108 protein-coding genes, 6 tRNA genes and 1 pseudogene (1 of these 115 running past the window's edge) are annotated in these 115343 nt (G+C 55.4%); 64 read left to right on the plus strand and 51 right to left on the minus strand.

Features of this window, described 5'->3' with window-relative positions:
• Positions 1-160 precede the first annotated feature (160 nt).
• The 3 genes from der to ACR8BF_RS05300 all read left to right on the plus strand — a co-directional run bounded on the left by der (position 161) and on the right by ACR8BF_RS05300 (position 4690).
• A complete protein-coding gene (gene der / locus ACR8BF_RS05290) occupies positions 161-1651 on the plus strand; it encodes a ribosome biogenesis GTPase Der (protein WP_090958680.1) in 1491 nt (496 codons plus the stop codon).
• A 63-nt stretch (positions 1652-1714) separates the two neighbouring features.
• Positions 1715-1936, plus strand: a complete 222-nt coding sequence (locus ACR8BF_RS05295) for a zinc ribbon domain-containing protein (RefSeq protein WP_434745661.1) — start codon at positions 1715-1717, stop codon at positions 1934-1936.
• A gap of 312 nt (positions 1937-2248) precedes the next feature.
• Entirely contained in the window at positions 2249-4690 is a 2442-nt protein-coding gene (locus ACR8BF_RS05300) for a glucose/quinate/shikimate family membrane-bound PQQ-dependent dehydrogenase (protein ID WP_434745662.1), read from the plus strand.
• A 40-nt stretch (positions 4691-4730) separates the two neighbouring features.
• Here the strand turns inward: ACR8BF_RS05300 and ACR8BF_RS05305 are convergent, their stop codons facing one another.
• The 3 genes from ACR8BF_RS05305 to xseA all read right to left on the minus strand — a co-directional run bounded on the left by ACR8BF_RS05305 (position 4731) and on the right by xseA (position 7564).
• Positions 4731-5063 carry a protealysin inhibitor emfourin gene (locus ACR8BF_RS05305; protein WP_179895053.1) on the minus strand — a complete coding sequence of 111 codons (333 nt, stop codon included), beginning with the start codon at positions 5061-5063 and terminating at the stop codon, positions 4731-4733.
• On the minus strand, positions 5060-6073 hold the full coding sequence (locus ACR8BF_RS05310) for a M4 family metallopeptidase (RefSeq protein WP_179895054.1): 1014 nt from the start codon (positions 6071-6073) through the stop codon (positions 5060-5062). Before ACR8BF_RS05310 ends, ACR8BF_RS05305 begins: the two co-directional genes overlap by 4 nt.
• A 117-nt stretch (positions 6074-6190) precedes the next feature.
• Positions 6191-7564, minus strand: a complete 1374-nt coding sequence (gene xseA / locus ACR8BF_RS05315) for an exodeoxyribonuclease VII large subunit (RefSeq protein WP_292992994.1) — start codon at positions 7562-7564, stop codon at positions 6191-6193.
• Positions 7565-7732: 168 nt separating this feature from the next.
• On the opposite strand from xseA, the gene guaB reads away from it, so the two are divergent.
• The 3 genes from guaB (at position 7733) to ACR8BF_RS05330 (ending at position 11924) form a co-directional block, all read left to right on the plus strand.
• Positions 7733-9199, plus strand: a complete 1467-nt coding sequence (guaB, locus tag ACR8BF_RS05320) for an IMP dehydrogenase (protein ID WP_179895055.1) — start codon at positions 7733-7735, stop codon at positions 9197-9199.
• A gap of 68 nt (positions 9200-9267) precedes the next feature.
• Entirely contained in the window at positions 9268-10848 is a 1581-nt protein-coding gene (gene guaA / locus ACR8BF_RS05325; RefSeq protein ID WP_136196764.1) for a glutamine-hydrolyzing GMP synthase, read from the plus strand.
• Positions 10849-11150: 302 nt separating this feature from the next.
• Positions 11151-11924, plus strand: coding sequence for a DUF3750 domain-containing protein (locus tag ACR8BF_RS05330; protein ID WP_292991659.1), 774 nt, complete (start codon positions 11151-11153; stop codon positions 11922-11924).
• Positions 11925-11956: 32 nt separating this feature from the next.
• Here the strand turns inward: ACR8BF_RS05330 and ACR8BF_RS05335 are convergent, their stop codons facing one another.
• Positions 11957-12136 (minus strand): DUF2158 domain-containing protein, encoded by a 180-nt coding sequence (locus ACR8BF_RS05335; protein ID WP_179895059.1) that lies wholly within the window; start codon positions 12134-12136, stop codon positions 11957-11959.
• Positions 12137-12329: 193 nt separating this feature from the next.
• Between ACR8BF_RS05335 and ACR8BF_RS05340 the strand changes: the two are divergent.
• Together ACR8BF_RS05340 and ACR8BF_RS05345 are read left to right on the plus strand one after the other, a co-directional pair.
• Positions 12330-12574, plus strand: a pseudogene (locus tag ACR8BF_RS05340) (hypothetical protein).
• A 20-nt stretch (positions 12575-12594) separates the two neighbouring features.
• Entirely contained in the window at positions 12595-13092 is a 498-nt protein-coding gene (locus tag ACR8BF_RS05345) for a helix-turn-helix transcriptional regulator (RefSeq protein ID WP_434745663.1), read from the plus strand.
• Here the strand turns inward: ACR8BF_RS05345 and mgtE are convergent, their stop codons facing one another.
• The 5 genes from mgtE to ppk1 form a co-directional block, all read right to left on the minus strand.
• Positions 13093-14526 carry a magnesium transporter gene (gene mgtE, locus ACR8BF_RS05350; RefSeq protein WP_179895062.1) on the minus strand — a complete coding sequence of 478 codons (1434 nt, stop codon included), beginning with the start codon at positions 14524-14526 and terminating at the stop codon, positions 13093-13095.
• Positions 14527-14647: 121 nt separating this feature from the next.
• Entirely contained in the window at positions 14648-14833 is a 186-nt protein-coding gene (locus tag ACR8BF_RS05355) for a YfgG family protein (RefSeq protein WP_179895063.1), read from the minus strand.
• Between the two features lie 101 nt (positions 14834-14934).
• Positions 14935-15549 carry a tellurite resistance methyltransferase TehB gene (gene tehB / locus ACR8BF_RS05360; protein WP_292991672.1) on the minus strand — a complete coding sequence of 205 codons (615 nt, stop codon included), beginning with the start codon at positions 15547-15549 and terminating at the stop codon, positions 14935-14937.
• A gap of 41 nt (positions 15550-15590) precedes the next feature.
• Entirely contained in the window at positions 15591-17117 is a 1527-nt protein-coding gene (ppx, locus tag ACR8BF_RS05365) for an exopolyphosphatase (protein ID WP_292991675.1), read from the minus strand.
• A gap of 5 nt (positions 17118-17122) precedes the next feature.
• The gene (ppk1, locus tag ACR8BF_RS05370) at positions 17123-19183 is read right to left on the minus strand and encodes a polyphosphate kinase 1 (RefSeq protein WP_179895066.1); all 2061 of its coding nucleotides are present in this window, start codon (positions 19181-19183) and stop codon (positions 17123-17125) included.
• 150 nt (positions 19184-19333) lie between these two features.
• On the opposite strand from ppk1, the gene ACR8BF_RS05375 reads away from it, so the two are divergent.
• The 3 genes from ACR8BF_RS05375 to pstB are packed head-to-tail and all read left to right on the plus strand — an operon-like array spanning position 19334 to position 23832.
• Entirely contained in the window at positions 19334-21421 is a 2088-nt protein-coding gene (locus tag ACR8BF_RS05375; protein WP_434745664.1) for an ABC transporter permease subunit, read from the plus strand.
• Positions 21418-23052 (plus strand): phosphate ABC transporter permease PstA, encoded by a 1635-nt coding sequence (gene pstA, locus ACR8BF_RS05380; RefSeq protein ID WP_434745665.1) that lies wholly within the window; start codon positions 21418-21420, stop codon positions 23050-23052. Before ACR8BF_RS05375 ends, pstA begins: the two co-directional genes overlap by 4 nt.
• Positions 23053-23064: 12 nt before the next feature.
• On the plus strand, positions 23065-23832 hold the full coding sequence (gene pstB, locus ACR8BF_RS05385; RefSeq protein ID WP_434745666.1) for a phosphate ABC transporter ATP-binding protein PstB: 768 nt from the start codon (positions 23065-23067) through the stop codon (positions 23830-23832).
• A gap of 93 nt (positions 23833-23925) precedes the next feature.
• Here the strand turns inward: pstB and purN are convergent, their stop codons facing one another.
• Both purN and purM read right to left on the minus strand, forming a co-directional pair.
• Positions 23926-24564: a phosphoribosylglycinamide formyltransferase gene (gene purN, locus ACR8BF_RS05390; protein WP_292991690.1), complete on the minus strand. Its 639-nt coding sequence runs from the start codon at positions 24562-24564 to the stop codon at positions 23926-23928.
• Complete coding sequence (gene purM, locus ACR8BF_RS05395) at positions 24561-25601, minus strand: phosphoribosylformylglycinamidine cyclo-ligase (protein WP_292991693.1); 1041 nt, start codon at positions 25599-25601, stop codon at positions 24561-24563. Before purM ends, purN begins: the two co-directional genes overlap by 4 nt.
• Positions 25602-25830: 229 nt before the next feature.
• On the opposite strand from purM, the gene upp reads away from it, so the two are divergent.
• The 3 genes from upp (at position 25831) to hda (ending at position 28695) form a co-directional block, all read left to right on the plus strand.
• Complete coding sequence (upp, locus tag ACR8BF_RS05400) at positions 25831-26457, plus strand: uracil phosphoribosyltransferase (RefSeq protein WP_009088774.1); 627 nt, start codon at positions 25831-25833, stop codon at positions 26455-26457.
• Positions 26458-26601: 144 nt separating this feature from the next.
• Complete coding sequence (uraA, locus tag ACR8BF_RS05405) at positions 26602-27885, plus strand: uracil permease (RefSeq protein ID WP_314985651.1); 1284 nt, start codon at positions 26602-26604, stop codon at positions 27883-27885.
• Positions 27886-27987: 102 nt separating this feature from the next.
• Positions 27988-28695 (plus strand): DnaA inactivator Hda, encoded by a 708-nt coding sequence (hda, locus tag ACR8BF_RS05410; protein ID WP_179895072.1) that lies wholly within the window; start codon positions 27988-27990, stop codon positions 28693-28695.
• Here hda and arsC read toward each other — a convergent pair.
• Together arsC and ACR8BF_RS05420 are read right to left on the minus strand one after the other, a co-directional pair.
• Positions 28692-29033, minus strand: coding sequence for an arsenate reductase (glutaredoxin) (gene arsC, locus ACR8BF_RS05415; protein WP_292991720.1), 342 nt, complete (start codon positions 29031-29033; stop codon positions 28692-28694). The two genes, hda and arsC, sit on opposite strands and share 4 nt — an antisense overlap.
• A gap of 50 nt (positions 29034-29083) precedes the next feature.
• Positions 29084-30547 (minus strand): beta-barrel assembly-enhancing protease, encoded by a 1464-nt coding sequence (locus tag ACR8BF_RS05420; RefSeq protein WP_434745667.1) that lies wholly within the window; start codon positions 30545-30547, stop codon positions 29084-29086.
• A 754-nt stretch (positions 30548-31301) separates the two neighbouring features.
• On the opposite strand from ACR8BF_RS05420, the gene ACR8BF_RS05425 reads away from it, so the two are divergent.
• From ACR8BF_RS05425 to ACR8BF_RS05465, 9 genes are all read left to right on the plus strand, one after another.
• Positions 31302-31907 (plus strand): DsrE family protein, encoded by a 606-nt coding sequence (locus ACR8BF_RS05425; protein WP_434745668.1) that lies wholly within the window; start codon positions 31302-31304, stop codon positions 31905-31907.
• A gap of 31 nt (positions 31908-31938) precedes the next feature.
• Positions 31939-32547 (plus strand): DsrE family protein, encoded by a 609-nt coding sequence (locus tag ACR8BF_RS05430; protein WP_434745669.1) that lies wholly within the window; start codon positions 31939-31941, stop codon positions 32545-32547.
• Between the two features lie 123 nt (positions 32548-32670).
• Positions 32671-33693 carry a LacI family DNA-binding transcriptional regulator gene (locus tag ACR8BF_RS05435; RefSeq protein ID WP_434745670.1) on the plus strand — a complete coding sequence of 341 codons (1023 nt, stop codon included), beginning with the start codon at positions 32671-32673 and terminating at the stop codon, positions 33691-33693.
• Positions 33677-34699, plus strand: coding sequence for an ABC transporter substrate-binding protein (locus ACR8BF_RS05440; protein ID WP_292991731.1), 1023 nt, complete (start codon positions 33677-33679; stop codon positions 34697-34699). Before ACR8BF_RS05435 ends, ACR8BF_RS05440 begins: the two co-directional genes overlap by 17 nt.
• A complete protein-coding gene (locus tag ACR8BF_RS05445) occupies positions 34699-35574 on the plus strand; it encodes an ABC transporter permease (RefSeq protein WP_313698096.1) in 876 nt (291 codons plus the stop codon). Before ACR8BF_RS05440 ends, ACR8BF_RS05445 begins: the two co-directional genes overlap by 1 nt.
• Positions 35571-36386, plus strand: a complete 816-nt coding sequence (locus ACR8BF_RS05450) for an ABC transporter permease (protein WP_434745671.1) — start codon at positions 35571-35573, stop codon at positions 36384-36386. The genes ACR8BF_RS05445 and ACR8BF_RS05450 overlap by 4 nt, the downstream gene beginning before the upstream one ends.
• Positions 36383-37366: an ABC transporter ATP-binding protein gene (locus tag ACR8BF_RS05455; RefSeq protein WP_179895081.1), complete on the plus strand. Its 984-nt coding sequence runs from the start codon at positions 36383-36385 to the stop codon at positions 37364-37366. Before ACR8BF_RS05450 ends, ACR8BF_RS05455 begins: the two co-directional genes overlap by 4 nt.
• A gap of 10 nt (positions 37367-37376) precedes the next feature.
• On the plus strand, positions 37377-38207 hold the full coding sequence (locus ACR8BF_RS05460; RefSeq protein ID WP_434745672.1) for a phosphodiesterase: 831 nt from the start codon (positions 37377-37379) through the stop codon (positions 38205-38207).
• Between the two features lie 160 nt (positions 38208-38367).
• The gene (locus ACR8BF_RS05465; RefSeq protein ID WP_434745673.1) at positions 38368-39933 is read left to right on the plus strand and encodes a sensor domain-containing diguanylate cyclase; all 1566 of its coding nucleotides are present in this window, start codon (positions 38368-38370) and stop codon (positions 39931-39933) included.
• 102 nt (positions 39934-40035) lie between these two features.
• Here ACR8BF_RS05465 and bcp read toward each other — a convergent pair whose 3' ends face one another.
• On the minus strand, positions 40036-40503 hold the full coding sequence (gene bcp, locus ACR8BF_RS05470) for a thioredoxin-dependent thiol peroxidase (protein ID WP_090958780.1): 468 nt from the start codon (positions 40501-40503) through the stop codon (positions 40036-40038).
• Positions 40504-40654: 151 nt separating this feature from the next.
• A complete protein-coding gene (locus ACR8BF_RS05475) occupies positions 40655-41236 on the minus strand; it encodes a glycine cleavage system transcriptional repressor (RefSeq protein ID WP_136196710.1) in 582 nt (193 codons plus the stop codon).
• A 143-nt stretch (positions 41237-41379) separates the two neighbouring features.
• Here ACR8BF_RS05475 and dapA point away from each other — a divergent pair, with 143 nt between their 5' ends.
• From dapA to ypfH, 6 genes are all read left to right on the plus strand, one after another.
• On the plus strand, positions 41380-42258 hold the full coding sequence (dapA, locus tag ACR8BF_RS05480) for a 4-hydroxy-tetrahydrodipicolinate synthase (RefSeq protein ID WP_010260008.1): 879 nt from the start codon (positions 41380-41382) through the stop codon (positions 42256-42258).
• Positions 42259-42272: 14 nt separating this feature from the next.
• Positions 42273-43304, plus strand: a complete 1032-nt coding sequence (bamC, locus tag ACR8BF_RS05485; RefSeq protein WP_434745674.1) for an outer membrane protein assembly factor BamC — start codon at positions 42273-42275, stop codon at positions 43302-43304.
• Between the two features lie 145 nt (positions 43305-43449).
• Positions 43450-44163, plus strand: coding sequence for a phosphoribosylaminoimidazolesuccinocarboxamide synthase (purC, locus tag ACR8BF_RS05490; RefSeq protein WP_003848791.1), 714 nt, complete (start codon positions 43450-43452; stop codon positions 44161-44163).
• A 141-nt stretch (positions 44164-44304) separates the two neighbouring features.
• A complete protein-coding gene (gene ypfJ / locus ACR8BF_RS05495; RefSeq protein ID WP_292991758.1) occupies positions 44305-45171 on the plus strand; it encodes a KPN_02809 family neutral zinc metallopeptidase in 867 nt (288 codons plus the stop codon).
• Positions 45171-47144 (plus strand): tRNA(Met) cytidine acetyltransferase TmcA, encoded by a 1974-nt coding sequence (locus tag ACR8BF_RS05500; RefSeq protein ID WP_434745919.1) that lies wholly within the window; start codon positions 45171-45173, stop codon positions 47142-47144. Before ypfJ ends, ACR8BF_RS05500 begins: the two co-directional genes overlap by 1 nt.
• Before the next feature lie 73 nt (positions 47145-47217).
• Complete coding sequence (gene ypfH, locus ACR8BF_RS05505) at positions 47218-47898, plus strand: esterase (protein WP_434745675.1); 681 nt, start codon at positions 47218-47220, stop codon at positions 47896-47898.
• Between the two features lie 31 nt (positions 47899-47929).
• Here ypfH and ACR8BF_RS05510 read toward each other — a convergent pair whose 3' ends face one another.
• The 6 genes from ACR8BF_RS05510 to narQ all read right to left on the minus strand — a co-directional run bounded on the left by ACR8BF_RS05510 (position 47930) and on the right by narQ (position 55940).
• Positions 47930-48118, minus strand: coding sequence for a YpfN family protein (locus ACR8BF_RS05510; RefSeq protein ID WP_003848800.1), 189 nt, complete (start codon positions 48116-48118; stop codon positions 47930-47932).
• A 22-nt stretch (positions 48119-48140) separates the two neighbouring features.
• The gene (dapE, locus tag ACR8BF_RS05515) at positions 48141-49268 is read right to left on the minus strand and encodes a succinyl-diaminopimelate desuccinylase (protein WP_179895089.1); all 1128 of its coding nucleotides are present in this window, start codon (positions 49266-49268) and stop codon (positions 48141-48143) included.
• A 1-nt stretch (position 49269) separates the two neighbouring features.
• Positions 49270-49638, minus strand: coding sequence for an ArsC family reductase (locus tag ACR8BF_RS05520; RefSeq protein ID WP_313698078.1), 369 nt, complete (start codon positions 49636-49638; stop codon positions 49270-49272).
• Positions 49639-50211: 573 nt separating this feature from the next.
• On the minus strand, positions 50212-53328 hold the full coding sequence (gene acrD / locus ACR8BF_RS05525) for a multidrug efflux RND transporter permease AcrD (protein ID WP_434745676.1): 3117 nt from the start codon (positions 53326-53328) through the stop codon (positions 50212-50214).
• Between the two features lie 168 nt (positions 53329-53496).
• Entirely contained in the window at positions 53497-54126 is a 630-nt protein-coding gene (locus ACR8BF_RS05530; protein WP_179895092.1) for a response regulator, read from the minus strand.
• A 125-nt stretch (positions 54127-54251) separates the two neighbouring features.
• Positions 54252-55940, minus strand: coding sequence for a nitrate/nitrite two-component system sensor histidine kinase NarQ (narQ, locus tag ACR8BF_RS05535; protein ID WP_292991791.1), 1689 nt, complete (start codon positions 55938-55940; stop codon positions 54252-54254).
• 252 nt (positions 55941-56192) lie between these two features.
• Between narQ and ACR8BF_RS05540 the strand changes: the two genes are divergently transcribed.
• The 4 genes from ACR8BF_RS05540 (at position 56193) to ACR8BF_RS05555 (ending at position 60226) form a co-directional block, all read left to right on the plus strand.
• Positions 56193-56465 (plus strand): YdgH/BhsA/McbA-like domain containing protein, encoded by a 273-nt coding sequence (locus ACR8BF_RS05540; protein WP_179895094.1) that lies wholly within the window; start codon positions 56193-56195, stop codon positions 56463-56465.
• A gap of 280 nt (positions 56466-56745) precedes the next feature.
• Entirely contained in the window at positions 56746-58242 is a 1497-nt protein-coding gene (gene ansP, locus ACR8BF_RS05545) for an L-asparagine permease (RefSeq protein WP_292991794.1), read from the plus strand.
• Positions 58243-58384: 142 nt separating this feature from the next.
• Positions 58385-58963 carry a GDP-mannose pyrophosphatase NudK gene (nudK, locus tag ACR8BF_RS05550; RefSeq protein ID WP_179895096.1) on the plus strand — a complete coding sequence of 193 codons (579 nt, stop codon included), beginning with the start codon at positions 58385-58387 and terminating at the stop codon, positions 58961-58963.
• 189 nt (positions 58964-59152) lie between these two features.
• Positions 59153-60226: a DUF1176 domain-containing protein gene (locus tag ACR8BF_RS05555; protein WP_179895097.1), complete on the plus strand. Its 1074-nt coding sequence runs from the start codon at positions 59153-59155 to the stop codon at positions 60224-60226.
• Here the strand turns inward: ACR8BF_RS05555 and ampH are convergent.
• From ampH to amiA, 5 genes are all read right to left on the minus strand, one after another.
• Complete coding sequence (gene ampH, locus ACR8BF_RS05560) at positions 60223-61386, minus strand: D-alanyl-D-alanine-carboxypeptidase/endopeptidase AmpH (RefSeq protein ID WP_179895098.1); 1164 nt, start codon at positions 61384-61386, stop codon at positions 60223-60225. The two genes, ACR8BF_RS05555 and ampH, sit on opposite strands and share 4 nt — an antisense overlap.
• Before the next feature lie 260 nt (positions 61387-61646).
• Positions 61647-63647, minus strand: a complete 2001-nt coding sequence (gene tkt, locus ACR8BF_RS05565; protein WP_179895099.1) for a transketolase — start codon at positions 63645-63647, stop codon at positions 61647-61649.
• A 57-nt stretch (positions 63648-63704) separates the two neighbouring features.
• Entirely contained in the window at positions 63705-64655 is a 951-nt protein-coding gene (gene tal, locus ACR8BF_RS05570; protein WP_090958850.1) for a transaldolase, read from the minus strand.
• Positions 64656-65002: 347 nt separating this feature from the next.
• Entirely contained in the window at positions 65003-65917 is a 915-nt protein-coding gene (gene hemF, locus ACR8BF_RS05575) for an oxygen-dependent coproporphyrinogen oxidase (protein ID WP_292991809.1), read from the minus strand.
• Positions 65918-66017: 100 nt separating this feature from the next.
• Complete coding sequence (gene amiA, locus ACR8BF_RS05580; protein ID WP_179895101.1) at positions 66018-66863, minus strand: N-acetylmuramoyl-L-alanine amidase AmiA; 846 nt, start codon at positions 66861-66863, stop codon at positions 66018-66020.
• 207 nt (positions 66864-67070) lie between these two features.
• Between amiA and ACR8BF_RS05585 the strand changes: the two genes are divergently transcribed.
• The 10 genes from ACR8BF_RS05585 (at position 67071) to ACR8BF_RS05630 (ending at position 75845) form a co-directional block, all read left to right on the plus strand.
• Positions 67071-67496 carry a GNAT family acetyltransferase gene (locus ACR8BF_RS05585; RefSeq protein ID WP_003848834.1) on the plus strand — a complete coding sequence of 142 codons (426 nt, stop codon included), beginning with the start codon at positions 67071-67073 and terminating at the stop codon, positions 67494-67496.
• Positions 67486-67953 carry a DUF2919 family protein gene (locus tag ACR8BF_RS05590; RefSeq protein WP_313698061.1) on the plus strand — a complete coding sequence of 156 codons (468 nt, stop codon included), beginning with the start codon at positions 67486-67488 and terminating at the stop codon, positions 67951-67953. Before ACR8BF_RS05585 ends, ACR8BF_RS05590 begins: the two co-directional genes overlap by 11 nt.
• Before the next feature lie 65 nt (positions 67954-68018).
• Entirely contained in the window at positions 68019-68636 is a 618-nt protein-coding gene (locus ACR8BF_RS05595) for an RpoE-regulated lipoprotein (protein ID WP_434745677.1), read from the plus strand.
• A gap of 267 nt (positions 68637-68903) precedes the next feature.
• Entirely contained in the window at positions 68904-69905 is a 1002-nt protein-coding gene (locus ACR8BF_RS05600; protein ID WP_434745920.1) for a sulfate ABC transporter substrate-binding protein, read from the plus strand.
• Entirely contained in the window at positions 69905-70738 is an 834-nt protein-coding gene (cysT, locus tag ACR8BF_RS05605) for a sulfate/thiosulfate ABC transporter permease CysT (protein WP_090958872.1), read from the plus strand. The genes ACR8BF_RS05600 and cysT overlap by 1 nt, the downstream gene beginning before the upstream one ends.
• Entirely contained in the window at positions 70738-71613 is an 876-nt protein-coding gene (cysW, locus tag ACR8BF_RS05610; RefSeq protein WP_179895105.1) for a sulfate/thiosulfate ABC transporter permease CysW, read from the plus strand. The genes cysT and cysW overlap by 1 nt, the downstream gene beginning before the upstream one ends.
• Positions 71603-72691 carry a sulfate/thiosulfate ABC transporter ATP-binding protein CysA gene (gene cysA, locus ACR8BF_RS05615; protein ID WP_434745678.1) on the plus strand — a complete coding sequence of 363 codons (1089 nt, stop codon included), beginning with the start codon at positions 71603-71605 and terminating at the stop codon, positions 72689-72691. Before cysW ends, cysA begins: the two co-directional genes overlap by 11 nt.
• Positions 72692-72772: 81 nt before the next feature.
• Positions 72773-73657, plus strand: coding sequence for a cysteine synthase CysM (cysM, locus tag ACR8BF_RS05620; protein WP_292991837.1), 885 nt, complete (start codon positions 72773-72775; stop codon positions 73655-73657).
• Positions 73658-73827: 170 nt separating this feature from the next.
• Positions 73828-74508, plus strand: coding sequence for a response regulator transcription factor (locus ACR8BF_RS05625; protein WP_313698053.1), 681 nt, complete (start codon positions 73828-73830; stop codon positions 74506-74508).
• Positions 74505-75845, plus strand: coding sequence for an ATP-binding protein (locus ACR8BF_RS05630; RefSeq protein WP_434745679.1), 1341 nt, complete (start codon positions 74505-74507; stop codon positions 75843-75845). The genes ACR8BF_RS05625 and ACR8BF_RS05630 overlap by 4 nt, the downstream gene beginning before the upstream one ends.
• 61 nt (positions 75846-75906) lie before the next feature.
• On the opposite strand, the gene crr is transcribed toward ACR8BF_RS05630, so the two are convergent.
• From crr to cysZ, 6 genes are all read right to left on the minus strand, one after another.
• The gene (gene crr / locus ACR8BF_RS05635) at positions 75907-76407 is read right to left on the minus strand and encodes a PTS glucose transporter subunit IIA (protein ID WP_069728735.1); all 501 of its coding nucleotides are present in this window, start codon (positions 76405-76407) and stop codon (positions 75907-75909) included.
• Between the two features lie 42 nt (positions 76408-76449).
• Positions 76450-78177, minus strand: coding sequence for a phosphoenolpyruvate-protein phosphotransferase PtsI (ptsI, locus tag ACR8BF_RS05640; protein ID WP_090958892.1), 1728 nt, complete (start codon positions 78175-78177; stop codon positions 76450-76452).
• 161 nt (positions 78178-78338) lie between these two features.
• Positions 78339-78596 carry a phosphocarrier protein Hpr gene (gene ptsH / locus ACR8BF_RS05645; RefSeq protein ID WP_003848868.1) on the minus strand — a complete coding sequence of 86 codons (258 nt, stop codon included), beginning with the start codon at positions 78594-78596 and terminating at the stop codon, positions 78339-78341.
• 172 nt (positions 78597-78768) lie between these two features.
• Positions 78769-78963, minus strand: coding sequence for a hypothetical protein (locus tag ACR8BF_RS05650; protein WP_179895111.1), 195 nt, complete (start codon positions 78961-78963; stop codon positions 78769-78771).
• 20 nt (positions 78964-78983) lie between these two features.
• Complete coding sequence (gene cysK, locus ACR8BF_RS05655) at positions 78984-79952, minus strand: cysteine synthase A (protein ID WP_179895112.1); 969 nt, start codon at positions 79950-79952, stop codon at positions 78984-78986.
• Positions 79953-80093: 141 nt separating this feature from the next.
• Positions 80094-80861, minus strand: coding sequence for a sulfate transporter CysZ (gene cysZ / locus ACR8BF_RS05660; RefSeq protein ID WP_179895113.1), 768 nt, complete (start codon positions 80859-80861; stop codon positions 80094-80096).
• A gap of 218 nt (positions 80862-81079) precedes the next feature.
• Here cysZ and zipA point away from each other — a divergent pair, with 218 nt between their 5' ends.
• The 3 genes from zipA to ACR8BF_RS05675 all read left to right on the plus strand — a co-directional run bounded on the left by zipA (position 81080) and on the right by ACR8BF_RS05675 (position 84392).
• Positions 81080-82078 (plus strand): cell division protein ZipA, encoded by a 999-nt coding sequence (gene zipA / locus ACR8BF_RS05665; protein WP_434745680.1) that lies wholly within the window; start codon positions 81080-81082, stop codon positions 82076-82078.
• A 75-nt stretch (positions 82079-82153) separates the two neighbouring features.
• Positions 82154-84181 (plus strand): NAD-dependent DNA ligase LigA, encoded by a 2028-nt coding sequence (ligA, locus tag ACR8BF_RS05670; protein WP_434745681.1) that lies wholly within the window; start codon positions 82154-82156, stop codon positions 84179-84181.
• Positions 84174-84392, plus strand: a complete 219-nt coding sequence (locus ACR8BF_RS05675) for a DUF3820 family protein (RefSeq protein WP_434745682.1) — start codon at positions 84174-84176, stop codon at positions 84390-84392. The genes ligA and ACR8BF_RS05675 overlap by 8 nt, the downstream gene beginning before the upstream one ends.
• Positions 84393-84420: 28 nt before the next feature.
• On the opposite strand, the gene ACR8BF_RS05680 is transcribed toward ACR8BF_RS05675, so the two are convergent.
• Complete coding sequence (locus ACR8BF_RS05680; RefSeq protein ID WP_179895117.1) at positions 84421-85431, minus strand: bile acid:sodium symporter family protein; 1011 nt, start codon at positions 85429-85431, stop codon at positions 84421-84423.
• A 95-nt stretch (positions 85432-85526) separates the two neighbouring features.
• Between ACR8BF_RS05680 and ACR8BF_RS05685 the strand changes: the two genes are divergently transcribed.
• On the plus strand, positions 85527-86447 hold the full coding sequence (locus ACR8BF_RS05685) for a LysR family transcriptional regulator (RefSeq protein WP_179895118.1): 921 nt from the start codon (positions 85527-85529) through the stop codon (positions 86445-86447).
• Here the strand turns inward: ACR8BF_RS05685 and ACR8BF_RS05690 are convergent.
• From ACR8BF_RS05690 to ACR8BF_RS05710, 5 genes are all read right to left on the minus strand, one after another.
• A complete protein-coding gene (locus ACR8BF_RS05690; RefSeq protein WP_179897007.1) occupies positions 86444-86785 on the minus strand; it encodes a FlxA-like family protein in 342 nt (113 codons plus the stop codon). The two genes, ACR8BF_RS05685 and ACR8BF_RS05690, sit on opposite strands and share 4 nt — an antisense overlap.
• 151 nt (positions 86786-86936) lie before the next feature.
• Positions 86937-87012: transfer RNA gene (locus tag ACR8BF_RS05695), tRNA-Lys, on the minus strand.
• Between the two features lie 4 nt (positions 87013-87016).
• A tRNA-Val gene (locus ACR8BF_RS05700) sits at positions 87017-87092 on the minus strand.
• Positions 87093-87128: 36 nt separating this feature from the next.
• Positions 87129-87204, minus strand: a tRNA-Val gene (locus ACR8BF_RS05705).
• Between the two features lie 41 nt (positions 87205-87245).
• Positions 87246-87321 (minus strand) — tRNA-Val (locus ACR8BF_RS05710).
• Between the two features lie 271 nt (positions 87322-87592).
• Between ACR8BF_RS05710 and gltX the strand changes: the two genes are divergently transcribed.
• Positions 87593-89008 carry a glutamate--tRNA ligase gene (gltX, locus tag ACR8BF_RS05715; RefSeq protein WP_434745683.1) on the plus strand — a complete coding sequence of 472 codons (1416 nt, stop codon included), beginning with the start codon at positions 87593-87595 and terminating at the stop codon, positions 89006-89008.
• A 36-nt stretch (positions 89009-89044) separates the two neighbouring features.
• Here gltX and ACR8BF_RS05720 read toward each other — a convergent pair whose 3' ends face one another.
• Complete coding sequence (locus ACR8BF_RS05720) at positions 89045-89398, minus strand: YfeC-like transcriptional regulator (RefSeq protein ID WP_179895120.1); 354 nt, start codon at positions 89396-89398, stop codon at positions 89045-89047.
• Positions 89399-89509: 111 nt separating this feature from the next.
• Positions 89510-90298: a formate/nitrite transporter family protein gene (locus ACR8BF_RS05725; protein WP_179895121.1), complete on the minus strand. Its 789-nt coding sequence runs from the start codon at positions 90296-90298 to the stop codon at positions 89510-89512.
• 360 nt (positions 90299-90658) lie between these two features.
• Between ACR8BF_RS05725 and ACR8BF_RS05730 the strand changes: the two genes are divergently transcribed.
• Both ACR8BF_RS05730 and ACR8BF_RS05735 read left to right on the plus strand, forming a co-directional pair.
• Positions 90659-90734 (plus strand) — tRNA-Ala (locus ACR8BF_RS05730).
• A gap of 44 nt (positions 90735-90778) precedes the next feature.
• Positions 90779-90854 (plus strand) — tRNA-Ala (locus tag ACR8BF_RS05735).
• Between the two features lie 318 nt (positions 90855-91172).
• Here the strand turns inward: ACR8BF_RS05735 and ACR8BF_RS05740 are convergent.
• Positions 91173-92363 (minus strand): NupC/NupG family nucleoside CNT transporter, encoded by a 1191-nt coding sequence (locus ACR8BF_RS05740; protein ID WP_179895122.1) that lies wholly within the window; start codon positions 92361-92363, stop codon positions 91173-91175.
• A 369-nt stretch (positions 92364-92732) separates the two neighbouring features.
• Between ACR8BF_RS05740 and ACR8BF_RS05745 the strand changes: the two genes are divergently transcribed.
• Complete coding sequence (locus tag ACR8BF_RS05745) at positions 92733-93974, plus strand: Nramp family divalent metal transporter (RefSeq protein ID WP_179895123.1); 1242 nt, start codon at positions 92733-92735, stop codon at positions 93972-93974.
• 46 nt (positions 93975-94020) lie between these two features.
• Here ACR8BF_RS05745 and ACR8BF_RS05750 read toward each other — a convergent pair whose 3' ends face one another.
• Entirely contained in the window at positions 94021-94440 is a 420-nt protein-coding gene (locus tag ACR8BF_RS05750) for a DUF2502 domain-containing protein (protein WP_292991910.1), read from the minus strand.
• Between the two features lie 171 nt (positions 94441-94611).
• Positions 94612-95601 (minus strand): L-glyceraldehyde 3-phosphate reductase, encoded by a 990-nt coding sequence (gene mgrA / locus ACR8BF_RS05755; RefSeq protein ID WP_434745684.1) that lies wholly within the window; start codon positions 95599-95601, stop codon positions 94612-94614.
• Between the two features lie 219 nt (positions 95602-95820).
• Between mgrA and ipdC the strand changes: the two genes are divergently transcribed.
• Both ipdC and glk read left to right on the plus strand, forming a co-directional pair.
• On the plus strand, positions 95821-97473 hold the full coding sequence (gene ipdC / locus ACR8BF_RS05760; RefSeq protein ID WP_314984680.1) for an indolepyruvate decarboxylase: 1653 nt from the start codon (positions 95821-95823) through the stop codon (positions 97471-97473).
• Between the two features lie 160 nt (positions 97474-97633).
• A complete protein-coding gene (glk, locus tag ACR8BF_RS05765; RefSeq protein WP_434745685.1) occupies positions 97634-98599 on the plus strand; it encodes a glucokinase in 966 nt (321 codons plus the stop codon).
• A gap of 168 nt (positions 98600-98767) precedes the next feature.
• On the opposite strand, the gene ACR8BF_RS05770 is transcribed toward glk, so the two are convergent.
• The gene (locus ACR8BF_RS05770) at positions 98768-99496 is read right to left on the minus strand and encodes a LytR/AlgR family response regulator transcription factor (RefSeq protein ID WP_292991921.1); all 729 of its coding nucleotides are present in this window, start codon (positions 99494-99496) and stop codon (positions 98768-98770) included.
• Complete coding sequence (locus ACR8BF_RS05775; RefSeq protein ID WP_218928081.1) at positions 99493-101163, minus strand: sensor histidine kinase; 1671 nt, start codon at positions 101161-101163, stop codon at positions 99493-99495. Before ACR8BF_RS05775 ends, ACR8BF_RS05770 begins: the two co-directional genes overlap by 4 nt.
• Before the next feature lie 278 nt (positions 101164-101441).
• Between ACR8BF_RS05775 and ACR8BF_RS05780 the strand changes: the two genes are divergently transcribed.
• Both ACR8BF_RS05780 and alaC read left to right on the plus strand, forming a co-directional pair.
• A complete protein-coding gene (locus tag ACR8BF_RS05780) occupies positions 101442-101966 on the plus strand; it encodes a GNAT family N-acetyltransferase (RefSeq protein WP_314984753.1) in 525 nt (174 codons plus the stop codon).
• Between the two features lie 117 nt (positions 101967-102083).
• Complete coding sequence (gene alaC, locus ACR8BF_RS05785; RefSeq protein ID WP_179895130.1) at positions 102084-103316, plus strand: alanine transaminase; 1233 nt, start codon at positions 102084-102086, stop codon at positions 103314-103316.
• Between the two features lie 51 nt (positions 103317-103367).
• On the opposite strand, the gene ypdK is transcribed toward alaC, so the two are convergent.
• From ypdK to ACR8BF_RS05800, 3 genes are all read right to left on the minus strand, one after another.
• Complete coding sequence (gene ypdK, locus ACR8BF_RS05790) at positions 103368-103442, minus strand: membrane protein YpdK (protein WP_099257831.1); 75 nt, start codon at positions 103440-103442, stop codon at positions 103368-103370.
• Between the two features lie 203 nt (positions 103443-103645).
• Positions 103646-104674, minus strand: a complete 1029-nt coding sequence (locus ACR8BF_RS05795; RefSeq protein ID WP_434745686.1) for an HlyD family secretion protein — start codon at positions 104672-104674, stop codon at positions 103646-103648.
• Between the two features lie 2 nt (positions 104675-104676).
• Entirely contained in the window at positions 104677-106275 is a 1599-nt protein-coding gene (locus tag ACR8BF_RS05800; protein WP_292991927.1) for an MFS transporter, read from the minus strand.
• A gap of 149 nt (positions 106276-106424) precedes the next feature.
• On the opposite strand from ACR8BF_RS05800, the gene ACR8BF_RS05805 reads away from it, so the two are divergent.
• The 4 genes from ACR8BF_RS05805 to ACR8BF_RS05820 all read left to right on the plus strand — a co-directional run bounded on the left by ACR8BF_RS05805 (position 106425) and on the right by ACR8BF_RS05820 (position 109041).
• Positions 106425-107210 carry an IclR family transcriptional regulator gene (locus tag ACR8BF_RS05805; protein WP_179895133.1) on the plus strand — a complete coding sequence of 262 codons (786 nt, stop codon included), beginning with the start codon at positions 106425-106427 and terminating at the stop codon, positions 107208-107210.
• Between the two features lie 7 nt (positions 107211-107217).
• A complete protein-coding gene (locus ACR8BF_RS05810; protein WP_179895134.1) occupies positions 107218-107670 on the plus strand; it encodes a universal stress protein in 453 nt (150 codons plus the stop codon).
• A 9-nt stretch (positions 107671-107679) separates the two neighbouring features.
• Positions 107680-108486 (plus strand): hypothetical protein, encoded by an 807-nt coding sequence (locus ACR8BF_RS05815; protein WP_179895135.1) that lies wholly within the window; start codon positions 107680-107682, stop codon positions 108484-108486.
• A 273-nt stretch (positions 108487-108759) separates the two neighbouring features.
• Entirely contained in the window at positions 108760-109041 is a 282-nt protein-coding gene (locus ACR8BF_RS05820; RefSeq protein ID WP_179895136.1) for a hypothetical protein, read from the plus strand.
• A gap of 78 nt (positions 109042-109119) precedes the next feature.
• On the opposite strand, the gene ACR8BF_RS05825 is transcribed toward ACR8BF_RS05820, so the two are convergent.
• Entirely contained in the window at positions 109120-109293 is a 174-nt protein-coding gene (locus ACR8BF_RS05825) for a hypothetical protein (protein WP_179895137.1), read from the minus strand.
• A 263-nt stretch (positions 109294-109556) separates the two neighbouring features.
• On the opposite strand from ACR8BF_RS05825, the gene ACR8BF_RS05830 reads away from it, so the two are divergent.
• Positions 109557-110432 (plus strand): SMP-30/gluconolactonase/LRE family protein, encoded by an 876-nt coding sequence (locus ACR8BF_RS05830; protein WP_434745687.1) that lies wholly within the window; start codon positions 109557-109559, stop codon positions 110430-110432.
• Positions 110433-110480: 48 nt separating this feature from the next.
• Here the strand turns inward: ACR8BF_RS05830 and ACR8BF_RS05835 are convergent, their stop codons facing one another.
• Complete coding sequence (locus ACR8BF_RS05835; RefSeq protein ID WP_434745688.1) at positions 110481-111707, minus strand: L-lactate MFS transporter; 1227 nt, start codon at positions 111705-111707, stop codon at positions 110481-110483.
• A 284-nt stretch (positions 111708-111991) separates the two neighbouring features.
• On the opposite strand from ACR8BF_RS05835, the gene ACR8BF_RS05840 reads away from it, so the two are divergent.
• A complete protein-coding gene (locus tag ACR8BF_RS05840; RefSeq protein ID WP_010257893.1) occupies positions 111992-112225 on the plus strand; it encodes a hypothetical protein in 234 nt (77 codons plus the stop codon).
• 36 nt (positions 112226-112261) lie between these two features.
• Here the strand turns inward: ACR8BF_RS05840 and ACR8BF_RS05845 are convergent, their stop codons facing one another.
• Positions 112262-113161, minus strand: coding sequence for a DMT family transporter (locus ACR8BF_RS05845; RefSeq protein ID WP_434745689.1), 900 nt, complete (start codon positions 113159-113161; stop codon positions 112262-112264).
• Between the two features lie 177 nt (positions 113162-113338).
• Here ACR8BF_RS05845 and ACR8BF_RS05850 point away from each other — a divergent pair, with 177 nt between their 5' ends.
• The 3 genes from ACR8BF_RS05850 to tssC form a co-directional block, all read left to right on the plus strand.
• Positions 113339-114208, plus strand: coding sequence for a helix-turn-helix domain-containing protein (locus ACR8BF_RS05850; protein ID WP_434745690.1), 870 nt, complete (start codon positions 113339-113341; stop codon positions 114206-114208).
• A gap of 567 nt (positions 114209-114775) precedes the next feature.
• Positions 114776-115276 (plus strand): type VI secretion system contractile sheath small subunit, encoded by a 501-nt coding sequence (gene tssB, locus ACR8BF_RS05855; protein ID WP_179895142.1) that lies wholly within the window; start codon positions 114776-114778, stop codon positions 115274-115276.
• A gap of 39 nt (positions 115277-115315) precedes the next feature.
• Positions 115316-115343, plus strand: the 5' portion of a protein-coding gene (gene tssC, locus ACR8BF_RS05860) for a type VI secretion system contractile sheath large subunit (RefSeq protein ID WP_434745691.1). Its footprint extends 1514 nt past the window's final position; 28 of the gene's 1542 nt are visible here — the first part of the coding sequence; it begins with the start codon at positions 115316-115318; the stop codon falls past the right edge of the window.

The following is a 115343-nucleotide window of genomic DNA, read 5'->3' on the forward strand; positions in this document are numbered from 1 at the left end:
GCAGGTGCAATCCTCCGTTCCGACGGCTCCTGATTTAATCAGGGGCCGTTTCGTTTTTAGTCAGGCATGGTATTCTTTGCGCCTTAAGCCTGAACTTAACGGCCAGAGCCGTTATAATCACGCCATTCGGGCGATTAATTATTTATTGAGGCATTTTGTTATGGTACCTGTGGTCGCGCTGGTTGGGCGTCCCAATGTGGGAAAATCTACGCTATTCAACCGTTTAACACGCACACGTGATGCGCTGGTAGCGGATTTTCCTGGACTGACTCGCGATCGCAAATATGGTCGCGCCGAAGTGGAAGGGCGCGAATTTATTGTTATTGATACCGGTGGTATCGACGGCTCCGAAGAGGGTGTCGAAACGCGGATGGCCGAGCAGTCACTGCTGGCGATTGAAGAAGCCGACGTTGTGCTGTTTATGGTCGATGCTCGTGCAGGCCTGATGGCCGCCGATCTGCAAATCGCTAAGCATCTGCGTTCCCGTCAGAAAGCGACCTTCCTGGTGGCAAATAAAACTGACGGGATGGATCCGGATCAGGCGGTTGTCGACTTCTATTCACTGGGGCTGGGTGAAATCCACGCCATTGCGGCATCGCATGGTCGTGGCGTGAGCAGCCTGATAGAAGAGGCACTGCTACCGTGGATGGACAAAGTTGAGGCGGTCGAGCTCACTGAAGAAGAAGAGAACCAGGCTTACTGGGCTGCGCTTGAAGCTGACGAGATTGCTGAGCAGGAAGCTGCAGAGGAAGAAGAAAACTTCGACCCGACAGGCTTGCCAATCAAACTGGCGATCGTTGGCCGTCCTAACGTAGGTAAGTCAACGCTTACTAACCGCATTCTCGGTGAAGACCGCGTGGTGGTCTACGATATGCCGGGCACCACCCGCGACAGCATCTACATCCCGATGGAGCGTGATGGACGTGAATACGTTCTGATCGACACCGCCGGTGTGCGTAAGCGTGCCAAAATCTCTGACACCGTTGAGAAATTCTCAGTAATCAAGACACTGCAGGCGATTGAAGATGCCAACGTGGTGATGCTGGTGATTGATGCTCACGCCGGTATTTCCGATCAGGATCTCTCGCTGCTTGGCTTCATTCTCAACAGTGGTCGTTCGCTGGTGATTGTGGTTAACAAGTGGGATGGCCTGTCGCAGGAAGTGCGTGATGAAGTGAAAGAGACGCTGGACTACCGTCTGGGCTTTATCGATTTCGCCCGCATCCACTTTATTTCTGCGCTGCACGGCAGCGGCGTCGGTAACCTGTTTGAATCAATCACTGAAGCCTATGACTGTTCGACGAAGCGCGTAAACACTTCGCTGCTGACCCGCATCATGAACATGGCCGCAGACGATCACCAGCCACCGCTGGTGCGCAGTCGTCGCGTTAAACTTAAATACGCGCATGCCGGTGGTTATAACCCGCCGATTGTGGTGATCCACGGTAATCAGGTTAAGGATCTGCCCGATTCTTACAAACGCTACCTGATGAACTATTTCCGTAAATCACTCAACGTAATGGGAACGCCAATCCGCATTCAGTTCAAAGAGGGTGATAACCCTTATGAAGGCAAACGTAACCTGCTGACGCCAACGCAGCAGCGTAAACGTAAGCGTCTGCTTGCGCATATGAAAAAGAATAAGCGTTAAGAAAATGAGGGCCATCTGGCCCTCTTTTTTTTGCTCTGAACTCATCAGGGCAGGGAGAGAATCATGAATGTGATGTGTGAAAAATGTCAGCAACCGCTGACGCTCAGTGCCGATGAATTTATCTGCTGTGCCTGTGGTGCGCATTACCCCGCGCAACCCTGCTGTCCTGAATGTCACCAGCCGCTTGAGGTGTTAAAAGCCTGCGGTGCAGTGGACTATTTTTGCCGGAACGGACACGGCCTGATCTCTCGCAAGCGCATCCTTTTCCAGCCGCCAGGTCTCTAATTCCGCTTTCAGCTACGCTCGATCTGCCTGAGAATCACTGGCGACGCCTGACTCTTTTTGTAGCAAAAATGCTATTGCGCCGTAACAAATCGGTTGGATATGTTCACTCTGTAACGTACCAGGTGGTACAATCCTGCCGCGTCGTGGGAGGGGTCAGCCACATCTATGCTCTTCCGGCCTGTAGATTCTCACGGACGCGGGCTTGTTTATATTCGATTTGAAACCGAGCGATGCTCTGCGCGCACCTGTTATCGCGCCGGAGTCCGGATGGCACCTGTCCGGGCGCTCTGTTTATTCAGGAGAGTAAGAGTTATGGCTGAAACATCCTCCCGTTCCGGAAAGGGGCTGGGAATAGCATCCGTGCTGCTCGGACTGGTGCTGCTTGCCACCGGTCTGTTTTTTGCAATCGGCGGCGGTAAACTGGTTGCCCTGGGCGGCAGTTGGTACTTTTTAATTGCGGGTATCGTGACTGTCCTCGCCGCTATTCAGTTCTTCCGTCGCAAATCATCGGCAGTGGTCCTGTTCCTGCTGGTCTTTATCGGCACCCTAATCTGGTCGCTGTTTGATGCGGGTCTGGAGTTCTGGCCACTGGTTTCACGCCTGATGGTGCCAGCCGGACTGATGGTGCTGGCTTTCCTGATCTGGCCTTCACTGCGTAAGCACGAAGGTAAGCACTCACTGGCAAAACCTTCATACGTCTTCTCTGCGCTGCTGGCGGCAGGGATGGTCTTTACGCTGGTGCAGATGTTCCAGCCACATCCTACCGTTGCAGCCACCGGCTCAGAACTGCCATTAATCCCGGTAGATAAAGCGAAACAGCAGAAAAACTGGGATAACTACGGTAACACTCCGCAAGGCAGTCGCTTTGTGGCGCTGGACCAAATCACCCGCGATAACGTGAAAGATCTGCAGGTCGCCTGGACCTTCCGCACTGGTGATACGCCTGTCAGCCCGACGGGTAACGGTGCAGAAGATCAGCAGACGCCATTGCAGATTGGCAACACCCTTTATCTCTGTACGCCGCACAACAACGTTATCGCCGTTGAAGCCAACAGTGGTAAGCAGATCTGGAAACGCGAAATTAATGCCAAAGCCGAAGTCTGGCCGCGCTGCCGTGGTCTGGCTTACTTCGACGCAACCAAACCACTGCAACAGCCGGATAAGCCGGGATCGGTTCCGGTGACTGCGGCTGTACTGCCAGCCGGTGACAACTGTCAGCGTCGTATTCTGATGAACACCATCGATGCGCGTCTGATTGCGATCAACGCCGATAACGGTGAGTTTTGTGAAAACTTTGGCGATCATGGCATTGTTGATCTCAAAGCAGGCATGGGGCAGGCACCGGATCCGCAATATCAGCTGACTTCCGCGCCAACGCTGGCCGGTACTACGGTCGTGGTGGGTGGCCGTGTCGCGGATAACGTGCAGACGGATATGCCGGGTGGTGTTTTGCGTGGCTTCGACGTTATTACCGGTAAGATGCGCTGGGCGTTTGACCCAGGCAATGTTGACCCGAATGCGATTCTGATGCCGGGTAAAGATTATACCCGCAGTACACCGAACTCCTGGGCACCGATGTCTTACGACCCGTCAATGAACACCGTGTTCATTCCGATGGGCAGTTCGTCAGTTGACCTGTGGGGTGCGAACCGTACCGAACTGGATCACAAATATGGCGCATCCGTGCTGGCGCTGGATGCCACCACCGGTAAAGAGAAATGGGTCTATCAGACCGTGCATAACGATCTGTGGGACTTTGACCTGCCGATGCAGCCAGGCCTGATCGACTTCCCGCAAAAAGATGGCAGTACCACACCAGCGGTCGTGATTGGCGGCAAAACTGGCATGATCTTCGTGCTTGACCGTATGACCGGCAAGCCGCTGACCAAAGTCGAAGAACTGCCGATGCCGCAGGGGCATATTCCGAACGAGCAGTACACCAAAACACAGCCACACTCTACCGGTATGCCGCAGATTGGCAACCAGACGCTGAAAGAGTCTGACATGTGGGGTGCAACGCCATTTGATCAACTGGCCTGCCGCATTGGTTTTAAATCGATGCGCTATGACGGCCTGTTCACCGTGCCGGACACAGATAAGTCTCTGAGCTTCCCGGGTTCGCTGGGCGGTATGAACTGGGGCAGCATGTCCATCGATCCGAACAACCACCTGTTGTTCGTTAATGACATGCGTCTGGGCCTGTGGGTTCAGATGATCCCGGCGGATACCAGTAAAACGGCGCGTGGTAGCAATGGCGGTGAAGCGATCAACACCGGTATGGGTGCCGTTCCGCTGAAAGGCACGCCCTATGCAGTGAATAAAAACCGCTTTATGTCTCCGCTGGGCATTCCTTGTCAGAAACCGCCATTTGGTACGCTGTCGGCGATTGACCTGAAAACGCAGAAAATCGTCTGGCAGGTGCCGGTCGGTACTGTGCAGGATACCGGTCCGTTCGGCATCAAGATGCGCATGAAAATGCCAATTGGTATGCCAACGCTGGGGGGTACGCTGGCAACGCAGGGTGGCCTGGTGTTCATCGCCGGTACACAGGATTACTACCTGCGCGCCTTTGACTCTTCAACCGGTAAAGAAGTGTGGAAAGCACGTCTGCCCGTTGGCAGTCAGGGGGGGCCGATGAGCTACGTCTCACCGAAAGATGGTAAGCAGTACATTCTCATCTCTGCAGGTGGCGCACGTCAGTCACCGGACCGCGGTGATTACGTGATTGCTTACGCGCTGCCAGACAGCAAGTAACAACGTATAAGGAAAAGGGCCGACATTGTCGGCCCTTTTTTTATTTGCCGTCGCGCCATAGCGCCTTCAACTCGGGCGGCGCAACCTGTTCCGGAATCAGCAGCACAATGGTGCCCACCTCACGGCGGGTGGCATATTGAATCTGGATACGGAAATAACGTTGATCGCCACTGCCCACCTGCGCGGCTTTATCCTCGGGTTCGCCCAGCGGCATTGCCTGCTCCAGCGCATGGCAGACACGCTGTTTTTCTGTCGCCGGCAACTCGCCCAGCATAAAGCGACGTTCGGCGCGTAGCCCCGGGATAAAGGCCATGCCGCCTTCACGTGCGACGATGATGGTGGCATCATCGGTGAGTTCGGGCAGGTCACTCATAGCACGCCAACCTCCTTCCACGCCTGTTCAATAGCACTGCTGACCGACTCGTTGAACCGTTTTTTACCATGCTGTACGGTGAAGCGGGCAAAGGTCTTAAAGTCTGCATCCTGTGGCAGTTCGTCGTCACACACGGTGTCGTACCAGGCATACCCCGCCTGTTCCCAGGCATAACCACCCAGCGCTTTGGCCGCCAGATAAAAGGCCCGGTTAGGAATGCCGGAGTTAATATGAACGCCACCGTTATCTTCACGGGTCTTCACGTAGTGATCCATATGTGCCGGTTGCGGATCTTTGCCCAGCATCGGGTCATCGTAGGCGGTGCCAGGTTCAGACATCGATCGCAGACCACGTCCGTTAATGCCTTTCGCCAGCAGGCCTTCACCGATAAGCCAGTCCGCCTCATCGGCGCGCTGTTTTTTACTGAACTGTTTCACCAGCGAGCCGAAGACGTCAGACAGCGACTCATTCAGCGCGCCAGCCTGTTCAAAGTAAATTAACCCGGCTTCATTTTCTGTGACGCCATGCGCCAGTTCATGCGCCACAACGTCAATCGCAATGGTGAAGCGATTAAATATTTCGCCGTCACCATCACCAAATACCATCTGCTGACCGTTCCAGAAAGCGTTCTGGTATTTTTCACCATAGTGCACGGTACCCAGCAGTTTCAGCCCCTGATTATCCAGCGAGTTACGCTGATAAGCCTGCCAGAAGAAGTCATAGGTCACACCCAGGTAGTCCCAGGCTTCTTCAGCCGCGACATCATCATTACCGGGCTGACCCTCCTGACGAATCAGCTTGCCTGGCAGAGTTTCCTGACTCTGGGCATCATAAATTTCACGATCCACATGACCGCCCGCCGCCGTTTTAACGCCGGTCGGCTTTTGCCAGTGTTCCGCCATGAGGTGCTGAACGTGAGTCAGGGTACGGCGCGCCTGCTCCTGCTGGTGGCCGGAACCGTGCGCGATGATTTTGCGAAGGATATAGGGAGGAATAACGCAGTAAGGCATCTGAAACTCCTTGGCATCAGGGATGTGCCAAAAAGTATAGACCCGTGAGGCGGGATAGACCTGGTCATTGAGGCCATCGGTAAGTGGAAAAATGTGAGCTAACGGGCATAGCTGGCGTCAGGAAGCCGTTTTGCGGCGGCGCTTTTTCTCAGGCAACAGCTGTGTCACCTGGCTTTCAACCCAGCCATCATCAAGACGCGTGCGAAGCAAATCGCCGCTCTGGAGCTGTGCGGTTTTCTTCACGACCTGTCCGGCGGTGTCAGTGGTTACGCTAAAACCACGCGCCAGCGTCGCCAGCGGGCTGACGCCTTCCAGCTGCGCCACCCGTTGACCAAAGTCCTGTTTGTTGCTGTTCAGTTGTCTGGTCATGCTCTGCTGAAGGCGGTAGTGCCAGCTTTGCAGCTGTTTTTGCGCCTCAAACAGACGCTGCTGCGGCTGTTGAGCAGTGAGCCGATGCGCCAGGCGATCCTGCTGACGCGTCGCCAGGCGCAGGCGGGTTTCCATCGCTTCACCCAGACGCTGTTGCAGGCGGAACAAGGCGGTCTGCTGACGGGCCAGCCGCAGTTGAGGATGCTGCTGCTGCAGGCGATGCTCAAGGCGGGTATAAAGCCGCTGCTGGCGCGCCAGGTAGTAATCCATCGCCATCTCCAGCCGCTGTTGCTGCGACTGCAACTGACGCAGCAGCTCAAGCTGGTTACGGCTGATAATCTCAGCGGCGGCGGAAGGGGTAGGCGCACGTAAATCGGCAACGAAGTCAGCAATGGTGACATCGGTTTCATGCCCCACGGCGCTGACGATGGGAATGCGGCTGGCAAAAATAGCGCGCGCCACGCGTTCGTCGTTAAAGCTCCATAAATCTTCCAGCGAACCGCCGCCGCGCCCGACAATTAACACGTCGCACTCATTGCGCAGGTTAGCGATTTCAATTGCGCGGACAATCGCCGCTGGCGCATCAACGCCCTGAACCACAGTCGGATAGATTATGACGGGCAGGGAGGGATCGCGGCGATGCAGCACGCGTAACACATCGTGCAGCGCTGCGCCGGTGGAAGAGGTGATTACACCAACCTGACGCGCCGGTTCCGGCAGGGGTTGCTTATGCTGCGGATCGAACAATCCTTCAGTCGCCAGCTTTGCCTTCAGTAGTTCAAACTGCTGCTGTAGCAAGCCTTCACCCGCCGGATGCATACTTTCGGCAATCAGCTGATAGTCACCGCGGGGTTCATAGAGCGTGATGTTGGCGCGAACCAGCACCTGCTGACCATGCTGTGGCCGGAAGGTGACGCGACGATTGCTGTTGCGGAACATGGCACAGCGAACCTGAGCGCCATCATCTTTCAGCGTGAAGTACCAGTGACCGGATGCTGGTTGGGTGAAGTTGGAAATCTCGGCGCTGATCCAGACAAGGCCCATCTCTTTCTCCAGCAGCTGACGCACTGTTGTATTGAGACGGCTGACGGTAAAAATATTGGCGATGGGTGGCAGCGACATGTGACGAAGATCAAATTCCAAATCAGCAGGTTAATTCATCGATACTACATTGCTGCCGGTGTGGATCAAGAGTTTTTCTTAAATAATGCTGGAGGCAATCGATTACGGCCTGTATAATGCCGCGGCAATATTTTATCTATTCTCAATCACCCGAGGTGGAGTATTGCCATGTTAAGAATCGCTAAAGAAGCACTCACTTTTGACGACGTTCTGCTCGTCCCTGCACACTCCACCGTCCTGCCTAATACGGCCGATCTCAGCACTCAGCTGACCAAAAATATCCGTTTAAACATTCCTATGCTCTCCGCTGCCATGGACACCGTGACCGAATCGGGTCTGGCGATTGCGCTGGCACAGGAAGGCGGCCTTGGCTTCATCCATAAAAACATGTCGATTGAACGCCAGGCGGACGAAGTGCGTAAGGTGAAGAAACATGAGAGCGGCGTGGTCACTGAACCACAAACCGTTCTTCCTACTACGCCACTGGCTGACGTTAAAGTGCTGACCGAGCGCAACGGCTTTGCAGGCTACCCGGTCGTGAACCGCGATAACGAACTGGTGGGGATCATCACCGGTCGTGACGTGCGCTTTGTGACTGACCTTTCTCAGCCCGTTTCTGCGGTAATGACCCCGAAAGATCGTCTGGTGACGGTGAAAGAAGGCGAAGCGCGCGACGTCGTGCTGCATAAAATGCACGAAAAGCGTGTTGAGAAAGCGCTGGTCGTGGATGACAGCTTCCATCTGCTGGGCATGATCACTGTTAAAGACTTCCAGAAAGCCGAACGTAAACCTAACGCCTGTAAAGATGCGCAGGGTCGTCTGCGTGTTGGCGCGGCGGTGGGAGCCGGTGCCGGTAACGAAGAGCGTATTGATGCGCTGGTCGCAGCAGGCGTTGACGTGCTGCTGATTGACTCTTCACACGGCCACTCTGAAGGCGTGCTGTCACGTATCCGTGAAACGCGTGCTAAATACCCGGACCTGGAAATTGTCGGCGGCAACGTCGCTACCGGTGCAGGCGCTCTGGCGCTGGTCGCGGCAGGCGTCAGCGCTGTTAAAGTCGGTATCGGCCCTGGCTCTATCTGTACAACCCGTATTGTTACTGGCGTGGGCGTTCCGCAGATCACTGCCGTCTCTGATGCCGTGACTGCGCTCGAAGGCACCGGTATTCCTGTGATTGCTGATGGTGGTATCCGCTTCTCCGGTGACATCGCCAAAGCGATCGCCGCTGGTGCGTCCTGTGTCATGGTCGGTTCGATGCTGGCGGGGACCGAAGAGTCACCGGGCGAAATCGAACTCTATCAGGGCCGTTCATTCAAATCTTATCGCGGTATGGGTTCACTGGGCGCGATGTCAAAAGGCTCTTCTGACCGTTACTTCCAGACCGATAATGCCGCTGACAAACTGGTACCGGAAGGAATCGAAGGTCGCGTGGCCTATAAAGGCCGTCTGAAAGAGATCGTGCATCAGCAGATGGGTGGATTGCGCTCTTGCATGGGCCTGACCGGTTGCCCGACCATTGACGACCTGCGCACCAAAGCGGAATTTGTCCGCATCAGCGGCGCAGGCATTAATGAGAGCCACGTGCATGATGTGACCATAACCAAAGAGTCACCGAACTACCGCATGGGTTCATAATCCCGATTTCCCGCCCGGCTCAAGCCGGGCGCTTTTATTGATCAAGTCACCGTTCTGGAAACCCCTCAATGACGACGGAAAATATCCATAAGCATCGCATTCTGATTCTCGATTTCGGCTCACAATATACTCAGCTGGTTGCACGTCGCGTGCGCGAACTCGGCGTTTACTGTGAACTCTGGGCATGGGATGTCACCGAAGAGCAGATTCGCCAGTTCAACCCAAGCGGCATCATCCTTTCAGGTGGCCCGGAAAGTACCACCGAACTGAACAGCCCGCGTGCACCTGAATATGTCTTCAACGCTGGCGTGCCGGTGCTGGGTGTCTGCTACGGTATGCAGACCATGGCGATGCAGCTGGGCGGCACCGTTGCTGGCTCAAACGAGCGCGAGTTCGGTTATGCGCAGGTCGAGGTCACCACGCCAAGCGCGCTGGTTCGCGATATCGAAGATGCGATCAGCGCCGCCGGTAAACCGCTGCTGGATGTCTGGATGAGCCACGGCGACAAAGTCACGGCGATTCCGGCTGACTTCGTGACCGTTGCCAGCACAGAAACCTGTCCGTTTGCCATCATGGCCAACGAAGAGAAGCGTTTCTACGGCGTGCAGTTTCACCCGGAAGTGACCCATACCCGCCAGGGCCTGCGGATGCTTGAGCGCTTCGTTATCGACATCTGTGAATGTGAAGCCCTGTGGACGCCAGCTAAAATCATTGAAGATGCAGTTGAACGCCTGCGTGTGCAGGTCGGTAACGACAAAGTAATCCTGGGCCTGTCTGGCGGTGTGGACTCCTCCGTGACGGCAATGCTGCTGCATCGCGCCATTGGCGACCGTCTGACCTGCGTGTTCGTGGATAACGGCCTGCTGCGCCTGAACGAAGCACAACAGGTTATGGATATGTTTGGCGACCACTTCGGCCTCAACATTATTCACGTTGAAGGCGAAGCGCGCTTCCTCGACGCGCTGGCAGGTGAGAATGAGCCGGAAGCGAAACGTAAAATTATCGGTCGCGTCTTTGTGGAAGTCTTCGACGAAGAAGCGCTGAAGCTGCAGGACGTTAAATGGCTGGCGCAGGGCACCATCTATCCGGATGTCATTGAGTCCGCGGCCTCTGCAACCGGTAAGGCGCACGTCATCAAATCGCATCACAACGTCGGCGGCCTGCCGAAAGAGATGAAGATGGGCCTGGTTGAGCCGCTGCGTGAGCTGTTCAAAGATGAAGTGCGTAAGATTGGTCTGGAGCTGGGTCTGCCGTACGACATGCTCTATCGCCATCCGTTCCCGGGTCCGGGTCTGGGCGTGCGTGTGCTGGGCGAAGTGAAGAAAGAGTATTGCGACCTGCTGCGTCGTGCCGATGCCATCTTCATCGAAGAACTGCACAAAGCGGATCTCTACAACAAAGTCAGCCAGGCGTTCACTGTCTTCCTGCCGGTTCGTTCGGTTGGTGTGATGGGTGATGGCCGTAAATATGACTGGGTTGTCTCGCTACGTGCGGTGGAAACCATCGACTTCATGACCGCACACTGGGCGCACCTGCCGTATGATTTCCTCGGCCGCGTCTCTAACCGTATCATCAATGAAGTCGACGGCATTTCCCGCGTGGTGTATGACATCAGCGGTAAGCCACCGGCGACCATTGAGTGGGAATAAACCGGTTCGCGCCGATTAAATCCTGACGTTAAAAAGCCCGCATTCGAGCGGGCTTTTTATGGCTTCAACTGCGCACCGCTCCCTGTTTTAACCTTTCACCACATCCACACCCATTGCTGGCGGTTTTCTGTTCACTTTACTAGAAATTACGCTATTCTCCCTGCAGTAGAAGCCTGCACTTACCTTCCTTTGTGTCCTGCTTTTATCCGCCGCTTCGATAATCCGTATTCCAAAGCCGCCACTTACTGAAACCGCCTGCCACTAAGGCGTTTTATGATTTTTACGTCACCAGGAATGTTGTCATGCTCTCACTCAAAGTGTTCAGCCTGTTTTTTGTTGCCGTACTGCTGCTGTCGCTGGGTGCCAGCATCGCGCAGGCAACGCGTCACGGCGAAACCGCACAGCCAGGCGGCTGGGCGACCGCCCGACGCGATTCGTCCGGGATAGCGCCCGATCCGCGCGCGTTATACAACCTGGCCATTGTGCAGGTCTATGCCGCGCCGACCTATGGCTGGAAAGGGCGGGTGGCGGTGCATCCGTGGATCATCTTCAAACGTGCTGGCGAAACGCGCTACACGCGCTATGAAGTGATTAGCTGGGGCAGCGGCGATAAGGTCCGCCGCAACACGAATCTGCCAGACGGTTACTGGTATGGCGCAAAACCCCGGCTGCTGGTGGAGCATCGCGGACCGGAAGCGGAAGCGATGATCCCGCAGATAGAGGCCGCCATTAAATCCTATCCGTGGCCGACAACCTATCGCGCCTGGCCCGGACCGAACAGCAACACTTTTCTGGCACATATTGGCCGCGAAGTGCCGGCTTTAAAACTGGATCTGCCCGCTAACGCGCTGGGCAAGGATTACCGGCCACTTTGGCGGCCAATCGGACTGCCACCATCCGGCCGCGGTGTGCAGGTGTCGATTCTGGGTGTGGCGGGTGTCACGCTGGGCGCGGAGGAGGGATTTGAAGTGAACCTGCTGGGTCTGAACATGGGACTCGACTTTGCGCCGTTCGGGCTGCGTCTGCCGTTTATCGGTGGCCTGGGCAATGACAACCTTCAGAAGGATAAGCCCTGACCCTCTGGCCCCGCTAGCGGGGCCGTTTCGACTCAGCACACGCCAAAGTCACCCTCTTCATGATAGAGATTGACGCTCTCTGCCTTCACTTCGATCTCTTTCTTCGCCGCATCATCAACGCGTGCGCACCACAGGGTCTCGCCTTCGACGCGCAGCACCTGCATTTTAGGTCCGCCGGTTTTCGACTGAACAAAATCCTCTGCTTTAAACATATTATCTCCGTTGTTTGCTGTTGCTGCTGCCAGATTGATGCTGGCGATGATCATTTTTTGCGTAACGTTTTCCAGTTTATACCCTGACCAATTTACTGCGAGAAAAAGTCTGCGCATGCTGAGCCGCATTAAGAAATATTCATCAGGTTGTCAGTTGACAACTCATTATTTCGGCGTCAGGATAGGGACACACATGGCAAGGAAGCGGCATCCTAATAAAGCGGTCGAAACGGCGCTACGTTACGCCGAATCCCAAGGCTGGCTGGTCGTCGTGGGAGGCCATCACGCTGGGGAAAAATGTATTGTCCGAAAAATCTATTGATATGCCGATGTGGGGAGTTTTGTCTGACCTGCATCTGGAGCACACCGAAAAATGCACATCAGCATGCCCAGGCGCTGCGACGCGTGGTTGAGCACTGTCACTATCTGAAGTCCTGATGCAGCACAAGGAGAGGCATATGGAATATTGTTTTACACTGCGGTTTAGCCTGCCGGAAGGGCATGCGCCGGTGGATGAGTTGCTGGAAATACTGGCAGCAGCAGGCTGTGATGATGCACTGATTGGTCTGGGTATGCCTGGGCGCATTGCACTGGAGTTTACCCGGGAGTCTGACTCTGCAACGGATGTTTTGATGCAGGCGGAACAGAATGTGCTGCGCGCAATACCGGGCGCCGCGCTGGTGGAAGCGGCACCTGATTTTGTTGGATTGACGGATGTGGCAGAGATCATCGGCATGACGCGTCAGAATATGCGTAAGCTGATGCTCAGCCACCGCCCGCCGTTTCCGCTGCCGGTGCATGATGGTAAAACCGCCATCTGGCACTTAGCGGATGTGCTGGAGTGGCTGAGCCGGCGCGGCAACTATACGCTGCCTGCGGCGACCCGTGAGCTGGCACAGGTGACGCGCCAGCGCAATCTTAACGGGTCGCTGCAACGTTACGGCCTTCACGCCTGATCAGTGTGGCAACAGGAAGATCGTCGCCAGTCCCAGGAAGATAAAGAAGCCGCCGGTATCGGTCAGCGCGGTGATCAATACGCTGGAGCCAACGGCGGGATCGCGATTCATTTTGGTCATCACCAGCGGCACCAGTACGCCCATCAATGCGGCCAGCAGGAGGTTCAGCGCCATGGCCAGCATCATGACGCCGCCCAGCGCCATATTGTCATACATCAGCCAGGTAACGCCGCCCATGATGCCGCCCCAGAACAGGCCGTTAATCAGCGCCACGCCCAGTTCACGAACAATCAGAAACGAGAAGTTACCGGGTTCAACCTGATGTAAGGCCAAGGCCCGCACAATCATGGTGATGGTCTGATTACCGGTATTACCACCGATACCCGCGACGATCGGCATCAGGGTGGCAAGCGCCACAATTTGCGAAATGGTTCCCTCAAACAGCCCGATGACCCGTGAGGCGATAAAAGCGGTACAGAGATTAATAGCCAGCCAGGCCCAGCGTTTACGCACGGATTTACGCACCGGCGCAAACACATCCTCTTCCTGACTGATACCACCCATTTTACGAATGTTACTTTCGTTTTCAGCATTGACGAGGTCGACGATGTCTTCAATGGTCACGCGGCCAATCAGTTTACCCTTCGCGTCAGTGACGGCGGCAGAAATCAGGTTATAACGCTCAAAGGCGCTCGCGGCGTCCTCGGCCTTGTCGTTGAGCTGGAAGGTGGTAGGGCGTGCGTTCATGACGTCGCTCACCAGCGTTTTAGGTTTGTTAAGCAGGATATCCGTCAGCAGCAGCTCGCCCAGCAGCTGGTTGTCTTTATTGGTGATAAAGAGTTTATCGGTACCGCCTGGCATGCTTTTTCGCTTACGGAGAAAACGCTGCACCGTTGCCAGCGTGACATCGTCGCGCACTGTCAGGATATTGAAATCCATCACCCGGCCTACGCGATCACGGTCAAGCTGCACCATATCGAGCATACGGGCGCGCAGACCCGGCTCCACGGTCGCCAGCAGGCGTCCGGTCAGGTCACGTGGCAGATACTGCGCCAGCCAGACCTGGTCATCAATATCCAGCGGCTGGATAGCACGCAGAATATCGCGGTCGCTCATCTCTTCGGTGAGGCTGGCCCAGACCGTTTCGGAAGCTTCAACCAGCACATGACCGCGCCGCTCGTTCGGCACCAGCCGCCACAGCGCCTGACGCTCCTCTTCGGGCAGGGCTTCGAGAATATCGGCGAGGTCAGCGGCATGAAGCTGCTGAATATCCTGCTCCAGCGCGTCACGCTGGGCCGCATTTTCACGTTGCTGTTCAGGATTGAGATCGCCGGACTTTTCCAGCAGGGAATCAACCAGATCGTGCTCGTTGAGCAGCAGCGTCAGAATGCGATGACGTATTTCACTTAAACGTTGAGAATGAGAGACAGACACATTGGATCCCTTAGTCTGAAAGCACCAGCACGAAGTGTAGCGTTTCGCCTGAAAAAGAGATGCAAAAAAGAGTCCAGTTATCTGGATAACGTTTATGTTTCAGGCGAAAAGACAGTATTTGCTAACGCGTATCGCCTGATGTTACGGCAACCGGTTCAGAAATCGCTTTCTGTTGCTGATGATGCTCGAAGGCAGCAGGCAGGATAAAAATCAGGCGACTAAAAAGAATGATAAAACTGATCAGCAACACAATGCGGGTCATGGTGCCGGTTTTTTGACGTCTTCGGGGAGATATAGCGCTGTTCACGCGGGGTGGTTCCTGTAATGAGCCCATCGGGGGCGACGGCAATATTTAGTCACAGTCGCCTGATGAAATCAATCGCTGTTGAAAAAAACAGCAGATAAAAATCAGTAACTCGCTTTTTGCGCCAGTAACGTCGCAAAGCGGCAGGTGATGCGGTTGCCATTTTCATCTTTACGGTGCAACTGACCGGGGTGCTCGTTGTACTTCACGATGTGCCAGTTGCGGTAATAATGGCTGAGCTCGCCCGACTTAAAAGCAAAAGAGAAATCAGCCGGGCAGGGCATATCGTCCGTGTTCATCGCCGCCACAATCAGGTTGAAACCCTCCCTGACCGTGCAGGCCTGCATGTCGGCAATCAGCTGCGGAATGGTCTGCGGTTGCAGAAACATCATCACCACGGTCGACAGCACAAAGTTAAAGCCGCCATTGAAGCGCGTATTGTTCAGATCGCGCTGCTCGGTGTGAATTCCGCTGAGGTTTTCCTGCGCAATAATCTCCTGCAGGCGCGCCAGGCTTTGCGGATTATGATCCCATGCCGTGACGTCGAAACCGTGCTGATTCAGATACAGCGTATTGCGTCCCACGCCACAGCCAAGGTCAAGTGCCTTGCCGACGTTGAGCTGGGGCAGAGCCGCAACCACTTCGGAGTGGGGCGGCGTTAAACCATAGGTTTCGGCAAAATAGTTTTCACCTGAACGTGGTGCGGTTGGTTGTGTCATTTTCATCAATTCAGTTAAAAGGGCGCCAGGCGCCCAGGTTGTCAGACTTCTTCTTCGAGGATCAGCTTCCATCCCGTGACATCGTTCCAGTAAACCTGTTCACGTTCAAGATCGAGCTGGACCAGGTTGTTCTGCGCAAAGTAGCCCGCCGGGAAAATCAGCGTCCAGTGACCATCATCGCATTTCAGGGTTAATGCCTCCGGACGCGTGGTAGCCTGGCGCTGATTATTCAGCAGGGTGCCCAGGCGCAGCAGGAAAATCAGCGGTACAAACTGTTTTTTCTTAAACAGCGTGACGCGCGGCAACTCATCCAGCTTCACCGCTTTACGATGGAATCTGACCAGCGCCGCCAGCAGCATCTGCTGATCCTGATTGAAGCCCGGCAGGTTGGTATTTTGCAGAATATAGGCTGAATGGCGTTGCAGACCGCTGTGATTGATGGTCAGGCCCACTTCGTGCAGCATCGCTGCCCATTTCAGCAGTGCAGCCAGCTGCGGATTCGCGAGTTTAGGATTCTGCTCGCTCCACTGCAGATAGAGCTGCTCGGTGGTTTCCAGCACGCGTCGCGCCTGATCGCTGTCGATGGCGTAATGGTTAGCCAGGCTTTGCGCCGTCCGGCTGCGAATATCCTGATGGCGAAAGCGGCCCTCCATCTCATACAGCACACCTTCACGCAGCGCACCGTCAGAGAGGCGCAGTTCGCGAATCGCCAGCGCATCGAAAACGCCACAGAGAATAGCCAGCCCGGGTACAAACACACCTTTGCGCTCTTCTGACAGGCCCGGCAGGCTCAGTGCAGAGAAGGATTTATGTTTCATCACTTCGTCATAGAGCTTTTCAAGGCGCTCAGGCGTTATCAGCTTCTCTTTCTCATCCATCGCCTGCAGCACTTCACAGGCGGCTTTGATGGTACCGGACGCGCCCAGCGCATATTGCCAGCCATGCAGACGATATTGCCACGCCAGCGTTTCCAGCTTCTGCGCGGCGGCTAAGCGGGCACGACGGAAGTTTTCACGGCTGATTTCACCTTTCGGGAAATAGAGCTGGGCGAAACTGACACAGCCCATCCGCCGGCTCTCAACCAGTTGAGGTTCAAAATCTTCACCAATCACCATTTCGGTGGAGCCGCCGCCGATGTCGATTACCAGCTTGCGGCCTTTTTCCGGCTGCGTGTGTTCAACGCCCATAAAGATCAGACGGGCCTCTTCATGGCCTGAAATCACTTCGATAGGATAGGGAATCACCTCAGCAGCACGCTGCAGGAAAGTTTCGGCGTTTATCGCCTCGCGCAGCGTATGGGTGCCAACAATCGTCACGTTGCTGGGACTGAATCCCTGCAGACGCTCGGCGAACAGGGCCAGACAGGCCAGGCCCCGCTCCATCGCTTCCTCACTGAGGTTGTGTTGAGCATCCAGCCCATCAGCCAGATGGACGCGCTGTTTAAGGCGGCCCAGTACCTGCATCGCACCATCGACAACCCGCGCAATCACCATATGGAAACTGTTCGAGCCCAGGTCAATCGCCGCAAACTCCTGGGGTTTTGGCGTACTTTTATGAGAAATTGGCATAGGATTTATTCAGGTTGTTCCAGTTTCTTGATGTAATCATAGATGGCCAGCTGCGAGCGCACTTTACGACGATTGCCGCGCTGGACGTAATGGTTACTCAACTCTTTATCGACGATGCGTGCTTTCACCGTATCACTCAACTGAATAGCAATAATGTCGAGTATGCGCTGCCGGATGTGGGGATCGAGAATCGCCACGGCCACTTCAATGCGGTAATCAATGTTACGTGTCATCCAGTCAGCGGAGGAGAGGAACACCTTTTTCTCGCCGCCATTCTCAAAAATATAGACGCGATCGTGTTCCAGATAACGGTCAACAATACTGATGACACGAATATTTTCACTGATCCCGGGCAAGTCAGGGATTAATGAGCACATTCCACGTACCAGAAGATTGACCTTCACCCCTACGCTGGAGGCTGTATAAAGCCGATCAACCAGACCTTTGTCCACCAGATTGTTGATTTTCAGAGTAATGCCGCAGGGCTTATTCTGCTGGGCATTAGCAATTTCGGTGTCGATCAGTTCATACAGCATCCGGCGCGAGTTCTGTGGCGAGACCATCAGGTGATCGAACGTCACAGGCCGGTAAGGATTCTCAATAAAGTTGAACACCCGGCGCACTTCATTGGTAATGCGCGCATCCGCAGTCAGCAACGAGTAATCGGTATAGAGCCGCGCGGTTTTCTCGTTAAAGTTGCCGGTACCGATATGCGCATAGCGCACGATCTCTTCACCTTCGCGGCGTGAGATCAGGAACAGCTTGGCGTGAATTTTGAGGCCTGGCGCAGAGAAAATCACATGCACGCCCGCTTCGGTCAGGCGTTTCGCCCAGTAGATGTTGGCTTCTTCATCGAAGCGCGCCTGCAGCTCCACCACCACCGTGACTTTTTTACCGTTATAGGCGGCATGGATCATCGCATCCATGATGCGGGAGTGTTTCGCGACGCGATAGATGTTGATTTTGATCGCCAGCACGCTCGGGTCAAACGACGCCTGACGCAGCAGTTCCAGCACATGCTCAAAGGTGTGGTACGGGTAATAGAGCAGCACGTCACGATCGCGAATGGCATCAAAGCCGTTGCGGAAGCCATCAAAGCCGATGTGGCGAATCTGCGGCAACGGGCGGTTCACCAGGTTATTTTTGCCAACGTTCGGGAAGCCAATAAAGTCTTTGAAGTTGTGGTAGCGGCCGCCTGGCAGGATGGAGTCCAGGTTAGAGATGGAAAGCTTGTGGCACAGCAGCGAGACCATCGTGTCGGGCATGTCGCGCTGGTAGACAAACCGCACCGGTTCCGCCGTCAGTCGCTGCTTCAGGCTGGAGGACATCAGTTCCAGCAGGCTCGACTCCATCTCCGTGACCAGATCGTACTCAGCGTCACGCGTCATTTTCATGGAATAGGCGTTGAGTGCGTCGTAGTCGTAGAAGCCTTTAAAAATGTCATCCAGGCAGTAACGCAGAATGTTATCCAGCAGGATCATCGGTTTACGGCGGCGCGGTGGCTCTGCCGGTAAGTTAATGAAACGCGGCACTTTATCCGACGGAATTTCCAGCAGTGCATACTGAATATGGTCACCGCGGATAATCTCTACCGCCAGATAGGTGTAGTCATCTTTAAGGAATTCGGTCAGATCCGTTTCCTGGGTAATCAGGATCGGCGAAATATGCTGACGCAGCTCATGCTTGAAGTAGTGGCGCAGCCACGCCTGCTGATTGGATGAGAGCTGACGTTCGTTGATCAGGAAGATCTGGTTGCGTGCCATCTCCAGCAGCAGATCGTTATAAAGCGCGTCAAACTCCTGATCGGACTTCATCACCCGCTGCTGAATTTTCTTAAAGAGATGGCGGGGCGTACTGGCTGAACCCTGCTCTTCACCAATCAGAATGCGGCGTTTGAGGTCGGCGAAACGCACTTTATAGAATTCGTCGAGATTGTTGGAGTAGATGCCCAGAAAGCGCATCCGCTCAATCAGTGGATTGCTTTTGTCTGCTGCTTCCTGCAAAACCCGTTCATTAAAGGATAACCAGCTTAATTCTTTTTCAATATAAAGCTTTACCTGACCCATTCTCACTCCATTTAGCGGTTGCAGGACTGAAGATCCAGTATCCACCAACATTATGGCGAGAGTATGGCAGCGTTGTCCAACGCCAGGAGTTGTCATATCAATCGGCTACGGGCAACATAGCGGCTTATTTCAGGCTGCCACCGGAACCGCATGAGCGCAAACCACATTCCTGTCCAATTCAGCGATCGTAAGCGTCGTGCCGTTGATCGTCTGACGCGGCGGCTGGTCACCTGCTGTGGCGTGGCGATCCTGCTGTTGATGCTGCTGCTGTTCTGCTGGCTGATTGGCGTGGTTTTGCCGCTGTTTAATGCACCTGGCCTGCAAATTGCGGCCAGCCAGCAACTCTGGGATCGCGCCCCCGCCTTAGCGATGGGCAATCAGGGTAATACCGGCTGGCGTATCAGCGCGCGCGGTGCAGCACGTTTTATTCCGCTGGATGGTCAGCCTGCGGAACCGGCGCTGGCGCTAACCCCCGCGCCCAGTGACGCCGCGCTGAGTGCTGATGGGCAGACGCTGCTGCTGAATATGCAGGGCGCGCTGACGCTGATGCAGCCTGCAACCGACCAGCAGTGGCGTTTCCCGCTGGGCGACAAACCCTTTCATCTGCCTGATGGCGCGGTGACGAAGATGGCGCTGGCATCGCGCCATGCCGGGCAGTGGCGCATAGCCGCACTGACCGAGGCCGGACTTCGGGTGCTGACGCTGGACACCGATCGTCAGGCCTTGATTATCCCGCTTCCGCAACGTCAGCTGGATTTGCTGGCGCTCTCGCCATCCGGCGATCTGCTCTATACCACCGAAGGCAATCTGCTGCGGGTATGGCAACTTGACGATAACCAGGCACTGTTGCGTGAAACGCACACCCTGCCGCAGCGTCCGATCAGTCTGCATCTGCTGGTGGGTGGCCGAAGCCTGCTGATTCAGGATCGCAGCGGCGTTACGCAGTGGTTTGCGATTGCCAGCGATCAGGGACCACGTCTGCAGCGCATCCGGACCTTTGCCCACAGCGACGGCGAGACGATTCTGGTGACAGAATCACAGCGTCGCGTGTTTGCAACACTCAGTAAGCAGGGGATGCTGCGGCTGTTTGCCAGCAAGCAGAATGGCCCGATACTGCAGCGTCGGCTGGAACCTGGCATTGTGCAGGCGCAGTTTTCCCCCCGTGGCGACAGCCTGCTGATTGAGCGGCCGGGAAGCTGGCAGACGCTGCGGCTTGATAATCCGTGGCCGGACGTCACCTGGCGCAATTTCTGGCAAAAAATCTGGTATGAAAACTACCCCGGACCGGACTGGGTCTGGCAATCGACTGCGGCCGGTGACAGCTATCAGGCCAAGTTCAGCCTGATGCCAATGGTCATGGGAACGCTGAAAGCGGCCAGTCTTGCGCTGCTGTTTGCGACACCGCTTGCGCTGGCTGCGGCGATGTACACCGCGTGGTTCATGGCGCCAGGCCTGCGACGCTGGGTTAAACCGGCAATCGAAATGATGGGGGCGCTGCCGAGCGTAGTCGTGGGGCTGATTGCCGGGATCTGGCTCGCGCCGCATATTGGCCAGGCGCTGGTGGGCGTACTGCTGCTGCCGCTGACGCTGGCGGGTTCGCTGCTGCTGTGTGGCGTGTTCAGCACGCGTTTACCGCCGCGCTGGCGTCAGCCAGGCCGTGAGGTTCTGATTCTGCTGCCGCTGTTGCTGCTGGTCACGCTGCTGACGCTGTGGCTGCCCACACTGTTTATACCGGATGCGGGCGACTGGCTGCCGCATTATGAGCAGCGCAATCTGCTGGTAGCGGCGCTGGCGATGGGCTTTGCGCTGGTGCCGCTGATCTTCACCCTCTCTGAAGATGCGCTGTTCAGCGTGCCTGCTGCGCTGGGGCAGGGCTCACTAGCACTGGGTGCAACGCCGTGGCAAACCCTGACCCGCGTCGTGCTGCCGGGTGCCTCTGCCGGTATTTTTGCCGCCCTGATGATCGGTCTGGGACGTGCCGTAGGAGAAACCATGATTTTGCTGATGGCGACCGGCAATACGCCGCAAAGTGAAGGTGGCCTGTTCAGCGGGCTGCGCGCACTGTCCGCCAATATCGCCATTGAAATGCCGGAAGCTGCAGCGGGCAGTGCCCACTATCGCGTGCTGTTTCTCAGCGCCCTGATGCTGCTGCTGTTTACGCTGGTGATTAACACGGTTGCCGAGCTAATCCGTCAGCGACTGCGTCAGCGCTACAGCCAGCACGAGGAGCAGGCATGAAGGCGATGCGACAAAATGACCGCTGGCGCTGGTTAACCGCTGGTGCCGTCGCCGTCTGCGTGCTGGCCTTTACGCTGCTGATCGGATTACTGGCCTGGCAGGGCGTGCGCGCCTTCTGGCCGCAGCGCGTTGACCTTTATACGTTCAGTCAGCCGGAAGGTGGCGAAACACATCTGCTGGGCGAAACCCTGGAACATCAGCGGCGTTTTCCGGCTCCGGCCGATGAGCAGGGCAACAGCGGCGGGCTGGTGAACCGTTATCTGATTAAAACCGGTAACCGTGACTGGGACGCACCCGATTTCCGCGTCGTCTACAGTCGTGCGGCCGCGAAGGTCAGCCAGCCAGCAGATATCATGGTGCTGCAACGCCGCAGCCACGGACAGGCTTATGGCTGGTTTGTCGGCCTGCGTGAAGATAATGAAGAGTTAACGGCCCAGGATCCCGATGCGCTGCTGCATCAGCGGCTTGGACAGGTGCAGATGCTGGTGCGGCAGGCTAACCAGATTCGCCGGATCGACATGGCGCGCATCAACAGCCAGCGTGAGGAGCTTGATGAGCAGGCGGCTACAAACCGTGCTGCCGGGCGCTTTGATCTGCAGGCCGAATCAGAATATCAGGCCAATCAGGCCGCCTTACAGCGACGCTTTAATCAACTGAGTGAGACACTGGCTTCTCTGCAACTGCAGAGTCAGCGAGACCTGTTAATTCTGCGGGATGTGCAGGGCACAGAACATGCGATCCCGCTGACCGGGATTGTCGACAGCTGGAAGCCGAATGCGATGACGCTGACCGGCAAAACCGGGCATTTTCTGCATCAGCTGTGGCGCTTCGTCAGTGATTCCCCCGCCGACGGTGAAAGTGAATCTGGCGCGTTTCCGGCGATCTTTGGCACCGTGCTGATGGTGCTGCTGATGTCGGTGGTCGTGATGCCGCTGGGCGTCATCGCCGCCATCTGGCTACACGAATATGCCGGACGCAATGCGCTGACCAGGCTGGTGCGCATCGCAGTGGTCAATCTGGCGGGCGTCCCCTCAATCGTTTATGGCGTGTTTGGTCTGGGCTTCTTTGTCTGGCTGGTGGGCGGCACCCTTGACCAGCTCTTCTTCGCCAGCACGCTGCCCAATCCCACTTTTGGCACGCCGGGTTTGCTGTGGGCCTCACTGACGCTGGCGTTACTGACGCTGCCGGTGGTGATTGTGGCAACGGAAGAAGGCTTATCCCGTATTCCCAACAGCCTGCGTCAGGGGTCGCTGGCGCTGGGCGCAACCCAGGCGGAAACGCTGTGGAACGTGGTGCTGCCGATGGCGGTGCCAGCCATGCTGACCGGCCTGATTCTGGCGGTAGCGCGTGCCGCGGGTGAGACCGCGCCGCTGATGCTGGTTGGCGTCGTAAAAATGGTGCCGGAACTGCCGGTCGACGTTGTGTTCCCTTATCTGCATCTGGATCGCAAGTTTATGCATCTGGGCTTCCAGATTTATGATCTGGCGTTTCAGAGTCCGAATATTGAAGCTGATCGGCCACTGGTGTTTGCCACCGCGCTGCTGCTGGTGCTGATAATTCTGTCGCTTAATCTGCTGGCGATGAGCCTGCGTCACCGTCTGCGTGAACGCTATCGCCTTATGACTCAATAACAGGCTATGACTATGACGTCCGACACGGATATCGCGCTGACCATTAACCATCTGTCGCTGTGGTATGGCGAGCGCCTGGCGCTGCAGGATATTTCTCTGCAGGTGCCGAAAAACAGGATTACCGCGCTGATTGGCCCGTCGGGCTGTGGCAAATCGACGCTGCTGCGCTGTTTTAATCGCATGAATGATGTGATTGATCACTGCCGGGTAGAGGGCGACGTGCTGCTGGGTTCGCTGCCGATCCTGCGACCTGAGCAGGATCTCTCCGCGCTGCGCCGTCGCGTCGGCATGGTGTTTCAGCGGCCCAATCCTTTTCCAAAATCGATCTATGAAAATGTGGTCTACGGGCTGCGTTTACAGGGGGTGCGTGACAGGCGGGTGCTGAATGAAGCCTGTGAGCGTGCGCTGCGCGCGGCGGCGCTGTGGAGCGAGGTCAAAGATCAGCTGTCACAGAATGCGCTGACGCTCTCGACCGGACAGCAGCAGCGGCTGGTGATTGCCCGCGCCATTGCGATTGAGCCGGAAGTGCTGCTGCTGGATGAGCCGACCTCCGCGCTGGACCCGATCTCCACGCTGGTGATTGAAGAGTTGATGACCACACTGAAGCAACATTTCACGCTGGTGCTGGTGACGCACAACATGCAGCAGGCGTCGCGTGTGTCAGATTACACCGCGTTTATGCATCAGGGCGCGTTAGTGGAGTTTGATGAGACCGACCGGATTTTCACTGCGCCGAAACAGCGACGGACCGAAGATTACATTACGGGGCGCTACGGTTAAGGAAAGGGAAGGTGGAGAGGGGGCAGGTGTGGAACAGAGCACGGGCTCCCCTCGCGTTAAGCTTTTCAGCCGTCTGTGGAAAACCCGCAACGGTCAGTCGTTAGCATAGCCCTGCGGCGGCAGCGGTTCGCCATCCAGCCAGGCTTTGCCGTCTCGCATTTCCAGTCGACCCTCGACAAACCAGCCGATCACCAGCGGATAGATAGCGTGCTCCTGATGCTGCACCCGCTCCGTAATCTCCGCTTCACTGTCGCCAGGAAAGACCGGTACTTTGGCCTGCAGGATCACCGGTCCACCATCCAGTTCGTCAGTCACGAAATGCACGGAAGTGCCATGTTCGCTGTCGCCATTTTCCAGCGCCTGACGATGCGTATGCAGACCCGGATATTTCGGCAGCAGGGAAGGGTGGATATTCAGCAGGCGATCGTGGAAATGCGCCACGAAAGCGCTGCTGAGAATGCGCATATAACCGGCCAGCACAATCAGGTCCGGACTGTAGGCTTCGATTTCAGCGATGAGCTGACGATCAAAGGCTTCGCGGTCAGCGAAGTCGCTGGCGGCAAGCGCGTGGGCGGGAATTCCCGCCTCCTGCGCCCGCGTCAGGCCATAAGCGGCGACACGGTTGCTGAACACGGCAGCGACGCTACCGCGAATCCGCCCGCTTGCACAGGCGTCAAGGATGGACTGAAGGTTACTTCCGTTGCCGGAAATCAGTACAACCAGCTTTTTCATCCGTTGATGACCACACGCTCTTCGGCATCAGACGCTTTAATCACGCCGAGCTTCCAGGCTTTCTCGCCTGCGGCCTGCATCAGCGCAATGGCGTTGTCCGCCTCTGTCGGGCTCAGGGCAATGATCATGCCGACGCCGCAGTTAAAGGTACGGTACATCTCGAAGCGGCTGACGTTGCCCGCCTGCTGTAACCAGCTGAAGACCGCCGGCCACTGCCAGCTCTTCTCGTCGATTACGGCCTGGGTGTTGTCAGGCAGCACACGCGGAATATTCTCCCAGAAGCCGCCGCCGGTCAGGTGTGCGATAGCATGCACATCAACCTGCTCGATCAGGCTCAGGATATTTTTCACATAGATGCGGGTGGGTTCCAGCAGATGATCCGCCAGCGGTTTGCCTTCCAGCTGTTCAGCCAGCGGATCGGTGTTGCTGACTTCCAGAATCTTGCGCACCAGTGAATAGCCGTTGGAGTGCGGGCCGCTGGAGCCGAGTGCGATCAGTACGTCGCCATCCTGCACTTTGCTGCCATCAATAATTTCTGACTTTTCCACCACGCCGACACAGAAACCGGCCACGTCGTAATCTTCGCCGTGATACATGCCTGGCATCTCAGCGGTTTCACCCCCGACCAGCGCACAACCCGACTGCAGACACCCTTCGGCGATGCCGGTGATCACCGCAGAGGCGGTATCCACATCCAGTTTGCCGGTGGCGTAGTAGTCGAGGAAGAAGAGCGGCTCAGCACCCTGTACCACCAGGTCGTTAACGCACATCGCGACCAGGTCAACGCCAATAGCATCGTGACGTTTAAGATCCATCGCCAGACGCAGCTTGGTGCCAACGCCATCGGTGCCGGAGACCAGAACCGGTTCACGGTATTTTTGCGGCAGCGCGCAAAGCGCACCAAACCCGCCCAGTCCACCCATCACTTCCGGGCGACGCGTCTTTTTCACGACGCCTTTAATACGGTCAACCAGAGCGTTACCAGCATCAATATCAACACCGGCGTCTTTGTAACTGAGAGAGGTTTTGTCGGTCACTGCGAGGTCCCCACGCGAATTGCGGTTGGTGGTTTAAAATAAAGCGCGGCAATTCTATCAGTGCAGGCAAACGTTTGCGAGTCCGGTATTGCGCATCGGGTGATTTTCATTAATCCTCTATCTGTCCTGGTAAATCCCGCGGCATTGCGCAAGAGCAGGTGGCGCAGCGCGCAAAAGGCGGTATAATCCCGCGATTTTTTTTAGCTCAACTCATTCCGGGAGAACACCAATGAAGATCGTGGAAGTCAGACACCCGCTGGTCAAACATAAACTGGGCCTGATGCGTGAGCATGATATCAGTACAAAGCGTTTTCGCGAGCTGGCCTCTGAAGTGGGCAGCCTGCTGACCTACGAAGCGACCGCCGATCTGGAAACAGAGCGCGTCACCATTGAGGGCTGGAACGGCCCGGTAGAAATCGATCAGATCAAAGGCAAAAAAATCACGGTGGTCCCGATTCTGCGTGCCGGCCTGGGCATGATGGAAGGGGTGCTGGAGCACGTTCCCAGCGCACGTATCAGCGTGGTAGGTGTTTACCGTGATGAAGAGACGCTGGAGCCGGTTCCTTACTTCCAGAAGCTGGTTTCTAACATCGAAGAGCGCCTGGCGCTGGTGGTCGACCCGATGCTGGCGACTGGTGGTTCTATGATCGCCACCATCGATCTGCTGAAGAAAGCGGGCTGCACCAGCATCAAAGTGCTGGTTCTGGTTGCCGCCCCGGAAGGGATTGCCGCGCTGGAGAAAGCGCATCCTGACGTCGAGCTTTACACCGCGTCAGTGGATCAGGGACTGAACGAAAAGGGTTACATAATTCCCGGGCTCGGCGATGCCGGGGACAAGATTTTCGGAACCAAATAAATCGCACAGCCGACCAGAGAGTCGGCTTTTTTTTGGCAAAAAAACGTCCCGGACGGATTCGGTCTGCCGCAAGGCGCACCGGCGTGCCTGCTGCTGTGCCAGAGGCGCGAACCCTCGGGGATACAAAACATAAGGGGATAAATGATGACTCGTCGCGCCATTGGCGTCAGTGAACGACCGCCGTTACTGCAAACCATTCCACTCAGCCTGCAACACCTGTTCGCCATGTTTGGTGCCACGGTTCTGGTACCGATTCTGTTCCACATCAATCCGGCGACCGTGCTGTTATTTAACGGCGTCGGCACATTGATTTATCTCTTTATCTGTAAAGGTAAAATTCCCGCCTACCTGGGTTCAAGCTTTGCCTTTATCTCGCCGGTGCTGCTGTTGCTGCCGCTGGGTTATGAGGTCGCGCTGGGCGGATTTATCCTGTGCGGCGTATTGTTCTGTATTGTGGCGCTGATTGTGAAACGCGCGGGCACCGGCTGGCTCGACGTGATGTTTCCCCCGGCGGCGATGGGCGCGATTGTCGCCGTCATCGGGCTGGAGCTGGCGGGTGTGGCCGCAAATATGGCCGGCCTGTTGCCCGCTGAAGGCAGTGCGCCCGACAGCAAAACCGTGCTGATTTCGCTGGTCACGCTGGGTGTAACGGTCTTCGGTTCCGTGCTGTTCCGTGGCTTCCTGGCGATCATCCCGATTCTGGTTGGCGTGGTGGCAGGCTATCTGCTCTCTGCGTTTATGGGCATCGTTGACTGGAGTGGCGTGGTTAAAGCGCCGTGGTTTGCGCTGCCAACCTTCTATACGCCGCGCTTTGAGTGGGTGGCGATGCTGACGATTTTGCCGGCGGCGCTGGTGGTGATTGCCGAGCATATCGGTCATCTGGTCGTCACCGCTAACATCGTCAAAAAAGATCTGATTCGTGACCCCGGACTGCATCGTTCGATGTTCGCCAACGGCTTATCCACCGTGATCTCCGGCTTTTTTGGTTCCACGCCCAACACGACCTACGGTGAAAACATCGGTGTGATGGCGATTACCCGTGTCTACAGTACCTGGGTGATTGGCGGTGCGGCGATTCTGGCGATTCTGCTTTCCTGCGTCGGCAAGCTGGCGGCAGTGATCCAGGCGATCCCGGTTCCGGTCATGGGCGGCGTGTCGCTGCTGCTGTATGGCGTCATTGGCGCATCGGGTATCCGGGTATTGATCGAATCTAAAGTGGATTACAACAAAGCGCAAAACCTGATCCTCACCTCGGTGATTCTGATCATCGGCGTCAGCGGTGCGAAGGTGCACATCGGTGCGGCGGAGTTGAAAGGCATGGCGCTGGCGACGATCGTGGGTGTCGGGCTGGCGCTGATCTTCCGCGTGATCTCGTGGCTCCGACCGGAAGAAATGGTGCTGGAGGCTGAAGAACCGCGCGAGCATTGATCGTCGCGAGCCTGACAGGATCCGGGGCAGGGACGCCCCATTCATCTCTTTCTGAAAACTGTGTTAGACTTCCCCCGATTTTTTGCTTGTTCTCTTGCTGAGGTGCTTCTGAACACGCCGGCACAATTGTCATTGCCACTCTATTTACCCGACGATGAAACCTTCTCCAGCTTCTGGCCGGGGGAAAACCCGTCGCTGATTGCCGCACTAAAAGGCGCTCTCAATCAACAACATGGCAGCTATCTCTACTTCTGGTCACGTGAAGGCGGTGGGCGGAGCCATTTGCTGCACGCGGCGTGCGCCGAAATGTCAGCCCGCAGCGAAGCAGTCGGTTATGTTCCGCTGGATAAACGCACCTGGTTTGTCCCGGAAGTCCTGGAAGGAATGGAGCAGCTCTCACTGGTCTGCATCGATAACATCGAGTGCATTGCAGGGGAACCAGAGTGGGAAATGGCGATCTTCGATCTCTATAACCGTATTCTGGAAACCGGCAACACCCGCCTGTTTATCACCGGCGATCGTCCGCCACGCCAGCTGAATCTGCAACTGCCCGATCTCGCCTCGCGGCTGGACTGGGGACAGATTTACCGCCTGCAGCCGCTCTCCGACGACGACAAACTACAGGCGCTGCAACTGCGCGCCGGGCTACGTGGATTTGAGCTGCCGGAAGATGTGGGTCGCTTCCTGCTGAAGCGACTGGATCGTGAAATGCGCACACTGTTTGATACGCTGGATCGGCTTGATCGCGCCTCGATCAGCGCTCAGCGTAAACTCACCATTCCGTTTGTTAAAGAGACGCTCGGCCTTTAAAGAATGTCGAGCACCGCATCTGGCGGACGTCCGATCCGCGCCCTGTCGCCTTTGATCACAATCGGCCTTTCAATCAGCACCGGATTTTCCATCAGCGCATCCAGCAGTGCACTTTCGCTTTTGCCGCTGAGTGCCAGCTCGCTATAGAGCGCCTCTTTCGTCCGCATTAACTCCCTTGCGCTCTGCATGCCCAGTTTCTGTAACAGAATTTGCAGCGTCTCACGATCGGGCGGGGTCTGCAGATAAAGCACTACGTCCGGCTCAATTCCGCGGGCATTCAGCAACGCCAGCGTCTCACGGCTCTTGCTGCAACGTGGGTTATGGTAAATCGTCACCATCTCAGATTCTCCTTTATTCTCTCTTCGCGGCGTGCTGCCAGTCTGGATGCTTAGCCTTTCTGATACTGCTTAAAGCGCTGTTGTAACTGACGCAGCTGATCGATACGGGCATCGTAGCGCGCCTGCTTCAGGCTGCCGAGCGGCACCTGTGCGCTGGCGCTGCTGAGCGTGGTGATTGCCTGATCAAGCTGGCCATTCAGCGCCAGACTCTCTGCCCGCGCCGATAACTCTTCATCATGCAGTCCCTGCTGTGCAGAGGCCTGCGCCAGTAAATCCCAGCCGTTGGGATCGTCTTTATTAGCCCAGGTATAGCGGTTCAGAATACGGCTGGCACTGGCATACTGTTTCGCTTCTACGTAGGCATTCGCCAGATTGAGCTGCACCACCGGGCTGTTTCTGGCGCCGGTGGCAGCGGTGAGCAGGGCGATGGCCTGTTGTGGCTGGTTCAGGCCAATGTCGATGTCCGACATGATATCCAGGAACCAGACATTATCAGGCTGTTTTGCCAGCAGCGGTGAGACAATTCGCTTCGCATCGGCATAACTCTTCGCCTGCAAAAACTGTATGGCTTTGCCATAGTGTGACGCCAGCTGCTCACGGGAATTGCCGCTGGCATACTGACTCAGCAGTTCATCGGTCAGCTGGTTGCGGCCGGTGGAGTACATGCCCAGCGACCGTACTTTTGCGAGATAGAAATCCTGAGTCGATTGCACCACCATCGGCCGCATCTGATTGGCGCGGTTACGGGCATCCGCCAGACGGCTGTCGGGCAGGGGGTGCGTCAGCAGAATTTCAGGGGGCTTCGAGGAGAAGCGGCTCTGATCTGCCAGCTTCTGCAGAAAGTTCGGCATCGCCTGAGGATCGAACCCTGAGCGCTGCAGCACCTGAATCCCGATGCGGTCCGCTTCCTGCTCATTACCCTGGGTAAAGCTGATAATCCCCTGCTGCGTACCTGCCAGGGTGCCGGTGAGTGCGGCCATGCCCGCCTGCGGACTCGCCATCGCCAGCAGAATAGAGCCCAGCGCACCGACCCAGGTCAGCGGCGCATTGCGCTTCTGATCTTCCATGGCGCGTGCCAGATGGCGCTGGGTGACGTGCGAGATTTCATGTGCCATGACGGATGCCAGCTGGCTTTCATTATCGGTAAAGCGGAACAGCGCCGAGTGCAGCACCACGTTGCCCCCGAAAAAGGCAAAGGCGTTGAGCTCATCGTTCTGGATAAGAAAAAAGTGGAACGGGGTTTTCACCGAGTCGGCGTGCGACACCAGTCTCTGTCCCAGCTGATTAATATATTGATTGAGCAGGGGATCGTTGATTAACGGCGCACTGGCGCGCAGCTGGCGCACATAGAAGTCGCCCATCTGCAGTTCCTGATTAATCGACAGCGTGGAACCTGCCGTGGTGCCAATATCGGGAAGTGAATCACTGACATCGGCATTAGCAGGTGTCAGAGTGGTGAAAATGAGCGTCGGAAGGAGCGCGGCGATCAGCGTTTTCTTTAACCGGTTCAACATGCCTTAATCCTGTAGAGAGGCCCTGAAAATGGACAGATGCGCAGCGGGAATGTTCCATTTTTCACAGATAACGACGGTTCGTGACTATCTTAACCAGAGCATCAAAAGAAAGAAATGTTGTTTTCTGGTTCAGGCCCGACGTGATTTGTGCAAGATCGCCGATTTTGGCGAAAAAAATTGAATGTCCTTGCAACATAAACCGAAGTTAAACGAATAAAAAATGACGGGATATCACTGGGGTTGTTAACGGTTAAATTACCAATTAGCTACTCATTCCCATTACGCTTTGGAGGATTAGAGCAGAATCTGCTGTCTGGCACCTGAAGCAGTTTGTATTCTTATTTTAAAGTTATGTAAATTCACTCAAAAAAACTGAATATGGCATGCATTTTTCCAGGTCTACTCTGAAAAAACAGCGTGCTCAGCGTCGCTAAATGCCTCTCCGCCATTGATAATTTAAATCGTAGCGCCCGCTTTTATCTTTTCCATTCCAGATTAGCCCGGCTGTTATTTTTTCCGAATGAATTAACAGGCAAAGAATTCAGACGGGATAATCAGGTCCATTTCCAGTAAGACTCTTTTTTCTGCATGATAAAACTTTTCGATTAATTATCACGATGAACCATTTCAGCGGTTATCAGTGGCGTGTTGACCTGAATTTACAGAAGCAAGATTTATGCCTGCGCTGTGGTATAGATAGCCGACCTGATTCAGTCCTGAATCTGCCAGACATTATTTGCCGGAGAGAAGTGTTATGCGTTCAGTTGTTTCATACGCGTTAATCGCCATTATTGGCGGCGTTGTTGGCGCGGCTGTCACACAGAGTGGCGATATTTACGACAAAGTAACACGCCATTTTGCAACCGAGCCACAGGAAGCGCCCGGATTCTGGAGTACACCGGCGATTGAAGGTTACGGAAAAATTCATTATGAGCCTGACGCCGCGTTTAAACCGGTGGCAGGCCTGAGCAACAAAATTGTTTTCCAGATCACCCGCAGCGACGGCGCGATGACCGCACCGAATCTCGGACTGGAGCGTGTGGCGCGCGTGGTGAATTTATATATCGCCTCCGGCATCCCGGCCGACCAGCTGAAGTTCGTGGTTTCAGTTACCGGTGACGCAACCCCTGCCATGCTGGATAACGCCCATTTTAAAAAGTTTTATGGCATCGAAAATCCAAACCTGAAGCTGATTAACGAGCTGAATCAGGCGGGAGTGAAGGTCTCGGTCTGCGATCAGTCCGTGGCATTCCATCACTATCCCAATAACTGGATTGATAAGTCAGTAATTCATGCGCTTTCCAGTCCGACCACCGTATCAACCCTGGAAAATCAGGGATACGCGTGGCTGGCAATGTAATTGATGTTTTAAACGACCGGGAGAAGAGTTAATGCGTCCAGCAGCTTTAGTGGTAATGGCAGCCGTAGCGGGATTTATCGGGGGCAATGTTTTACAGTTGCCAGAATTAGTCGATAAGGTCAGCGGCAAAATGGCAGATAATAAATCTGAGCCTGCTGATTTCTGGAGTACACCAGCAATCGATGGCTACGGCAAAATACATTATGTCGATACGCCTGCATTTAAACCCGGCACGACAGCGGGTCTGAGTAATAAAATTGTTTTCCAGATTAACCGTAATGAAGGCGATATTCGTAAGCCGAACCTGGGTCTGGAGCGCGTAGCACGCGTTACCAACCTCTATTATGCGGCGGGAGTTCCACTCGACCAGCTGAAATTTGTGGTATCGATTAACGGCGATGCCGTTTCATCAGCCCTGAATAATGACCAGTTCAGCAAAGCTTACGGCGTCGATAACCCGAACCTGAAGCTGATCAGCGAACTGAAAAAAGCGGGCGTTCAGGTCACTATCTGCGACCAGTCAGTCGCGTTTCATCAGCTTGAACGCAACTGGATCGACCCGATGGTTACACACACTATCTCCAGCGGCACCACCGTTGCCACGCTGGAAAACAGTGGTTACGCTTTCCTGATGCTTTAATTCCAGCAGCGGCGTCACTGCCGCTGTCACCTGCCAGTCATTTTACCGTGATGCGCCTGTCATATAACGCCGTTAGTTTACGTCGCAATGAGATCGATCTCATTGACGATAAACGAGGCAGGCATGACCGATTTAATCAGCGTAGCCAGACTGGCAGGGGTCTCCCGCGCAACCGCGGCGCGCGCCTTTTCTGATCCTCACCTGTTAAAACCCGTCACGCTGCAGAAGGTGCTTGCTGCCTCCGAACAGATGGGCTTTCGCCCGAATCATATTGCCCGCCAGCTTCGCACCCAACACTCCACCACGTTTGGCGTTCTGCTGCCTTCACTGCTTAATCCGGTTTTTGCCATGCAATTGCAGGCGATGGAGCAGCAGGCCCGGCAGGCAGGCTATGCCCTGCTGGTGGCGACCAGTGATTATCAGGCTGAGCGGGAAGCAGCCATTGTCGAACATATGCTGCACCAGCGTGTGGCCGGTCTGGTTTTGACGGTGGCAGACGCCGACAGCAGTGCGTTGCTGCCAAAACTGGTGGCGGCGAAGATGCCCTTTGTGCTGACTCACAGCGTTCCGCAACAGCACGAATGGCCCGCTATATGCGTCGACAACCGCAGAGCCATGGCGGAAGCGACTGCTCATCTCATCTCTCTCGGCCACCGCCACATTGTCATGGCGGCTGGCCCGATGCAGCAATCTGACCGGGCGCGTCTGCGCTATCTCGGCTACTGCCAGGGGATGCAGCAGGCGGGTCTCCAGCCGCAGGCGATGATTGAGATGCCCAGCCATATCCACTCTGATTTCAGGCCGCTGCAGCCATTGATGAATGCCCCTTCGCCGCTGACGGCGGTGATTTGCAGTAACGATCTGCTGGCTATCAGCCTGCTGGGGGCCGCTGCGCGAGCCGGTGTCAGCGTACCCCATCAGCTCTCCGTAATGGGCTTTGACGGGATCGAATTGGGCGAACAGCTTTCACCGTCACTGGCCAGCGTGGTTCAGCCGATTGCGCTGATGGGCACGCGTGCCATTGACCTGCTTCTGAATCCAGGCGGCAACACCCACCTGCTGGCCCATCACTTACGAACTGGGGAGAGTATCGCCCCGGCATTTCATGGTTCTATTTCAGGGAAACATCATGTCACTCACCGTTAATATCAAACAGATCGCCAGCGCTGCGCTGCTGGCCGGATGCACGCTCACCAGTTCGTGGGTACAGGCGGCGGAAAATGCTATCTGCTACAACTGTCCGCCAGAGTGGGCCGACTGGGCCACGCAGCTCCAGGCGATCGAAAAAGCGACCGGCATTCATGTGCCGCAGGACAATAAAAACTCCGGTCAGGCGCTGGCGCAACTGGTCGCCGAGAAAAACAATCCGGTCGCCGACGTGGTCTATTACGGCGTCAGTTTCGGCATTCAGGCCGTCAGCGCCGACGTAGTCAGCGCCTACAAACCGGCTAACTGGGATCAGATCCCGGCAGGAATGAAGGATCCGGCAGGCAAGTGGGTGGCGCTGCACTCCGGAACTATGGGCTTTATGGTCAATGTTGATGCGCTGGGTGGCGCACCGGTGCCACGTGCCTGGGATGATCTGCTGAAGCCGGAATATAAAGGCATGGTGGGCTATCTCGATCCGGCCAGCGCCTTTGTGGGTTATGTTGCGGCGGTGGCGGTGAATCAGGCCAAAGGCGGCAGCCTGCAGGACTTCACGCCCGCCATCAACTGGTTCAAAGCACTGCAACGCAACCAGCCAATTGTGCCTAAGCAGACCGCCTATGCGCGGCTGATTTCAGGCGAAATCCCGATTCTGATCGACTATGACTTCAACGCCTATCGTGCCCGCTACAAAGATCACGCCAATGTCGAGTTTGTGATCCCCAGCGAGGGCACGGTCACGGTGCCGTACGTGATCAGCCTGGTGAAGAATGCGCCGCATCCGGCCAACGGTAAGAAGGTGATTGATTTCGTGCTGTCAGATGCTGGTCAGGCGATCTGGGCCAACGCCTGGCTGCGTCCGGTGCGGGCTGGCGCGATGTCAGCCGAGGCGAAAAAATATTTCCTGCCTGACAGCGATTATGCGCGCGCCCACACGGTCGATTATCAGCAGATGGCTGATGCGCAGAAGGGCTTCTCCGCACGCTATCTGAGTGAGATTCGTTGATGTCACTGTCTGCAATCAATCCGTTTGCCGCTGGCGGGCCGGTTCGCCATCGTCTCCGCCCGCTGGGGGCGAACTGGCCGTGGATGCTGCTGCCTGCGCTGCTCTTCTTTGCCGCTTTCTGGCTGCTGCCATTTGCCCGTCTGTTACAGATCGGTGTAACGGAGGATCGCACCACACATCACAGTGGCTACTGGACGGTGATCAGTCAGCCACAGTATCTGCAAAGCCTGCTGAATACCGTCCTGCTCTCGGCGGCGGTGACACTGGTGACGCTGGTGATTGCTGCGGTGGTGGGCTGCTTTCTGGCGCGGCAGCGCTTTCCCGGACGAGGCACCTTGCTGGCGCTGCTGACTTTTCCTCTGGCCTTTCCGGGCGTGGTGGTGGGGTTCCTGATGGTCATGCTGGCGGGGCGTCAGGGGGTGCTGGCGCAACTCAGCCTCAGCCTGTTTCATGAGCGCTGGGTGTTCGCCTATTCGCTCAGCGGATTATTTACGGGCTATCTCTACTTTTCGCTGCCGCGCGCCATCGTGACGCTGGTGGCGGCCAGTGAGAAGCTGGATCGATCGCTGGAAGAGGCGGCCCGCTCGCTGGGTGCCAGCCAGTGGCGCATCATCACAGACGTCATCATTCCAGGGCTGAAACCGGCGCTGCTCTCCTGTGGCGCACTCTGTTTCGCCACCAGTATGGGCGCATTTGGCACCGCCTTTACGCTGGGAACCGAACTCGCTGTACTGCCGCTGACCATTTATGGTGAGTTCACCAATTACGCTAACTTTGCCACTGCGGCGGCACTCTCAGTGGTAATGGGAGGGGTGGCCTGGCTGGCACTGATGCTGGCTAATGGGCTTGCGGGCCGGAAGGAGCGATCATCATGAAGCGCCGGGGTCTGTTCTGGCTGCAGGTGGCGATCACCAGCCTCACCGCACTGTTTATGATCGTGCCGGTCATGCTTTCGATGCTGGCGGGCGTTACGCAGAACTACTTCGCGGGTCTGCGCAGCGGCCTGACGCTGAAGTGGGTGGAACAGGTGTGGCAGATGTATGCCGACACTTTCTGGCTGTCACTGCTGATTGCTCTGAGTTGTCTGGCGGTGACGGTCATCGCTGGCGTGCCAGCGGCCTGGGGCTTACTGAAGTCACCGTCACGCTGGGCCTCGCGTATTGAGGAGTGTCTGATGCTGCCGGTCGCGTTGCCCGGACTCGCTACCGCGCTGGGCATCATTCTGCTTTATGGCCAGTTCAGCACGTTGCGCGACAGCTGGCTCTTCATCCTCATCGGCCATGTGCTCTTTACGCTGCCGTTTATGATCCGACCGGTGCTGTCGGTGATGCAGGCGATCGATCTGCCGCGCCTGGAAGAGGCTGCCGCCAGCCTGGGAGCGGGTTTCTGGCACCGCTTCTTTACGGTGGTCGTCCCGAACTGCCGCAACGGCATTCTGGCGGGCGCATTTATGGTGATCACCCTTTCAGTAGGGGAGTTCAACATTACCTGGATGCTGCATACGCCGCTGACCAAAACCCTGCCGGTCGGGCTGGCCGACAGTTACACCTCGATGCGGCTTGAAGTCGGATCCGCCTATACCCTGATCTTCATTATGATGATTTTGCCGCTGCTGCTGCTGCTCAACGCCTGTAATCTCTGGCTGGAACGGCAAACTTCGCGGCAGCAGAGAGAGGAAACCGTATGAAAGAGGCTGTCACTGTGACGCTGCGCCACTGCTCGCGTCGCTTCAATCAGCAGGTCGCGCTGCATCCGCTCAATCTGCGGGTCCAGGCTGGAGAAACACTGGTTCTGCTTGGCCCATCGGGCTGCGGCAAAACCACGCTACTGCGTATCATCAGCGGCCTGGAAAGCAGTGATTCGCCGGGTGAGATCTGGTTCGATCAGCGTAACGTGACCGCGCTGCCCATTGAGAAACGCAATGTCGGCATGGTGTTTCAGAACTACGCGCTGTTCCCGACGCTTAACGTGGCGCAGAACGTCGCCTATGGCCTGAAGGTGCAGGGCGTGCCGCGGGCCGAACGTGAAGCGCGGGTCGCGGAGATGCTGGCACTGGTTGATCTGAGCCATCTGGCACATCGTGCAATTGATAAATTGTCCGGCGGGCAGAAGCAGCGTGTGGCGCTGGCACGTGCGCTGGCCGCCCGGCCTAAAGTGCTGCTGTTTGATGAGCCGCTGGCGGCGCTCGACGCCAGGCTGCGCGATCGTCTGCGGCTGGAGATCGGTGCGCTGCTTAAGCGGCTGGCGATCACCGCGGTTTACGTCACTCATGATCAGCAGGAGGCGATGGCGCTGGGCGATCGCATCGCGGTGATGGAGCAGGGCCGTCTGGTGCAGCTCGATACACCGCAGGGCATCTATCAGCGCCCGGCTTCGCGCTTTGTGGCTGATTTTGTGGGGGCCATTAACTGCATTGCGCACGATCCTGACGGTCAGCCCCTGCGTTTTTGTCGCCCGGAAGATGTGTTGCTGGCCGACGACACGCGCTATCCCCAGCGCGGCGTGGTGGTGGGCAGCATGTTTCTCGGTGCTTCGCAGCGTTTACTGATCGATATCGGGCTGGACAATCCCATCCAGGTAGAACGACATGCCCGCGAAATCTGGCAGGCGGGGCAGCGCATCAGCTGGTCGCTGACCCGCCAGGCCATACTGGAATTTAGTTGCTAAGGAGTCTGTTGTGTCTGTTCAACCCACTGTGATCGCCCAGATCAGCGATCTGCATATCAAGGCCAATGGCCGCCTCTCGTACAAACAGGTCGATACCTATGCGGCGTTACTGCAGGTTATCGACACCCTTAACGCGCTGCAGCCGCGACCCGATGTGGTAGTGATTACTGGCGACCTGGTCGATTTTGGCAGGCCGGAAGAGTACCAGACGCTGCGCGAAGCTCTGCAGCGTCTTCAGCTGCCGTTTTATCTGATGGCGGGTAATCACGACGACCGCGAGGCGCTGCGTGCTGCCTTCCCGGATCACCGCTATCTGCAGGCGGGGCCGACCCTGAACTGGCAGTTCAGCGTGGGCGGCGTCAGGCTGCTGGCGCTGGACTCCAGCGTGCCGCAACAACCGTGGGGGGAGCTGGACGAGCAACAGCTGCAGTGGCTGGATCAGGCACTGAGCGCGGCCGCCGAGCAGCCCACGCTGGTCATGCTGCATCATCCTCCTTTTGCCTGTGGCATTGTGCATATGGATCGGCAAAGATTACGTCATCCGGAGGCTCTGGCGGCGATTATTGCCCGCCATCCTCAGGTTGAGCGGGTGCTCTGCGGTCATCTGCATCGCAGCCTGCAGACCCGCTTTGCCGGGACGCTGGCTTGTGTCGCACCAGGCGTATCGCATCAGGTGGCGCTGGATCTGCATCCCGAGGCACCGGCTCATTTTATTCTGGAGCCGCCCGGCTTTTTGTTGCACTGCTGGCAACCCGGGCAGGGAATGGTCACGCATCAATGCGCAATTGGTCACTTTTCTGGCCCCTGGCCCTTTTACGACAGCCAGGGATTAATCGATTAGTGCCAGCCAAATCTGTATTCAGAGAGGTGAAATTTGTCTTAATACTGCTCAAAAATGCCGACAGCGTGTAGACTTAAGCCCGGATATCAGGGCCTCTGGCACACATAAAAATATAATCAGGCATTTACGACATGACACTCTTCTTCAGGGCGGCGACGCCATGCTAAAGCTCTTTCGGCCCAAGGCCGATTTGCGCAATCTGATCGCCCTGCTGGTGATTGTCAGCATTGTTATCACGCTCGGGAACACGCTCTACGCCACCTGGCGGGTTCAGCGCCAGGTGCTGATCGATTCCACACTGGAGGCGAACCGGGCCTATGCTGCCAAGCTCGCCTCAACCAGTGAAATTTTCTTCCAGCTGGCGCAGTCGCAACTGCACTACAGCGCCAATCAGCTCAGCCGTGACTTTGGTAATGCGGGGCTACTGGATAGTGAAGTTAACCGCCTTCGCGAGCAGACCACCAGTTTCAACTCAGTCGCGATAGTGGATGCGCAGGGCGTGATCAAAGCGATCTCGCCCGAATCCCTGACGCTGAAAGGAATGCACCTCACCAGTGACGCCTCGCGGGAGGCACTGACGCTGCGACAGCCGATCATCAGTAAACCCACACTTTCTGCTGCCAATAATCTGCTGGTGTTTGTCTCATGGCCCATCTGGAGCCCCGAAGGTGACTATCTGGGCTATATCGGTGGCACCATCTATCTGAAGAAAAAAAGCATTCTGAATGCGCTACTGGGTGAGCAGTTCTACCGGGATGGCACCACGGTCTACGTGCTCGACAGTAATAATGAGGTGCTGTATCACCAGAATCGTCAGCTAATCGGCAAAACGCTGCCCGCCATCGTCAGTCCGCGTGATGACCAGACTAATGGCTCGCTGATGATGGCCGGTCCGGGCAAAACGACTCAGCTGGCGGGCTTTGCCGTGGTGCCGACCACCGGCTGGACGGTAGTGGCGCTGAAGCCGGTGAACGTCACGCTGGATCCGCTGTCGGGTCTGTTAATGAAGGTCCTGAAAAACTCGGTGCCGTTCGCGCTGCTGACCCTGCTGGTGGCTGTGGTGCTGGCGCGCCTGATTGCCCAGCCACTTTTCCAGCTGGCCCGTAAAGCCAGCCGGATGGATGCACAGGGCGTCTCAAAAGAGATCGGCGGCATCACCGCCTGGTATTTCGAGGCGGCGCAGGTCAAGCGCGCGCTGCTCACCGGGATTGGCCTGGTGCAGGACAAAATTGGGCGCCTTAGCTCCGAAGTGCAGACCGATCCGCTGACTCAGCTACTGAATCGCCGCGGTCTTAACGCGGTGCTGGAGTACTACCGCACGGTGCACCAGCCTTTCTCAGTGCTGGCACTGGATATCGATCACTTCAAAAACGTTAACGACAGCTGGGGTCACGACGTGGGCGACCGGGTCATTCAGCAGGTGGCGAGCACACTGCGTGCCAGCGCCCGCCAGTCTGATGTGGTCTGTCGCAACGGCGGAGAGGAGTTTCTGATGCTGTTGCCGGCAACGGTACTGGATGAGGCGCAGGTCATCGCGGAGCGCGTGCGGCTCGGCATTAAAGAAGCCTGGCTGACCGATGTGGGGCGAATTACCCTCTCTATCGGCGTCGCGGCCTGGAACGGGTCGCAGGATGCCGGACTGGAAAACAGCTTAAAACAGGCCGATGCGGCGCTTTATGAAGCGAAAAATGCCGGGCGTAACTGCGTTATTGTTGCTGCATCTTAATCAATCGCATGAACGCTGGAGGTTTCGCAGCGGCAGTATAAAGATGTGCGGGGAAGGGGAATTAAGCAGGGCGCGGCGATCAAACTACCGCGCCCTTCAACATCAGGCTGACTTAATGTAATCCAGCACCATGTCGTGGTGATTTGAGGTCTTAAAGTTATCAAACACTTTTTCGATCTTGCCCTCAGCATCCACCAGGAAGCTGATGCGATGAATGCCGTCATAGGTTTTCCCCATAAACGTTTTTTCACCCCAGACGCCAAACGCCTGGCAGACTTCATGATTTTCATCTGACAGCAGCGTAAAGTTCAGCAGCTCTTTTTCGACAAACTTTGACAGCTTTTCTGGTTTGTCGGTGCTGATACCCAGCACTTCCACACCCGCTTTCTTCAACTCATCCATGTTGTCACGCAGACCGCACGCCTGCACGGTGCAGCCTGGTGTCATCGCCTTCGGGTAGAAGTACACCAGAACGCGCTGTCCCTGGAAGTCGGTCAGATTCACGTGTTCGCCGTCCTGATCAGGCAGGCTAAATGCAGGTGCAGTATCTCCGGCTTTCAGTGGATTCATCACATCTCTCCATTTTCTTATTCAGGCTGTGGGTAATACACCATTCGGCCAGAAACGGCCAGAGGCAAGATTACCATCAGGGGGTATTTCACCACATAGCCGCGCACGCGTCAGTTATGTGGAGAAATAACTCCGGCTTATGAACCAAAGCTTAGCGTACTGCGCTGACAGATTCGCTGCTGTCGGCGTCAGACACACTATAGAGACGCAGTGTCCCCTGCGCATTCAGCTCCTGACACAGGGTATTGAATGCCTGTTCAAACGTCGTGCCACGGGTTCGCGTCGGGCTGTGGGCGGTCATTTGAATATAGAGCGTTGGCGGCAAATTGTGTTGCGCAGGTGTGATGCGCGACACCAGTTCGGCCACATTCATCTGATGCTTATCGATAAGATCGGTGAAGCGCTCAATGATATGCGGCGAATCGGCGACTTCAACCTGAATGAAGGCGGTGTCCGGCATCGGTGGACGGAGCCGGGCGTTGGTGCGCTTCATCACGATCAGCAGTTCCAGCTCTGCGCCTTTCAGCGGCAGGGTCGATTCAATGAGTGTGATCGCGTTCCAGCTGCCCGACAGCAGCATAATAAAGGTGAACTCATCCCCGAGCATGGCAAGACGGCTATCTTCAATGTTGCAACCGCAACTGCTGACGTGTCGGGTAATGGTATTGACGATACCCGGACGGTCAACACCGAGCGCGGTGATCACCAGATGATGGGGCTGAGATTGCGGCAAAATGGCTTTTCCTCTGCTTTCGCTAATAACCATAAGGTAAACATAAAAAAAACTGCTGACAAGCGCGGGAATGGCGTGGCTTGCTTGCTTTTCCCTAAGTGTAAAACGTACCATGAAGCACTTGTTTGTCGAGGGGATCGCCAATGTTTACGGGAAGTATTGTTGCACTCGTTACGCCAATGGATGACAGCGGTAATGTCTGCCGGTCGAGTCTGAAAAAACTGATTGATTATCACGTCGCCAGCGGCACCGCGGCGATCGTTTCCGTCGGCACCACAGGCGAATCTGCAACCCTGAGCCATGAAGAACATGGTGATGTGGTGATGCTGACCCTGGAACTGGCCGATGGCCGTATTCCGGTGATTGCCGGAACCGGTGCAAACGCCACCGCTGAAGGCATCTCTCTGACGAAGCGTTTTGAAAATTCCGGCGTGGTGGGTTGCCTGACCGTGACACCTTATTACAATCGTCCGACGCAGGAAGGGCTGTTCCAGCACTTTAAAGCGATTGCGAATAGCACCAGCCTGCCACAGATGCTGTATAACGTTCCCTCACGTACCGGTTGTGACATGCTGCCGGAAACCGTTGCCCGTCTGGCCGAAATCAAAAATATTATCGGAATCAAAGAGGCAACCGGGAACTTATCGCGAGTTAGTCAGATCCAAGAGCTGGTTAATGAAGATTTCATTCTGGTGAGTGGCGATGACGCGACTGCGCTGGACTTTATGCAACTGGGCGGTAAAGGCGTCATTTCGGTGACCGCAAACGTCGCTGCGCGCGAAATGGTCGAACTGTGTCAACTTGCACAGCAGGGCAATTTCGTCGAGGCACGTCGCCTGAATCAGCGTCTGATGCACCTGCACCAGACGCTTTTCTGTGAACCCAATCCTATCCCGGTGAAATGGGCTGCGAAACAGCTAGGATTAATCGCTAACGACACGCTGCGTCTGCCAATGACGCCACTGACTGCAGCCGGCCAGCCGAAAGTGGAGCAGGCGCTGGTGAAAGCGGGTTTGCGATAATTTAGGGAGTTTGAATGAATTACTCAGTAAAGCGGTCAACAGTAGCCACAGTGGTGGGGCTTTCTACCCTGATGCTGTTGTCGGCCTGTTCAAGCGATCAGCGTTATAAGCGCCAGGTCAGCGGTGACGAATCTTATCTTGAAGCCAGTCAGTTAAATGAACTGAAAGCGCCTGCCGGAATGATCCTGCCGGTTCAGCGTGGTGATTACGATGTGCCGCGCACCACCAGCAAGGCCCCGACCGGCAAGCAACTCGACATTCGTCCGCCAGCTCAGCCGCTGGCGCTGATGAACGGCACCCGCGCGCAGTTCAGCAACAATACTGGCGCACTGATGATTGATAACAACCGCGGTTCAGTCTGGCCTCGGGTCGTCAGCGTCGTGCAGTCAAACAAGTTCCCGATTGCTTCACGTAATGATGCCGGCCAGCAGCTGACGACTGACTGGGTGCAGTGGAACCGTGCTGATGAAGACCAGCAGTATCGCGGCCGCTACCAGATCAGCGTGCAGTCGCAGAGCTATCAGCAGCAGCTTACCGTGCGTCTGCTGGAGCTGCAGCAGGATGGAAAAACCATTACTTCTCCTGTACAGATTCAGCGTTACACCGCGCAGATGCTGAATGAACTCAGCACCGGTCTGGACAAGATTGATACCGCCAGTGAAAACGCGGCGGCGGGTCGGGTGAGTGGTGCCATTGATGTGCAGAGCGGCGCAGATGATACCGGACTGCCAATGCTGATTCTGCGTACGCCATACAACGTGGCATGGCAGCGTCTGCCAGAGGCGATGAAACGCGTCGGGATGGACGTGACCGATACTACCCGCTCCACCGGCAGCATGAAGGTGACCTACAAGGCCCTGAGCAGCAGCGACTGGGATTCAGTTGGCGCGAAAGATCCGGAATTAGAAAACGGTGATTACAAAGTGCAGGTGGGTGATCTCGACAACCGCACCAGTCTGCAATTCATCGACCCGAAAGGGCATGTGCTGACCCAGTCGCAGAACGATGCGCTGGTGGCCGTGTTCCAGGCGGCGCTGAACAAATAAAGTTGCCTGAGGCCGGAGATTCTCCGGCCTTTTTATTTTGTTTTTGGCATAATAGCGCGCGGCGAAGTAAACGATTGCGTCAAGGCAATCGCCGCAGCGGCACTGGCCGCTGAACACCCGTTATTTCAAGTCTGGAGTGAACAAGATGCAAAAGCGAGCTGAGTTGTATCGCGGTAAAGCGAAAACCGTATACAGCACCGATAACCCGGATCTGCTGATACTCGAATTCCGCAACGATACGTCAGCAGGTGATGGCGCCCGAATTGAGCAGTTTGATCGCAAGGGAATGGTTAACAACAAATTTAACCACTTCATCATGACCAAATTGCAGGAAGCGGGTATCCCGACCCAGATGGAAGCGCTGCTGTCCGATACCGAAGCGCTGGTGAAGAAGCTGGAGATGGTGCCGGTAGAGTGCGTGGTACGTAACCGCGCAGCAGGCTCGCTGGTAAAACGTCTGGGCGTGGAAGAGGGTATTGTGCTCAATCCACCGCTGTTTGATCTTTTCCTCAAAGATGATGAAAAGCATGACCCGATGGTCAACGAATCCTACTGCGAAACTTTTGGCTGGGTCAGCAAGCAGAACCTGGCGCGGATGCAGGAACTGACCTTTAAAGCCAACGAGGTGCTGAGCAAATTGTTCGACGATGCAGGTCTGATTCTGGTCGACTTCAAACTGGAATTTGGTCTGTTCAATGGCGAAGTCACACTGGGCGATGAGTTTTCACCAGACGGTGCACGCCTGTGGGACAAAGAGACGCTGGATAAAATGGACAAAGACCGTTTCCGCCAGAGCCTCGGCGGCGTAGTCGAAGCCTATGAAGCCGTGGCGCAGCGACTGGGTGTAAAACTCGACTGAGTTTGTCTTTAGCGCACCTGGAAAGCAGAAAGAAAAAGGAGAGCCCCGGCTCTCCTTTTTTCATTTTGGTGTAAAGCTGGTGATTGCTCCCTCACACAACTAAAATCATGCCATCTGAAAAAATGACTGAGGGAATACAGCATGCGCTGGCAAGGGCGTCGCGAAAGCGACAATGTAGAGGACCGTCGCGATCAATCGTCCGGTTTAGGCGGCGGAGGCCGTCAGATTCGTCTGCCGCGCGGTAAAGGCGGTATCGTGCTGCTGATCGTGGTAGCTATCGCCGGTTATTACGGTTATGACCTGACCGCACTGCTGACCGGTGGCGAGGTCGCACCGACCAGTCAGCAGCAACAGCGCAGCGTCAGCGCCAATGATGACGAGGCCGCCAAATTCACTAAGGTGATTCTGGCGACCACGGAAGATACCTGGGGTAAATTGTTCAAACAGATGAACAAACAATATGTCCCACCGAAGCTGGTGATGTATCGCGGCGCAACCCGCACCGGCTGCGGTACCGGACAGTCTGTGATGGGACCGTTCTACTGTCCTGCCGACCAGACCGTCTACATCGACCTCTCTTTCTATGACGAGATGAAAACCAAACTCGGCGCGGACGGTGACTTTGCCCAGGGCTACGTTGTCGCGCATGAAGTGGGCCACCATGTGCAGAAGCTGCTGGGCATTGAACCGAAAGTGCGTGAAATGCAGCAGGGCGCGAGCCAGACCCAGGTCAATCAGCTTTCTGTGAAAATGGAACTGCAGGCAGACTGTTTTGCCGGTGTCTGGGGACACTATATGCAGCAGGAGAACATCCTTGAAGCCGGCGATCTGCAGGAAGCACTGAACGCCGCTGAGGCGATTGGTGATGACCGCCTGCAGCAGAAAGGCCAGGGCCGCGTGGTGCCGGACAGCTTTACCCACGGGACTTCTGAGCAGCGCTACACCTGGTTCAAGCGCGGATTCGATGGTGGCGATCCAGGACAGTGCAATACCTTCGCCAGCAACTGATGATCCCAACGCAGGTTATGCAGCAGGCCGGTGTGCGTCGTCTGGCAGTCATCAGCGGCGACCCGGCCTGGTGCGTGGATCGCGCTGCGGAATGGCGTGAAGCGTTGCCGGGTGACTGGCTGACGCTAAGCGCGGAGCCACTCTTCTCTGCTTCCTCTGAAGAGCCACTCCTGCATAAAACGCCAGGCGCGGTTCGCACGCTGCTTGGCCGTGAATTTCGTCATGCGATATTCGATGCCCGTCAGGGCTTTCATGCTGAGGCTTTCGCTGCGCTGGCTGGCACGCTGACCGCTGGTAGCTGGCTGCTGCTACTGGTACCGCCCTGGGAACAGTGGTCGCAACAGCCTGACACCGACAGCCTGCGCTGGGCGGATGTCGCTGAACCCATCCCAACACCTCATTTTGTTCACCACCTGCAACAGCTGATCCTGGCGGATGATCAGGTGCTACTGGCGCGGCAGCATCTGCCTTGCCGTTTTCCGGTGCAGCCCGACTGGCCGCAGTGGCATTGTCAGGCACCGCAACAGCAGCAGGCGATACTCAATCAGCTGATGACGCTGCCATCGGGTGTCGCCGTGCTGACCGCCGCCCGTGGACGGGGTAAATCGGCGCTGGCGGGGATGCTGGCACGATTGAATGGCCGATGTCTGGTCACCGCGCCGGCGAAAGCCTCAACGGAGGTGCTGGCCACCTTTGCTGGCGAGCGCTTTCATTTTATGGCGCCTGATGCGCTGCTGGCGCTGGAGACGTCACCCCAGGCGGACTGGCTGATTGTGGATGAAGCCGCGGCAATCCCGGCACCGCTGCTACGGGCGCTGGTCAGCCGCTATTCCCGCGTGTTACTCACCACCACTGTGCAGGGTTACGAAGGCAGCGGACGCGGCTTTATCCTTAAATTCTGCGCTGGCCTTACGGATGCACACTATTTCACGCTGGATGAGCCGCTGCGCTGGTCGCGTTTCGATCCGCTGGAGCAGTGGCTGAATCAGGCGCTGCTGTTTGACGATGCCAGCGCTGCTGCCCCCGATTCTCCCGTAACGCCGCATCGGGTTGAACGTCACGATTTCAGCACGCTGGAGGCTGCCTATCGTCTGCTGACCAGCGCGCACTACCGCACTTCGCCGCTTGATCTGCGCCGCCTGCTGGATGCGCCGGGTATGGCGTTGTGGCGGGCGGGAGAGGCACCTGCGTTACAGGGCGCGCTCTGGCTGGTGGAGGAGGGCGATCTTGAACCTGATCTGGCGCAGGCGGTCTGGGCGGGCACCCGGCGACCGCGCGGAAATCTGGTGGCACAGTCACTGGCAGCCCATGCCGGTCTGGCTGAAGCGGCAACCCTGCGCTCGCTACGGATTAGCCGCATAGCCGTGGCGGCAGAGAGCCGTCGGCAGGGAACCGGCCAGCAGCTTGTTGCGGCAGCGGCCAGTGCGGCTGCCGATCACGACTATCTCTCCGTCAGCTTCGGCTACACTGAATCACTCTGGGCGTTCTGGCACGCCTGTGGCTTTACCCTGGTACGGATTGGCAGTCAGCGTGAAGCCAGCAGCGGCTGCTACGCGGCGATGGCTATCCTGCCCTGTTCTGCTGCGGGCAGGGTATTAGCGCGCCGGGCGGCAGCACAGCTGGCACGTGACTGGCCGCTATTGCGCCAGCATATCGCGCTGGACCTGCAGTTTGATAAAGCCACAGACGACGGATTGACCGCGCAGGATATTCATCTGGCCGTTGGTTTTGCCTGGGCGCATCGGCCTCTGGAGGCGAGCCTTCCGGTATTGCAGCGTCTGGCAGAAGCCAGCATCGCGCCCGCCCCGTTGCTGGCCGCAGCCGTTGCCACACCCGATGCGCTAAGCGAGCTGGCCCGGCAGGCAGGCGTGAGCGGCCGCAAAGCGCTGATAGCGAAGCTGCGTCAGCAGGCGGCAACGGCACTCGAAAGCCTGGGTGTTGCTGCGGACTCGCTGCATCGTCCGGTGAAATAATTCGACCATCTGCCTCAAATTATCCTCATATCATTTTGCTCCACGCGGCGTAGAGTAAACACAGGAGGTCAACATGACACTGAAATATGTAATCGTTCAACAGCCTGCCACCACAGCGCAGCTGTTGCTGCTCTACCACGGCGTTGGCGATAATCCTGACTCAATGGGTGAGATTGGCAACTGGTTTGCCCGCACGTTTCCTGACGCGCTGGTGGTGTCCGTCGGTTCGCCGGGCACGGTTCGTCAGTGGTTTGGCGAAACCGATCTGCACGATCAGACGGTGCAGCAGCGGGTGGATGCGGCGATGCCGCAGTTTGTTGAGTCTGTGCGCCACTGGCAAAAAAAGAGCGGCGTGCGGCCCGAAGCGACAGCGCTAATCGGCTTTTCGCAGGGCGGCAGTATGGTGCTGGAAGGGGTTAAAGCGTATCCGAATCTGGCGGGCCGCGCAGTGGTGTTCAGCGGCCGGTTTATTACCCTGCCAGAGAAGGCCAGTACCCGCACCACGATTCACCTGATCCACGGGGATTATGATGAGCAGATCCCGCTGCACCATGCTCAGCAGGCGGAGCAGCGGCTGACCGCCTGCGGTGGCGACGTCACGTTGGATATCGTTGACGATCTGGCGCATGCCATCGATCACCACAGCATGGAACTGGCGCTGAATCATCTGCGTTATACGGTACCGAAACGCTATTTTGATGAGGCGTTAAGCGGCGCAAAACCCGGTGACGATGACGTTATTATGATGATGTAAAAAAGCCCCTGCATTGCAGGGGCTTTTTCATTTACTTCTTCTTCGGCCAGTTGTCGTCGTCATCCCATTTATCATTGAAATCACGATGCGGCGGCAGGTCCGGTTTGTTATCCATAAATTTTTTGTGATCGATGCGTTTCAGATCTTTATAAACGTTCATCAGCACGCCAACCATCAGCAGGATCACCAGGATCCACCAGTAATCTTTAATAAATTCCATTTGCTGCTCCTTAAAACCGCCGTCAGGCGATCAGTTGTTCCATGATGCGTTGGTACATCCGGCTCAGCATCTGCAGGTCAGAGGCTTTCACACACTCATTGATTTTATGAATGGTGGCATTCACCGGCCCCAGTTCCACCACCTGCGCGCCCATCCGGGCAATAAAGCGGCCATCGGAGGTTCCGCCTGTGGTCAGCAGCTGCGGCTTAATTTCATTATAGTGCGCTACAGCTTTCACGACGGCATCAACCAGCTTACCACGCGTGGTCAGGAAGGGCTGACCAGAGAGTTTCCACTCAATGGTGTAACGCAGCTGGTGACGATCCAGCAGGTCTGCGACCCGCTGGCGAATCATCTCATCGGTCAGTTCGGTGCTGAAGCGGAAATTAAACTGCACAAACAGTTCACCAGGTATCACGTTGTTGCTGCCGGTGCCCGCCTGGACGTTGGCGATTTGCATGCTGGTGGCCGGGAAGAACTCATTCCCCTGATCCCACTCTGTCGCGACCAGCTCAGTCAGCGCAGGCATCGCCCGGTGAACCGGGTTATCCGCCAGATGCGGATAGGCGACGTGACCCTGCACGCCATGTACCGTCAGATTGGCGGTAATTGAGCCACGGCGGCCATTTTTTACCACGTCACCGACCACCTCAGTGCTGGACGGCTCGCCGACCAGGCAATAGTCGAGCCGTTCCCGGCGCGCCATCAGTCGTTCAACCACTTTAACCGTACCGTTGGCACCGCTGGCCTCTTCATCAGAGGTAATCATAAAGGCGAGCCTCCCTCTGTGATTAGGGCGCACCGCAACAAAACGTTCGGCCGCCACCACCATGGCCGCCAGCGAGCCTTTCATGTCCGCCGCACCGCGGCCAAACAGCATGCCATCGCGGATGGTCGGTTCAAATGGCGGATTAATCCAGCGACTGGCATCACCAGGTGGCACTACATCGGTGTGACCGGCAAACGCCAGCGTTTCACCTTCGCCACGGGTGGCCCAGAAATTCAGGGTGTCGTCGATGTTCATCGTTTCAATCTTAAAGCCAATAGCTTCAAGACGGGCGATCAGCAGAGCCTGACATCCGGCATCATCGGGACTGAGAGAGGGGCGACGTATAAGCTGCTGCGTCAGCTCAATGACCGGGCAAAACATATTATGACTTCTCCTGGATAGCATTCTGATAGGTGGCTTCGCTGAAACCGGCGAGCAGGGAGCCATCCGGGGTGCGCAACAGTGGACGCTTAATCATGGCGGGATGCGCCAGCATCAACGCTTTGGCGCTGCTGGCATCGGTCACCGCTTCACGGTCAGCATCGGGCAGTTTACGCCATGTGGTGCCGCGGGTGTTAAGCAGGGCTTCATAGCCCAGCGCATCGATAAACGTCTGCAACAGGTCATCGCTCAGGCCATCGGCACGGTAGTCGTGAAAGTGATACTCAACGCCTGCGTCTGTTAAAAAGCGCCGGGCTTTTTTTATGGTGTCGCAATTTTTAATCCCGAACATCACCCACTGCGTGCTCATTGCCCGATCCTTATTGTCCTGTGAGAAGAGAAAGCTGAAAAAAGCAGCCAAAGCGCGAGTTTAGCATAGTGTGATCCGTTGCGGCATCTGTGCGGGCGCGGTAATCGTCCTCGATATCCTGAACGGCGTGTCACTGTTTCGCACCAGGTAAACGTTATCAATTTCGCAGTGAATTATTACCCTGATCATCAATGGATGCTTAAGAATTTCGCCATGCTGATAAAATAGTCTACCGCTGGGCTTATAAAAAATTATTTCTAATGGTGTTAATGGGTTGCTGAAATGTGCGTCAGCTTCCAGAATCAGCAACATTCATGTTTTTGTGAGGCTTGCCGATAGATATAACAGGTGTAAACGTATTCACCTGATTAAAAAAAGAGCGTAGTATTGCCAGCACAATAAGAGAGGGCATTATGATTGACACCGAAATGGGAACCTGGAAAGAATTTATCGAAGCGATGTTACGTAACAAGTAATACGCTAAGAGAAAAGCAGGACAATCCCGCTTGCTGGAATTCTTAACACACATAAATAAGGCGGTCACTGAAATCAGTGGCCGCTTTTTATTTGTCTCTAGTCGTGCGGCTTCTCTTTGAGCGGGAAGCGACGGCGGACCAGCACAAAGAACAGAGGCACAAAAAAGATCGCCAGCAGCGTGGCGGAGATCATTCCGCCCATCACACCGGTGCCCACCGCGTGCTGACTGCCTGAACCTGCGCCGCTGCTGATTGCCATTGGCAGAACCCCGAAGATAAAGGCCAGCGAGGTCATCAGAATCGGCCGCAGACGCTGACGCGACGCCGCCAGCGTTGACTCCACCAGCTCGCGTCCCCGGCTGTTAATCTCGTTAGCAAATTCCACAATCAGGATGGCGTTTTTGGCCGACAGACCGACCACCGTCAGCAGGCCAACCTGGAAGTAGACATCATTTTCTAGCCCGCGCATCCAGGTCGCAATCAGCGCGCCCACCACGCCGAGCGGCACCACCAGCATCACCGAGAACGGGATCGACCAGCTCTCATACAGCGCGGCCAGACAGAGGAACACCACCAGCAGCGAAATCACATAGAGCGCCGGTGCCTGCGAACCGGAGAGCCGCTCCTGATAAGAAGCACCGGTCCACTGGAACCCGACGCCCAGCGGCAGGGCATTCACCAGCTTTTCCATCTCATCCATCGCCGTACCGCTGCTGACGCCATTAGCCGCTTCGCCAACAATCTCCAGCGATGAATAGCCGTTATAGCGTTCAAGACGGGGCGAACCGGTTTCCCAGCGGCTGGTGGCAAAGGCGGAGAAGGGCACCATTTTGCCGCTGCTGTTGCGCACATACCATTTTTTGACGTCGTCTGGCAGCATGCGGAATTCGGCGGCGGCCTGCACATAGACCTTTTTCACCCGACCACGATCCAGGAAGTCGTTCACATAGGTGGAGCCCCAGGCCGTGGTCAGGGTGTCGTTAATGGTATCCAGCGATACGCCCAGCGCCTGGGCTTTACGGGCATCCACATCAATCTGCAGTTGCGGACTGTCATCCAGTCCGTTATGTCGTACGCGTGACAGCGACCTGTCGTTGCCTGCCATCTCCAGCAGCCTGTCGCGCATTGCCATCAGTTGAGTATGCCCGATACCGGCGTGATCCTGCAGTTCCATGTCAAAGCCGGAGCTGCTGCCCATACCGGTGATGGCAGGCGGACTGCTGGCAATCACCCGGCCCTCTGTAATTTTCTGAAATGCTTTCGTTGCGCGATCGATAATCGCGAACGAGGTGCGATCGGAACCGGGCCGCGCTTCCCAGTCTTTCAGCCGCACAAACAGACGTGCCACGTTCTGGCCATTGCCGCCCGGACCTGCGCCGATGGTGGAGAAAACCGACAGCACGTTGGCCTTCTCCTCGGTGAGATAATAATTTTCGACTTTCGCGACTACGCTGGCTGTCTGCTCAAGCGTTGCACCTGCCGGAAGCTGAACCTGCGTCAGAAATACACCGCGATCTTCCTGCGGCAGAAATGACGTCGGCAGACGCAGAAACAGGAACGCCATCAGACCGATAATACCGAGATAGAGCAGCAGCCAGCGACCTCCCGTCCGCAGGATGCCCGCGACGCCACGCTCGTAGCGGTCAGCGTTATGATTAAAGTGACGGTTGAACCAGCCGAAGAAGCCGCGCCGCTCATGCTCCTCGCCTGTTTTCGCCGGTTTTAGCAGCGTGGCACACAGTGCCGGCGTCAGGATCATCGCCACCAGCACTGACAGCACCATCGCCGAGACAATGGTGATGGAGAACTGACGGTAAATGGCGCCGACGGTACCGCCGAAAAATGCCATCGGCACAAACACCGCGGAGAGTACCAGCGCAATACCCACCAGCGCGCCCTGAATCTGGCCCATCGATTTTCGCGTCGCGGCGCGTGGCGAGAGCCCTTCTTCATGCATGATGCGTTCGACGTTTTCCACCACTACGATGGCATCATCCACCAGCAGGCCTATCGCCAGCACCATGGCAAACATGGTCAGGGTATTGATGCTGAACCCAAAGGCATAGAGCACGCTGAAGGTGCCGAACAGGACCACCGGCACGGCGATGGTCGGAATCAGGGTGGCGCGGAAGTTCTGCATAAACAGATACATCACGCCAAACACCAGCACGATCGCCTCCAGCAGCGTCTTCACCACATCGGTGATCGACGCTTTAACGAACGGTGAGGTTTCATAGGCGATTTTCGCTTCCAGGCCGTGCGGGAAGTAGTGCGACAGTTCTTCAATGCGCGCCCGCACCAGCTTGTCGGTGTTCATCTCATTGGCACCGGAGGCGAGCTTCACACCCAGACCTGACGCGGGCTGGCCGTTGTACCGGCTCAGATAATCATACTTCTCTGCCCCCAGCGCCACGGTGGCGACATCGCCCAGCGTCACCACAGAACCATCAGGATTGTTCTTCAGGGTGATGGCCCGGAACTGCTCGGGGGTCTGCAGCATCGACTGGGCGTTAACCGTGGCATTCAGCGCCTGTTTCTGCACCGATGGCAGGCCACCGACCTGACCCACAGCAACCTGGGTATTCTGCGACTGGATCGCACTAACGACATCGTCGGTAGTCAGCGCGTAGGCGATCAGTTTGTTGGGATCGAGCCAGATGCGCATCGCATATTGCGAACCGTAAGCATCAACCTGGCCGACGCCATCAATACGGCTCAGCGGGTCCTGAATATTACTGGCGACATAGTCTGAAATATCCTGCTTATCCATGCTGCCGTCGGTGGAGACGAAAGCCACCATCAGAATATTGCTGTCACCGGTCTTATTCACCGTCACGCCTTGAGACTGCACCGCCTGTGGCAATTTGCGCAGTGCGGACTGCAACTGGTTCTGAACCTGCTGGCGGGCTTCGTCGGGATTGGTCCCGGCAGTAAAGGTAAGGGTGATTTGAGCCTGACCGGTGTTGCTGCTGTTCGAGGACATGTACATCAGATTATCGATGCCGGTCATGTTCTGCTCGATCACCTGAGTAACGGTGTTTTCCAGCGTTTCGGCGGATGCGCCGGGATAATTAGCAGTGATACGCACATTGGGGGGAGCCAGATCGGGGTACTGCTCAACAGGCAGCGAAATAATCGAAAGTGTGCCACACAGGCACAGCAGAATCGCCAGCACCCAGGCAAAGATGGGGCGGTCGATAAAGAAATTCGACATTAAATCGACACTCCTCAGGACTTATTATTATCGGTCAGGCCCACCGGCAACGGGCGCACAGGCAGAAAAATCGGAGGGGCTTTGCCACGATTCTCCGCCGCCTTTCACTTTACGTGCGGCAGCGGGGGAAATCGTGGAGAAAATGAGGAGAAAATGTAAATTCGTTGGCTATTTGCGGCTTTCAAGCCACATCACGGTAGCGGCAACGCGCGAGCGGACATCCAGCTTACGCAGCAGGTTGCGGATATGCACTTTCACTGTCTCTTCAGAGATATGCAGAATGGCGGCGATCTCTTTGTTCGACAGGCCGCGTGCCACCTCCTGCAACACATCCCGCTCGCGATCAGTGAGCTGACGCAGGGGATCGGCGCTATGCTGACGATTGTCCAGATAACTGGCGACGCCCTCACTGAAGACTTTCTCGCCCCGCGATGCCTGCAGGATATGTCCCAGCAGGGTCTCCGGCTCGCTGTCTTTAAGCAGATAGCCATCGGCACCGGCATCTGCCATGGCGAAAATATCACTGCGGGCGTCGGAGACGGTCAGCACCAGAATGCGTGAGCTGATCCCTTCGTGGCGCAGTGCCTTCAGCGTATCCAGTCCGGACATGCCTTTCATATTCAGGTCGAGCAGAATGATGTCAGGTTCCTGACGGCGGGCTTCCGCCAGCGCTTCGGTGCCGTTGCTGGCCTCGGCGATGACGTCCAGCCGGGGATCCAGCGCCAGCAGCTGACGCACGCCCCGCCGCATCAGCGGGTGATCATCCACTATCATCAATGTTAATGCCGACTGTTGCATATTTTCTCCGTTTTATCGGTTCAGACTGCGGCGGGGCAGAGCCTGGTGCTTGCTGGTGCTTCCCCGTGCCTGGAATAGCCTGCTGTCTGCTGCCGATAGAGTGTGTTAATTAATTGAATGGTAAATTACGCCAGCTGCCGTGTCGGTTGTGGTGGAAAGCGCAGCTCCACCCGGGTACCCCGTTGCTGTGCATGAATAGTCAGGTTGCCACTCAGGCGCTGGGCGCGTTCAGCCATAATGGTCAGGCCGTAATGACCCGGCGGTTCGTCGGTGCTGTTGATGCCTGTGCCGTCATCCGTAATCGTCAGTAAGTGCTCACCTTGTTCACTGTGCTGATAATCTACGCGGATAACCTGCGCGCTGGCGTGACGAATCGCATTCAGCAGCGCCTCACGGGCGATCTGCAACACATGCACCTGCTGTTGCGCCTCCAGACTCTGCAGACCGGTCTGATAGGTAAACTGTATCTCTGCGCCACTCTTTTCCCGCAGTGAGGCGATCATCGCCTGCATCGCCGCCACCAGATCCGCCTGCTCAATGGTCAGACGGAAGGTGGTCAGCAGTTCACGCAGCTGGCGGTAGGCATCGGCCAGCGCCTGATCGAAGTCAGCGATAATGGCGTGGGCGGCGATGTCCTCTTTATCCACGGTGCGGCGTAACAGCGTCAGTTGAATGCGTAGAAAAGAGAGCGACTGCGCCAGTGAATCATGTAATTCCCGGGCGATAGTGGTGCGCTCTTCAATCAGCAGCATCTGTTGATACTGCTGCTGCGCCTGCCAGATCCAGAGCGCACGTCCCAGCATCGCCGCCAGACTGCGCATCATCTCATCCGGCCGGGAGGCGCCCGTCGTCTGCCAGCGTAGTTCACCCATCTGCTGCTCATCCTGCTGCAACGGCTGGCGTTGCCACTCCCCGGCTGCCTTTTCATCACCTGCATGGAACTGAAAATGGTCGCTGTCGAGCCGGATCGCCGTCAGCTTTTCGCGCGTCAGTACATTGCTCAGTACCGCTTCAAACAGCGCCGGATGCAGCGGGCTGGCGGTCAGCATCTGTGAGCTGTCATAAAGCAACGACAGCGTGCGATTTGCCTGGGTTAAATCTTCTGTTTTCTCGCGTACCGTGCTTTCCAGCAGCTGGTAGTGCGAATGCAGACGGGCCGCCATGCCGCTAAAGGCGTGCGACAGCACGCGCAGCTCATTCTGCTGCTCAACGTGCAGCGGCGGAAAAGCAAAATTGCCGCTCTCGACGTAGCGACTGGCCGTGACCAGCGCGTTCAGTGGCCGCACGACCTTCAGTCGGGTAAAGCGAATGGTCATCAGCGCCAGCGCCACAATCGCAATGACACCCACCAGGCTGCTGACGGCAACCAGATGCATTTTCAGTTCGGTATAGCGTTGCAGACCCAGAACAAAGCGATCGATTTCACCGACGTAAATCGGCACCTGCTGCTGATACGCCACGGTATCGCCCTGTTGTAACTGCTGCTGCAGGGCAGGCCAGGCGGCGCGCAGCCGCTGGTAGCGAACGCTTACTTCGCGCGGTACCCAGGGCCGATCCAGTTTTTGCAGCACCGGCGCATCCAGCGTTTGCTGATAGCGCGCCAGATGATGCGCCAGGTTTTGCGGCTGACGGCTGGCATCCCAGGCCATGCGATAACTCTGCATGCGCAGTGAACCCGCCAGATTGATCGCCTCTGCGTCGCGCTGACTGCTAAGCAGCGTGACTAAGGCCAGGCCGGTCGTGAGCAGCGACAGCAGGACAATGGCGCTGAGCGCCTGGGCGATGCTTTGAGTAACGGAACGTTTTACGATCACATGAATGGCCCTGTTCTGAGTGCGGGAATTATAAGAGCGCAGTAACGTAACGCAAATGATCCCGCTCCTGTTTATCGCACAGGACGTAACACATCGCACACAAAATGACCGCGACTGACATTTCCCAGGATGCGCTACCGTTTTACGGTTAAAAAAGGGACAGTTTTACATCGTCCCGATGTTGCTTTTCATTGCAGCGTTAATAATCCCTTCAGTCATCAGCTCAACCCCTCTCAGATTAAGGAGCATCCAATGAAAAAGCTGAATGCTGTACTGGCGGGTGCATTACTGTCTACAGCCTCATTAACGACTTTCGCCGCCGCGCCCGTCGACCACTCTCAGGCGCAGGGTATGCAGAGCATCGGTAGCGTGTCGGTCTCGGGCGTTCGCGGCTCACTGGACGATGCTAACCGTCAGTTGTCGCAAAAAGCGGAAGAAATGGGCGCCAGCCATTACCGTGTTATTGGTGTCGATAATCCAGGCGATTCCAGCCTGTGGAGCGGCACCGCAGAGATTTATCGCTAACCCAACCCGCCTGTTTCCATCCCTGTAGCTTTTACCGGCCTGAAAATGGCCGGTTTTTTTGTTTTTGTGCATCAGGATGGATTCTTACAAATCAGCCTGTGCATCTGCCCGGTATATTTTGCTTCGTTCTTGCAGAACGGGTAGGATTCATCGCCGTAAATTCCCGCGTTGCCCGGCACTCACTCACGGGCAAAGGCACAGAGGAAAATCCCCCAGTTTGCAGGACGTTACGTCCGCATTGGGGAGACGACGACTGATGGTCCGGACAAACAGGAATGCTATGAAATCTAAAAAGAAAACCCCAAGTGAGATGCGCGCTGCGAAACGCCGCTGGCTGAACTCTCACGATGCTGGCTACCAGAAAGCGATGGGTAACCGTCACGTGCAGATGATTGCGATTGGCGGTGCTATTGGCACCGGTTTGTTCCTGGGTGCAGGTGGCCGTTTGCAGGCTGCTGGCCCCGCCTTAGCCATCATCTATCTGGTGTGTGGCATCTTCTCCTTCTTCATTCTGCGTGCACTGGGCGAACTGGTTTTACACCGTCCCAGCAGTGGCAGTTTCGTCTCCTACGCCCGCGAATTCCTGGGTGAGAAAGCCTCCTACGTGGCGGGCTGGATGTACTTCGTTAACTGGGCAATGACCGGCATCGTCGACATTACTGCCGTTGCGCTTTACATGCATTACTGGGGCGCGTTTGGTGATGTGCCACAGTGGGTGTTCGCCCTGGGCGCGCTGGCGATTGTCGGCACGATGAACATGATCGGCGTTAAGTGGTTTGCTGAGATGGAGTTCTGGTTCGCGCTGGTGAAAGTGCTGGCGATTGTCATCTTCCTGGTCGTGGGCGTGGTGTTCCTTGGCACCGGCAAACCACTGGATGGCAACAGCACCGGCTTCCATCTGATCACCGATAACGGTGGTATGTTCCCGCACGGCTTACTGCCGGCGCTGGTGCTGATTCAGGGCGTGGTGTTCGCCTTTGCCTCTATCGAGCTGGTAGGTACGGCAGCCGGCGAATGTAAAGACCCGAAAACCATGCTGCCGAAAGCGATCAACAGTGTGATCTGGCGTATCGGCCTGTTCTACGTTGGCTCTGTGGTCCTGCTGGTGCTGCTGCTGCCATGGAACGCCTATCAGGCGGGTCAAAGTCCGTTTGTGACCTTCTTCTCTAAGCTGGGCGTGCCTTACGTGGGCAGCATCATGAACATCGTCGTTCTGAGCGCGGCGCTCTCCAGCCTGAACTCCGGCCTCTACTCGACCGGACGTATTCTGCGCTCTATGTCGATGGGCGGCTCTGCACCGAAATTCATGTCTAAGATGAACAGTCAGCAGGTGCCTTATGCCGGTATTCTGGTGACCATCGCCGTTTATGTGATTGGCGTAGTCCTTAACTACTATGTGCCTTCTCAGGTGTTTGAGATCGTACTGAACGTTGCCTCGCTGGGCATCATCTCTTCCTGGGCCTTTATCGTGGTTTGCCAGCTGCGTCTGCGCAAAGCGATTAAAGAAGGTAAGGCGGATGATGTCAGCTTCAAGCTGCCAGGTGCACCGTTTACCTCATGGCTGACGCTGCTGTTCCTGTTCAGCGTGTTAGTCCTGATGGCGTTTGACTACCCGAATGGGACTTACACCATCGCCTCCATTCCGCTGATTGCGTTGTTACTGGTGCTGGGATGGTTTGGCGTGCGTAAGCGTGTGCATGCCATAGCTGAGACCGAACAGGATCATCACGAAGAGGAACCTCAGCCGACCCGACTGGCTGACGACACCTCACACTAATAAGTTCTGTAGCGATCAGGCCAGCCTCCGGGCTGGCTTTTTTTTGGCCGGAAATCGACACTTCAGAGTGCGAATTAGGATAGTTTTCTCATCGGCTTACCCCTATGATGAACGACTCCCTTTATGCGGTAGCGGAGTCTTCATGTCGTTTAAGATCAATATCATCAAAGATAAACTCCTGTCTGAAAACTGGTTTGTGCTGCGTAACTACACCTATGACATCACCGATCGCCGTGGCGAGGTTATTCGCCATAAACGCGAAGTCTACGATCGCGGAAACGGGGCGACCATCCTGCTTTATAACCGTGAAAAGAACAGCGTCGTACTGACTCGCCAGTTCCGTATTGCTACTTACGTCAACGGTAACGACGGCGGCATGTTAATCGAAGCCTGTGCGGGACTGCTGGACAACGACTCCCCGGAAGATTGCATCCGCAAAGAGGCGATTGAAGAGACCGGGTATGCGGTGGGCGAGGTGGAAAAACTCTATGCCTGCTATATGTCGCCGGGCGGCGTAACCGAACTGATCCACTTTTTCGCGGCCGAATATAATGAATCGCTGCGTGACAACGCAGGCGGGGGTGTTGAAGATGAGTCAATCGACGTGCTGGAGCTGCGTTTCCCTGATGCACTGGCGATGGTTGCTGATGGCCGCATTCGCGACGGCAAAACCATTATGCTGCTACAGCATGCGCAGATTGCTGGCTGGCTGAAGCCATAGAAAAACGTGCTGTAAAACCTGTTGCCGCGCGACAGTGTTGAAAGGGGATGGGTGAGGCTTTATCCACTTTATGCACGATTTTTAAGCAGTTAACGGCGCTTTTTGCACAGGTTCACAGAATGCGGACCCTGGCAGACCCGTTGATGCGCTATCCTCTCCACTCTGGGTATTCGGGGATCGATCTTCTTAATGTCGTATTGGATGAAATCGCTGTGGCTGTTGCCGTCTCTGTGGGTTGCCTGTGTTCAGGCGGAACCGTTGCAAAAGTCATTCAACGACTGGCAAATCACCTGCAATAACGAAGCCTTTTGCGTGGCGCGCAATATTCCCGGCGACAAAGGGCTGGTGATGACGATTTCGCGTCATGCGGGCGTCAACGATCGTCCCTTGCTGCGAATCGATTACGGTAGTGCCTACAGCGGTGCGCTGCCTGGCGGTCCGCTTCAGGATAACCTGCTGCTCGACCAGCGCCGCCTGAAACCCGACCTCAAACACTGGACGGTAGAACCCCATCATCTCGCTACCAGCAACGCCATCGCCATTGATGAGTTCCTGGATCTGGTGATGGAGGCGAAAACCCTGCAGCTCACCTTTGATCCTGATGCGCTAATCTCGCTGCGCGGCATGAAAGCTGCCCTGTTGCTGATGGATGACACCCAGGGGCGGGTCAACAGCCTGAGCGCGTGGATCAAGCGTGGCGACCGTGCCAGCTGGGACGTTCCGCCGCCGCCTGCGCTGCCGCCCTTGCCACCTGCGGTTGCCCCGCCTGCGGCACTAACGCGAGATGAGACCAGCGGACTCATTGATTACGGAACCTGGCGGGTCAATACCGATTCCTGCTCACTTGATCCGCTACGCCGGGAAGTCAGCGTTGCACCCCTCACCGACCAGCGCGCGTTGCTGCTGGTGAGTTGTGAAATGGGGGCATATAACGTGATCGACCTGGCGTTTGAGGTGACGCGCAGCCAGCCTTACGTGGCGAGAGGCATCACCTTAACCCTGCCGTTTACACCGCCGGGTGCCAGTGATCGACAGCTTGAGCTGATTAACGCCGAGTATGATGCGGCCAGCGGCCAGCTTTACACCTTTGGTAAAGGACGGGGACTGGGTGACTGTGGCAGTGCGACACGCTGGCAGTTTGATGGCACACGTTTTGTGTTAGCAGAGTATGCAGAAGAGTCGACCTGTGACGCCTGGCACAGCAGTGATGACTGGCCAACCCTGTGGGTCAGCCAGTCTGACGGTAGCGTACAGCAGCGTTAGGGAATGGCCTGTACCATCATCGGTGAGCCAAGCTGGTTACCGACCAGTTCAGCCAGCATATTGTTCACGCCGTCGCTCATTGGCGTAAAGCGGGTCAGCGGCGAGCGCGTCACCACCACAAAAACCCCCACGTTATGCTGCGGCACCATCGCCATATAGGTGATGAACCCGCCGCCGCCACCGGTTTTCTGAATGATGCCAGGGCGACCATTTTTCGGTCCCATAAAGACCCAGCCCATGCCCAGCGCATCCGCTTTACCTGGCACGTCCATGCCTTCTACTTTGTTCAGCTGATCGCGACGATAAATCAGTGTCTGAAGCCGATCGATCTGTGGCGTGCGATGGTTAACTGAAGAGTTAAGGAACTGCTGCATCCAGCGGCCCATATCATCCGGCGTGGAGTACACACCGCCGCTGCCAATGGCCGCCAGGGTGTTATTGCACGGACTGGCTCCTTTTTCCGCCACCATCAGGCGTCCGCACTGCTCAGGCGATGGCGTAAAGGTGGTGTCTTTCATGCCGAGCGGACGGGTAATCAGCTGCTGAAACAGCGCCGGGTAGGGCGTACCAGCGGCGCGTGACAGCGCATCACTCAGCAGATCGTAGCCCAGATTGGAGTAGGCGGCACTGCTGCCTGGAGCCGCTTTAAGGTTTGCGCGCGCCAGCCACGCCCAGCGTTCGTTCTTCGTCGGCCAGACAAACACCGGACGCTGCGCTTTGCCGCCAGGCTGTTCGCGCGGCAGGCCGCTGGTGTGGGTCGAGAGATTAATCAGGCGAATCGGCTGTCCATTGTAAGTGGGCACACGTGCTCCCGGCGGCGCATATTTACTCAGGGGATCGTCGAGGCGAATCTTTCCGCGCTCAGCCATCTTCACCATCACTTCACTGGTCATCAGCTTACTCAGTGAGGCGATGCGAATCAGCGAATCTTTCTGCGGACGGATATTGTTACCGGGACGGGTTTCACCGAAGCTGGCGAACACCCGCTGATTGCCATCAATCGCCACCAGCGCCATGCCGGTTGCACCGCTGCCATAAAAGATATGCTCCGCATAGCGATCAACAATCTGAGAGGCCAGTAGCGGATCGGGCGCGACTTGCGCCATGCTTTTTAAAGGAAGCAGTGAAACCATCAGGGCCAGTAAATAGGGGGTGCGCATGTTCAACGGAAGTGGCTTCGCTATAAATATCGGAGGAAATCTGCCTTCACTCATGGGGAGACACCCGGTCGGCGAACCGCTTTATCCCGGCAGGAACAACAGCAGGTACAGACGGACAGTCAGTGCACAGGCAGCATTAAGTATGACGGCTCTATAGTAATGAGTTTGCGCAGGGCGGGAAGAGGGGAATAAAGATATTTTTCTGTTTCGGGCTATAGGATGAAATGGCCCTTCCCGGTAAACCGGGAAGGGCAGAGGCATTAAACGGGCTTGAGTAATGCTTCAGCGTGGCTGACGATATTCTCTACCGTAAAGCCAAACTCGGCGAACAGCTGACTGGCCGGGGCCGACTCACCAAAGGTCGTCATGCCGACAATCGCGCCATCCAGACCGACATACTTGAACCAGTAGTCAGCAATACCCGCTTCGACTGCCACACGCGCTTTCACGCCACTCGGCAGCACAGATTCGCGGTAAGCGGCATCCTGCGCATCGAACAGGTCAGTTGAAGGCAGTGAAACCACCCGCACCTTGTGACCGCCCGTAGTGAGCTTCTCTGCTGCACCCAGGGTGATCTCAATTTCTGAACCGGTCGCGATCAGAATCACGTCTGGTGTACCGTCGCAATCCTTCAGCACGTAGCCGCCGCGTTTGATATTTTCGATCTGCTCCGGGGTACGCTCCGGCTGCAGCAGATTCTGACGGGAGAGGATCAGCGCGGTCGGGCCGTGATGGCGCTCGACAGCGGCTTTCCACGCCACCGCGGTTTCAACCTGGTCACAAGGACGCCATACGCTCATGTTTGGCGTCAGACGCAGGCTGGCAATCTGCTCAACCGGCTGGTGCGTCGGACCGTCTTCGCCCAGACCGATGGAGTCATGGGTGTAGACCAGAATCTGACGTGCCTTCATTAATGCCGCCATACGCGCCGCGTTACGCGCATATTCGACAAACATCAGGAAGGTCGCAGTGTAAGGAACGAAACCGCCGTGGTGCGCGATACCGTTACCAATCGCCGTCATACCAAATTCACGCACGCCGTAGTGAATGTAGTTACCGGCTGGATCCTCTTTGATCGATTTGGAGCCTGACCAGATAGTAAGGTTACTTGGTGCCAGGTCAGCAGAACCGCCCAGGAATTCCGGCAGCATTTTGCCGTACGCTTCCAGCGAATTCTGTGATGCTTTACGGCTGGCGATTTTCTGCGGATTAGCCTGCAACTCCTGAATGAAACGGGTCGCTTCGGTTTCCCAGTTGGCAGGCATTTCGCCATTCATGCGGCGCTCATACTCTTTCGCCAGCTCTGGATGGGCTTCCTTATAAGCGGCAAATTTTGCATCCCAGGCTTTTTCACGTTCAGCACCCGCTGCTTTGGCATCCCACTGCTGATAGATGTCAGCCGGGATTTCAAATGCCGGATAGTTCCAGCCGAGCTGCTTACGGGTCAGGGCAACTTCGGCCTCACCCAGCGCCGCGCCGTGCGACTCTTCTTTACCAGCTTTGTTCGGGGAACCGAAACCGATAATGGTGCGGCAGATGATCAGTGAAGGCTTATCGGTGACGCTCTGCGCTTCCTTGATTGCCTGACGAATTGCATCGGCGTCATGCCCGTCGATGTCGCCAATCACATGCCAGTTATAGGACTCAAAGCGTTTGTGAGTGTCGTCGGTAAACCAGCCTTCGGTCTCGCCATCGATTGAAATACCGTTATGGTCGTAGAAGCCGATCAGTTTGCCAAGACCCAGGGTGCCCGCCAGTGAACAGACTTCGTGCGAGATCCCTTCCATCAGACAGCCATCGCCCATAAACACATAGGTGTGGTGATCGACGATTTCATGGTCCGGACGGTTAAACTGTGCGGCCAGCGTGCGTTCTGCAATCGCCAGACCTACGGCGTTTGCCAGTCCCTGACCCAGCGGGCCGGTGGTGGTTTCAACGCCAGGCGTGTAGCCGATTTCCGGGTGGCCCGGCGTTTTAGAGTGCAGCTGACGGAAATTTTTCAGCTCTTCAATCGGCAGGTCATAACCGCTGAGATGCAGCAGGCTATAAAGCAGCATCGAGCCGTGGCCGTTGGAAAGGATAAAGCGGTCACGATCAAGCCATGCGGGATTGGTCGGATTGTGCTGGAGGAAGTCGCGCCACAACACTTCGGCGATATCGGCCATACCCATCGGCGCACCGGGGTGGCCTGAATTTGCCTTCTGGACTGCATCCATGCTCAGTGCACGAATCGCGTTTGCCAACTCTCTGCGTGAGGACATAAAGTTCTCCCTTGTTATGCATCAGGGCGGGAAAGTCCCGCCCGACTAAAATGAAGACTACAGGCGTGCGGCAAGCACATCTTCCAGCTTCTGCTGGTCAACCGCGAACTGGCGGATGCCGTCTGAGAGTTTTTCAACTGCCATCGGATCCTGGTTATGTTCCCAGCGGAACTCCGCTTCAGAGAGCGGCGACGGCTGATGGAAACCTTCGGTAGATGGCTCCAGCTTGCGCTCCAGCGGCGCATCGCTGTTCTGCAATTCTTCCAGCAGGTTCGGAGACAGGGTCAGGCGATCGCAGCCGGCCAGTGCCACAATCTGCTCCACTTTACGGAAGCTGGCACCCATGATGACGGTGCTGTAACGGTGCTTTTTATAGTAATCGTAGATGCGACGTACAGATTTCACGCCAGGATCTTCATCCGCCACATAGGGTTCCATTGGCTTGCGTGAGTTGTACCAGTCGTAGATGCGGCCCACAAACGGGGAGATCAGGAACACGCCCGCTTCGGCACAGGCCCGCGCCTGGGCAAAGGAGAACAGCAGTGTCAGGTTGCACTTAATGCCATTTTTCTCCAGCTCTTCCGCCGCGCGGATGCCTTCCCAGGTCGAAGCCAGCTTGATCAGCACACGTGAGCGATCGATGCCGTGCTCTTCATACATGCGAATCAGTTTCTCTGCTTTGGTGACACACATGCCACGATCGAAGGAGAGGCGCGCATCCACTTCGGTCGAAACACGGCCCGGTATGCTCTTCAGGATTTCCATACCGAGGTTGATCGCCACTTTGTCGCTGGCGTTGATGATCTGTGTCTCTTTGCTGCCGCCCTGTTTTTTGGCGTACTCAATCGCGTCGTCCATCAGGTGTTTATACCCTTCTAGACCGGACGCTTTCAGAATGAGTGAGGGATTGGTGGTGGCGTCTTCCGGATGGTAATTACGAATCGATTCGATATCGCCACTGTCCGCCACCACTGTGGTGAACTGTTTTAGGGCTTCTAGCTGGTTCATCTCTAAACTCCTTGAAAAGAAAAATGAAAGCGAACAGGGAGCACCTCAGGCCTCGCAGCCGATCTGTGGCATGTTCTGCTACCGGTAACGCGAACCCATAACATTGCAACAGAGACTCTGTGATGGAAATGCGGTTTCTCTGATTGTTGCGCTGCGAGGCGGTGCGAAGGAGCCGTCATGCGGTATTTACCGTGGGATGCGCCATATTCCATCTATAAGCATAGCAGTCAGGCGGAATGACGCAGGCCACACTGTAGCAATCTGTGCCCTGTAAATAATCAGAGGCCAGCCAGGCGGGTGGTAAGCGCAGCGCGGGGTAAAGGCCCGCGCTGCAGCAGCAGAAGCAATCAGACGGGCAGGTTCAGCCAGTTCTTCACCGGCAGGAAATCGCGATAGAGGGCAGCTTCAGGCGAGTCAGGATCAGGCTGATAATCATATTCCCAGCGTACCAGCGGTGGCATCGACATCAGGATCGATTCTGTGCGACCACCGGTCTGCAGACCAAACAGGGTGCCGCGGTCCCACACCAGATTAAACTCCACATAGCGGCCTCGCCGGTAGAGCTGGAACTGGCGCTCACGATCGCCCCACGGGTGATCTTTACGGCGCGCCACAATCGGCCGATAGGCATCAATAAAGCCCCGGCCTACCGCCTGCATAAAGCTGAAGCTCTGCTCAAAGTCAGGCGTATTGAGATCGTCAAAAAACAGGCCGCCAATGCCGCGCTGCTCATCACGATGTTTCAGATAGAAATAGTCATCACACCATTTTTTATAGCGTGGATAGACATCCTCGCCAAAGGGCTGACAGATACTGGCTGCGGTCTGATGCCAGTGCAGCGCATCTTCTTCGAAACCATAAAAAGGGGTCAGGTCAAACCCGCCGCCAAACCACCAGACCGGATCGGCATCCGGTTTCTCGGCGATAAAGAAGCGCACGTTGGCGTGGCTGGTGGGTACATAGGGATTGTTTGGATGGATCACCAGTGACACGCCCATCGCTTCAAAGCTACGACCCGCCAGTTCTGGCCGGTGAGCGGTAGCCGATGCCGGCATCTGATCGCCATGTACATGCGAAAAGTTAACGCCCGCCTGCTCAAACACCGCGCCGTTGCGCAGGACGCGGCTCTGACCGCCGCCGCCGCCAGGGCGCTGCCAGCTATCTTCGGCAAACTGTGCGCCGCCATCTTCAGCTGCCAGCTGGTTACAAATCTCATCCTGCAAGGCGAGCAGGAATGCTTTTACGCGTGAAATATCAGCCATCTTTTCGCTTATTGTTGGTCAAAGTCTGACGCGATTATACGCAAAACCGCGCAGCTTGCATGAATGCGGCGCGTCGCCCGGCGTAAACACACGTCCCGAATCAGGCATTGCGGCGGTCAAACTCATCAAAGTAATTGACGATGCCGCTGGCAATCGCAGAGGCAATTTTCTGGCGAAACGCGGTAGTGCCGAGCAGCTGCTCTTCGCGCGGATTGGTAATAAAGGAGGTCTCGACCAGCACCGAGGGGATCGACGGTGACTTGAGCACCGCGAAGGCCGCCTGCTCGGTGTGCTGGCTGTGCAGATGGTGAACCGGACGGATCTGGTCCAGCACGTGTTTGCCCAGCGTCAGGCTGTTCTTGATCGTGTCGGTCTGCACCAGGTCGAACAGGATCTGCTGCAGATAGTGATCCTGCTGCTGCGCTTTCACGCCGCCCAGTTTGTCTGCATCATTCTCGCGCTGTGACAGGTAACGCGCCATTGAGCTGCTGGCACCCCGGTTAGAGAGCGCGAACACGGAGGCACCGCTGGCATCGGGGCTGGTAAAACCGTCGGCATGAATCGACATAAAGAGATCGGCGCCGTGCTGATGGGCAATCTCTACACGCTGATAGAGTGGAATAAAGTGGTCGCTGTCGCGGGTCAGGCGCACTTCAATGCGCGGATGGCTCTGCAACTGGCGCTGCACGTTGCCAGCGATCTCCAGCACGATATGTTTCTCTTCAGACCCTTCTTCGCCAACGGCTCCGGAATCGATGCCCCCATGGCCAGGGTCGATCATCACGATACGTTTACCGTTTTTCGCCGGTGGAGCCGGGCGAGTGTGATGGTTTGCCCCGGTAAGAGCCTTTTCTTTAGCCTGAACCGCGCGCGGCGATAAGATGGCGAGAGCCAGCCCGGAAAGCAGTAACTGGCGACGATGAATCAAACGTTTAAGCAGGTGCATGTACGGGTCCGGTAACAGAAATCTTGCCGGTGTTATAGCCTAAGCCTCTGTTCCCTGCGATCACAGAACCATTTCAGGGCATTACTTTGTATTGCAGGTCACGAACAGGAAATTTACGCTTTTTTATTTGTCGCCCGTCATGGAGGGTTGCGTGCAGCAGAGAATGCGTGATAATCAGCAAATTGTGCTTATTTGCAGGTAAAGAAGATGGAAATCCGCGCCTTCCGCCAGGAAGATTTTGAAGAAGTGATCACCTTATGGGAACGTTGCGATTTGTTACGGCCATGGAACGATCCGGAGCTGGATATCGAACGCAAAATGAATCACGACCCCGATCTCTTTCTGGTCGCTGAAGTGGGCGGTGTGGTCGTCGGTACGCTGATGGGCGGTTACGATGGTCATCGTGGCGCGGCGTATTACCTGGCGGTGCATCCTGACTATCAGGGACGCGGCTTTGCCAATGCGCTGATGAACCGTCTGGAAAAGAAGCTGATTGCACGCGGCTGTCCGAAACTGCATCTGATGATCCGCGAAGAGAACGATCAGGTGGTGGCATTCTATGAGAAGCTTGATTATGAGCCGGTTGATGCGCTGCTGTTTGGTAAACGTCTGATCGAAGATCGTGAATACTAATCCGTTGCCTGGTTATCAGCCGGATGAGTATGACGGCAGAGGGCAGCTACGGCTGCCGTTTCTTTTTTGGATGATCCTGTTACTTCAGTCGCGTACCTGGCTGCTGCTGGTGATGGCCGGGGCGTCGCGGCAGCAGGGCAACGATCTGCTGGCGCTGTTCTATCCGGATCGCCAGGCGTTCTGGGTCGGTCTGGCGCTGGGCTTACCCGCGCTGGCGGGCCTGCTGCTGACCGGTTATCGCACGCGCCTGCCGCGACTCTGGCACGCCTGGCGCAGCGTACTGGCGCTGTCGTTACTGATAAACCTGCTCTGGCAGGGCGGGCAGTTTGTGCAGGGGGATCTGCTCAGCTCACCGCTGCCTTTGCTGCTGACGCTGTTCGACCTGCTGGCGCTGATCTGGCTGCAATTCAATCGCCGCTGCCGCGACTGCTTTCTGCCCGAACATCATCTCAACTAAACTTTTTGTCGCTTTGCGACTCCAATCAGTTCCGCCTTTCCGGCATCGCATTTACAGGAGTTCTCATGAAAGCTGTTCGTTCGACGCTACTGATCGCCGCCGTTGCACTAAGCGGTTGTGCCAGTTCGGGTTCCGGCGCTGACAGCAGCCCGCAGGCAAGCTGGTGGAATCCGCTGACGTATCACTGGTCTTCGGCGCTGCCGTGGAACTGGTTCGGTTCGACACTGACCGCGACTGAACAGGGTGTGGGTGGGTTAACCGCCTCGACCGCTATGAAAGAGGACGCGATTAAGGACGGACTGAACGGCGACTATACCCTGCGTCAGGGCATGCGCAGCCAGAACGGCCAGGTGATTTCATTCTGGCAGGCGCTGAATGATGGCAAGGTTAAGCTGGTGATTTACGGGCAGTCACAGGTCGACCGTATTGAGGTCATGGACAGCGCGATTGCCAGCAGCGACGGCAGCAAAGTGGGTGATGCCTTCAGTAATAAGTTCAGCAAAGCCTTCGACAACTGCACCTTAGCCAGCGGCACCGACGCGCGGGACGTGGCGTGCCGTGCGCCTGGCAGTCAGCACCTGACCTATGTCTATCATGGCGACTGGCATGGGCCGGAAGGATTGATGCCTTCTGACGATACCCTGAAAAACTGGAAAATCAGCAGGATTGTCTGGCAGCGTTAAGCCTGCCTTATCAGCGGCCGCCCGTCAGGCGGCCGCTGAACCCCTAAAAATCCCTGGCAGCCCACGCGACAAGCGGTTCCTTATCCCCATCGGCTTTTGCTGATTTGTGCATAAACTCTCCTGACGTCTTATGCTTTTTTCGACTTTGAAATCATCAAACGATATATAAAACCGTTACTGGTTTTCACTGAGTTATAAATAAACTGGTGCCTCAGCGGGTGAGATCCGCATCAAACTTTTTCAGGGTGCCAAATGACATTACAAGCGATGAAAAAAATCGTGAGCGGTATCGCGTTGTCGCTGAGCATGGCCGGCGCAGCCAATGCCACTGAACTGCTTAATAGCTCTTACGATGTGTCGCGGGAGTTGTTTGTTGCCCTGAATGCTCCGTTTGTTAAACAGTGGGATGCCAGCCATCCTGCTGATCCCCTTACCATCAAAATGTCGCACGCTGGCTCATCGAAGCAGGCGCTGGCTATTCTGCAGGGACTGCGCGCGGATGTGGTGACCTATAATCAGGTTACGGATGTGCAGGTGCTGCATGACAAAGGCAACCTGATTGCCGCAGACTGGAAAAGCCGCCTGCCGAACAACAGCTCACCTTTCTACTCCACCATGGCGTTTCTGGTGCGCAAAGGAAATCCTAAGCAGATTCACGACTGGTCAGATCTGACCCGCAGCGATGTGAAGCTGATTTTCCCTAACCCAAAGACTTCCGGTAATGGCCGTTATACCTATCTGGCCGCCTGGGGCGCAGCCGACAAAGCCGATGGCGGCGATCAGGCCAAAACCCAGGCCTTTATGACTCAGTTCCTGAAAAACGTGGAAGTGTTTGATACCGGCGGCCGCGGCGCGACGACGACCTTTGCTGAGCGCGGGCTGGGAGACGTACTGATTAGCTTTGAGTCGGAAGTGAATAATATCCGCAATCAGTACGGCAAAGATGAGTATGAAGTCGTGGTGCCGAAAACCAATATTCTGGCGGAGTTTCCGGTGGCGTGGGTGGATAAGAACGTCGGCATCAATAAAACCGCTGAGGCGGCCAGTGCTTACCTGAACTATCTCTATACGCCCGAAGCACAGAACATTATTACGCACTACTACTACCGCGTGAACAACCCACAGCTGATGACAGCGCAGAAAGATCGCTTCCCGGAGACCCGCCTGTTCCGGGTTGAAGATGCCTTTGGCGGCTGGGATAAGGTGATGAAGACGCATTTCGTCAGCGGCGGTGAGCTCGATAAATTGTTAGCGGCGGGGCGCGGATAATGTTTGCAGCCAGCCAGAAACGTGTATTGCCCGGCTTTGGTCTTAGCCTTGGTACCAGCCTGCTCTTTACCTGCCTGATTCTGCTGCTGCCGATCAGTGCGGTGATTATGCAACTGTCGCAGATGACGCTGCAGCAGTACTGGGATGTGGTCACCAACCCGCAGCTGATAGCAGCCTATAAAGTGACGCTGCTCTCTGCCGGTGTCGCCTCTCTGTTTAATGCGGTGTTCGGCATGCTGATGGCATGGATACTGACCCGTTATCGCTTTCCGGGTCGGGCATTGCTGGATGGCCTGATGGATCTTCCTTTTGCATTGCCAACGGCTGTGGCGGGCCTGACTCTTGCCGGACTCTTTTCCGTCAATGGCTGGTACGGACAGTGGTTCGCCCATTTCGACATCAAAATTTCCTACACCTGGATAGGTATCGCCATTGCCATGGCCTTTACCAGTATTCCGTTTGTGGTGCGTACCGTCCAGCCAGTGCTGGAAGAGTTAGGTCCTGAGTATGAAGAGGCGGCCGAAACGCTGGGAGCCACGCCATGGCAGAGCTTCCGCCGCGTGGTGCTGCCGGAAGTGGCGCCTGCGCTGCTGGCCGGTACGGCGCTTTCTTTTACCCGCAGCCTGGGTGAGTTCGGTGCGGTGATCTTTATTGCCGGTAATATTGCCTGGAAAACGGAAGTCACCTCACTGATGATTTTTGTCCGGCTGCAGGAGTTCGACTATCCGGCGGCCAGCGCCATCGCCTCGGTGATCCTGGCGGCCTCGCTGATTCTGTTATTCGCGATTAATACACTACAAAGCCGCTTTGGCCGTCGTCTGGGAGGTCACTAATGGCTGAGGTTTCACAACTGAATCATGCGGCGCATCAGCCTGTGAACTGGGGCAAGTGGTTGCTGATTGGTATCGGCACGTTGATCTCGATTCTGTTGCTGGTGGTGCCGATGGCCTCTATCTTCTGGGAAGCGCTGAATCAGGGGCTGATTGTCGCTCTCCATAATCTGGCCGATCCTGACATGCTGCACGCCATCTGGCTGACAGTGATGGTGGCACTGATTACCGTACCGGTGAATCTGGTGTTCGGCACGCTGCTCGCCTGGCTGGTGACGCGCTTTACCTTTCCAGGTCGCCAGTTGCTGCTGACCCTGTTCGATATTCCTTTTGCTGTGTCGCCGGTAGTCGCCGGTCTGATGTATCTGCTGTTCTGGGGCGTGAATGGCCCGGCGGGCGGCTGGCTGGATGCACATAACATCCAGGTTATGTTTGCCTGGCCTGGCATGGTGCTGGCGACGGTGTTTGTGACCTGTCCTTTTGTGGTGCGCGAACTGGTCCCGGTCATGCTGAGTCAGGGCAGTCACGAAGATGAAGCGGCGGTGCTGTTAGGTGCGTCTGGCTGGCAAATGTTCCGTCGTGTGACGCTGCCAAACATTCGCTGGGCGCTGCTGTATGGCATCGTGCTGACTAATGCCCGTGCGATTGGTGAATTTGGTGCGGTCTCGGTGGTATCGGGATCGATTCGCGGTGAGACCTACACATTACCGCTTCAGGTTGAATTATTGCATCAGGACTACAACACCGTTGGCGCGTTTACCGCAGCTGCTCTGTTAACCCTGATGGCAATTGTGACACTGTTTCTGAAAAGCATTGTGCAGTGGCGTTTAGAGCAACAGCACAAACGCCTGCAACAGGAGGGAAATCATGAGCATTGAGATTAACAAGATCAACAAGTCCTTTGGTCGCACCTCGGTGCTGAACGATATCTCTCTGGATATTGCCTCGGGTGAAATGATGGCGCTGCTTGGCCCATCAGGCTCGGGTAAAACCACGCTGCTGCGTATTATCGCCGGGCTGGAGCATCAGAACAGCGGTCAGATCCGTTTTCATGGCAACGATGTAAGCCGCCTGCATGCGCGCGATCGTCAGGTTGGTTTCGTCTTCCAGCACTACGCGCTGTTCCGTCATATGACGGTGTTCGACAATATCGCCTTTGGCCTGACCGTGCTGCCGCGTCGTAAACGCCCTTCAACGGCGGAGATCAAACAGCGTGTTACCCGTCTGCTGGAGATGGTGCAGCTGTCCCATCTGGCGAATCGCTTCCCGGCACAGCTGTCGGGCGGCCAGAAACAGCGTGTGGCGCTGGCGCGTGCACTAGCGGTTGAACCACAAATTCTGCTGCTGGATGAACCTTTTGGCGCGCTGGATGCGCAGGTGCGTAAAGAGCTGCGTCGCTGGCTGCGTCAGTTGCATGAAGAGATTAAATTCACCAGCGTGTTCGTGACCCACGACCAGGAAGAGGCGATGGAAGTCGCGGATCGCGTTGTGGTGATGAGCCAGGGCAACATCGAACAGGTCGGCACGCCAGATGATGTATGGCGCGATCCGGCAACCCGCTTTGTGCTGAAGTTTTTGGGTGAAGTGAATCGCTTTGATGGTGACATTCAGGGATCGCAGTTCCACGTTGGCGCGCATCACTGGCCGCTGGGTTATACCTCGGCACATCAGGGCGCGGTTGAACTGTTCCTGCGTCCGTGGGAAATCGACGTTTCACGCCGCAGCAGTCTGGAAACGCCGCTGCCGGTTCAGGTGCTGGAAGTCAGCCCGCGTGGTCATTTCTGGCAGCTGGTGGTTCAGCCCGCTGGCTGGCAGAGCGAGCCAGTTTCGGTGGTGTTTGAAGGTGAGCAGACGGCCCCGATTCGCGGCGAACGCCTGTTCGTTGGCCTGCAGCAGGCGCGCCTCTATAAAGGCGATACACCGCTGCGCCCGGTTGCCTTTGCACAGAGCGCCTGATATTTTCTCATCAACAGCGGGCGGGAGTGTGACTCCCGCCTTTTTTTCGCCTCTCGTTTGTAACAGGCCAGGAAGCAGACCGTGACGACTCTTGAAAATACCATCGGCAATACTCCGCTGATTAAGTTGCAGCGCCTGACGCCTGCCAACGGCAGTGAGGTCTGGCTCAAGCTGGAAGGCAATAATCCGGCGGGCTCGGTAAAAGATCGCGCGGCCTGGTCGATGATTAATCAGGCAGAGCTGCGTGGTGATATTTCGCCCGGCGATCAGTTGATTGAAGCCACCAGTGGCAACACCGGTATTGCACTGGCGATGATCGCGGCGATGAAAGGCTATCGTCTTCGCCTGCTGATGCCGGATAACATGAGTCAGGAGCGGCAGGACGCGATGCGGGCTTACGGCGCGGAGCTGATTCTGGTGCCGCGAGAGCAGGGCATGGAAGGGGCGCGCGATCTGGCGCAGGCGATGGCGGCGCGTGGTGAAGGCCGGGTGCTGGATCAGTTCAATAATCCCGATAACCCGCTGGGTCACTATCAAACAACCGGGCCAGAGTTGTGGCAGCAGTCGAATCAGCGCATGACCCATTTTGTCTCCAGCATGGGCACCACTGGCACCATCACCGGCGTGGGGCGTTACCTGAAAGAGCACAATACGGGCGTGAAAGTGATCGGTTTACAGCCGAGTGAAGGCAGCAGCATTCCCGGTATTCGTCGCTGGCCGCTGGCCTATCTGCCGGGGATCTACCGGCCCGATCTGGTGGATGATGTGATGGATATGACGCAGAAAGAAGCCGAAGAGACCATGCGGGCGCTGGCTCGCCGTGAAGGCATTTTCTGTGGCGTCAGTTCAGGTGGCGCGGTAGCGGGCGCGCTGCGTATTGCACAGGCAAATCCGGGCAGCGTGGTGGTAGCGATCGCCTGCGATCGCGGCGATCGTTATCTCTCGACCGGACTCTATCACCAGTAACCTCTGCGGATACAGAAATCAGGCCTGTGCGCGCGTTTGCTGCCCACAGGCCTTTTTTTCAGCCAGGATTCCACGCGCCGGATAGGCTGAATCTGTAAGGATCACGTAAATCAGGCTGCGCGAATGCCCGGCACAGGACAAAATAGCGCCAATTCTGTTGAGAGATAACCATGAAAATTTTGCTTGTTGATGATGATGTCGAATTAGGCACGATGCTAAGCCAGTACCTGATTGCCGAAGGATTTGATGCACAGCTGGTTCTGACCGGCAGCGCCGGCATTCAGGGCGCGCTGTCGGGAGAATTCACTGCCATGATTCTGGACATCATGCTGCCCGACATGAGCGGCATCGATGTATTACGTCAGGTGCGTCAGAACAGCCGGATACCGGTGATTATGCTGACGGCTAAAGGCGATAACATCGATCGCGTTATTGGTCTGGAGATGGGCGCGGATGACTATATGCCTAAGCCCTGTTATCCGCGCGAGCTGGTGGCCCGCCTGCGTGCGGTATTGCGTCGTTTCGAAGAACAGGTGCCGCAGCCAGGCACCAAAGAGCCGCTGCGCTGGGGGGATCTGACACTGAATCCTGCCACACGTATAAGCGAATGGCAGGGGCGAGCCTTCGATCTGACTGCATCAGAATTTAATCTGCTGGATTTGCTGCTGCGTGCGCCAGACAGAGTGGTTTCGAAAGATGAGCTTTCTGAAAAGGGGCTGGGACGTCCGCGTGAAGCCTATGACCGCAGTGTCGATGTGCATATCAGTAACATCCGTCAGAAGCTCAGCGCGTTAACTGCTGACACTATCAACATCGAAACCGTCCGCAGTATCGGTTACCGCATTCGATGAGGCAGAGTTACCGTGGACGCATGTTCTGGAAGATCTTTATTGGCTTCTGGGTCGTTTTTGTCATCATGAGCCAGCTCATCTGGCTTGGCTTCACGCTCTCCGGTAAGCGGCACGAACCGCCGGAAATCCTGGCTATCCGTCGTATTGTGGATCTGCAGATGACTTCTGCCGCGTCGGTGCTGGAACGGGCCGGACCTGATGCGCTGAATGCGATGCTGTCGGACTGGGATAGCAGCGATCGGCAATTTTTCCACGTGACGCAGCAGACAGAATCAACACAATCACAAAACAGCGGCAATCTGGATTACGTGGGGCGCCTTCCTGAAGAGGTGGTGCGCTGGGTTCGCGGTGCCGATGGCAAAGAGTATCAGCTGCGCTACGACCTGGATGGCATGCGTAAAGACAGCACACATGACATGATGCGGCGCAAATTTCTGAATATTCCCGAGCCGATGTTTATCTTCGCCGGTTCGGTGGGCTTGCTCTTCAGTCTGCTGCTGGCCTGGAATCTGACGCGCCCCATGCGTCAGCTGCGGGAAGGATTTTCACGGGTGGCTGAGGGCGATTTAAGCGTACGGCTGTTCCCGATTATGCGTAAGCGCCACGACGAAATCTCAAACGTGGCAGAAGCCTTCGATGCCATGGTCGAGCGGCTTGATACGCTGGTGCGTGCCCGTGAAGAGCTGCTGCACGATATCTCACATGAGCTTCGTTCACCGCTGGCACGACTGCAACTGGCGACCGGTCTGGCCAGGCAGACGCCAGAAAGTGTAAACAGTTCGCTTGACCGCATTGATGAAGAGGCGCGGCGGCTGGACAAGATGATCGGCGAACTGCTGACGCTGTCGCGAGCTGAGCATGAAAGCATGCCGGATGAGCAATATTTTGATCTGACGGGTTTGCTGCAGGCGGTTATTACCGATGTCCGTTATGAAGCGCAGATTCCTGGCGTGCAGGTAGAGTTGCAGGTCGATAATGAGGCCGATTATACCGTCCGGGGCAACGCAGAGCTGATACGGCGCGGCGTCGAGAACGTGCTACGTAACGCGCTGCGCTTCTCCCTGCCAGGCCAGCGTATTGAGGTCGATTTACGTGCAGAGCAGCAGTGGCTGGCGATCCAGGTGCGCGATCAGGGGCCAGGCGTCGATGAGGAGAAACTCTCCAGCATTTTCGATCCGTTTGTGCGGGTGAATTCGCCGCTGATGGGCAAAGGCTATGGTCTGGGGCTGGCTATCGTGCGCAAGGTGGTGCTGGCACATCATGGTGAAGTTGAGGCTCGTAACCGGCCTGAAGGCGGACTGGAGCTGACGCTGCGTCTGCCACACTGGCAGCCCTGAAAACGGATGCCCCAGAAACGATAACGGCACCCGTGGGTGCCGTTATGTTATGAACGAATGCTTACTTTTTGATGCGAATCACCGGCGTTTCGCCGACGGTGACCTGGCCAGACAGCTTAATCAATTCCTTGATTTCATCCATGTTGGAGATGACAACCGGTGTCAGGGTTGATTTCGCTTTCTCTTCCAGCAACGGCAGATCGAACTCGATAACCACGTCGCCTTTTTTGACCTTCTGGCCTTCTTCAGCGATGCGTTTGAAGCCTTCACCTTTCAGTTCAACCGTATCGATACCGAAATGGACGAACAGCTCAATGCCGTTGTCTGATTCGATCGAAAAAGCGTGATTAGTTTCAAAAATCTTGCCGATAGTGCCATCCACAGGCGCAACCATTTTGTTGCCGCTGGGTTTGATCGCAATACCGTCGCCCACGATTTTCTCTGCAAACACCACATCTGGTACGTCTTCAATGTTCACGATTTCGCCTGACAGAGGCGCTACGATGTCAATTGTCCCAGCGCTATCCGTTTTTTCGCCAAAAAGTTTAGAAAACAAACCCATGATCTTCTCCTAAGCAGTAATTTGGGGCCAGCATCATGCAGATTAGCAGAGCGTCTTTTCCTTAATGAACTTGTTGACCAGGTTCATTAACTCATCCGCAGTAGGTTGAGCCAGTGCCTGCTCTGCCAATGCCTTCGCATCTTCAAAATTAGTATTACGAATGATTTTCTTGATGCCAGGGATAGAAATGGCACTCATGCTGAACTCGTCCAGCCCCATTCCCAGTAACAGTAGTGTAGCACGTTCATCACCTGCCAGCTCACCACACATGCCGGTCCATTTACCTTCAGCGTGAGATGCATCAATGACTTGCTTGATTAAGTTAAGCACAGACGGCGACATTGGGTTGTACAGGTGCGAGATCAAATCATTACCACGATCGACCGCCAGAGTATACTGCGTCAGATCGTTTGTCCCAATACTGAAGAAGTCGACTTCTTTCGCCAGATGATGCGCAATCACAGCTGAAGCCGGGGTTTCCACCATAATGCCGACTTCGATGCTCTCATCAAAGGCTTTACCTTCTTCGCGCAACTGCGCTTTCAGCAGTTCAAGTTCCGCTTTCAGGCTGCGGACTTCTTCAACCGAAATAATCATCGGGAACATAATGCGCAGTTTACCGAAGGAGGAGGCGCGCAGGATGGCACGCAGCTGCGCATGCAGAATCTCTTTGCGGTCCATGGCGATACGGATCGCGCGCCAGCCGAGGAACGGGTTCTCTTCTTTCGGCAGGTTCATGTAAGGCAGATCTTTGTCACCGCCGATGTCCATGGTACGCACGATAACGGCCTGTGAACCCATCGCTTCAGCCACGGCTTTGTACGCCTGGAACTGCTCTTCTTCACTCGGCAGAGAGTCACGGTCCATGAACAGGAATTCGGTACGGTAGAGGCCAACGCCTTCGGCACCGTTACGCTCAGCACCGGCGATATCGCGCACGGTACCAATGTTGGCGCAGACTTCAACCTGATGACCATCCAGCGTGACGGCTGGCAGATCTTTCAGCTTGGCTAATTCGTGTTTTTCCGACAGATACTGGTTCTGTACGGCTTTCAGCTCTTCCTGAATCGCTTCTGAGGGATTGACGTGAATCGCATTATTAACGCCGTCAAGGATCAGGAAATCGCCGTTTTTAACCGTGACGGTCACATTGCCGGTTCCGACAATAGCTGGAATCTCCAGTGAGCGCGCCATGATTGAGGTATGTGAGGTACGGCCACCCAGATCGGTGATAAAGCCCAGCACCTTTTTCAGATTCAGCTGTGCAGTTTCTGACGGCGTTAAATCTTTGGCCACCAGAATGGATTCGTCCGGAATAGCGCTCAGGTCAACGATGTGCAGACCGAGGATGTTTTGCAGCAAACGCTTACCGATGTCGCGCACGTCAGCCGCACGCTCTTTCAGATATTCGTCATCTAACTCTTCCAGGGCTTTTGCCTGGCCATCGATGACAGAATAAGCAGCAGCATCGGCAGAAGCGTGATCTTTTTTAATCAGATCGATGATTTCCTGCTCCAGCTCTTCATCTTCCAGCAACATAATGTGGCCTTCGAAGATGGCTGCTTTCTCTTCACCGAGGGTTTCACCCGCTTTGACGCGAATCGCTTCCAGTTGTAATGCCGCTTTGCTACGGCCATCGAGGAAGCGCTGTACTTCCTGCTCAACCTGGTCATCAGAAATTTTCTTACGGTTGATGACGATCTCGTCTTCTTTCAGCAGCAGTGCTTTGCCGAAAGCGATACCTGGTGATGCTAAAATGCCTGAAATCATAACGCTACCTTTTAATCACGATGGCTGATGGGACTCTATGCGGTGCCATTGTCGCGGGACACGTACTCTACGAAAGCAATAACGCGGACAGGTTGTCCGCGATCAAGATGTTTGCACTCAATGGCGCAGAGGAGTCGATTGGCTGGCGAGCTGAGCGGAGATTACTCCAGTTCAGCCATCAGTTTGACCAGATGCTCAACTGCTTTCTGCTCGTCTTCACCTTCCGCAGAAAGGGTCACAACCGTTCCCTGGGTTAAACCCAGTGTCTGCAGCTTGAACAGGCTTTTCGCGCTCGCTGATTTACCGTTTGAGGTCACGGTAATTTCTGACTGGAACGCTTTGGCTTCTTTTACGAATTGCGCAGCTGGGCGAGTATGCAGACCGTTTGGTGCAGTAATGGTAACTTCTTGCTGGAACATTCTATTTCCCCAACGTTATCAGGATGAGTGTTATGGATCTAAAGTCTAGCCTGGAGCCTTCACTTTAGCCTGTGTAGGTGCGCGGGTATAGCTTCATGCTGACCAAAGACGCGCATGCGTCAAATCTACAATCCGTTGCGTCTCAAAACCGATTCTACACGTCACCGGTTAATTATGCCGTGATTCGCCGTTTCACTGAATCTGTAAATCGATTCAGCTTGATCCACTTCAAGCGCGGATTAATTTCAGGCATCGAAATAATTGGCAGTCTGAATACCAGATCGGTATCACTGAAATCAATCTGCCGGGTGATGAAAGTGAGATCTGCACCACAAAAAAGCACCCGGTCGGGTGCTTTTTTCTCCATTTTCAGACTATCCGCTTCTGCTACTGGAGCTCTTTTTCAGTGAAGAGATCGGCGAACAACGCGGTACTCAGATAGCGTTCGCCAGAGGAGGGCAGAATCACCACAATGTTCTTGTTGGCGAAGGTTTCATCTTCCTGCAGCTTCAGTGCTGCGGCTACGGCAGCACCGGATGAGATGCCGGCCAGAATACCTTCCTCTTCCATCAGCCTGCGTGCCGTACTGATCGCTTCTTCGTTGGTGATAGCCACCACGCGGTCAACCAGATTCAGCTCCAGGTTACCCGGAATGAAACCTGCACCGATACCCTGGATTTTATGTGGGCCAGGTTTGATCTCTTCACCGGCCATTGCCTGAGCAATGACGGGTGAATCGGTCGGCTCAACCGCGACCGTAATCAGATCTTTCTTGCCTTTGGTGTTCTTGATGTAGCGGCTCACACCAGTCAGTGTCCCGCCAGTGCCGACACCGGCAATAAAGACATCCACTTCACCATCGGTATCTTCCCAGATTTCCGGGCCGGTCGTCTTTTCGTGGATTTCCGGGTTAGCCGGGTTGCTGAACTGCTGCAACAGCACATATTTGTCCGGATCGCTGGCGACAATCTCTTCCGCTTTGCCAATGGCACCTTTCATGCCTTTGGCGCCTTCAGTCAGTATCAGCCTGGCGCCCAGCGCTTTCAGCAATTTACGGCGTTCCACTGACATGGTTTCCGGCATGGTCAGCGTGAGTTTATAACCGCGCGCAGCGGCAACGTAGGCCAGGGCAATACCGGTGTTACCGCTGGTCGGTTCAACCAACTCAATGCCTGGTTTCAGAATACCGCGTTTCTCAGCGTCCCAAATCATATTGGCACCGATACGGCATTTAATGCTGAAGCTCGGGTTACGGGATTCAACTTTCGCAAGAATGCGGCCGTTACCGATGCGGTTCAGTCGAACCAGCGGCGTATGACCAATTGTCAAAGAGTTGTCTTCATAGATCTTACTCATAGCCTGCCCTTAACTGTATGAATTATTGGGAACCCTATGAGCATACCTGTTCTGCCTGGGGGCGGAAGGAAAGAAATCGTATATCTATATGTCCCCTGGCAATAAGCCCTGCTAAAAAGAGCATAAGGCGCGCGGGTCAGTTTAACGCACCTCACGGCGGGCAAGTTGTGGTCGGTAGCGATCGACCCACATGGCGGTGGCACCGCAGACGGCAACAGGCATGATCACCAGGTTCAGAATCGGAATCATAGTAAACAGGCTGGTTAGCGCGCCAAACTGCATATTGGCCGTTTTATGCCGACGCAGGGCGTTACGCATCTGTTGAAACGGCACTTTGTGGTTATCGAAAGGATAGTCGCAATACTGAATGGATAACATCCATGCACTGAACAGGAACCACAACACCGGTGCAACCGTCTGACCAAAACCAGGAATGAAGTAGAGCAGCAGCAGTCCCAGCGCGCGAGGCAGGTAGTAGCCCAGTTTTTGCATTTCGCGTTTCATAATGCGCGGCACATCTTTGATCATTCCCGCCCAGCCACTGTCAGGCAGAGGCTTACCGGTCAGGCGGCCTTCAAGTTGCTCGGCCAGCAGGCCACAAAAAGGGGCGGCAATGAGGTTTGCCAGCGTCGAAAAGAAGTAACTAAAGACCAGCACAATCGCAATCACCGACAGCGGCCATAACAGATAGCTCAGCCACTGCAGCCACTCCGGAACATGTGCCATCAGGCGTGGGATCCAGTCACCGAGACGGAAGAAAAGCCAGACGAATGCGCCGCCCAGCATGATGATGTTGATCAGCAGTGGCATTACGACAAAGCGGCGAATGCCAGGAAGACGAACCAGTTTCCAGCCCTGGCTAAAGTAGTGCATGCCGTTAAAATTTGAGACGGAATTCTCAAGGGCCATAAAGCCAATTCTCCTGAAGGTGTTAGGGCGCGCTCACTATAACCTGGCTTTTTCTCCAGGCCAGGTGCTGTTTGAGTAAAAAAACAGCGAAAAAGCGTGGGTTGTCTATCTTATTTGTCAGAAAATACTGCACAGACTTGCACTTGTGTAGCAGGGCAAATACAGTTAGAGGATAAAGTTTGCCGCGGTGGCAAGGTATTGGAACAACAGAGAATACAATGATGCAGGATTTGCGTCTGATATTAATCGTTGTTGGCGCGATCGCCATTATAGCGCTCCTTCTTCACGGGCTGTGGACCAGCCGTAAAGAGCGTTCGTCAGTGTTCCGCGATCGCCCGCACAAACGTCTAAAACAACGTGATGAACATGATGAGCAGGACCTGATTGACGACGAAGATGACGGCGTCGGCGAGGTTCGTGTTCGTTCTGAGCGCAACGTCCATCAGGAACCGCGTTTCGATGAGATCCGCGAGCCACAGCCAGAAGCGCCGCGTAAGCAAGCGCCTGCTGAGCCTGTGCGTCAGCCTGCGCCACGACCCGCACCGCAGCCCGAAACTGAAAGCGATCCGCTTTTCAACACGGCGCCGAAGTCTGCTCCGCAACCGCGCCCTGAACCGGCTCGTCAGCAGCCTGCACCGACTTTTGTCGCGCCGCCCGTCCAGGCCGACCCGCTGCTGGATCTCGATCCACTTGAATCTGTACAGCCGGCACCACAGTACCAGGCCGAACCTGAGCCACAGCCTGAAGTGTCATCGGCTCCTGTACCAGAACAGCCTGCTGCTAAAGCGCCAGCGGAAAAACCGAAGGAAGCGGTACTGGTGTTACATGTTGCCGCACATTCGGGCGGTGAACTGAACGGTGAGGCATTGCTGCAGGGTATTCTGCAGGCGGGCTTCCAGTTTGGTGAAATGAACATTTTCCATCGCCATCTTAGTCCTGCTGGCAGTGGTCCGGTCCTGTTCAGTCTGGCTAATATGGTTAAGCCAGGCTCGTTCAACCCTGACCTGATGACTGATTTCAGCACGCCTGGCATCTCAATCTTTATGATGGTGCCTTCGTATGGTGATGCGAATCAGAACTTCAAATTGATGCTGCAATCGGCACAACGTATCGCTGATGATGTTGGCGGCGTGGTGTTGGATGATGAGCGTCGCATGATGACGCCACAGAAGCTGGAAACCTACAAAGCGCGTATCCGCGATGTGGTTGGCGTCTGAGATCTGCGCTAACCGCTATCTGAATTGTTAAAACAAACCCCCGCCTGTCGGGGGTTTTTTATCTGATGGGGCTTTATGAAATCCGTCCAGGATCACATCACCGAACTGCGCACCACGTTGCGCCATCATGAATATCTCTATCATGTCATGGATGCGCCGGAAGTGCCGGATGCCGAATACGATCGCCTGATGCGCGAACTGCGCCAGTTGGAAGAGGAACACCCCGACCTTATCACCCCGGACTCGCCGACACAGCGCGTGGGCGCTGCGCCGTTGACGGTGTTTGAGCAGGTGCGCCATGAAGTCCCCATGCTGTCGCTGGATAACGCCTTTGACGAAGCCACATTTTTGGCCTTTAACAAGCGGGTGCAGGATCGACTTAAAAGTAGTGAAGACATTACCTACTGCTGCGAGCTCAAGCTTGATGGCGCTGCGGTCAGCCTGATGTATGAAAATGGCCTGCTGGTTCAGGCGGCAACGCGCGGTGACGGGACGACTGGCGAGAACATTACCGCCAACGTCCGTACCATTCGCGCGATCCCGTTGCGGCTGAAAGGCGACAACATCCCGGCCCGGCTGGAAGTGCGCGGCGAAGTGTTTATGACGCAGCGCGGCTTTGAAAAGCTGAATGACGAAGCGCGTCGGACAGACGGCAAAGTTTTTGCTAACCCGCGTAACGCAGCAGCAGGCTCTTTGCGCCAGCTTGATCCGCGCATTACTGCCAAACGTCCGCTGACCTTCTTCTGCTACGGATTTGGCCTGCTGGAAGGCGGTGAGATGCCGCACAGTCACATGGGGCGTCTGCAACAGTTTAAAGCCTGGGGTCTGCCGGTCAGCGACCGCATTAAACTGGTGCAAAACGCGGAAGAAGCTCTGGCCTTCTACCGTGATATTGAGCAACAGCGTCCGAAACTGGGTTTTGATATTGATGGTGTCGTGATCAAGGTCGATTCACAGGCTCTGCAGGAGAAACTGGGCTTTGTAGCTCGCGCCCCGCGCTGGGCGATTGCCTTTAAATTTCCGGCACAGGAACAGCTGACCTGGGTACGTGACGTCGAATTTCAGGTTGGACGTACGGGCGCCATCACGCCGGTGGCGCGCCTTGAGCCGGTACAGGTCGCGGGCGTTATCGTCAGTAATGCCACACTGCATAATGCGGATGAAATCGCACGGCTGGGTCTGCGTATCGGGGATCGGGTCGTCATTCGCCGCGCCGGTGATGTGATCCCGCAGGTGGTGAATGTGGTGATCGCTGAGCGCCCTGAAGAGACGCGTGAAGTCCTGTTCCCGGCCCACTGTCCGGTCTGCGGCTCCGAGGTGGAACGGGTCGAAGGAGAATCGGTCACGCGCTGCACTGGCGGCTTGATCTGCGGCGCACAGCGCAAAGAAGCACTGAAGCATTTTGTCTCACGTCGGGCGCTGGATGTTGATGGCATGGGCGATAAGATTATCGACCAGCTGGTGGAGAAAGAGTATGTCAACACGCCCGCCGACCTGTTCCGTCTTACGGCGGGCAAGCTGACCGGGCTGGATCGTATGGGGCCGAAATCGGCGCAAAACGTCGTCGATGCGCTGGAGAAGGCGAAGTCGACCACGCTGGCACGTTTCCTCTATGCGCTGGGCATTCGCGAAGTAGGTGAAGCTACCGCCGCCAACCTGGCTAACCATTTTGGTGAATTACAGAAGGTCATGGATGCCGATCTTGAGGCGCTGATTGCTGTGCCGGATGTCGGCAAAGTCGTTGCCGCACACGTGCGGAATTTCATGGAGGAGGAGAGCAATCGTGAGGTTATTCGCCAGCTGACCGAGGAAATTGGTATCCACTGGCCGCAGGTGGTGGTGGTGAGAGCCGAAGAGATCGACAGTCCGTTTGCGGGTAAAACGGTGGTGCTGACCGGCTCGCTGTCCCAGATGAACCGCGATGATGCTAAAGCGCAGCTGACCGCGCTGGGTGCAAAAGTCAGCGGCAGCGTATCGAAGAAAACCGATCTGCTGATTGCCGGTGAAGCGGCCGGTTCAAAGCTGGCGAAAGCGCAGGAGCTGGGCATAGAAGTGATTGATGAAGCGGAAATGATCCGTCTGCTGGGGGCCGGAGGTGGATGAACATCAGCTGGTGGCGATAGCCAATACGCCTATGCCGTTTGGCAAATATAAAGGGCTGATGCTGATCGATCTGCCTGAGGCTTATCTGCTGTGGTTTGCCCGCAGTGGCGACTTCCCGTCTGGTCTGTTGGGTGATTTGATGCAGCTTACCCTGACCATAAAAATAGAAGGTCTGGAGGGATTAGTTAAACCGCTCCAGACCCGCAAGTAAAAAATGCCCGCGCAGGCGGGCGACTGATTTACTTCTGTGACTCCATCACTGAATCTTTAACCTTTATAGTCTGCTGTTTCTCATTGGTCTTCTTGTAACGGCCGGCAATAAACGAGCAGACCATCAACTGAACCTGATGGAAAATCATCAGCGGCAACACAATGATCCCCACGGTACTGGCCGGGAACAGAATATTGGCCATCGGCACCCCATTCGCCAGACTCTTCTTCGAGCCACAAAACAGCACCACAATCTCGTCGGCGCGTTTAAAGCGGAACAGACGCGAAGCCAGCAGATTGATAATCAGCACGGCAGTTAGCAGGATAATGGAACCCGCCACAATCCACAGCAGCGTAATCAGGCCAACGCGATGCCAGATACCGTTCACCACCGCTTCGCTGAAGGCGGAATAGACCACCAGCAGAATCGAGGTCTGGTCAGTTTTGCCAATCAGGCTGCGGTGTTTCTCAATCCAGCCACCGATCCAGCGACGTGAGAGGTGACCCAGAATGAAAGGCACCATGAGTTGCAGCATAATCTTACCGATCTGTTCCAGACCATCACTCGGCGCGCTGCTGTGAATATCCATCACCAGATTCACCAGCAATGGCGAAATAAACACACCCAGCAGGCTCGATGCCGAGGCGCTGCACACCGCTGCCGCGACGTTACCGCCCGCCATTGAGGTAAATGCGATGGCGGACTGCACGGTAGCAGGCAGGATACAGAGGTAGATAAAGCCGGTATAAATTTCCGGGCCGACATCAACCGGATGCCACCAGACCAGCAGCAGACCCAGTGCCGGAAACAGCACGAAAGTGCTGAACATAATCCACAAATGCAACTGCCAGTGACTGCTGCCTGCGATGATTTTTTCACGTGAAAGTTTGGCACCGTGCATAAAGAACAACAGCGCTATCGCTGCCGTCGCGAGGTAGCTGAAGATATCGACGTAGATTCCTTTCGCTGGCAGGAAAGTAGCCAGCAGCACGGTGATAATGAGTTTAACCATCATCGGATCGAGTTTTAAAAAGCCCATTGTTAAAATCCGGTAAATTTTTCAATAGCGCGATTGTGCGATAAATGGTTTTAGAAATAAAATTGATTTATTGAATTAATCTATGAGTTAAATCGATGAATTACACGCTGCGTCAGCTACGGACTTTTATTGCAGTTGCCCACTACGGTGGTTTCAGTCAGGCGGGGCAGGCGATAGGTCTGAGCCAGTCGGCAGTCAGCCACAGTATAAAAGAGCTGGAAGCGGAAACCGGCGTCCGGTTGCTGGATCGAACAACGCGTGAGGTGATGCTGACCGAGGCAGGTAAACAGCTGGCGTCACGCATGGAGCGCCTTCTGGAAGAGATTCATACGACGCTGCTGGATATCCGCAGTTTCGGTGAGCAGCGCAGTGGCACCGTCAGAGTAGCAGCCAGCCAGACCATTTCCGCCCATCTTATGCCGCAATGTCTGGCTGCCAGCCAGCACCATTATCCCGATATTAAAGTGATACTGCACGATCGCGCCCAGCAGTGGGTACTGCAAAGTGTGCGTAACGCCGAAGTCGACTTCGGGATTGTGATTGGGCCGCTCAGCGACAGCGATTTTGACAGCATCGCGATTCTGGATGAGCCTTTCCTGCTGTTGTGCCGCGATGATGATCCGCTGGCGCAGGTGGAAAGAGCAGAATGGTCGATGCTGGATGGTCGCACCATGGTGTTGCAGGATTACGCGTCTGGCAGCCGGGTATTGATTGATGCGGCGATGCAGCAGCAGAATATCAGGGCTGAAGTGGTGCAGGAGATTGGCCATCCCGCTACGCTGTTTCCGATGGTACAGGTAGGGATTGGCATTAGTATTTTGCCTGCGCTGGCCTTACCATTACCGGCGGATCGTGCCCTCACAGTGCGGCGTCTTTATCCGGAAATTAATCGGAGCCTGACGCTGATCAAACGCAAAAACCGCTCACTGACGCCGGCTGCCGAAGCAATATGGCAGGAAGTGCGCCAGCAGGCGGCGCTGCTGGCGCAACAACGTGAGGCCAGACCCGCGTTTTAGATATAGACGTCGACTTTATTGGTATCAGTTGGGCGGTTAATACCGTCCGCTTTGTTTTCACTGACAGATGCGCTGTCACTTTGTGGCTGATCCTGCTCGGCTTGCTTCTGTTCCAGCTGAGCAATCTGCGCCTGCAGCATGGTAATTTGTGACTGATACATCTGCTGCATCTCAGACTTCTGTTCGTCAGTCAGTTCTTTATTGTCGGCCAGCTCTTTGACCTGCGTTAAGACATTCTGAATCTGTTTATTCAGCGCAGCAACCTGCGAGGCCACACTGCCGCCGCCGCTATCACCGCCACTGACTGCACTGCTTAAAATTCCAGTAATTGAAGACATCATTTTCTCCCTGTAAGTGGTCACATACGTTATCGGCACGCTGCGAAACGACTTGAGAGCAGAAATGGTTAAGATTGTGTAAAAGAGGGGGAGGCATTAAATCTGCGCAGCAGAAACGAAAAAAGCGCCCAAAAGGCGCTTTTTTCTGAATTGGTGGGTCGTGCAGGATTCGAACCTGCGACCAATTGATTAAAAGTCAACTGCTCTACCAACTGAGCTAACGACCCGAAGTGGTGGGTGATGACGGGTTCGAACCGCCGACCCCCTCCTTGTAAGGGAGATGCTCTACCAACTGAGCTAATCACCCACTTCGTACTTCAGTACTACTATAACAGGCTGGATATGGTGGGTGATGACGGGTTCGAACCGCCGACCCCCTCCTTGTAAGGGAGATGCTCTACCAACTGAGCTAATCACCCATATCTTCATACCTGTTCACTGCGGGCCACGCTGTTAAGAGTGGTGGGTGATGACGGGTTCGAACCGCCGACCCCCTCCTTGTAAGGGAGATGCTCTACCAACTGAGCTAATCACCCCCGCTGTGTGGAGTCGCATTATAGGGATAGTTGATTTTGAGTCAACGCTTTTTAAAACATAAATGTGCGTTCGGTTTATTTTTAAACATCCTGTCGCGCTTTTAGCCAATACGCTGGTTTTACTGGCAGAAAAGCCGCTTTTCCCGGACGGCAACCGCCGGGCATGCATTGAGGATTCACCATCAGATGCTAGAATGTGCCCACTGTTTTTCGCGACTAACCTGTTTTTTGTCATCCAGACAGAGAACCCGCGCATCTAAGGCAATACTCAATGAAAATCAAAACACGCTTCGCGCCCAGCCCGACCGGCTATTTACATGTCGGTGGCGCCCGTACTGCACTTTACTCATGGCTCTTTGCCCGTCACAACCAGGGCGAGTTCGTGCTGCGCATTGAAGATACCGATCTGGAGCGCTCCACACCGGAAGCTATCGAAGCCATCATGGATGGCATGAACTGGCTCAGCCTCGACTGGAACGAAGGCCCTTATTACCAGACTAAACGTTTTGATCGCTATAACGCGGTCATTGATGACATGCTGGAAGCGGGCACTGCCTATAAATGCTACTGCTCTAAAGAACGTCTGGAAGCCCTGCGTGAAGAGCAGATGGCGAACAACGAAAAGCCACGTTATGACGGCCGCTGCCGTGACAGCCATGAACATCATGCTGATGATGAGCCGTGTGTCGTGCGTTTCCGTAATCCGCAGGAAGGTTCGGTCATTTTTGACGACCAGATCCGTGGCCCGATCGAGTTCAGCAACCAGGAACTGGATGATCTGATCATCCGCCGCACGGATGGGTCGCCAACTTACAACTTCTGCGTCGTCGTAGATGACTGGGATATGGGCATCACCCACGTTATTCGCGGTGAAGACCATATCAACAACACGCCTCGTCAGATCAACATCCTCAAAGCGATTGGCGCGGAGGTGCCGGTCTATGCCCACGTCTCAATGATTCTGGGTGATGATGGCAAAAAGCTCTCCAAGCGTCATGGCGCGGTAGGCGTAATGCAGTATCGGGATGATGGCTACCTGCCTGAAGCGCTGCTTAACTACCTGGTTCGTCTGGGCTGGTCACATGGTGATCAGGAAATTTTCAGCGTCGCTGAAATGGCTGAGCTGTTTACGCTGGATGCTGTCAGTAAATCTGCCAGTGCGTTCAATACTGAGAAATTGCAGTGGCTGAACCATCACTATATCAATACGCTGCCGCCAGAATATGTGGCGACACATTTGCAGTGGCATATTGAAGAGCAGAAAATTGATACCCGCACCGGGCCTGAACTGGCGAAGCTGGTCGGGCTGCTGGGCGAGCGCTGCAAAACGCTGAAAGAGATGGCTGCATCCTGCCGCTACTTCTATGAAGACTTTGCTGAGTTTGATGCAGACGCGGCGAAGAAACATCTTCGTCCTGTGGCGCGTCAGCCGCTGGAAGTGGTGCGCGATAAGCTGGCCGCGATCGCTGAATGGACTGCTGAAAACGTACATCAGGCTATTCAGAGCACCGCAGATGAGCTGGAAGTCGGAATGGGCAAAGTGGGCATGCCATTGCGTGTGGCCGTGACCGGTGCCGGTCAGTCTCCGGGTCTGGATGTCACCGTAGAAGCGATTGGCCGCAGCCGCAGCGTTGCGCGTATTGAGCAGGCTCTGGCCTTCATCAGTGAGCGTGAAGCACAGGCTTAATAAACTCCAACCGGAAGCGTCACGCTTCCGGTTTCTTTACGCTTCACCGATTCCCAGCCGCTCCAGCACGCCTTTAATCCCTTCGCGTAAAATTAATGCAGTGAACTGATCCTGTTCAGCCTGACTCATTTGCTGGATGGAACTTATCAATAACGCAGGTAACGAATTCGCTACTGCACCATAAGTTGCAGCGGGTTCGTTGAGATTGCGGGTCGACTGAATAAAGCTTTTTACGCGCTCATCAATATGAATCAGACGCGCCTTACCGCCCTGTACACCGGGCTTTGGCGTGGTTGTCCAGTTCTCCCGCTTGATCCATTTATTCACCGTTTGCCGACTGTAACCCGTTTCTGCAGCCAGTTCTTCGGGGGTAAGCCATTCCTTTTTCACGATGCTATCCCTGTTAAATACATTAGCGGTACATCTTACAGGAAAACGTAACGGTGAAAAGTAACTGAGGCTGAAATTGCCTTTTGTCTGATGACAAAAGGCAAAACAGGATTACTGCGGATTGCTGGCGGGTTCAGCGGCAGGACGGTAGGCCAGGAAATAGGCCAGACCTACGAAGACGGCACCACCGACGGCATTACCTAAGAAGACGGCAACGAAGTTAGGGAAGTATTCTGCCCAGCTCATCTGACCGGCAAAAATGGCGGCCGGGATAATAAACATGTTGGCGACGACGTGCTGGAAGCCGATAGCAACAAACGCCATCACCGGGAACCACATACCGAAGATCTTACCGACCATATCTTTACTGGCAAATGCCAGCCAGACCGCCAGACAAACCAGCCAGTTACAGCCAACGCCGGAAATAAAGGCGTGCAGGAAATCGGCATGGACTTTTGCAGAGGCGATAGCCACGGTCTTTTTCAGGTAATCGCCTTCGGTCATACCCAGCATGTGACCGAAGAACCACGCGACAGCTACGCTGCCCACGAAGTTTGCCAGGGTCACCCAAAACCAGTTACGCGCTACGCTCATAAAACTGATGCGACGGGCGAACCAGGCCACGGGTAACGTCATCATATTGCCGGTCAGTAACTCGCCACCCGCCAGCACGGTCATGATGATACCCACCGGGAAGACGGCGGCACCTAACAGGCCACTAAAAGAGCCCCATTCAGCGGGCAGGGAGTTAATAACATGAAGATCCAGCAGGAAGCCGGTCGCAATAAATGCGCCCGCCATAAAGCCGAGAATCAAGAGGATGCTCACAGGCGAACGGCTTTTAGCCACGCCTGACTGGATCGCCAGTTGTGCGATTTCTTTAGGTGTATGCAGCGACATAGTATCTCAATAGTTTTTTTATGATTAATGGGGACGATTACGCCTGGTGGACGCGTGGCGCGCGGGAGAGGGTCCTGGCGGCCACTAAATTAGCGGGCTAAGTTTTGCATGCGAAAAAGGCGAAGACAAGAAAATTCCTATAACATATTTAACCGTGCTTTAACCTGATGGCAGTCTCTATAACAGTAAAAAAACGGTCCTGCCTGACCAGACACCGTTTTTACCTGCAGCATGCTGCTGAAACTGCGCAGGTTGCCGCCTTTTTCAGCGATCAAACAGAGAATGTCATTTTGCCGTTGACACCCCGGAGGCGGTTTCATATTATGCCGTCCGTCGCTTAACGCGACAGTTTTTCGGTTCGGGGCTATAGCTCAGCTGGGAGAGCGCCTGCATGGCATGCAGGAGGTCAGCGGTTCGATCCCGCTTAGCTCCACCAAACTTCTTCCCAGACGTTTGGCACTGAAAAACAATTCCAGATGTGGGGGTATAGCTCAGCTGGGAGAGCGCTTGCATGGCATGCAAGAGGTCAGCGGTTCGATCCCGCTTATCTCCACCATTTTCTGACACGTCGTTGTCAAAATTCTTTCCGATTGACCATGCATTCGCCTCTTTCTGCGAATCTTAGTGCTATGGCTTTGCCATTCCCGCCACGTTGCTCTACACGTTTAATGCCTTATTTACCGTAATCGATCTTCTATGATGCCCCCAGCGTCCCTGACCAGACGCTATGCTGCCTTTTATGCGTGGATTGAATGCAGAATGGTTCGTCATGGAAGTGGCGAAGCGGAGAGGGCGAATCAGCGGGAAGCAGAGCAGGGATAGCGCAAAATGAAAAGGGCGAGCCATGCTCGCCCTTTGAGGTTCAGAACGATATTCAGAACGCCAGAACCAGACCGGCAATAGCGGCGGAGAGCACGCTGACCAGTGTAGAGCCGTACAGCAGTTTGAGGCCAAAGCGGGAAACGACGTTGCCCTGTTCTTCGTTCAGGCCTTTAATTGCACCGGCTACGATGCCGATTGAGGAGAAGTTAGCGAACGACACCAGGAACACTGACAGAATACCTTCTGAATGTGGCGACAACTGCCCCGCAATTTTCTGCAGATCCATCATGGCCACAAACTCATTCGAAACCAGCTTGGTCGCCATGATACTGCCGACCTGCAACGCTTCACCAGCGGGCACACCCATCACCCAGGCAAACGGATAGAAGACAAAGCCGAGAACGCCCTGGAAGCTGATGCCGAAGATCAGATCAAACAGTGCATTCAGACCTGAAATCAGCGCGATAAAACCAATCAGCATGGCAGCAACAATGATCGCGACGCGGAAACCGGCCAGGATATATTCGCCCAGCATCTCGAAGAAGCTCTGACCTTTATGCAGATCCTGTAACTGCAGATCTTCTTCGTTCTCAACGCGGTAAGGGTTGATCAGCGACAGTACAATAAATGTGCTGAACATGTTGAGTACCAGCGCAGCAACCACATACTTTGGCTGCAGCATGGTCATATAGGCACCGACGATAGACATCGAAACGGTCGACATCGCCGTGGCAGCCATGGTGTACATGCGACGCTGTGACATTTTGCCCAGGATATCTTTATAGGCGATGAAGTTTTCTGACTGTCCCAGAATCAGAGAACTCACCGCGTTGAAAGATTCCAGTTTTCCCATGCCATTCACTTTCGACAGAACAGTACCGATACCGCGGATAACCCATGGCAGGATACGGAAATGCTGCAGAATACCGATCAGTGCAGAGATAAAGACGATTGGGCATAACACGTTAAGGAAGAAGAAGGCCAGGCCTTTATCGCTCATATTGCCAAAGACAAAGTTGGTTCCCTGGGCCGCATACTTCAGCAAATGGTCAAAGAACCCTGCGAATCCTTTGACGAAACCCAGTCCCGCTTCAGAGTTCAGGAAAAACCAGGCGAGCACAATTTCAATCACCAGTAGCTGTATAACGTAGCGAATGCGAATGCTTTTACGATCGTGACTGACCAGTAAGGAGAGTATCCCGACCACCACCAGTGCTAAAAGAAATTGCAAAATATGGGACATGGTTGCTCCAAATTTGAGGAGGGTTGTATTTTGTTGCGTATTCTATGTAACGCGTTACTTAAAAACGAGATCTGAACCACAATATAAGTATTCGCTATCGCTATATTTTCCAGAAAAGTTCCAGAGATCACGTCCTGTTTACAAATTCTTCACTCCAGATAACCACATAATTATTGTCTGAATTTTACACTGAGCGTAAAGTGACACTGTTGCTCACATTTTTAGCAATCACTTCCTTTACTGTAATGTATAGCAATGGCTATACTTTATAGCAGCATCTATTACACCGATAACAATAAACGAATTTCACTTGCACATGCTAACCCCTAAGCTCCCGGGGCAGGCAAATGTTCAGACAGGGTACCGGATATGTTTGAAAGTCGTACCGCCGAGCGCGCTGCTCGCGGAGTCAGAAAAGTCAAACTCGCGCTGCTGGGCCCCGCCTTTATCGCCGCTATCGGCTATATCGATCCGGGCAACTTTGCGACCAACATTCAGGCTGGCGCGGCTTACGGCTACAAATTGCTGTGGGTGGTGGTATGGGCCAATATCATGGCCATGCTGATTCAGCTGATGTCCGCCAAGCTGGGTATCGCCACCGGCAAAAACCTCGCCGAACACATTCGCGATCGTTTCCCCCGGCCCGCCGTCTGGTTTTATTGGGTGCAGGCGGAAATTATCGCGATGGCCACCGACCTGGCGGAGTTTATCGGTGCCGCACTGGGGTTCAAACTGCTGCTCGGCATTTCACTGATGCAGGGCGCGGTGCTGACCGGTATCGCCACGTTCCTGATACTGATGTTACAGAGCCGCGGACAAAAGCCGCTGGAGCGGGTGATTGGCGGACTGCTGCTATTTGTCGCTGCGGCCTATATCGTCGAACTCTTCTTTTCCCAGCCCAATGTTAAAGAATTGGTCGTCGGCATGGCATTGCCCGCGTTACCGACGTCGGATGCCGTGTTTTTGGCAGCCGGTGTGCTGGGGGCAACCATTATGCCGCACGTGATTTATCTGCACTCTGCGTTGACGCAGGGCAAAAGTGAGGACAGCAAAAGTCAGCGTTACTCCTCAACCAAACTGGATGTCGCGATCGCGATGACCATCGCCGGATTCGTTAACCTGGCGATGATGGCGACCGCGGCAGCCGCCTTTCACTTCAGCGGCCACAGTAAAATTGCTGAGCTCGATCAGGCCTATCTGACGCTGCAACCGCTGTTAGGTCAGGCTGCGGCGACGGTGTTTGGTCTGAGCCTGGTGGCTGCTGGATTATCCTCAACGGTGGTCGGTACGCTGGCGGGGCAGGTGGTGATGCAGGGCTTTATCCGTTTCCATATTCCGCTCTGGGTGCGTCGTACTGTCACCATGCTGCCCTCCTTTGTGGTTATCTGGGCAGGCTGGGACCCAACAAAGGTGCTGGTGATGAGTCAGGTGCTGCTGAGCTTCGGTATCGCGCTGGCGCTGATTCCATTGCTCTCCTTTACCGGCAACCGCGAGCTGATGGGCGATGATATGGTTAACTCACGCCTGATGCAGAACACCGGGCGACTGATCGTGCTGGTGGTGATTGCGTTGAATCTTTATCTGCTGGTGGGTGAAGCGCTGGGGCTGTAAGGATTCCTGGAAATAAAAAACGCCCGGCACAGCCGGGCGTTTTTTATTAGTGACGATCGTGGCCATGAGGACCGGGTCCACCGGGTCCGTGAGGCCCAAAACCACGCGGGCCAGGACCCGGACCACGGCGGTCATGATGATCCCAGTCACGATCGCGGCGATACTGATGATCCCAGCGGCGCTCGCGGTCGCGCTCCTGCCAGCGGCGTTCACGCTCCCACTGCTGCTGACGACGCCACTCTTCGTGTCGCCACCAACGGCGTTCATTGTATGAATAGCGATCATTCCACCAGCGCGGTTCACGCCAGCGACCGCCATCCCAGTAATATCCACGATTATCGCGATCGCCCAGATTCAGGGTGACGCCAGGGGCCAGAGAAATAGAGGCACTGGAGGCCTCAGCTGTGTGATATGCCAGCGGCGAAAACAGAGCCAGCAGGGCAGCAAAAATTAGAGCTCTTTTCATTATATTCTCCTCATCAACAGACAGATGCTGTTGCGGCGCAGTGATTATGCCTGCGTATTACTGTTGTTACCGCATCATTGTGTCGGAAGATTGTGAGGAAATTGGGGAGAGAAAGGGGATTGAGACTATTCTGGCGAAAAAAACGCCCGACCTGCGCCGGGCGGTGAACCCTTACATCAGAGCCGCGTCAATGGCCGCTAATTCGGTGTCGCTGAACTGACGATGGGCAAGCATTGCCACTGCGTCATCAATCTGGGCCGTTTTACTGGCACCAATCAGCACCGAGGTGACACTATCATCGCGCAACACCCACGCCAGCGCCATTTGCGCCAGCTTCTGTTCGCGCTGCTGTGCAATAATATTCAGCCTGCGAACCTTCTCCATCTTCTCTTCGGTCAGCTGACTTTCACTGAGGAACTTGCTGCCGCTGGCTGCACGCGAATCTTCCGGGATGCCCTGCAGATAGCGATCGGTAAGTACGCCGCCTGCCAGCGGAGAGAAAGCGATACAGCCGACGCCTGCATCGCCCAGCGTCTGAATCAATCCCTGTTCCGGCGTACGTTCAAACATCGAATAGCGTGGCTGGTGAATCAGGCACGGTGTACCGAGATCGCGCAGGATAGCGATCGCCTGGGCAGCAAGGTCGGCCGGATAGTTAGAAAGGGCCACATAAAGCGCTTTACCCTGGCGCACGACATGATCCAGCGCGCGCATCGTCTCTTCCAGCGGTGTCTCAGGATCGGGACGGTGATGATAGAAAATATCCACATACTCCAGTCCCATACGCTTCAGGCTCTGATCCAGGCTGGCGACCAGATACTTACGCGAACCCCAATCCCCATAAGGCCCCTGCCACATGGTATAGCCTGCTTTGGTGGAGATAATCAGCTCATCACGATAGGCCCGAAAATCTTCACGCAGAATACGACCGAAATTCTCTTCCGCTGAACCAGGAGGCGGTCCGTAGTTATTCGCTAAGTCGAAATGGGTGATGCCGAGATCAAACGCATGACGCAGCAGCTCACGGCTGTTATCAACCCGGGTGCTGTCGCCAAAGTTGTGCCAAAGTCCCAGCGAAATGGCGGGTAGTTTGATGCCGCTGCGGCCACTGCGACGATATTCCATCTGTTGATAGCGATCGGGATTGGGAAAAGAGGACATTCAGCGCTCCTGAGTAAAAACGGGGATATGTGCCAAAAGTCTATCAGTGTATACGGTTACACTCAGTGACAGCGCACAGCAGTTCGCGTTTTTACAGAATAATCCGCCAGCGTAACGTCGACTTTCCAGGTATTGCGGCTGGCATAAATTGCCGCTTTCCTCGCTAATTTCATCCGCTGTCAGATACTTAACCCGACTCTTCCCTGAAAGGAATGCGCAATGTCCACGTTTACTGTCGGAGATTACCTGCTGACCCGTCTGCAGGAGATGGGTGTAAAGCATCTGTTTGGCGTGCCGGGCGACTATAACCTGCAGTTTCTTGATCGGGTCATCGACCATCCGGAAATCGCCTGGGTTGGCTGCGCTAATGAACTCAATGCAGCTTATGCGGCGGACGGTTATGCGCGCTGTAACGGTGCGGGGGCCTTATTAACCACCTTCGGCGTTGGCGAGCTCAGCGCGATTAATGGCACTGCGGGCAGTTATGCCGAGTATCTGCCGGTGATTCACATCATCGGCGCACCCGCGTCGCAGGCGCAGTTGCAGGGTGACTGCGTGCATCACTCGCTGGGCGATGGCGATTTCCAGCATTTTATTCGCATGGCCGCAGAAGTCAGTGCCGCAACCGCACAGCTTACTGCCGACAATGCCACGGCTGAGATTGATCGGGTGATCAGGAGTGCGCTGCAGGCCCGTCGTCCCGGTTATCTCTCGCTGGCCGTCGACGTGGCGACTATAGAAGTGCAGCCACCTGCGCAGCCTCTGAACAGTAATCAGCCCTCTTCGGCTGAGGCGCGCCGCGCTTTCAGGGCCGCGGCAGAACGCTTACTGGCACCCGCACAGCGCGTTTCATTGCTGGCAGATTTTCTGGCGTTACGCTGGCAGCAGCAGCCTGCGCTTGCCGCGCTGCGCGAACAGAGCGCCATTCCCTGCGCCAGTCTGTTGATGGGCAAAGGGGTACTGGATGAGCAGCAACCGGGCTATGTTGGTACCTATGCCGGTGAGGCCAGCGCAGGGCGGGTATGTGAACAGATTGAGCAGGTGGATGTGGCAATCTGCGTCGGAGTGCGTTTCACCGACACGATTACCGCAGGCTTCACGCAGCAGTTTAAGCCAGAACAACTGATTGATCTGCAGCCCTTCAGTGCCAGCGCAGGCGGTGAAAACTTTGCTCCGTTGTCGATGGCGGATGCGCTCAGTGAACTGCAGCCGCTGTTTGAACGCTATGGCCATCAGTGGCGGCCTGCCGCCGCGATTCCGGCCGCGCCGCCAGCAGAACCCACGGCGGTAATCAGCCAGAACGCCTTCTGGCAGGCGATGCAGACATTCCTGCAACCTGGCGATCTGATTCTGGCCGAACAGGGGACGGCGGCTTTTGGTGCCGCCGCGTTGCGACTGCCCTCGCAGGCACAGCTGGTGGTGCAGCCATTATGGGGATCAATCGGCTATACTCTTCCGGCAGCATTTGGCGCGCAGACTGCCGACCCTGAGCGCCGGGTTATCCTGATCATCGGAGACGGCTCGGCGCAACTGACCATTCAGGAACTGGGTTCAATGCTGCGCGATCGGCAGCGGCTGATAATCTTTTTGCTGAATAATGAAGGCTATACCGTCGAACGGGCCATTCATGGCGCAACACAACGTTACAATGATATTGCCCCGTGGAACTGGACGGCTTTACCGCACGCTCTTAGCCTTCAGGGCCAGGCGCAGAGCTGGCGTATCAGTGAAACCGTGCAGTTAGACGAGGTAATGGCGCGACTTTCAGCGCCTCAATGGCTGTCGCTGGTTGAGGTGGTTATGCCAAAAGATGATTTGCCGCCACTGCTACGAAAAGTCACCGCCTGCCTGAATCAGCGCAACGGCGGCTAAGATTCAGATAGTTGCCGCTGTGCAGGGTGGACTAACACGGTTAGGCTGTAGCACAACTGAGTAAGACGCTCACCAATCGCACCGGTGAGCGTTGTTGTTTTATGGGCAGAAATTTATAGTGTCCACCAACTCTTAAGACCCCAAGCGGAGCAACAGAAGAATGACAACCTATGCCTTGGTCGGCGATGTCGGCGGTACTAACGCGCGCCTCGCCCTGTGTGAGGTGGAAAGCGGCAGCATCACCCAGGCCAAAACATTCTCAACATCAGAATACGACAGCCTCGAAGCCGTCATCCGCCACTATCTTGATGAACAACAGCAGGACGTTAAAGATGGCTGTATTGCTATCGCCTGCCCGATTACCGATGACTGGGTTGAAATGACCAACCATGACTGGGCCTTTTCAACACGCCAGCTCAAAGAGAACATCGGTTTTGAACACCTGGAAATCATTAACGACTTCACCGCGGTATCCATGGCGATCCCGATGCTGACTGCCGAAAACGTGATTCAGTTTGGCGGCTCAGAGCCGGTCAAAGATAAACCCATCGCCATTTATGGGGCCGGCACTGGCTTAGGCGTCAGCCATCTGGTGCATGTGGACAAGCGCTGGGTCAGCCTGCCGGGCGAGGGCGGTCATGTCGATTTCGCGGCTAACAGCGAAGAAGAAGATCAGATCCTGGAAGTACTGCGCGAAGAGCTGGGCCATGTTTCAGCCGAACGTGTGCTGTCAGGAGCGGGTCTGGTTAACCTCTATCGTGCCATTGTGAAAGTCGATAATCGCGTGCCGGAGAATCTAAAGCCGAAAGATGTCAGCCAGCGTGCACTGGATGACAGCTGCACTGACTGCCGTCGTGCGCTGGCGATGTTCTGCGTGATCATGGGCCGTTTTGGCGGCAATCTGGCGCTGAATCTGGGCACCTTTGGTGGTGTCTATATTGCGGGTGGCATCGTGCCACGCTTCCTGGAGTTCTTTAAGTCGTCGGGCTTCCGTGCTGCGTTCGAAGATAAAGGCCGCTTCCGTGACTATGTTGCCAGCATCCCGGTCTATATGATTACGCACGATCAGCCAGGCCTGCTGGGCGCGGGCGCACATCTGCGCCAGACGCTGGGTCGCGAAATCTGATTCTGTATTACCTCGCACGTACGGCCATTGTGTGTGCGAACGATTTTCCCGACCTGACTGGTTCTGTGGGTCAGGATCGGGAAATCACTCCTCACGTCTCAAGCTGTTTCCACGGCTATTTATCTTAAACCCGTTCCCTTACCTGAATCGATCCGTAACCGTGTGAAGCTACAGGCGCATCAGCTGTCTGAACTGCTTTACCTTACTGCGGCTGACGGGCACCTGAAACTCCAGATCGCGCAGCTTTAGCAGATAGGTGTTGTTAAACCACGGCTCGATTTCGCGAATCTTGCTGAGGCTGACGCAGTAAGAGCGGTGGCAGCGGAAGAACTGCTGTTCCGGCAGACGTGAACAGAACTCGGTAATATTCATCGACATCACATAGGACTCGCGCCGGGTATACACAAACGTCAGCTTCTCATGCGCCTCAACGTAGTAAATATCATTCACGTCAGTGACGATAATGCGCTCATCTTTAATCAGATTGACCGTCTGCGGCGCAGGCGTGGCACTGAGTTGACTCACCGCCTGCTGTGCCTGCGCAGTGGCTTCCAGCTTGTTCAGCATGGTGACAATCCGCGACTCCTGATAGGGCTTGAGAATGTAGTCAAACGCCTCCAGCTCAAACGCCTCCACCGCATGCTCTTTCCACGCGGTAATAAAGACAATCAGGGGTTTGTGAGCAAATTGATGAATATTCTGTGCCAGCAGCATGCCATCCAGCGAGGGAATGTTGATGTCGAGGAAAATCACATCAACCCGATGCTGTTGCAGATACTTCAGCACATCCAGACCATCGTCAAAGCAGGCTTCAATCCTGATGTTGCTATGATGCTGAATCATCCAGCTCAGCTCCTGCTGCGCCAGAAATTCATCTTCAACAATAATGGCTTTCATAACAGATTCTCCGCCAGGCGCTGACCATTTTTACTCAGCGTAAAGGAAATCTCGGTGCCCGGCTGACGCCGCACGATGTTCAGTCCCTGACCCGACAGGAGCTTTACCCGATGATGCACATTGAGCAGGCCGATTTTATTACCCGGCATCTCGTTGCGCGCCACCCGCTCCATCACTTCGTCACTGATGCCCTGACCGGTATCCCGCACTGAGATCCGCACCTGGTCGCCCAGATCCCGCACGCTCAGCGTTACCACGCCTTTGCCTTTACAGGGCTGGATGCCATGCACAATGGCGTTCTCTACCAGAGGCTGGATCAGCAGACTCGGCAACAGAAAATGGAGATCTTCATCGACGTCATAAATCATTGTCAGCTTATCGCCAAACCGCGCCTGCTCAATAGCGATGTAATCTTTCACCTGCCACAGCTCTTTGCGGATGTCGATCAGCTCATCGTCATTCAGTTCAAGGTTATAGCGCAGGTAGCGTGACAGGTTGATCACCAGCTGGCGGGCAGTATCGGGATTGAGCCGGATAGAAGAGGAGATAGCATTCAGCGCGTTGAACAGGAAATGCGGATTTATTTTACTTTGCAGCGCACGGAGTTCCGCTTTATTGGCCATCTCACGCAGCTGCTCAGCGCGCGACACTTCGAGCTGGGTTGAGATGATTTGTGACAGGCCGATCGCCATCTCCTTCAGCGAGCCTGTAATACGATGTGCGCGGCGATAGTAGATTTTCAGCGTGCCGGTAACGTTGCCTTTTTCCCATAGCGGGATGACGAGCATCGAATGGATATCTTTGGTGCGGTGTGCTTCATCGTTGTTCTTAATGATAATTTTACCGCTTGTGATCGACTGGGCGGTGGTGGGGCTGATGCCATCATCCCCATGCTTATAGTTGTGTTCGCCATAGCCGACGTAGGCCAGAATCTGTTTTTTATCTGTCATCGCCACGGCATCGGCTTTGATCTCCCGCCGGATAATGTCACAGATGTTGCGAAGCGAGTCGCTGTTCACCTGACGAAACAGTGGCAGGGTTTTGTTGGCTATTTCCAGCGCCAGTTTGGCCTGACGGGCAGCAATGGCCTCTTTTTCTCCCTCGACGCTTTGTACCAGTAACACAATGATGCCAATGCTGGACGCGCCGAGGATCATCGGCAGGGCAATCTCTGACACAATCGCCAGCCCGAGTGAAGTCGGGCGCGCCCACAGGACAATCAGCAACATCGTCAGCGCTTCACACAGCATGCCGCCGACGATACCGGCGCGCCAGCGATGCTCTTTCAGCACCCGGCGATTGATGCCGCCCGAAACGACACCGGCAATGATGCTGGTAATCAGACAGGGTACGGAGGTCACGCCGTGAATATCGATCATAAAGCGATGCAGACCCGCGATGATACCGGTAGCGATACCGACCCAGGGACCAAACAGAATGCCGCCTGCCATGACAGCGATCACCCGTACATTCAGCAGCGAGCCGTCGACATTGACGCCCGACCAGGTACTGAACAGCGCAAACAGGGAAAAGATAGCCGTCACCGCCACTTTTTCAGCGCGTGTGTGTTCATCTTTTTGCAGCAGCTGACGAAACGGACGGGTGCGCGTCAGGAAGAACAGGCAGATCAACATCAGGGCGGCGCGGTCAAATACTGCCAGTAACATCGTGAAGTGGGAGGACACAGGCGACTCGTCGGCAATGGAAAGTGCCGCTATGATAAAAAATGTGATCGCGAACCGCTAGCGCCCCGATCAATCATGCCGGGGGTTCGTGTTTCAGATCAATTTTTAAGGCCAGTCTGTAAAAAGAGGAAAGCCTGAGTGCAATAAAGGGGAACAGTTTTTCAGCCTGCCAGGACTGGTCGCTGCGATGCCGTTTTGCTATGTTGCGCGATGACGCGCGCCAGCTGTCGCTGGAAAACCGCGCCCATCGGGAGCCGCAGATGCAACTTGTCACCGCCAGATTAACCCTGAGTAAATTACAGCCAGAGGACTGGCAACTGTTTCGTGCTGTCCATGAAGATTCCGACACCATGACCTGGGTTAGCGAAATCCCCGATGAAGCGGATATCCGCCAGCGCTTCACCACGCGTCTGGCACCCTGGCAGCCGGGCAGTTTCCACATGCTCTGCCTGGTGGCGCGACGGCGTGACAGCGGTGAACCCATTGGGCTGTTTGGCTGTAGCCCCGAATGGGAGCCTCACCGTCAGGCGGAAGTGGGTTATATGCTGCTGCATCGCCACTGCGGTCAGGGCTATGGCAGCGAAGCGCTGGCGGCGCTATGCCAGTTTTTGCTTGAAGCCGATTTCCATAAACTCAAGGCGATGGTGGTTGAAGGTAACTGGGCGTCACGCCGTATTCTGGAGAAAAACGGCTTTCAGCTGGAGGGCACGCTGCGGGATAATTATCTGCTGAATGGTCGCTGGGTGAACGATTGGCTGCTGGGACGGCTGAATCCGCAAAAATAAAAAAACTTTCCGCCATCCTCGACAAAATGATCCTTGCCACGTTATGTTCGTAACGGGTCACCGCAGTGACCCGCGTCGCTCGGACGGTCCGGGCGCTTACGTAATCCAGAGGACATCATGGCTGATAACAGCACACCCCGTCGTTTCTCGCGTATTGAACGCTTACCCCCTTACGTTTTCAACATCACCGCTGAACTGAAGATGGCTGCGCGTCGGCGCGGCGAAGATATCATCGACTTTTCAATGGGCAATCCTGATGGCCCGACCCCGCCGCACATCGTCGAAAAGTTATGCCAGGTTGCGCAGCGTGACGATACCCACGGTTATTCCACCTCGCGCGGCATTCCGCGTCTGCGCAGGGCGATCTCGCGCTGGTATGCCGATCGCTATCAGGTGGAGATCGATCCCGAATCTGAGGCGATTGTTACCATCGGTTCCAAAGAGGGGCTCGCGCACCTGATGCTGGCGACGCTGGATCACGGGGATACCGTGCTGGTACCCAATCCCAGCTATCCGATTCACATCTACGGTGCGGTGATTGCGGGTGCGCAGGTGCGCTCTGTACCGCTGGTGGCGGGTGTCGACTTCTTCAATGAGCTGGAACGTGCTATCCGCGAAAGCTACCCCAAACCAAAAATGATGATCCTCGGCTTCCCGTCCAACCCGACCGCACAGTGTGTGGAGCTCGACTTTTTTGAGCGAGTAATTGCGCTGGCGAAGCAATACAACGTGCTGGTTATCCACGATCTGGCCTATGCCGACATCGTTTACGACGGCTGGAAAGCGCCATCGATCATGCAGGTACCGGGTGCACGGGATGTTGCCGTCGAATTCTTTACCCTGTCAAAAAGCTACAACATGGCGGGCTGGCGCATCGGTTTCATGGTGGGCAACAAAGAGCTGGTCGCCGCGCTGGCGCGAATCAAAAGTTACCATGACTACGGCACTTTTACGCCGCTGCAGGTGGCAGCGATTGCGGCGCTGGAAGGGGATCAACAGTGCGTGCGCGACATCGCAGAGCAGTACAAACGTCGCCGTGATGTGCTGGTCAAAGGATTGCATGAAGCGGGGTGGATGGTAGATAACCCGAAAGCCTCGATGTACGTCTGGGCAAAAATTCCTGACCATTATGCGCATCTGGGGTCGCTGGAGTTTGCCAAACACATGCTGCAGGAGGCGAAAGTCTGTGTCTCACCCGGCATCGGGTTTGGTGACTATGGCGACACGCACGTGCGATTTGCGCTGATTGAAAACAGCGATCGTATTCGTCAGGCGGTACGGGGAATTAAAGCGATGTTTCGTGCCGATGGCGTATTGCCGGGCAGCATGAAAACAGAAGAAGAGAGCTGACAACCAGCAGGGGCGACGCAATGGTCGCCCCGTGGCGGCACTGTCACGCCATTACTTCAGCAACAGAACAAAGGTTCCGAACCAAAGTAACGCGAAAAAAGATATTCCCATCAAGGCATATTTCACAAAGCAACTCCTCTGAGCGGTTACGATGATGGCGATCCCAAACCAGTGCAACGCGAACAGATGTGGAAAAGAGATCGCCATTTCACGCATGGTCTGCTCTCTTCCGGGTCGATCTGAATAACTCTCAGAACAGGATCAGGCGCTAATTTACGCGTAATCCCGCCCAAATGAAATAGGTCCGTTCTGAGATATTGCTCACAATTTTAGGGTACCTGGATTTCAGGGATCGCCGACATGCCGACACGTAACTGAGCCAGATGCTGTTGGTCACCATCCAGCACAATCTTCACCGGCAGACGTTGGACGACTTTAGTGTAGTTGCCTGTAGCGTTATCGGGAGCGATCGCCGAAAAAGTTGCGCCGGTGGCGGGTGCGATGCTGTCTACATGGCCGGTAAAAGTCTCGCCCGGCAGGGCATCGACACTGATTCGTACTCGCTGGCCCGGACGCACATCGCTTAACTGCGTCTCAAGATAGTTAGCGGTAATGTAGGTTTGCTGCAGCGGCACCACCGCCAGAAGACGGGTTCCGGCTGATACGTACGCGCCGGTCCGCGCCGAGCGCTGACCCACCATGCCGTCCACCGGAGCCGTAATCCGCGTATAGGAGAGATTGAGCCTGGCCTGATCGACGCTGGCTTTAGCCGCGGCGACGTCGGCTTCCGCTGAACGCACCGCAGCCTGTAATACGCCGACCTGTTTCATTGCTGACGCCAGCGCGGCCTGACTCTGATGCACGGCTGCCAGCGCTGAGCGCTGGTTTGAGCTGGCCTTTTGCTGATCGTCGGCTGCCACGGTACCGCTTTTATAGAGTCGGTTATAGCGATCGGCGCTTTGACCGGCATACTGTGCGGAAGCCTGGCTGGCCGCAACGCTGGCTTTCTGCTGATCAATCACCGACTGCTGTTGCTCCAGTTGAGCCTGACTGCTTAGCAGTTTTGCCTGACTCACCTGCAGGTCAGCTTCGGCACTCTCCAGTGCCACACGGTAGTCACGATTATCCAGCGTTACCAGCAGCTGGCCCGCTTTGACCTGCTGATTATCCTGCACCTGCACATTGCTGATATAGCCTGAGACTTTTGGCGCCACGACGGTGTAATCCGCATTAACGTAAGCGTCGTTGGTGCGATGATCGTTGCCGGTCATCAGCGACCAGACTAAAAAGGCGATGCCCAGTAACACCAGCAGCAGCAGACTCAGCAGCAGGGTTCTTCTCATTTCGAAAGTACGCATATTCAGTTATTCCGGGAAGGGTTTTGAATCAAAGTTTGAGGCGGCCAGACCCGTTTTGGCAGGATGGCGGTAAGCAATAACAGGCAGGCGGCAAAGCTGGTCAACATCAGCCAGCTGTCGCTCAGGCTCAACACCGTGGCCTGATGCCGGACCAGCGTGGCGAATCCACTGAGATTATCGCTGGTGCTGATGCTGCCATCCGGCAAAAGCGGCAGACTGGGGCTGGCCTGACTGACCGTCGGCGCGGTCATCAGCCCGCTGCGACTGGCGGCCTGATTAATCAGGACACTGGAGTGAAACTGCTCACGATGAGAGAGGAAAACCTCAACCAGTGTGGAGGCGGCGATGCTGGAGAAACCGCGTACCGTATTAAACATCGCCGAGGCAAACGGGCCTTCTGGTGGGGCCACAACGCTGGTGGCGCTCATCAGTATCGGCAAAATGATCATCGGTTGTCCGAACGCCTGCAGGACCTGCAACAACCAGAAATTCTGCCGGGCCCAGTCACTTGTGATCTGCGTGCCCATAAGACAGGCGATCACCAGCAGGCCGACACCCGCCGTCAGCATCCAGCGGCAATCGATCCAGCGGATATTCAACAGGGCCGCAACCAGTGGGGCAATAAGCAGTTGCGGCAGGCCTACGGTCAGTGCCAGCGGGGCAAACTCAAGAGTGCGAAAGCCACTGACCTGAGCAAAATAGGCCGACGGCAGCGCGGAGCCTGAAAGCCCCAGAATAAGCACGCAGGCCAGTCCCAGCAGACCGTGTGCCAGATTAGGCCGTCGGAGCATCTGCAATTTAAAAAGCGGCAGCGGGTGGAACCACTCGTTGATCAGAAAAACCAGCATCAGCGGCAATGCGGCGAGCAGCATACCGGCAATCAGTGGCGAGTTCAGCCAGTCGAGGCGCTCACCCTGGGTCAGGACCAGAACCAGCAGCGCGACAGCACTGCAACCGGTCACCATGCCGAACAGATCGATCTGCTGAAAGCGTTCCGGACGCAGTGGATCCTGTGGTATCCCCCAGCTGATCAGCACCATCGCAATCAGCATGCCGGGCACGACCTGCCAGAACACCATCATCCAGCTGACATGGTCGGTCCACAACGAGGCCAGCGAGGCTGCCATATTGGGGCCAAATGTCGCGGTCAGGGCATAGCCTGCCAGGCCAAACAACTTAAAGGGCGGCGGCAGAAAGCGCAGGGCGACGGTCATCAGCATCGGCGGCAGTGCGCCACCAAACAGGCCCTGCAGCACGCGCAGGCTGATAAACAGCGTCGGATCCGGCACCAGTGGCAGCAGAATGCCGGTCAGCATAAATCCCGCCGACACGCCGAGCGTAAAACGCCGCAGCGACAGGGTGACGGCAAACCAGGGCGCGATCATCATGGCGGCCACTTCTGCTGCCTGATAACCGGAGATAATCCAGCTACCCTGATCAAAACCGATGCCGATCGCGGCACGAATATCGGCCAGCGCGATATCACTGACGCGGTCGTTCAGCCCGGAGGTCAGCGCAGCGATGAGGACGCCGACCAGGCCGAGGGCCAGTCGCAGTGTAAAAGGATGAGGGGCCGGCGCGGCGGCTGGCTTAGCGTTCATGGCAGGCGATCTCGTTATTATGATGCAGTGTACTGCGATGTGATACAGGGTGTAATATTACATCCCGGTATGCTGTATTGCAATGTGGTACAGGCTGTAAAAAGTGCGGCATTCGCGCTACAGTAAGGCAGCTCAAACAGGACGACGCTATGGCACATCAACCCTCCAGCCGCGAGGAGGAAAAAACGGGCGGCATTCAGGTCATCGCCCGTGCGGCAAAAATTCTTAATGCGCTGGGCGAACAGCCGGGCGGCATGAGCCTCGGCGAGATTGCTCAGGCGGTGGAACTGCCCCGTTCAACGGTGCAGCGCATTGTCGCTGCGCTCGACAGCGCCGAACTGGTGCGAAGCAGCGGGGCGGGTGGACTGCGGCTGGGGCCGGCACTGTTAAAATTGATCTCCAGCGTGCACACCGACGTGGTCGATCTGGTCAGTCCGCTGCTGGAAAAACTCTCTTCCGACACGAATGAAACGGTCTCGCTGGCCCGCGCCAGTGGCAGCCAGCTGGCGATTATTCACCATGTGGTGGCATCGCGGGAACTTCGGGTGGTGCCGCATATGGGACTTAATCTGCCACTCTACAGTACCTCTGGTGGGCGGGCGTTGCTGGCGCTGGAGTGTGAAAAAGATGTGCGAACGATCGTCGGCGACGCCTGGCAGGAGTTAACCGATATGACGGTGAAAACGCTGCCACAGTTGCTGCAACTTATCAGGGAAGTGCGCGAAACCGGTATTGCCGTGGATCGCGGTGAAACGCTGGAAGGGATCTCTACCATGGCGTTTGCCCTGGATACGCTGTTTGGTCGCTTTTCAGTCTCTTTGCTGGTGCCCTCTGCTCGTTTTCTTCGACACGAAGCCCGTTTTCGTGACGAGATGCTGAAGTGTAAAGAGGCGCTGGTGCGTGAAATCGGCAAAATCGCCGCGATTGAAGGATAATCAACTGATGAAAACCCTGCTGATGGCCATTGACCACTCTCCTGTCGCTGAGAAGGTGGTTGCGTTAACCATTGAAGAAGCGCTGGCGCATCGTGCCGATGTGGTGGTGCTGTGCTGTGTCGATCCTGCCTACTCCTCCTGTAATCAGCCGATGGAAATCGATGCGGGTGAAGATCCAGCCGATTTTGTGGCGGCGCAGGATGAGCAGAATACGGCGGAAATGGTCGTGCGTCATGCGCTGGCACCGTTACTGCGAGCGGGAATTAATGCACGAGGCATGATACTGGCGGGTGATGCGGCAGATACCATCGTTGCCCAGTCGCAACAGCTCAAGGCCAGCATGATTATCATGGGACGTCGCCATCTCTCTTCTTTTAATCGGCTGTTAAAAGGCTCCGTCAGCGCATCGGTTATCGAGCGTGCTTACTGTCCTGTGCTGATCGATGTGCGTAAGGATTAATTCCGCAGCATGAATTCTCTGCTCTTCATTACGCTGGCCGCCTTTGCGCTGCTGGCGTTTATCGTCATTGTGCTGATCAAAACTACCCGACTGCGTTTGTGGCAGGGGCTGATCCTCTTTCTGCTGCCACTGATACTGGCAAATCTGGTCTGGTTCAGTTGGGTCGCGCCGCATCAGGCACAGACCGCGCAGCGTGAGCAGGCGGTAAATCAACTGGCAACTATGCCAGGCTATCGGGTGCTGAAGACGCAGGAACCGGCATTATGGCTGTTGCTGACCCAGGAGCTGAGCCATCGAATCCGCGCGGGCGAGCCGGCTGACAAGGCGACGGGCGAGCTACGTGGCTGGCTGATTGAGGTGATTAACCAACGACTGATGCGCGGAACGGATACTGCGGTCGTTAACTATATCGGCGTCTCGGTAGAAGAGATGCGGGCGCTGAACCAAATCGACCCTGGCCTTTGCTTCCGATATCTCTATCCACAGGTGAGTGGGGGCATCAATTTGCTGACCACACTGCCGTCTTCGCTGAATCACAAAGAGGCGGATGCCATGGAGCAGTTGTTGCTGAACAGTCCTCCACCCGAGCAGCCGCTGGATAAGACGCAGGCCCAGGACGATCTGCAAAAAATCGTCGCACGGCTCTATCTGAAATGGGGCGACAGGCTGCAGCAACTGAATATGCCTGCTGATACGGCAGTTGATCGTTCATCGCTGTGTGCCATGTCGATTGATCTCTACAGTGCCATCCTGGCATTACCGGACAAGCGCGCCGCTAACCTGTTACGTAGAATGGTGGCAATGACGGGCCAGTGAGCGACGGCGGAATAGCAGGCGAAAAAAAGCCCGCTAAACGCGGGCAGGGAAGAGAGAGGAACAGATTTCTTATTTTGGCATTTCCTGGTGTGGTGCAGTCTTCATTTCGTTTGGTCTGAGTACATCCTGTCACTTCCGTCATGATAGTGATAGCCGTTTAATCGTATTGCATTAATCGGTAAAAGCTTCTAAATTTTTGATTTTTCGCGCATTAATCCTATGGATGCGTGACTGGCTGCGTCATAAACTGCGCGGCAACATGAGGATAACTAAATGAAAAAACTGATTACCGGCGCAATGGCGCTGATTCTGCTGAGTGGTTGTACTGCCAGCAAACCCGGGGCATTTGAACGCGTTGATGAAGATCCAGACTCAAACACCGTGCAGTACCGTTTTGATCCGGCAAAGGTCAATCGTGACGCAATGGATATAGATCTGGCGAATTACTGCAATAAGAAAGGATTTGATAAAGTTGAGGCCTTGCCTGCGCAGGAAAGTCATATTCCAGGACTGCAGAAAATGTGGTTCCAGTGTAATTACGCACTTAAAGGCTGAATATAAAAACGGGCGGGATAATTATCCCGCCCTTAAATTTTAACGCTTTTATTTTATGCTGTGTGACATCTTTGCCCGTTAGCGGCGATGGTAACCGCCATGATACCCATCGTGATAACCTCCATAGTAACCTCCATGATATCCGCCGCCACCACCGCGATGCCAGCCATTGTCGTGTTCTGGTCTGATGATACAACCGCTTAATAACGTCATCAGTGCAACCACAGAAGCGACTTTAATTAATCTCTTCATCGGAAGCTTCTCCTCTTTTCCAATGACTGTGACACTACGCTGGAAAAGTGGAGTGAAGATGCAGGCTTTGTAGAGTTATTAAGGAAGATATGACGGAATATTTCAGAGTGGTGAATTTTGCAGCAGAGATAATTAAAGAAATCGGAATGAACTGAATAATAAATACTATCAAAGAGAATAGTCTCAAAATCAAGCCAAAATAATTCTCATTTAAAAGTTTTTACCACTACATTATTAGCATGTCAGTTCAATGGGAGAGAAACATGGCGCATGACGTTAAAAATATTCTGGCTTTACAGGCTGAACTGGGCGAATGCCCGCTCTGGTCCGTCGAAGAACAGGTGCTCTACTGTGTCGATATCCTGGCACCCGCCATTCACCGTTTTGATCCGGGCAGCGGCGAGTTGCAGACCTTCCCCCAAGCGGAAGAGGTGGGATGTATCGGTCTGCGTGAGCAGGGCGGCCTGATAGCTGCACTGCGTGGTGGTGTCTGGCTGCTGGATGCTAAGGGTAAGCCGGAAAAAAAAATCGCAGAGAATCCCGGTATCGCTGCGCAAAGTCGCTTTAATGATGGCCGCGTCGATCCCTGGGGTAACTTCTGGTGCGGCAGCCTGTGGGAACCGCAGGACAAAAACGGTGGCCTGCTGTGCCGTGTGACGCCTGACCTGAAGCTGGAGGTGAAGGCGCGCGACATTAAAATTTCCAACGGGCTGGCATTCTCCCCCGACCAACGCTGGATGTATCACAGTGACACGCCGAATGAGGCACTCTATCGCTACCCGTTGAACGAGCAGGGCGAACCGGGCGAACGCACCCTGTTCCGTCGTTTCGACGCGAAAGGTGGCTTGCCGGATGGTGCCGCTGTAGATAGCGAAGGCTTTTACTGGTCAGCACAGTTTGATGGCGGACGCGTGGTGCGCATCGATCCACTAAGCAGCGACATCGTCGATGAGATCCTGTTGCCAGTGAAGTGGCCAACCATGGTGGCTTTTGGCGGTGCTGATCTTAAAACGTTGTTCATCACCAGTTCACGCGAAGACCGCACTGAAGAAGAGCTGGCGCGCTATCCGCAGTCTGGCGATATCTTTGCCGTAGACCTGGCGGTGGCGGGAATGGCAGAGCCGCGATTCCGCGGCTAAACGTAAACGGGCCGCTTAATCGCGGCCCGTGGTAATTGTCTGCAAACATTAATGCCGTTGCAACACAGGTTCTGCTGTGACGGAACTCTGCGGCAAGCGAATGGTGAGTGACAGGAACAGCGAGATGACCAGCAGCGTCATAATCAGGCTGAATGTGACGGTGAAACCACCAAACAGTGAGGCAACCAGCGAACCCAGTACGCTACCGATACCAAAGCCGAGATAGAGCAGGCCATAGTTTTTGGTCAGGTTATTGAGGCCAAAGAAATCACTTACCAGCGACGGGAATACTGTGATGGTCCCGCCAAAGCTGAAGGCCACACAGGCGAGTGACAGGAAGAAGGTCATCTCATTCATCCGGCTAAACAGCAGCACGCTCATTCCAGTCAGCGACACGATTTGCGCCAGTGAGATGACTCTGATGCGCAGCATTTTGTCGGAGAGCACACCTAATACCAGCCGACCACTCAGGTTGGCAATCGCGATAACCGTTACCGCGCTGGCAGCGGTCTGTGTGGAGAGATGCACCAGTCCTTCGCCGATATCTTTGGCAACGCCTATCACATAGAGGCCACTCATGCAGGCGGTCAGGAACATCAGCGCCAGCATCCAGTACTGCGGCAGTCGCACTGATTGCGCCAGCGTGTAATCCCGCACATGTTGCTGACCCAGGGTAGCCGGTCCGTTCTGCTGCAGTGGCGCTTCGCGCATCAGCAGCGCGCCGAGGATGATCATCGACATCGCCAGCACGCCCCAGATCATGAAGGTCTGTTCCAGACCGACCGTTGCCAGCAGCGTCCCGCAGATAAATTTGAATCCCAGGCTGCCCAGACCGTATGCACCAATCGCACAGGCAGAGATCATCCCTTTGCGTTCCGGAAACCATTTCACGCAGTTTGACAGTGTCATCAGGTAACCTGCGCCATCGGCCAGACCCACCAGCAGTCCGGCACTGAAATAGAGCATCATCAGGTTACTGGCGTGCGCGGTGAGCCAGAAACCCAGCGCCATCAGTACACCCGCACCGATAGTGACGCGGCGTACACCAAAACGTTCCTGTAATTTCCCGGCCAGCGAAGAGGCGATAGCCAGACCTAAACTCAGCAGGCCAAACGAAAAAGCGACCTGGCTGATGGAGGCATCCAGCTTCTGTGACAGCTGCCCATTAAACAAACTCCATGTGTAGACTGACCCAAGTGCGAACTGAGTAATGACGGTGCCGAACAATGTAAGCCAGCGGGAACGCTGGTAAGAAGCCTGTTGAGTCTGGTTCATGATTTTCTCTCCCGTCCGGGAATCTGGACACTGCGGTCAGAATAAAGCAGTGATTCGCGCGCGTGAGCAGTAAAGGCATGAACGGAACGGATCAGGGAATGAAATGCCATTCAGGCGGTATGAATAGCATCGCGGGAGTTAAGCCCCGCCGAATCAGAAGTAACCAAAGCGGCAACTTAATAATTAAGCGTAATTAGCCGTAAGATAATGTTTCAATCAGACGATTCTATGAGCAGGTTTCCAGATTACTTGCCAGGCTTAGAGTTCACTTAACAGGAGGAAATATGAAAGACCGGACATATGAATCCAGCACCAGTGAGGATGAAGTTTGCTGCATCATCGGTCAGGCGGTGATTGAACTCAGTACAGAACAACAGCCTGTGACCAAATCGACGCTGGCATTAAAACTGCTGTCGATGGCCGATCGTGATAGTGACGATGAGCGTGTTCTGCTCTACTGGATTGCGCGTAAAGCGATCAATAAACCCCAGAAACTCCTTCAGCAACAGTGGGCGTAACGCCCATCCGGCAGCGGGCCTCAGCCCGCTTCGGCGTCAGATGATTACCCGGCGACAGCTTGCCGGCCAGCGGGCAAACATCACGACATTGCCCAGCAAAATCATGACAAGGCCAGGGATGGCGCTGGCATGCCACTCATACCCCTCAAAGTGGGTAGAAAGTGCCAGCGCAACCAATGGAAACAACACCGTTGTGTAGGCAGCCCGACTGGCGCCGATACGTCCCACCAGCGTAAAATAGGCCCCGAATCCCATCACCGATCCCACGATGGCCAGATACGTTAAGGCCCCAATCCACTGCGTATTCCAGGCTGGCTGCAGCGAAACACCCTGTAGCAGCGAGACCAGTGCCATCATCAGCGCACCGTATAACATGCCGTAGCTGTTGGTTGTCAGCACGTCGCGCTGGAGACGCTGATGCCGCTGACTGATCATATTGCCGAAAGAAAATCCCAGCGTGCCCAGCGCACTTAATCCAATGCCCCACATCAATCCGGCAGAGGCCTGCGTACTACGCAGATCGTGCCAGAACAACGCAACAATGCCTGCCATGCCCAGTGCTATCGCCGGAATCAGGCGTGCAGAAGGACGCTGACGGAAAAATATCCATTGATTAATAGCGTTGTACATCACAGCCATTGAGAAAATCACTGACTCCAGCCCGCTGCTGATATAGCCAGAAGCGTAATAGAAACAAACGAAGTTGAAGCCAAAGACGCAGCCCCCCTGCAGCACACAGAAGAGGTGGTCCTGTAGTGTTAGCCTGTGCAGCCGTTTTATCAGCTTTAGCAGCAATAGCATGACCAGTGAAGCCAGCAAGAAGCGCCAGAAAACAGCGACGGTGACGGCATTGATGCCCGCAGACTGTTGCGCATAGATAGCAATCCAGGTGGTACCCCAGATGAGGACAACTGAGAGATACAAAAAAAGATTCATTGCGAGATTCTCCACTGCAAAACGCCGAGTCTGCACCAGTAAACCGATCGGTTCTTACAGCAGCTTGCGCAGCATTTGCAAAATCTTGCGCATTTTTGCCGTCCGTCCCATTGTGGCCTGTTCTCTGTCCCGCGCAATCCGTAAACTGGCCCTCTGTTTATCTGAGCTGATACCCCGATGAGCCGTTACCAGACCTTTGACATGCTGCAACGCCACAAAGCACAACTGCGTGATCAGGTGCACCTTCACAGCGGCATTCAGCTGGCGGCCTGGTTCAATAGTGGCGATCGCGTAACCAACCTTAGCGATCATCACACGCTGAGCCTTTATGTGGCGGGCGGCTACGATACCTGGCATAAAACTGCGCACGGCTGGCGTAACGGTGGTGCACCGGATCGCTTCTGTCTGATGCCTTCTGGCACGGAGTCAACCTGGGATCTGCGTGCCGATCTCGCTTTTGTTCATCTTTATTGCAGTGAAAATCAGCTGCGGCAGCTGGCCGAACAGGTCTGGGACCGCAGTCCGGCGCAATTAAATTTGCATGAAAAAGTCTTTTCTACGGATGACCGTATTACCCAGCTCTATCGGCACTTCCTGCTGAGCAGCGACTGGCAACAGCCCGCCAGCCAGCTGACATTAAGCAGCGCATCAACACTGCTTCTGACCCATCTGTTGCAACACTACAGCGACGTAAAGTGGCAATTGCCCCAGGTGCGCGGCGGACTGGCTCCGGTGGTATTACGACGTGTTCTGGAATTTATTGAAACCCATCTCGACCAGCCTTTAACCCTGACGGTGCTGGCGCAGGAAGCGGCATTAAGTGAATTTCACTTTGCCCGTATGTTCCGTCACACCACGGGCGAAGCGCCACACCAGTTTGTGATGCGTCGTCGCATGGATCGCGCGAGGACAATGCTTGCGCATCCCGATTTGACGCTGACCGCGATTGCTCTTCAGTGTGGTTTCCACTCTTCTGCGCATTTCAGCCATCGTTTCCGTCAGGTCTATGGCATGACGCCTTCTGCGTGTCGACGGGGGAGTCGCTGATCTTCCTGGCAGCAAAAGGCGTTATGTGAAGCGCATAATAACACCAAAAATAATTAACATTTTTTATGTTTAAACTTAACCCTTTTGGGTTAAGTTTCGTCATCAATTTCTGACTCAATTCTATAAAATAGTCATTAACCGCACTTTTTAGCCGTCAGTCATTTTACGGCTCAATTCTCAATTGAACAGTGGAATGAAGTATCTTGAAATCCCAGATTTCATGCACCCGCGAGCGAGCTTCTTAAGAAAACTCTTATATATCAGATCACTATATCCTGACTCCTCGCACGCCCTCTCTGTTACATTTTGTTTCATCTTATCATTTCCTTTAGCTGTTCCACTATTTTTACACTCACGCTATTGGTGTTTATCTGAAAATTAATTTTACGGATTCACGCTTCTGAACCGCGTCATATCGCCAGTAGATGGAATGTACTCGCTTCTGCCCGCAGCGCCTGTTTTGAGATGAATGTTTAATAGCAGGAATGATTTATGGCAGGGGTAGCCGTTCTTAACATTTGACGCTGGCTGTGGCGGTTTCTATCACTCCATAGAACAGGGACAGCCATGTCTAACTCTTCCTTTCAGTCCGAAATACCCAAGGCACGTATTAATTTAAAACTTGATTTGCATACGGGCGGTGCGAGCAAAAAAACCGAACTCCCCCTGAAATTACTGGTGGCAGGCGACTTCAGTCATGGTCAGGAGTCTGCACCTCTGTCTGAGCGAAAAAAAGTTAATCTGAACAAAAATAACTTTGACTCAGTACTTTCCGAATATTCCCCAAACGTCAATCTGACCGTTAAAAACACGCTGGCTGATGACGGCAGCGAAGACAACATCAGCCTGACCTTCCGGAGCATGAAGGATTTCACCCCGGAGCAGGTCTCCCGTCAAATACCTCAGCTAAAGGCGATGCTGTCCATGCGCAATCTGCTTCGCGACTTAAAAGCTAACCTGCTGGATAATCAGGCTTTCCGAAAAGAGCTGGAAAAAATTCTGCTCGACCCGGCATTAAGCGCAGAACTCCGCGCAGAACTGTCTGCTCTGGCCCCGAAACAGCCATAACGGTCAGGATGATTTAACGGATTAATAAGGAGGATATTGATGTCTGTAAAAATTGAGAATGTCGCGG

Origin of the sequence: Candidatus Pantoea rara (assembly GCF_051136265.1) — a bacterium.
GTDB classification, from domain to species: domain Bacteria; phylum Pseudomonadota; class Gammaproteobacteria; order Enterobacterales; family Enterobacteriaceae; genus Pantoea; species Pantoea rara.

Bases quoted from the DNA above. Each gene is read 5' to 3' on its own strand.
- der (WP_090958680.1), top strand. From the start codon at position 161: ATGGTACCTGTGGTCGCGCTGGTTGGGCGTCCCAATGTGGGAAAATCT.
- ACR8BF_RS05295 (WP_434745661.1), top strand. From the start codon at position 1,715: ATGAATGTGATGTGTGAAAAATGTCAGCAACCGCTGACGCTCAGTGCC.
- ACR8BF_RS05300 (WP_434745662.1), top strand. From the start codon at position 2,249: ATGGCTGAAACATCCTCCCGTTCCGGAAAGGGGCTGGGAATAGCATCC.
- ACR8BF_RS05305 (WP_179895053.1), bottom strand. From the start codon at position 5,063: ATGAGTGACCTGCCCGAACTCACCGATGATGCCACCATCATCGTCGCA.
- ACR8BF_RS05310 (WP_179895054.1), bottom strand. From the start codon at position 6,073: ATGCCTTACTGCGTTATTCCTCCCTATATCCTTCGCAAAATCATCGCG.
- xseA (WP_292992994.1), bottom strand. From the start codon at position 7,564: ATGTCGCTGCCACCCATCGCCAATATTTTTACCGTCAGCCGTCTCAAT.
- guaB (WP_179895055.1), top strand. From the start codon at position 7,733: ATGTTAAGAATCGCTAAAGAAGCACTCACTTTTGACGACGTTCTGCTC.
- guaA (WP_136196764.1), top strand. From the start codon at position 9,268: ATGACGACGGAAAATATCCATAAGCATCGCATTCTGATTCTCGATTTC.
- ACR8BF_RS05330 (WP_292991659.1), top strand. From the start codon at position 11,151: ATGCTCTCACTCAAAGTGTTCAGCCTGTTTTTTGTTGCCGTACTGCTG.
- ACR8BF_RS05335 (WP_179895059.1), bottom strand. From the start codon at position 12,136: ATGTTTAAAGCAGAGGATTTTGTTCAGTCGAAAACCGGCGGACCTAAA.
- ACR8BF_RS05345 (WP_434745663.1), top strand. From the start codon at position 12,595: ATGGAATATTGTTTTACACTGCGGTTTAGCCTGCCGGAAGGGCATGCG.
- tehB (WP_292991672.1), bottom strand. From the start codon at position 15,549: ATGACACAACCAACCGCACCACGTTCAGGTGAAAACTATTTTGCCGAA.
- ppx (WP_292991675.1), bottom strand. From the start codon at position 17,117: ATGCCAATTTCTCATAAAAGTACGCCAAAACCCCAGGAGTTTGCGGCG.
- ppk1 (WP_179895066.1), bottom strand. From the start codon at position 19,183: ATGGGTCAGGTAAAGCTTTATATTGAAAAAGAATTAAGCTGGTTATCC.
- ACR8BF_RS05375 (WP_434745664.1), top strand. From the start codon at position 19,334: ATGAGCGCAAACCACATTCCTGTCCAATTCAGCGATCGTAAGCGTCGT.
- pstA (WP_434745665.1), top strand. From the start codon at position 21,418: ATGAAGGCGATGCGACAAAATGACCGCTGGCGCTGGTTAACCGCTGGT.
- pstB (WP_434745666.1), top strand. From the start codon at position 23,065: ATGACGTCCGACACGGATATCGCGCTGACCATTAACCATCTGTCGCTG.
- purN (WP_292991690.1), bottom strand. From the start codon at position 24,564: ATGAAAAAGCTGGTTGTACTGATTTCCGGCAACGGAAGTAACCTTCAG.
- upp (WP_009088774.1), top strand. From the start codon at position 25,831: ATGAAGATCGTGGAAGTCAGACACCCGCTGGTCAAACATAAACTGGGC.
- uraA (WP_314985651.1), top strand. From the start codon at position 26,602: ATGACTCGTCGCGCCATTGGCGTCAGTGAACGACCGCCGTTACTGCAA.
- arsC (WP_292991720.1), bottom strand. From the start codon at position 29,033: ATGGTGACGATTTACCATAACCCACGTTGCAGCAAGAGCCGTGAGACG.
- ACR8BF_RS05420 (WP_434745667.1), bottom strand. From the start codon at position 30,547: ATGTTGAACCGGTTAAAGAAAACGCTGATCGCCGCGCTCCTTCCGACG.
- ACR8BF_RS05425 (WP_434745668.1), top strand. From the start codon at position 31,302: ATGCGTTCAGTTGTTTCATACGCGTTAATCGCCATTATTGGCGGCGTT.
- ACR8BF_RS05430 (WP_434745669.1), top strand. From the start codon at position 31,939: ATGCGTCCAGCAGCTTTAGTGGTAATGGCAGCCGTAGCGGGATTTATC.
- ACR8BF_RS05435 (WP_434745670.1), top strand. From the start codon at position 32,671: ATGACCGATTTAATCAGCGTAGCCAGACTGGCAGGGGTCTCCCGCGCA.
- ACR8BF_RS05440 (WP_292991731.1), top strand. From the start codon at position 33,677: ATGTCACTCACCGTTAATATCAAACAGATCGCCAGCGCTGCGCTGCTG.
- ACR8BF_RS05445 (WP_313698096.1), top strand. From the start codon at position 34,699: ATGTCACTGTCTGCAATCAATCCGTTTGCCGCTGGCGGGCCGGTTCGC.
- ACR8BF_RS05450 (WP_434745671.1), top strand. From the start codon at position 35,571: ATGAAGCGCCGGGGTCTGTTCTGGCTGCAGGTGGCGATCACCAGCCTC.
- ACR8BF_RS05455 (WP_179895081.1), top strand. From the start codon at position 36,383: ATGAAAGAGGCTGTCACTGTGACGCTGCGCCACTGCTCGCGTCGCTTC.
- ACR8BF_RS05465 (WP_434745673.1), top strand. From the start codon at position 38,368: ATGCTAAAGCTCTTTCGGCCCAAGGCCGATTTGCGCAATCTGATCGCC.
- bcp (WP_090958780.1), bottom strand. From the start codon at position 40,503: ATGAATCCACTGAAAGCCGGAGATACTGCACCTGCATTTAGCCTGCCT.
- dapA (WP_010260008.1), top strand. From the start codon at position 41,380: ATGTTTACGGGAAGTATTGTTGCACTCGTTACGCCAATGGATGACAGC.
- bamC (WP_434745674.1), top strand. From the start codon at position 42,273: ATGAATTACTCAGTAAAGCGGTCAACAGTAGCCACAGTGGTGGGGCTT.
- purC (WP_003848791.1), top strand. From the start codon at position 43,450: ATGCAAAAGCGAGCTGAGTTGTATCGCGGTAAAGCGAAAACCGTATAC.
- ypfJ (WP_292991758.1), top strand. From the start codon at position 44,305: ATGCGCTGGCAAGGGCGTCGCGAAAGCGACAATGTAGAGGACCGTCGC.
- ACR8BF_RS05500 (WP_434745919.1), top strand. From the start codon at position 45,171: ATGATCCCAACGCAGGTTATGCAGCAGGCCGGTGTGCGTCGTCTGGCA.
- ypfH (WP_434745675.1), top strand. From the start codon at position 47,218: ATGACACTGAAATATGTAATCGTTCAACAGCCTGCCACCACAGCGCAG.
- ACR8BF_RS05510 (WP_003848800.1), bottom strand. From the start codon at position 48,118: ATGGAATTTATTAAAGATTACTGGTGGATCCTGGTGATCCTGCTGATG.
- dapE (WP_179895089.1), bottom strand. From the start codon at position 49,268: ATGTTTTGCCCGGTCATTGAGCTGACGCAGCAGCTTATACGTCGCCCC.
- ACR8BF_RS05520 (WP_313698078.1), bottom strand. From the start codon at position 49,638: ATGAGCACGCAGTGGGTGATGTTCGGGATTAAAAATTGCGACACCATA.
- acrD (WP_434745676.1), bottom strand. From the start codon at position 53,328: ATGTCGAATTTCTTTATCGACCGCCCCATCTTTGCCTGGGTGCTGGCG.
- ACR8BF_RS05530 (WP_179895092.1), bottom strand. From the start codon at position 54,126: ATGCAACAGTCGGCATTAACATTGATGATAGTGGATGATCACCCGCTG.
- ACR8BF_RS05540 (WP_179895094.1), top strand. From the start codon at position 56,193: ATGAAAAAGCTGAATGCTGTACTGGCGGGTGCATTACTGTCTACAGCC.
- ansP (WP_292991794.1), top strand. From the start codon at position 56,746: ATGAAATCTAAAAAGAAAACCCCAAGTGAGATGCGCGCTGCGAAACGC.
- nudK (WP_179895096.1), top strand. From the start codon at position 58,385: ATGTCGTTTAAGATCAATATCATCAAAGATAAACTCCTGTCTGAAAAC.
- ACR8BF_RS05555 (WP_179895097.1), top strand. From the start codon at position 59,153: ATGTCGTATTGGATGAAATCGCTGTGGCTGTTGCCGTCTCTGTGGGTT.
- ampH (WP_179895098.1), bottom strand. From the start codon at position 61,386: ATGCGCACCCCCTATTTACTGGCCCTGATGGTTTCACTGCTTCCTTTA.
- tkt (WP_179895099.1), bottom strand. From the start codon at position 63,647: ATGTCCTCACGCAGAGAGTTGGCAAACGCGATTCGTGCACTGAGCATG.
- tal (WP_090958850.1), bottom strand. From the start codon at position 64,655: ATGAACCAGCTAGAAGCCCTAAAACAGTTCACCACAGTGGTGGCGGAC.
- hemF (WP_292991809.1), bottom strand. From the start codon at position 65,917: ATGGCTGATATTTCACGCGTAAAAGCATTCCTGCTCGCCTTGCAGGAT.
- amiA (WP_179895101.1), bottom strand. From the start codon at position 66,863: ATGCACCTGCTTAAACGTTTGATTCATCGTCGCCAGTTACTGCTTTCC.
- ACR8BF_RS05585 (WP_003848834.1), top strand. From the start codon at position 67,071: ATGGAAATCCGCGCCTTCCGCCAGGAAGATTTTGAAGAAGTGATCACC.
- ACR8BF_RS05595 (WP_434745677.1), top strand. From the start codon at position 68,019: ATGAAAGCTGTTCGTTCGACGCTACTGATCGCCGCCGTTGCACTAAGC.
- ACR8BF_RS05600 (WP_434745920.1), top strand. From the start codon at position 68,904: ATGAAAAAAATCGTGAGCGGTATCGCGTTGTCGCTGAGCATGGCCGGC.
- cysT (WP_090958872.1), top strand. From the start codon at position 69,905: ATGTTTGCAGCCAGCCAGAAACGTGTATTGCCCGGCTTTGGTCTTAGC.
- cysW (WP_179895105.1), top strand. From the start codon at position 70,738: ATGGCTGAGGTTTCACAACTGAATCATGCGGCGCATCAGCCTGTGAAC.
- cysA (WP_434745678.1), top strand. From the start codon at position 71,603: ATGAGCATTGAGATTAACAAGATCAACAAGTCCTTTGGTCGCACCTCG.
- ACR8BF_RS05625 (WP_313698053.1), top strand. From the start codon at position 73,828: ATGAAAATTTTGCTTGTTGATGATGATGTCGAATTAGGCACGATGCTA.
- ACR8BF_RS05630 (WP_434745679.1), top strand. From the start codon at position 74,505: ATGAGGCAGAGTTACCGTGGACGCATGTTCTGGAAGATCTTTATTGGC.
- crr (WP_069728735.1), bottom strand. From the start codon at position 76,407: ATGGGTTTGTTTTCTAAACTTTTTGGCGAAAAAACGGATAGCGCTGGG.
- ptsI (WP_090958892.1), bottom strand. From the start codon at position 78,177: ATGATTTCAGGCATTTTAGCATCACCAGGTATCGCTTTCGGCAAAGCA.
- ptsH (WP_003848868.1), bottom strand. From the start codon at position 78,596: ATGTTCCAGCAAGAAGTTACCATTACTGCACCAAACGGTCTGCATACT.
- ACR8BF_RS05650 (WP_179895111.1), bottom strand. From the start codon at position 78,963: ATGGAGAAAAAAGCACCCGACCGGGTGCTTTTTTGTGGTGCAGATCTC.
- cysK (WP_179895112.1), bottom strand. From the start codon at position 79,952: ATGAGTAAGATCTATGAAGACAACTCTTTGACAATTGGTCATACGCCG.
- cysZ (WP_179895113.1), bottom strand. From the start codon at position 80,861: ATGGCCCTTGAGAATTCCGTCTCAAATTTTAACGGCATGCACTACTTT.
- zipA (WP_434745680.1), top strand. From the start codon at position 81,080: ATGATGCAGGATTTGCGTCTGATATTAATCGTTGTTGGCGCGATCGCC.
- ligA (WP_434745681.1), top strand. From the start codon at position 82,154: ATGAAATCCGTCCAGGATCACATCACCGAACTGCGCACCACGTTGCGC.
- ACR8BF_RS05680 (WP_179895117.1), bottom strand. From the start codon at position 85,431: ATGGGCTTTTTAAAACTCGATCCGATGATGGTTAAACTCATTATCACC.
- ACR8BF_RS05685 (WP_179895118.1), top strand. From the start codon at position 85,527: ATGAATTACACGCTGCGTCAGCTACGGACTTTTATTGCAGTTGCCCAC.
- ACR8BF_RS05690 (WP_179897007.1), bottom strand. From the start codon at position 86,785: ATGTCTTCAATTACTGGAATTTTAAGCAGTGCAGTCAGTGGCGGTGAT.
- gltX (WP_434745683.1), top strand. From the start codon at position 87,593: ATGAAAATCAAAACACGCTTCGCGCCCAGCCCGACCGGCTATTTACAT.
- ACR8BF_RS05725 (WP_179895121.1), bottom strand. From the start codon at position 90,298: ATGTCGCTGCATACACCTAAAGAAATCGCACAACTGGCGATCCAGTCA.
- ACR8BF_RS05740 (WP_179895122.1), bottom strand. From the start codon at position 92,363: ATGTCCCATATTTTGCAATTTCTTTTAGCACTGGTGGTGGTCGGGATA.
- ACR8BF_RS05745 (WP_179895123.1), top strand. From the start codon at position 92,733: ATGTTTGAAAGTCGTACCGCCGAGCGCGCTGCTCGCGGAGTCAGAAAA.
- ACR8BF_RS05750 (WP_292991910.1), bottom strand. From the start codon at position 94,440: ATGAAAAGAGCTCTAATTTTTGCTGCCCTGCTGGCTCTGTTTTCGCCG.
- mgrA (WP_434745684.1), bottom strand. From the start codon at position 95,601: ATGTCCTCTTTTCCCAATCCCGATCGCTATCAACAGATGGAATATCGT.
- ipdC (WP_314984680.1), top strand. From the start codon at position 95,821: ATGTCCACGTTTACTGTCGGAGATTACCTGCTGACCCGTCTGCAGGAG.
- glk (WP_434745685.1), top strand. From the start codon at position 97,634: ATGACAACCTATGCCTTGGTCGGCGATGTCGGCGGTACTAACGCGCGC.
- ACR8BF_RS05770 (WP_292991921.1), bottom strand. From the start codon at position 99,496: ATGAAAGCCATTATTGTTGAAGATGAATTTCTGGCGCAGCAGGAGCTG.
- ACR8BF_RS05775 (WP_218928081.1), bottom strand. From the start codon at position 101,163: ATGTTACTGGCAGTATTTGACCGCGCCGCCCTGATGTTGATCTGCCTG.
- ACR8BF_RS05780 (WP_314984753.1), top strand. From the start codon at position 101,442: ATGCAACTTGTCACCGCCAGATTAACCCTGAGTAAATTACAGCCAGAG.
- alaC (WP_179895130.1), top strand. From the start codon at position 102,084: ATGGCTGATAACAGCACACCCCGTCGTTTCTCGCGTATTGAACGCTTA.
- ACR8BF_RS05795 (WP_434745686.1), bottom strand. From the start codon at position 104,674: ATGCGTACTTTCGAAATGAGAAGAACCCTGCTGCTGAGTCTGCTGCTG.
- ACR8BF_RS05800 (WP_292991927.1), bottom strand. From the start codon at position 106,275: ATGAACGCTAAGCCAGCCGCCGCGCCGGCCCCTCATCCTTTTACACTG.
- ACR8BF_RS05805 (WP_179895133.1), top strand. From the start codon at position 106,425: ATGGCACATCAACCCTCCAGCCGCGAGGAGGAAAAAACGGGCGGCATT.
- ACR8BF_RS05810 (WP_179895134.1), top strand. From the start codon at position 107,218: ATGAAAACCCTGCTGATGGCCATTGACCACTCTCCTGTCGCTGAGAAG.
- ACR8BF_RS05815 (WP_179895135.1), top strand. From the start codon at position 107,680: ATGAATTCTCTGCTCTTCATTACGCTGGCCGCCTTTGCGCTGCTGGCG.
- ACR8BF_RS05820 (WP_179895136.1), top strand. From the start codon at position 108,760: ATGAAAAAACTGATTACCGGCGCAATGGCGCTGATTCTGCTGAGTGGT.
- ACR8BF_RS05825 (WP_179895137.1), bottom strand. From the start codon at position 109,293: ATGAAGAGATTAATTAAAGTCGCTTCTGTGGTTGCACTGATGACGTTA.
- ACR8BF_RS05830 (WP_434745687.1), top strand. From the start codon at position 109,557: ATGGCGCATGACGTTAAAAATATTCTGGCTTTACAGGCTGAACTGGGC.
- ACR8BF_RS05835 (WP_434745688.1), bottom strand. From the start codon at position 111,707: ATGAACCAGACTCAACAGGCTTCTTACCAGCGTTCCCGCTGGCTTACA.
- ACR8BF_RS05840 (WP_010257893.1), top strand. From the start codon at position 111,992: ATGAAAGACCGGACATATGAATCCAGCACCAGTGAGGATGAAGTTTGC.
- ACR8BF_RS05845 (WP_434745689.1), bottom strand. From the start codon at position 113,161: ATGAATCTTTTTTTGTATCTCTCAGTTGTCCTCATCTGGGGTACCACC.
- ACR8BF_RS05850 (WP_434745690.1), top strand. From the start codon at position 113,339: ATGAGCCGTTACCAGACCTTTGACATGCTGCAACGCCACAAAGCACAA.
- tssB (WP_179895142.1), top strand. From the start codon at position 114,776: ATGTCTAACTCTTCCTTTCAGTCCGAAATACCCAAGGCACGTATTAAT.